93 protein-coding genes and 1 other RNA gene (2 of these 94 running past the window's edge) are annotated in these 115343 nt (G+C 63.1%); 37 read left to right on the top strand and 57 right to left on the bottom strand.

All coding sequences use genetic code 11. The features are described from left to right. Together ppc and BM338_RS02360 are read left to right on the top strand one after the other, a co-directional pair. Positions 1–1921, top strand: partial view of a phosphoenolpyruvate carboxylase gene (ppc, locus tag BM338_RS02365; protein ID WP_090449160.1) — the 3' portion only. 785 nt of this gene lie to the left of the window's left edge; only the last 1921 of its 2706 coding nucleotides appear in the window; its start codon lies beyond the left edge, outside the window; it ends in the stop codon at positions 1919–1921. A 75-nt stretch (positions 1922–1996) separates the two neighbouring features. Next, positions 1997–2620, top strand: coding sequence for a TIGR00645 family protein (locus BM338_RS02360; RefSeq protein WP_090450072.1), 624 nt, complete (start codon positions 1997–1999; stop codon positions 2618–2620). A 409-nt stretch (positions 2621–3029) separates the two neighbouring features. On the opposite strand, the gene abc-f is transcribed toward BM338_RS02360, so the two are convergent. After that, positions 3030–4904 (bottom strand): ribosomal protection-like ABC-F family protein, encoded by a 1875-nt coding sequence (gene abc-f / locus BM338_RS02355; RefSeq protein ID WP_090449159.1) that lies wholly within the window; start codon positions 4902–4904, stop codon positions 3030–3032. 114 nt (positions 4905–5018) lie between these two features. Beyond that, the gene (gene metK, locus BM338_RS02350; protein WP_090449158.1) at positions 5019–6218 is read right to left on the bottom strand and encodes a methionine adenosyltransferase; all 1200 of its coding nucleotides are present in this window, start codon (positions 6216–6218) and stop codon (positions 5019–5021) included. A 364-nt stretch (positions 6219–6582) separates the two neighbouring features. On the opposite strand from metK, the gene BM338_RS02345 reads away from it, so the two are divergent. Beyond that, the gene (locus tag BM338_RS02345; RefSeq protein WP_255367168.1) at positions 6583–7287 is read left to right on the top strand and encodes an SGNH/GDSL hydrolase family protein; all 705 of its coding nucleotides are present in this window, start codon (positions 6583–6585) and stop codon (positions 7285–7287) included. Between the two features lie 5 nt (positions 7288–7292). Here the strand turns inward: BM338_RS02345 and BM338_RS02340 are convergent, their stop codons facing one another. Then, positions 7293–8210: an alpha/beta hydrolase gene (locus tag BM338_RS02340; protein WP_090449156.1), complete on the bottom strand. Its 918-nt coding sequence runs from the start codon at positions 8208–8210 to the stop codon at positions 7293–7295. Positions 8211–8308: 98 nt separating this feature from the next. Further along, the gene (dusB, locus tag BM338_RS02335) at positions 8309–9298 is read right to left on the bottom strand and encodes a tRNA dihydrouridine synthase DusB (protein ID WP_090449155.1); all 990 of its coding nucleotides are present in this window, start codon (positions 9296–9298) and stop codon (positions 8309–8311) included. 85 nt (positions 9299–9383) lie between these two features. Here dusB and BM338_RS02330 point away from each other — a divergent pair, with 85 nt between their 5' ends. Continuing rightward, the gene (locus tag BM338_RS02330; RefSeq protein WP_177229203.1) at positions 9384–11171 is read left to right on the top strand and encodes a tetratricopeptide repeat-containing diguanylate cyclase; all 1788 of its coding nucleotides are present in this window, start codon (positions 9384–9386) and stop codon (positions 11169–11171) included. Positions 11172–11594: 423 nt separating this feature from the next. On the opposite strand, the gene BM338_RS02325 is transcribed toward BM338_RS02330, so the two are convergent. Together BM338_RS02325 and BM338_RS02320 are read right to left on the bottom strand one after the other, a co-directional pair. Next, positions 11595–13844, bottom strand: coding sequence for a TonB-dependent receptor family protein (locus BM338_RS02325; RefSeq protein WP_090449153.1), 2250 nt, complete (start codon positions 13842–13844; stop codon positions 11595–11597). A gap of 129 nt (positions 13845–13973) precedes the next feature. Beyond that, entirely contained in the window at positions 13974–15245 is a 1272-nt protein-coding gene (locus tag BM338_RS02320; protein WP_090449152.1) for a nucleoside permease, read from the bottom strand. Positions 15246–15739: 494 nt separating this feature from the next. Between BM338_RS02320 and rhtC the strand changes: the two genes are divergently transcribed. Then, positions 15740–16366 (top strand): threonine export protein RhtC, encoded by a 627-nt coding sequence (rhtC, locus tag BM338_RS02315; RefSeq protein WP_090449151.1) that lies wholly within the window; start codon positions 15740–15742, stop codon positions 16364–16366. 29 nt (positions 16367–16395) lie between these two features. Here rhtC and BM338_RS02310 read toward each other — a convergent pair whose 3' ends face one another. The 6 genes from BM338_RS02310 to BM338_RS02285 all read right to left on the bottom strand — a co-directional run bounded on the left by BM338_RS02310 (position 16396) and on the right by BM338_RS02285 (position 23818). Continuing rightward, positions 16396–17766 (bottom strand): FAD-binding oxidoreductase, encoded by a 1371-nt coding sequence (locus BM338_RS02310; protein WP_090449150.1) that lies wholly within the window; start codon positions 17764–17766, stop codon positions 16396–16398. 58 nt (positions 17767–17824) lie between these two features. After that, a complete protein-coding gene (locus BM338_RS02305; RefSeq protein ID WP_090449149.1) occupies positions 17825–19510 on the bottom strand; it encodes a type IV secretory system conjugative DNA transfer family protein in 1686 nt (561 codons plus the stop codon). Between the two features lie 149 nt (positions 19511–19659). Beyond that, positions 19660–21186 carry an XVIPCD domain-containing protein gene (locus BM338_RS02300; RefSeq protein ID WP_090449148.1) on the bottom strand — a complete coding sequence of 509 codons (1527 nt, stop codon included), beginning with the start codon at positions 21184–21186 and terminating at the stop codon, positions 19660–19662. Further along, complete coding sequence (locus BM338_RS02295) at positions 21183–21788, bottom strand: hypothetical protein (protein WP_090449147.1); 606 nt, start codon at positions 21786–21788, stop codon at positions 21183–21185. Before BM338_RS02295 ends, BM338_RS02300 begins: the two co-directional genes overlap by 4 nt. 162 nt (positions 21789–21950) lie before the next feature. Continuing rightward, on the bottom strand, positions 21951–23228 hold the full coding sequence (locus BM338_RS02290; protein ID WP_090449146.1) for an XVIPCD domain-containing protein: 1278 nt from the start codon (positions 23226–23228) through the stop codon (positions 21951–21953). Between the two features lie 80 nt (positions 23229–23308). Further along, a complete protein-coding gene (locus BM338_RS02285; RefSeq protein ID WP_090449145.1) occupies positions 23309–23818 on the bottom strand; it encodes a hypothetical protein in 510 nt (169 codons plus the stop codon). On the opposite strand from BM338_RS02285, the gene BM338_RS21560 reads away from it, so the two are divergent. Continuing rightward, entirely contained in the window at positions 23763–24026 is a 264-nt protein-coding gene (locus tag BM338_RS21560; RefSeq protein ID WP_177229181.1) for a hypothetical protein, read from the top strand. The two genes, BM338_RS02285 and BM338_RS21560, sit on opposite strands and share 56 nt — an antisense overlap. Positions 24027–24065: 39 nt before the next feature. Here the strand turns inward: BM338_RS21560 and BM338_RS21555 are convergent, their stop codons facing one another. The 18 genes from BM338_RS21555 to BM338_RS02185 form a co-directional block, all read right to left on the bottom strand. Further along, the gene (locus BM338_RS21555; protein ID WP_218156288.1) at positions 24066–25178 is read right to left on the bottom strand and encodes an XVIPCD domain-containing protein; all 1113 of its coding nucleotides are present in this window, start codon (positions 25176–25178) and stop codon (positions 24066–24068) included. A gap of 39 nt (positions 25179–25217) precedes the next feature. Next, on the bottom strand, positions 25218–25712 hold the full coding sequence (locus tag BM338_RS02270; RefSeq protein ID WP_090449143.1) for a hypothetical protein: 495 nt from the start codon (positions 25710–25712) through the stop codon (positions 25218–25220). Between the two features lie 615 nt (positions 25713–26327). Beyond that, positions 26328–28019: an XVIPCD domain-containing protein gene (locus BM338_RS02260; protein WP_090449141.1), complete on the bottom strand. Its 1692-nt coding sequence runs from the start codon at positions 28017–28019 to the stop codon at positions 26328–26330. Then, a complete protein-coding gene (locus BM338_RS02255; RefSeq protein ID WP_090449140.1) occupies positions 28016–28552 on the bottom strand; it encodes a hypothetical protein in 537 nt (178 codons plus the stop codon). The genes BM338_RS02260 and BM338_RS02255 overlap by 4 nt, the downstream gene beginning before the upstream one ends. 618 nt (positions 28553–29170) lie before the next feature. Then, positions 29171–29671, bottom strand: a complete 501-nt coding sequence (locus BM338_RS02250) for a DUF4189 domain-containing protein (protein WP_090449139.1) — start codon at positions 29669–29671, stop codon at positions 29171–29173. A 9-nt stretch (positions 29672–29680) separates the two neighbouring features. After that, a complete protein-coding gene (locus tag BM338_RS02245; protein ID WP_090449138.1) occupies positions 29681–30772 on the bottom strand; it encodes a TrbL/VirB6 family protein in 1092 nt (363 codons plus the stop codon). A 91-nt stretch (positions 30773–30863) separates the two neighbouring features. Beyond that, positions 30864–31643 (bottom strand): hypothetical protein, encoded by a 780-nt coding sequence (locus tag BM338_RS02240; protein ID WP_090449137.1) that lies wholly within the window; start codon positions 31641–31643, stop codon positions 30864–30866. 45 nt (positions 31644–31688) lie between these two features. After that, positions 31689–34145 (bottom strand): VirB4 family type IV secretion/conjugal transfer ATPase, encoded by a 2457-nt coding sequence (locus BM338_RS02235; RefSeq protein ID WP_090449136.1) that lies wholly within the window; start codon positions 34143–34145, stop codon positions 31689–31691. Positions 34146–34341: 196 nt separating this feature from the next. Further along, positions 34342–34650: a VirB3 family type IV secretion system protein gene (locus BM338_RS02230; protein WP_090449135.1), complete on the bottom strand. Its 309-nt coding sequence runs from the start codon at positions 34648–34650 to the stop codon at positions 34342–34344. Beyond that, a complete protein-coding gene (locus BM338_RS02225; protein WP_090449134.1) occupies positions 34643–35068 on the bottom strand; it encodes a TrbC/VirB2 family protein in 426 nt (141 codons plus the stop codon). Before BM338_RS02225 ends, BM338_RS02230 begins: the two co-directional genes overlap by 8 nt. 198 nt (positions 35069–35266) lie before the next feature. Next, entirely contained in the window at positions 35267–36118 is an 852-nt protein-coding gene (locus tag BM338_RS21875; protein ID WP_177229201.1) for a lytic transglycosylase domain-containing protein, read from the bottom strand. Between the two features lie 8 nt (positions 36119–36126). Further along, positions 36127–37167, bottom strand: a complete 1041-nt coding sequence (gene virB11 / locus BM338_RS02215) for a P-type DNA transfer ATPase VirB11 (protein ID WP_090449133.1) — start codon at positions 37165–37167, stop codon at positions 36127–36129. An 18-nt stretch (positions 37168–37185) separates the two neighbouring features. Beyond that, complete coding sequence (locus tag BM338_RS02210; RefSeq protein WP_090449132.1) at positions 37186–38448, bottom strand: TrbI/VirB10 family protein; 1263 nt, start codon at positions 38446–38448, stop codon at positions 37186–37188. Beyond that, positions 38445–39212 carry a TrbG/VirB9 family P-type conjugative transfer protein gene (locus tag BM338_RS02205; RefSeq protein ID WP_090449131.1) on the bottom strand — a complete coding sequence of 256 codons (768 nt, stop codon included), beginning with the start codon at positions 39210–39212 and terminating at the stop codon, positions 38445–38447. Before BM338_RS02205 ends, BM338_RS02210 begins: the two co-directional genes overlap by 4 nt. Continuing rightward, the gene (locus tag BM338_RS02200) at positions 39212–40168 is read right to left on the bottom strand and encodes a VirB8 family type IV secretion system protein (RefSeq protein ID WP_090449130.1); all 957 of its coding nucleotides are present in this window, start codon (positions 40166–40168) and stop codon (positions 39212–39214) included. Before BM338_RS02200 ends, BM338_RS02205 begins: the two co-directional genes overlap by 1 nt. A 46-nt stretch (positions 40169–40214) precedes the next feature. Then, on the bottom strand, positions 40215–40667 hold the full coding sequence (locus BM338_RS02195) for a toxin co-regulated pilus biosynthesis Q family protein (protein WP_255367166.1): 453 nt from the start codon (positions 40665–40667) through the stop codon (positions 40215–40217). A gap of 611 nt (positions 40668–41278) precedes the next feature. Then, positions 41279–41635 carry a YraN family protein gene (locus BM338_RS02190; RefSeq protein ID WP_090449129.1) on the bottom strand — a complete coding sequence of 119 codons (357 nt, stop codon included), beginning with the start codon at positions 41633–41635 and terminating at the stop codon, positions 41279–41281. Further along, entirely contained in the window at positions 41635–43449 is a 1815-nt protein-coding gene (locus BM338_RS02185) for a penicillin-binding protein activator (protein ID WP_090449128.1), read from the bottom strand. Before BM338_RS02185 ends, BM338_RS02190 begins: the two co-directional genes overlap by 1 nt. Before the next feature lie 88 nt (positions 43450–43537). On the opposite strand from BM338_RS02185, the gene rsmI reads away from it, so the two are divergent. The 17 genes from rsmI to lpxC all read left to right on the top strand — a co-directional run bounded on the left by rsmI (position 43538) and on the right by lpxC (position 61996). Beyond that, positions 43538–44362, top strand: a complete 825-nt coding sequence (gene rsmI / locus BM338_RS02180) for a 16S rRNA (cytidine(1402)-2'-O)-methyltransferase (protein ID WP_090449127.1) — start codon at positions 43538–43540, stop codon at positions 44360–44362. Between the two features lie 30 nt (positions 44363–44392). Further along, an RNA gene (rnpB, locus tag BM338_RS02175) (RNase P RNA component class A) lies at positions 44393–44759 on the top strand. 322 nt (positions 44760–45081) lie between these two features. Next, positions 45082–45528 carry a division/cell wall cluster transcriptional repressor MraZ gene (gene mraZ, locus BM338_RS02170; RefSeq protein ID WP_090449126.1) on the top strand — a complete coding sequence of 149 codons (447 nt, stop codon included), beginning with the start codon at positions 45082–45084 and terminating at the stop codon, positions 45526–45528. Positions 45529–45592: 64 nt separating this feature from the next. Further along, positions 45593–46519, top strand: a complete 927-nt coding sequence (gene rsmH, locus BM338_RS02165) for a 16S rRNA (cytosine(1402)-N(4))-methyltransferase RsmH (protein ID WP_090449125.1) — start codon at positions 45593–45595, stop codon at positions 46517–46519. Positions 46520–46545: 26 nt separating this feature from the next. Then, entirely contained in the window at positions 46546–46788 is a 243-nt protein-coding gene (gene ftsL, locus BM338_RS02160; RefSeq protein WP_177229248.1) for a cell division protein FtsL, read from the top strand. Next, a complete protein-coding gene (locus tag BM338_RS02155; RefSeq protein WP_090449123.1) occupies positions 46785–48602 on the top strand; it encodes a peptidoglycan D,D-transpeptidase FtsI family protein in 1818 nt (605 codons plus the stop codon). The genes ftsL and BM338_RS02155 overlap by 4 nt, the downstream gene beginning before the upstream one ends. Beyond that, positions 48599–50071, top strand: a complete 1473-nt coding sequence (locus BM338_RS02150) for a UDP-N-acetylmuramoyl-L-alanyl-D-glutamate--2,6-diaminopimelate ligase (RefSeq protein ID WP_090449122.1) — start codon at positions 48599–48601, stop codon at positions 50069–50071. The genes BM338_RS02155 and BM338_RS02150 overlap by 4 nt, the downstream gene beginning before the upstream one ends. Further along, positions 50068–51435: a UDP-N-acetylmuramoyl-tripeptide--D-alanyl-D-alanine ligase gene (murF, locus tag BM338_RS02145; protein WP_090449121.1), complete on the top strand. Its 1368-nt coding sequence runs from the start codon at positions 50068–50070 to the stop codon at positions 51433–51435. The genes BM338_RS02150 and murF overlap by 4 nt, the downstream gene beginning before the upstream one ends. Next, positions 51425–52630, top strand: a complete 1206-nt coding sequence (gene mraY / locus BM338_RS02140) for a phospho-N-acetylmuramoyl-pentapeptide-transferase (protein WP_090449120.1) — start codon at positions 51425–51427, stop codon at positions 52628–52630. Before murF ends, mraY begins: the two co-directional genes overlap by 11 nt. Next, positions 52630–53877 (top strand): putative lipid II flippase FtsW, encoded by a 1248-nt coding sequence (gene ftsW, locus BM338_RS02135; protein WP_177229200.1) that lies wholly within the window; start codon positions 52630–52632, stop codon positions 53875–53877. The genes mraY and ftsW overlap by 1 nt, the downstream gene beginning before the upstream one ends. Next, positions 53874–54947 carry an undecaprenyldiphospho-muramoylpentapeptide beta-N-acetylglucosaminyltransferase gene (gene murG, locus BM338_RS02130; protein WP_090449118.1) on the top strand — a complete coding sequence of 358 codons (1074 nt, stop codon included), beginning with the start codon at positions 53874–53876 and terminating at the stop codon, positions 54945–54947. Before ftsW ends, murG begins: the two co-directional genes overlap by 4 nt. Continuing rightward, the gene (gene murC / locus BM338_RS02125; RefSeq protein ID WP_090449117.1) at positions 54944–56383 is read left to right on the top strand and encodes a UDP-N-acetylmuramate--L-alanine ligase; all 1440 of its coding nucleotides are present in this window, start codon (positions 54944–54946) and stop codon (positions 56381–56383) included. Before murG ends, murC begins: the two co-directional genes overlap by 4 nt. Further along, entirely contained in the window at positions 56380–57330 is a 951-nt protein-coding gene (locus BM338_RS02120; protein WP_090449116.1) for a D-alanine--D-alanine ligase, read from the top strand. Before murC ends, BM338_RS02120 begins: the two co-directional genes overlap by 4 nt. Beyond that, positions 57327–58070 carry a cell division protein FtsQ/DivIB gene (locus BM338_RS02115; protein WP_090449115.1) on the top strand — a complete coding sequence of 248 codons (744 nt, stop codon included), beginning with the start codon at positions 57327–57329 and terminating at the stop codon, positions 58068–58070. Before BM338_RS02120 ends, BM338_RS02115 begins: the two co-directional genes overlap by 4 nt. Next, on the top strand, positions 58067–59299 hold the full coding sequence (gene ftsA, locus BM338_RS02110; RefSeq protein ID WP_090449114.1) for a cell division protein FtsA: 1233 nt from the start codon (positions 58067–58069) through the stop codon (positions 59297–59299). Before BM338_RS02115 ends, ftsA begins: the two co-directional genes overlap by 4 nt. 152 nt (positions 59300–59451) lie before the next feature. Continuing rightward, positions 59452–60639, top strand: coding sequence for a cell division protein FtsZ (gene ftsZ, locus BM338_RS02105; RefSeq protein WP_090449113.1), 1188 nt, complete (start codon positions 59452–59454; stop codon positions 60637–60639). Between the two features lie 442 nt (positions 60640–61081). After that, complete coding sequence (gene lpxC / locus BM338_RS02100) at positions 61082–61996, top strand: UDP-3-O-acyl-N-acetylglucosamine deacetylase (protein ID WP_090449112.1); 915 nt, start codon at positions 61082–61084, stop codon at positions 61994–61996. Positions 61997–62225: 229 nt separating this feature from the next. Here the strand turns inward: lpxC and BM338_RS02095 are convergent, their stop codons facing one another. Continuing rightward, positions 62226–62714 carry a DciA family protein gene (locus BM338_RS02095; RefSeq protein WP_090449111.1) on the bottom strand — a complete coding sequence of 163 codons (489 nt, stop codon included), beginning with the start codon at positions 62712–62714 and terminating at the stop codon, positions 62226–62228. Positions 62715–62743: 29 nt separating this feature from the next. Between BM338_RS02095 and BM338_RS02090 the strand changes: the two genes are divergently transcribed. Next, positions 62744–63673: a M23 family metallopeptidase gene (locus tag BM338_RS02090; protein ID WP_090449110.1), complete on the top strand. Its 930-nt coding sequence runs from the start codon at positions 62744–62746 to the stop codon at positions 63671–63673. Between the two features lie 245 nt (positions 63674–63918). Then, complete coding sequence (secA, locus tag BM338_RS02085) at positions 63919–66651, top strand: preprotein translocase subunit SecA (RefSeq protein ID WP_090449109.1); 2733 nt, start codon at positions 63919–63921, stop codon at positions 66649–66651. A 74-nt stretch (positions 66652–66725) separates the two neighbouring features. On the opposite strand, the gene BM338_RS02080 is transcribed toward secA, so the two are convergent. From BM338_RS02080 to lptD, 6 genes are all read right to left on the bottom strand, one after another. Then, the gene (locus BM338_RS02080) at positions 66726–67577 is read right to left on the bottom strand and encodes a symmetrical bis(5'-nucleosyl)-tetraphosphatase (RefSeq protein WP_090449108.1); all 852 of its coding nucleotides are present in this window, start codon (positions 67575–67577) and stop codon (positions 66726–66728) included. Beyond that, positions 67577–67960: a Co2+/Mg2+ efflux protein ApaG gene (apaG, locus tag BM338_RS02075; protein WP_090450070.1), complete on the bottom strand. Its 384-nt coding sequence runs from the start codon at positions 67958–67960 to the stop codon at positions 67577–67579. The genes BM338_RS02080 and apaG overlap by 1 nt, the downstream gene beginning before the upstream one ends. Before the next feature lie 66 nt (positions 67961–68026). Next, a complete protein-coding gene (rsmA, locus tag BM338_RS02070) occupies positions 68027–68815 on the bottom strand; it encodes a 16S rRNA (adenine(1518)-N(6)/adenine(1519)-N(6))-dimethyltransferase RsmA (RefSeq protein ID WP_090449107.1) in 789 nt (262 codons plus the stop codon). A gap of 27 nt (positions 68816–68842) precedes the next feature. Beyond that, positions 68843–69850 (bottom strand): 4-hydroxythreonine-4-phosphate dehydrogenase PdxA, encoded by a 1008-nt coding sequence (gene pdxA / locus BM338_RS02065; protein WP_090449106.1) that lies wholly within the window; start codon positions 69848–69850, stop codon positions 68843–68845. 8 nt (positions 69851–69858) lie between these two features. Then, positions 69859–71202 (bottom strand): peptidylprolyl isomerase, encoded by a 1344-nt coding sequence (locus tag BM338_RS02060; protein ID WP_090449105.1) that lies wholly within the window; start codon positions 71200–71202, stop codon positions 69859–69861. 38 nt (positions 71203–71240) lie between these two features. Beyond that, entirely contained in the window at positions 71241–73727 is a 2487-nt protein-coding gene (gene lptD / locus BM338_RS02055) for an LPS-assembly protein LptD (protein ID WP_090449104.1), read from the bottom strand. A 98-nt stretch (positions 73728–73825) separates the two neighbouring features. Here lptD and msrB point away from each other — a divergent pair, with 98 nt between their 5' ends. Next, a complete protein-coding gene (msrB, locus tag BM338_RS02050; RefSeq protein ID WP_090449103.1) occupies positions 73826–74230 on the top strand; it encodes a peptide-methionine (R)-S-oxide reductase MsrB in 405 nt (134 codons plus the stop codon). Between the two features lie 5 nt (positions 74231–74235). On the opposite strand, the gene BM338_RS02045 is transcribed toward msrB, so the two are convergent. Genes BM338_RS02045 through BM338_RS02035 form a run of 3 tightly spaced genes read right to left on the bottom strand, consistent with a single transcriptional unit; the run spans position 74236 to position 76344 of the window. Next, positions 74236–75153 (bottom strand): histone deacetylase family protein, encoded by a 918-nt coding sequence (locus BM338_RS02045; RefSeq protein WP_218156306.1) that lies wholly within the window; start codon positions 75151–75153, stop codon positions 74236–74238. Positions 75154–75163: 10 nt separating this feature from the next. Next, positions 75164–75730, bottom strand: a complete 567-nt coding sequence (locus BM338_RS02040; RefSeq protein ID WP_090449101.1) for a cob(I)yrinic acid a,c-diamide adenosyltransferase — start codon at positions 75728–75730, stop codon at positions 75164–75166. Between the two features lie 8 nt (positions 75731–75738). Next, positions 75739–76344, bottom strand: a complete 606-nt coding sequence (locus BM338_RS02035) for a hypothetical protein (RefSeq protein ID WP_090449100.1) — start codon at positions 76342–76344, stop codon at positions 75739–75741. A 103-nt stretch (positions 76345–76447) separates the two neighbouring features. Here BM338_RS02035 and ubiH point away from each other — a divergent pair, with 103 nt between their 5' ends. Genes ubiH through BM338_RS02020 form a run of 3 tightly spaced genes read left to right on the top strand, consistent with a single transcriptional unit; the run spans position 76448 to position 79723 of the window. Continuing rightward, a complete protein-coding gene (ubiH, locus tag BM338_RS02030) occupies positions 76448–77683 on the top strand; it encodes a 2-octaprenyl-6-methoxyphenyl hydroxylase (protein ID WP_090449099.1) in 1236 nt (411 codons plus the stop codon). Continuing rightward, on the top strand, positions 77680–78885 hold the full coding sequence (locus BM338_RS02025) for an FAD-dependent oxidoreductase (protein ID WP_090449098.1): 1206 nt from the start codon (positions 77680–77682) through the stop codon (positions 78883–78885). The genes ubiH and BM338_RS02025 overlap by 4 nt, the downstream gene beginning before the upstream one ends. Before the next feature lie 49 nt (positions 78886–78934). Continuing rightward, positions 78935–79723: a dienelactone hydrolase family protein gene (locus BM338_RS02020; protein ID WP_090449097.1), complete on the top strand. Its 789-nt coding sequence runs from the start codon at positions 78935–78937 to the stop codon at positions 79721–79723. A 44-nt stretch (positions 79724–79767) separates the two neighbouring features. Here the strand turns inward: BM338_RS02020 and BM338_RS02015 are convergent, their stop codons facing one another. Both BM338_RS02015 and BM338_RS02010 read right to left on the bottom strand, forming a co-directional pair. After that, positions 79768–80361 (bottom strand): hypothetical protein, encoded by a 594-nt coding sequence (locus BM338_RS02015; protein ID WP_090449096.1) that lies wholly within the window; start codon positions 80359–80361, stop codon positions 79768–79770. Positions 80362–80401: 40 nt separating this feature from the next. Beyond that, positions 80402–81403 (bottom strand): polyprenyl synthetase family protein, encoded by a 1002-nt coding sequence (locus tag BM338_RS02010; protein WP_090449095.1) that lies wholly within the window; start codon positions 81401–81403, stop codon positions 80402–80404. A 188-nt stretch (positions 81404–81591) separates the two neighbouring features. Between BM338_RS02010 and BM338_RS02005 the strand changes: the two genes are divergently transcribed. The 4 genes from BM338_RS02005 to BM338_RS21550 all read left to right on the top strand — a co-directional run bounded on the left by BM338_RS02005 (position 81592) and on the right by BM338_RS21550 (position 84747). Beyond that, positions 81592–82806, top strand: a complete 1215-nt coding sequence (locus BM338_RS02005; protein WP_090450069.1) for an MFS transporter — start codon at positions 81592–81594, stop codon at positions 82804–82806. An 81-nt stretch (positions 82807–82887) separates the two neighbouring features. Further along, positions 82888–83877: a DedA family protein/thiosulfate sulfurtransferase GlpE gene (locus BM338_RS02000; RefSeq protein ID WP_090449094.1), complete on the top strand. Its 990-nt coding sequence runs from the start codon at positions 82888–82890 to the stop codon at positions 83875–83877. A 105-nt stretch (positions 83878–83982) separates the two neighbouring features. Further along, complete coding sequence (gene ssb, locus BM338_RS01995) at positions 83983–84528, top strand: single-stranded DNA-binding protein (RefSeq protein ID WP_090449093.1); 546 nt, start codon at positions 83983–83985, stop codon at positions 84526–84528. A gap of 81 nt (positions 84529–84609) precedes the next feature. Next, positions 84610–84747, top strand: coding sequence for a hypothetical protein (locus BM338_RS21550; protein WP_177229199.1), 138 nt, complete (start codon positions 84610–84612; stop codon positions 84745–84747). 129 nt (positions 84748–84876) lie between these two features. Here the strand turns inward: BM338_RS21550 and BM338_RS01990 are convergent, their stop codons facing one another. The 5 genes from BM338_RS01990 to BM338_RS01970 form a co-directional block, all read right to left on the bottom strand. Continuing rightward, positions 84877–85413, bottom strand: a complete 537-nt coding sequence (locus BM338_RS01990; RefSeq protein ID WP_090449092.1) for a gluconokinase — start codon at positions 85411–85413, stop codon at positions 84877–84879. A gap of 171 nt (positions 85414–85584) precedes the next feature. Beyond that, a complete protein-coding gene (locus BM338_RS01985; RefSeq protein ID WP_090449091.1) occupies positions 85585–86802 on the bottom strand; it encodes an AGE family epimerase/isomerase in 1218 nt (405 codons plus the stop codon). Continuing rightward, entirely contained in the window at positions 86799–87776 is a 978-nt protein-coding gene (locus BM338_RS01980; protein ID WP_090449090.1) for a carbohydrate kinase family protein, read from the bottom strand. The genes BM338_RS01985 and BM338_RS01980 overlap by 4 nt, the downstream gene beginning before the upstream one ends. A gap of 16 nt (positions 87777–87792) precedes the next feature. Continuing rightward, on the bottom strand, positions 87793–89037 hold the full coding sequence (gene fucP, locus BM338_RS01975; RefSeq protein ID WP_255367211.1) for an L-fucose:H+ symporter permease: 1245 nt from the start codon (positions 89035–89037) through the stop codon (positions 87793–87795). Between the two features lie 110 nt (positions 89038–89147). Further along, the gene (locus tag BM338_RS01970; protein WP_090449088.1) at positions 89148–90194 is read right to left on the bottom strand and encodes a LacI family DNA-binding transcriptional regulator; all 1047 of its coding nucleotides are present in this window, start codon (positions 90192–90194) and stop codon (positions 89148–89150) included. Positions 90195–90346: 152 nt separating this feature from the next. Between BM338_RS01970 and BM338_RS01965 the strand changes: the two genes are divergently transcribed. The 4 genes from BM338_RS01965 (at position 90347) to BM338_RS01950 (ending at position 97009) form a co-directional block, all read left to right on the top strand. Next, a complete protein-coding gene (locus BM338_RS01965) occupies positions 90347–92680 on the top strand; it encodes a GH92 family glycosyl hydrolase (protein ID WP_090449087.1) in 2334 nt (777 codons plus the stop codon). Between the two features lie 482 nt (positions 92681–93162). Beyond that, positions 93163–94959 carry a sensor histidine kinase gene (locus tag BM338_RS01960; RefSeq protein ID WP_090449086.1) on the top strand — a complete coding sequence of 599 codons (1797 nt, stop codon included), beginning with the start codon at positions 93163–93165 and terminating at the stop codon, positions 94957–94959. Continuing rightward, on the top strand, positions 94956–95402 hold the full coding sequence (locus tag BM338_RS01955) for a response regulator (protein ID WP_090449085.1): 447 nt from the start codon (positions 94956–94958) through the stop codon (positions 95400–95402). The genes BM338_RS01960 and BM338_RS01955 overlap by 4 nt, the downstream gene beginning before the upstream one ends. 35 nt (positions 95403–95437) lie before the next feature. Then, positions 95438–97009: a sensor histidine kinase gene (locus BM338_RS01950; protein WP_090449084.1), complete on the top strand. Its 1572-nt coding sequence runs from the start codon at positions 95438–95440 to the stop codon at positions 97007–97009. A 491-nt stretch (positions 97010–97500) separates the two neighbouring features. Here BM338_RS01950 and BM338_RS01945 read toward each other — a convergent pair whose 3' ends face one another. From BM338_RS01945 to BM338_RS01900, 10 genes are all read right to left on the bottom strand, one after another. After that, a complete protein-coding gene (locus BM338_RS01945) occupies positions 97501–98904 on the bottom strand; it encodes a sigma-54-dependent transcriptional regulator (RefSeq protein ID WP_090449083.1) in 1404 nt (467 codons plus the stop codon). Positions 98905–98998: 94 nt separating this feature from the next. Further along, positions 98999–100072 carry an alpha/beta hydrolase gene (locus tag BM338_RS01940; protein WP_090449082.1) on the bottom strand — a complete coding sequence of 358 codons (1074 nt, stop codon included), beginning with the start codon at positions 100070–100072 and terminating at the stop codon, positions 98999–99001. 443 nt (positions 100073–100515) lie between these two features. Continuing rightward, positions 100516–102210: a trehalase family glycosidase gene (locus BM338_RS01935; RefSeq protein ID WP_090449081.1), complete on the bottom strand. Its 1695-nt coding sequence runs from the start codon at positions 102208–102210 to the stop codon at positions 100516–100518. A gap of 2 nt (positions 102211–102212) precedes the next feature. Beyond that, entirely contained in the window at positions 102213–104459 is a 2247-nt protein-coding gene (locus BM338_RS01930; RefSeq protein ID WP_090450068.1) for a glycosyl hydrolase family 95 catalytic domain-containing protein, read from the bottom strand. A 69-nt stretch (positions 104460–104528) separates the two neighbouring features. After that, positions 104529–105794 carry an MFS transporter gene (locus BM338_RS01925; RefSeq protein WP_255367165.1) on the bottom strand — a complete coding sequence of 422 codons (1266 nt, stop codon included), beginning with the start codon at positions 105792–105794 and terminating at the stop codon, positions 104529–104531. 256 nt (positions 105795–106050) lie between these two features. Beyond that, entirely contained in the window at positions 106051–108591 is a 2541-nt protein-coding gene (locus tag BM338_RS01920; RefSeq protein WP_090449080.1) for a TonB-dependent receptor, read from the bottom strand. A 32-nt stretch (positions 108592–108623) separates the two neighbouring features. Next, positions 108624–111725: a beta-phosphoglucomutase gene (gene pgmB, locus BM338_RS01915; RefSeq protein WP_090449079.1), complete on the bottom strand. Its 3102-nt coding sequence runs from the start codon at positions 111723–111725 to the stop codon at positions 108624–108626. A 311-nt stretch (positions 111726–112036) separates the two neighbouring features. Next, positions 112037–114469 (bottom strand): ATP-binding cassette domain-containing protein, encoded by a 2433-nt coding sequence (locus tag BM338_RS01910; protein ID WP_218156287.1) that lies wholly within the window; start codon positions 114467–114469, stop codon positions 112037–112039. A 35-nt stretch (positions 114470–114504) separates the two neighbouring features. Next, entirely contained in the window at positions 114505–114915 is a 411-nt protein-coding gene (locus BM338_RS01905) for a VOC family protein (RefSeq protein ID WP_090449078.1), read from the bottom strand. A gap of 35 nt (positions 114916–114950) precedes the next feature. Beyond that, on the bottom strand, positions 114951–115343 hold the 3' portion of the coding sequence (locus BM338_RS01900) for a helix-turn-helix transcriptional regulator (protein WP_090450065.1). It continues 57 nt past the right edge of the window; 393 of the gene's 450 nt are visible here — the last part of the coding sequence; its start codon lies off the right edge, out of view — the gene reads right to left on this strand; its stop codon occupies positions 114951–114953.

The raw sequence follows: 115343 nt of genomic DNA, 5'->3' as shown, positions 1-115343 counted from the left end.
CATGGATGGCAACCCGAACGTGGGCGCCGACACCATCGCCGCCAGTCTGGGTACTCAGCGTGCGCACGTACTGGAACATTACGCCGCGGACATCGCCGGCCTGGCGCGTTTGCTCAGCCAGACCGAAGGGCGGGTCGCAGTGGACTCGCGTCTGGCGCAGCGCCTTGCCGACTACCGCGAGCGCTTTCCTGAAGCCGCGGCGCAAGTGCGGCCGCGCCACGCCGACATGCCCTACCGCAGCTTCCTCACCATGGTCGGCGCACGCCTGCAGGCCACCCATGATGACGACCATCCGGAAGGCTATACCTCCACCCAGGAATTGATCGGCGACCTGCAGTTGATCGCCGACAGCCTGTTCGACCATCGCGGCCTGCATGCGGGTGCTTACGCCGTGCAGCGCCTGATCTGGCGCGTGCGCACGTTCGGCTTTCATCTGGCGCGGCTGGATGTGCGGCAGGATTCGCGCGTGCACGACGACGCGCTGGCGGCGCTGACGGGTGATGCGGATTTTGTGTCGCTGAGTCCGGCGGTGCGCATCGAGCGTCTGCATGCCTATGCGAGTGGCGAGCGCGCTTTCGGGGAAAGTGGCGACGAGGGCGCCCAAGCGTTGAAAGCGGTTTTCGCTACGCTGCATGACGCGCGACAGCGCTACGGTGCCGAAGCCCTGGGGCTATACATCATCAGCATGGCGCGTTCGGCAGCGGATGTGCTGGCAGTGCTGGCGCTGGCGCGGCATGGCGGGCTGACCTCGGACGGTGGTGTGCCGCTCGATATCGCGCCCTTGTTCGAAACCGTCGACGACCTCGCGAACGCGCCGGCAACCTTGCGCGCCTTGTTCGGCGACCCCGTCTACCGCGCACATCTCGAATCGCGCGGTGGCCGCCAGTGGGTGATGCTCGGTTACTCCGACAGCGGCAAGGATGGTGGCACCCTGGCGTCGCGCTGGGGATTGCAGCGCGCGCAAGTCGAATTGCTGGAAGTGGCGGGCGAGGCGAGCGTGCGCCTGTCCTTCTTCCATGGCCGCGGTGGTTCCGCCAGCCGCGGTGGCGCGCGCATCGCCCCGGCGCTGATGTCGTCGCCGCGCGGTTCGGTCGCTGGTGTGCTGCGCGTGACCGAACAGGGCGAGGTGATACATCGCAAGTACGGCATCCGCGCGCTGGCATTGCGCAATCTGGAACAGACCGTGGGCGCGGTGCTGCGCGCCAGCCTGCGTCCGCGCGAAGTGGAGCAGCGCGAGGCGATCTGGCGCGAACGCATGGCCGCATTGTCGTCCATCAGCCGTCAGACCTATCGCGCTTTTGTGGAGCGCGACGGATTCATCGACTACTTCCGTTCCGCCACGCCGATCGATGTGATCGAACGCATGACGCTCGGTTCACGCCCATCGCGCCGCCGCAGCATGCGCGGCGTGGAAGATCTGCGCGCGATTCCCTGGGTGTTCGCCTGGACCCAATGCCGCTCCATCATCACTGGCTGGTATGGCCTGGGCACAGCGCTGGAGCACGGCGCCGCTGAATTCGGCGAAGCCGCGCTGGCCGAGATGGCGCGCGACTGGCCGTTCTTCGCCAACATGCTGGACGACGTGGAGATGGTGCTGGCCAAGAGCGACCTCGATATCGCTGAGGCCTTTTCGCGTCTCGCCGGACCGCTGCACGAGCCGTTCTTCGGCCTGATCCGCGACGAGTTCGAGCGCACCAGTCGCTGGCTGCTGCGTCTGAAGGGCAGCGACGAATTGCTGCGCGATACGCCGAAGCTGGCGGTATCGATCCGCCTGCGTAATCCCTACATCGACCCGATGAGCCTGTTGCAGGTAGATCTGCTGCAGCGCTGGCGCGCTTCCGGCAGCGAGGACGACGCGTTGCTGCGGGCGCTGGTGGCTTGTGTGAACGGCGTGTCGCAAGGCTTGCAGAACACGGGCTGAGCCAGGGCCGGATACGTATTGCGTAATTTCTTGCGGAGCCGCTAGGCTGGCTGATCTCCAACCGCACAGATGCTTATGCAACCCTCGAATAACCCGCGTCTCGGCCCACTGCCGTTCCTCATCTTCAGCTCGCGCTGGCTGCAGTTGCCGCTCTACCTCGGCCTGATCGTGGCCCAGTGCGTCTATGTCTTCTTGTTCGGCAAGGAGCTGTGGCACTTGATCCACGAGGCGCCGAAGCTGGGTGAGCAGGAAATCATGCTGATCGTGCTCAGCCTGATTGACGTGGTGATGATCTCCAACCTGCTGGTGATGGTGATCGTGGGTGGCTACGAGACGTTCGTGTCGCGCCTGGGTCTGGAGAATCACCCCGACCAGCCGGAGTGGCTGTCACATGTGAATGCGTCGGTGCTGAAGGTGAAGCTGGCGATGGCAATCATCGGCATCTCTTCCATCCATCTGCTGAAGACTTTTATCGCTGCTGGCTCCCTGCGAGGGCTGCCGTTTTGTTCGGCGGACGTGTTGGCCGCCATCGCGGAGAACGCAGGTGGTGGTGCTGCACTCAAGTGCGCCACGCTGACGCCGGAAGGCGTGATGTGGCAGACCATCATCCATGTGGTGTTTATCGGTTCGGCGATTGGTATCGCGTGGACGGATCGTTTGATGCAGTCGCACGCGGCGAAAGTTCGCGACTCGCATTGATTGCGCCCTTTGCTCACTCTTCGGGAAAGGGCTGGGGGTGGGATGCTGCCCTTGTGATATCCCCACCTACTCGTCATTCCGACGAAGGCCGGAATCCAGTGCCTTATCGCTCGGTTGTCGCGTTTGCGTGCCCTGGCTCGCCTGCCGCGGGCTTCCGAACCGCTGCCGCGGCTCGGGTCACTTTCTCTTTGCTGGCCCAAAGAAAAAGTAACCAAAGAGAAATGGCCTGAGAGCAGGCGGCGTGCTTCGTGGCTGCACCTTTTCCAGTGTCAGGCGTCGGGATAGTTTTCTTCCGGCCCCTTCGTCTATCTCGGCGACGCGCAACATCTCCCTCTCCCCTTCGGGGAGAGGGTTGGGGTGAGGGGCGGGTGCTCGCGATAACGCTTCTACTGGCCGCTCGAGCGCACGACTAACCATCCAACTCCGACCACCGCGCATACGCGTGGTCGAGTTCCGCCTGCACCTTTGCCAGTGCTTCATTGGCTTGCAGGATGGTTGCGCTGTCTTGTTGATAGAACGAGGGGGCGTTCATGGCTTCGGCTCGCGCTGCGACATCCGCTTCGAGTTGTTCGATGCGTGCGGGGAGTTGTTCGAGTTCGCGCGCATCCTTGAAACTCAGCTTGCGCTTGGGTGCTACCGGGGTGGCTGGAGTCGGCTCGTTGCGCACCAGGCCCGGCTTGGCCACGGCAGCAGCGAGTTCAGCCGCCGCCGCGGGGCGCTGCCGCAGCCAGTCGCTATAGCCGCCCACGTATTCGCCGATCTGGCCGTTGCCTTCCAGCACCAGTGTGCTGCTGACGACGTTATCGAGGAATTCGCGGTCATGCGAGACCAGTAGCAGGGTGCCCTGGTATTCGGTCAGCAATTCTTCCAGCAGTTCCAGGGTCTCGACGTCGAGATCGTTGGTCGGTTCGTCCATCACCAGCAGATTCGACGGCTGCGCAAACAGCTTGGCCAGCAGTAGGCGGTTGCGTTCGCCACCGGAAAGGCGGGTGATCGGTGCGCGTGCGCGTTCCGGTGAGAACAGGAAGTCCTGCAGGTAGCCGATGATGTGTTTGCGCTGGCCGTTGAGTTCGATGTACTCGCGGCCTTCGGCCACGTTGTCCAGCGCGTTGAGCGTGTCGTTGAGCTGCACGCGGTGCTGGTCGAAGTAGGCGATCTGGATGCCGGTGCCGATGCTCGCTTCGCCGCGCTGCGGCTTGAGGTCGCCGAGCATGATCTTCAGCAGCGTGCTCTTGCCGGCGCCGTTCGGACCGATAATGCCGACGCGGTCGCCGCGCATGATGGTGGTGGTGAGGTCGTCGATCAGCACACGGCCACCGTAGGCTTGGTGCACATGCTCCAGGTCGATCACCTTCTTGCCGGAAGACTGCGCATTGGCGAGGGTCATCCTGACCGAACCCACCAGATTGCGGCGCTCGGCGCGCTCGTTGCGCAGGGCCTTCAGTGCGCGCACGCGGCCTTCGTTGCGAGTACGCCGGGCCTTGATGCCCTGGCGGATCCACACTTCTTCCTGCGCCAGTTTCTTGTCGAATAGCGCGTTGGCCTGCGCTTCGGCGTGCAGGCGCTCTTCGCGGCGGCGCAGATAGTTGTCGTAGTCGCCGGGCCAGCTGGTGAGCTGGCCGCGATCGATCTCGACAATGCGTGTCGCCAGCGAGCGCAGAAAGCTACGGTCATGGGTGATGAACACGATGCTGCCGGCGAACTGCTTGAGGAAGTTCTCCAGCCAGGCGATGGCCTCGATATCGAGGTGGTTGGTCGGCTCGTCCAGCAGCAGCACGTCCGGCTTGCGCACCAGCGCCTGCGCCAGCAGCACGCGACGCTTCATACCGCCCGAAAGCGCGGCGAAATCGGTGTCGGCCGGCAGTTCCAGCTTGGTCAGCACTTCGGTGACGCGGCGGTCGAGATCCCAGCCATGCTGGGCTTCGATCTGCGTCTGCACTTCGCCCAATGCGTCGAAGTCATGCTCGGCCAGCAGGTGGTGGTAGCGCGCCAGCAAATGGCCGAGATCGCCGAGGCCTTCGGAGACCACGTCGAACACGCTGCCGGACGTATCCTGCGGCACCTCCTGCGCCATGCGGGCGACGACCACGCCACTCTGCACACGCACTTCGCCGTCGTCGGCTTTCAACTCGCCGGCGATCAGTTTCATGAGGGTGGATTTGCCTTCGCCGTTGCGACCGACGATGCACACGCGCTCGTTCGATTCGATCGACAGATCGACATGTTCGAGCAGGAGGGGGCCGCCGATACTGAAGTCGACGCGCTGAAGCTGGATCAGGGACATGGCTACATTCTAGTGGATGCGCGGACTTTCCCCGCGTGGGTTACAAACAAAAACCCCGCGGCAAGCCGCGGGGTTTTATAGGCTGGCAAGCGAAAGCTCGCTCGCGCTTCGCCCTTACTTCAGCTTGGCATCCGCGCGCAGCGCCTCGGCCTTGTCCGTCTTCTCCCAGGAGAAAGCGGTGTAGGTCTTGCCGTCCGGACCCTTCACTTCGTACGGGGTGCGGCCGAAGTGACCGTAGCTGGCGGTCTGCTGGTACATCGGGTGCACCAGGTCGAGCATCTTGATGATGCCGTACGGGCGCAGGTCGAAGTGCTTGCGGATCAGCTTCTCGATCTTCTCGTCGCTGATCTTGCCGGTGCCGAAGGTGGTGACCGAAATCGAGGTCGGCTCGGCCACGCCGATGGCGTAGGAGACCTGCACTTCGCAACGGTCGGCGATGCCGGCGGCGACAATGTTCTTCGCCACATAGCGCGCCGCATAGGCGGCCGAACGGTCGACCTTGGACGGATCCTTGCCCGAGAACGCGCCGCCGCCATGACGGGCCCAGCCGCCGTAGGTGTCGACGATGATCTTGCGGCCGGTCAGGCCGCAATCGCCCACCGGGCCGCCGATCACGAACTTGCCGGTCGGGTTGATGTGGAACTTGGTGCCCTTGTGCAGCAGCTTGGACGGCAGCACCGGCTTGAGGATGTGCTCGCGCACAGCCTCGACCAGGTCCTTCTGCTTCACGCTCGGATCGTGCTGGGTCGACAGCACCACCGCGTCGATGGCGACGGCTTCGCCGTTCTCATAGCGCAGGGTGACCTGGCTCTTGGCGTCCGGGCGTAGCCACGGCAGCGGCGAGTTCTTCTTCTTGCGGACCTTGGCCTGCTGCTCGACCAGGCGGTGCGAGTAGTAGATCGCCGCCGGCATGAAGTCCTTGGTCTCGTTGGTGGCATAGCCGAACATCAGGCCCTGGTCGCCAGCGCCCTGTTCTTCCGGCTTCTTGCGGTCCACGCCTTGGTTAATGTCCGGCGACTGCTTGCCGATCAGGTTCAGCACGCCGCAGGTCTCGCCGTCGAAACCGACGTCGGAGGAGTCATAGCCGATGTCGACGATGACTTTGCGGGTCAGCGCTTCCAGGTCGATCCAAGCGCTGGTGGTGATCTCGCCGGCGACGATGGCCACGCCGGTCTTCACCATGGTCTCGCAGGCCACGCGAGCACGCGGATCCTGCGCGAGGATCGCGTCGAGGACGGCATCGGAGATCTGGTCGGCGACCTTGTCCGGATGGCCTTCGGAGACCGATTCGGAAGTGAAGAGGAAGTTGCTCATCGCGGGTTATATCCTTCCTTACGGATAGAGAGATGAAAGAGGTCCGCCATGATACATGCCGTGCCCCGGTTTTGCAGCTACAGCATGTGGGCCGGAGATGACGATTTCATGCCGATTCAGCCGTTTGGACGGCCATGAGGCCGGCGCCAGGCCCAAAACGGGCCGGCTTAAAGCGCCGGAGAATAGCTCAGACGGATCGCAATGCCGCTGCGATCAGGGCTGGATCCATCGGCCAGATCCACGCCGGCCAGGGTGTCCCGGGGCGAAAGCCGTCCGGGCGGAGCCGATGGCGACAGCAAGGCACGGCGATAGGGGAAGGCATAATCGATCGGCGACCCCGTAGAAAGCCGAAGAGGTGACGACAGTGCGATGGTTCAACAGCGCGGATAAGCGCTGGATGCTGATGTTGGCGTGGCTGCTGCTGGCGGTGACAACCGCCACGGAAGCGAGAGAGGTTGGCCCCTCACAATGGCATGACGCGATGGATGCCTTCGCTGCACAGGATCAGGCGCACCCGCCGCCGCAAAAAGCGGTGCTCTTTATCGGTAGCTCGTCGTTCAACTACTGGCACACGCTGGCGCAGGACTTTCCGGGCATCCCGGTCATCAATCGCGGTTTCGGTGGTTCGGTCATCGCTGACAGCACTTATTACGCCGACCGCATCGTGTGGCCTTATCACCCGCGCCTGATCCTGATGTACGCCGGCGACAACGACATCGCCGAAGGCGCGACACCGGAGCGTGTGCTGGCCGCGTTCCAGGCCTTCGTGGCAAAGGCGCGCAAACGTTTGCCCGACGTGCCGGTGGTTTATGTGTCGATCAAGCCCAGCGTGGCGCGTTGGGCGCTATGGCCGCTGATGCACGAGGCAAATGAAAAGATCCGCGCGTGGGCGGCGACGCAGCACGGGCTGCGCTATGTCGATATCGGCCCCGCCATGCTCGATGCGCAGGGCAAGCCACGGCCCGAGCTGTTCATCGCCGACGGCTTGCATATGACCCCGGCGGGCTACGCGTTGTGGATTGCCGCGCTCAAGCCGGTGCTGGCCGAGTACGGCTTCCACACGCGCTGACTGTGTCAGCGCGCTGCCGTCGCGCTGCTCGCCGCCGGATGTGAGCGGATAAAGCGCATCACGTCGGCCAGGGTCGGCGCATCGCCGCGTAGCGGGTGGGATAGCGCAAAGACCAAGGAGTTGTGGCCCAGGCCCGGATACAGATCCAGCGTCACGTTCTCATGCTGTGCCTGCAGGGCATGGGTCAGCGAGATAGCGTTGGAGGGATCGACCTCGTGATCGGCGCTGCCCTGCAACAGCAGCATGGGTGGTTCCTTGCCGCGCACGAAGCGCACCGGTTGTGCGCGAGCCTGCTCTGCGGCATCGCGACCGAAGATAGCGAGCATGTCTTTTTCCCTGGCGGGAATCGGCATGAAGTCGTAGCAGCCCGCCAACCCTATAAAGCCGGCGAGATCGGCGGGATGCATGCCATACGGCGCCAGCCATGACGGATCTGTGGCCAGCAAGGCGCCGATCTGGCCGCCGGCCGAGTGACCCATCACGAATACTTCATCAGCGTCGCCGCCCAGCTCTCTGGCGTGATCGTGCGCCCATGCCAGCGCACGGGCCGCGTCCTGCATGAAGCCATCCATGGTGACCTGCGGATATTTGCGGTAGTCCGGAATGACGGCGATGGCGCCTTCATTCGCCAGGGCGGTGCCGACGAAGCGATACCAGGCGCGCTCGCCGCGCACCCAGCTGCCGCCGTAGAAAAACACCACGATCGGTGCATGCACGATGCCGACAGGTCGATAGACGTCCAGACGCAGTTGGTGTGCCGCGTCGAACACAATGTCACGCGAGGCATCGATGCCCACGCGGCGATCAGTGGCATTCAATCCGGCGAACAGGCTGGCTTCGCAACCGCCAAGCAAGAGCGCACAAGCCAGCACGGCGAGACGCAGCAGGATGAGCGAGTGGTGAGTACGGGAACGGATAAGCATCGGGCCAAGGGAAAGGCAAAGCCCCGATGATGCATGGATCGGTGTCGCAAGGGTTTGCGCGGAATTGGTGTGTAGGAGCCCACCCTGTGGGCGACCACTCAGGCAGCAACCTGCAAGCCTTCCGCCACCTGCACATCGAAATACTCACGCGTCAGCCGTAGCTGCTCCTCCGCCGTCTCCGCCCGGTTCACCACGTGACGGAAGGCGGCATTCTCCGGGCGATCCTTGGCATACCAGCCGAGGTGCTTGCGGGCGATGCGCACACCCTGCAACTCGCCATAGAACGCGTACAGCTGCTCGAGATGGTCGACCAAGATCGCGCTGACTTCGGCCGGCGTCGGCTCCGCCAGCATCTGGCCGGTGGCGAGGTAGTGCGCCACTTCGCGGAAGATCCACGGCCGCCCTTGCGCGCCACGGCCGATCATCACCGCGTCGGCACCGGTCACGTCCAGCACGTGCTTTGCTTGCTGCGGTGTCATGACATCGCCGTTGGCGAGTACGGGGATACGCACCGCGCGTTTCACCGCGGCAATCGTTTCGTACTCCGCCTCGCCTTCGTATTTATCAGCGCGGGTGCGGCCATGCACAGCGAGTGCGGCAATACCGGCGTCTTCGGCGATGCGCGCGATGATGAGCGCGTTCTTGTTCTGGCGATCCCAGCCGGTGCGGATTTTCAGCGTTACCGGCACGTCCACCGCATCCACCACTGCCTTCACGATGCGCGCCACCAGCGGCTCATCCTGCAGCAGAGCGGAGCCGGACCACACGTTGCACACCTTCTTGGCTGGGCAACCCATGTTGATGTCGATGATCTGGGCGCCATTGTCGGCGTTGTAGCGTGCCGCCTCGGCCAGCATGCCGGGGTCGTAGCCGGCGATCTGCACACTGACCGGCTCCGGCTCGCCGGCATGGTCCATGCGGCGCAGCGATTTGCGGGTCTGCCACAGGCGCGGATCGGACGCCGTCATCTCCGACACAGCCAGACCCGCGCCCAGCCGTTTGCACAGCAGGCGGAAAGGCTTGTCGGTGACGCCGGCCATGGGGGCGAGCACCACGGGCGGGTCGATGCGGTAGGGGCCGATCTGCATTCGCCTAGTGTACCGGTGACGGCACTTGTGCGCTGCGTCACATGTTTCGATGATGGTGGCGATTGGCACTTGTTGGGGGAATGAGTTGCCGGGTCGCGGGGGTTTCATCGTGGTGGTGTGGTTGCTCGCGGCGTTGGCGCATGCCGACGGCGTACAGGAGCGCTATGCCCAGCGTTACCGCGCGGTGAGCGATCCGCACGGCCTGATCGAGGACGTGCGCAAGCAACTCGATACACACAGCGAAACACCGCCCCCGGCGCAGGAGCGCGAGCTGCTCTGGCTGATGGGCAACGCCGCGATCAACGGCAACGACGATGCCGCACTGGCCGAGGCGACCCTGCGCCTGGACAGCCTGGCCGCCGCGCGTGACGACACCGTCGCTTCGGCCGCGGCCGGTTTCCTGCGCTCGCGCCACGATATCGAGAATGGCGATGGCGACGGCCTCAGCGAAGCGCTGAGAGCGGCGGCGAAGATGCAGGATCTGCATGATCCCGTAGTCGCAGCCTGGGCCAAATTTGCGTTGTGTGATTCGTATACCCTGGTGGAAGACGCGCGAAACGGCCTGCCGCTATGCCAGCAAGTGCAGGCGAATTACCGCGAGCTCGGCGATACCTGGGGTCTTGCCGAAGCGGAAAACGACGAGGGCGCCAACCTTGCCACCCTGAATCGCGCGGCGGAGGCGGCCAAAGCCTACGAGCGTTCACGCGCGCATTTCCGCAGCGTGGGTGCCGACCAGCTGGTGGTGATGGTCGGCGACAACCTGGCGCGGATGTATCTCGACCTGGGGCGCGCTCATGAAGCGCTGGCCTTGTCACAGGCGTCACTGGCGCAGGAGCAGGCGGCCGGGCGCGTCAGCGACGCTTTGCTTTCGCGCGCGAACATTGCGCGTGCCTATGAGGCGATGGGGCGGCGCGGTGATGCGCTGGAGCAAATGAAAACCACCATCGCCGACGCCCAGGCCGCCGGCAAGGACGGCCTGCTGCCTGATTTGCTGCAGACCCGTAGCGGCATGGCTGAGAAGGCCGGCAACAGCGCGCTGGCGCTGGCAGACGCGCGCGAAGTGATCCGCCTGTTGGCCGACCGCCGTTCGCCGGCTCTTCGCTCCACCGAGTCCGCGCTGGAAGCGCGCTATGTGACACGCGAGAAAGAGCTGCGCATCCGCGACCTGGAGCATCAGAACCGCCTGAAAGACCTGGCGTTGAAAGCGGCACAGGCCGAAGCGGAGCGGCAGGACGAGGCACGCCGTCGGCAAGCGCTGAGCGGCCTGATCGCCAAGTTGATTGCCGGTGGCGTGATCCTGATCGCGGTGTTGCTCTATTTGCTATTGCGTGCGCAGCGCCGGCATGCGGTCGAATTGCGCGATCAAGCACTGCGCGATCCGTTGACCGGCATCGGCAATCGCCGCGCTTTTCTGCAACGCGCCTCGGCACTAGTGCAGGACCGGGGCGATCCGCGTCAGGCATCGCATGTGCTGATGCTGATCGACTTCGATCATTTCAAGCGCATCAACGATAGCGCGGGCCATCCGCAGGGTGACCGCGTGTTAGCCGTCGTGGTGGATTACATGCGCGAGACGGTCGGCAAGTTTGGCCATCTGGCGCGTATTGGCGGTGAGGAGTTTGCGGTGTTGTGTCCGCGGTTTGGGGCGGAGGCGGGGTTGCGTCTGGCTGAGGTGTTGCGCGCTGGTGTGGCTGCGTTGCCGTTGCCGCCGGATGTGCCGGTGGAGCATGTGACGGTCAGTATTGGCCTGGCGTTGTTGGATGGGGTGCGGTGTGGTGATTTGGATGGGTGGATGAGGGCGGCGGATGCGGCGCTTTATGCGGCGAAGTCGTATGGGCGGGATCGGGTGGTGGCGAGTGCACTCGTGTCTTGATCCTTCTCCCTCTCCCAGCAGAGATGGCCTTGGTCCTTGCGATACCGTCTCTACTTCGTCATTCCGGCGAAGGCAGGGATCCAGAGTGGTGCGCTTCGGTTGTCGCGTCTGCATGCTCTGGCTCGCCTGCCGCGGGCTTCCGAACCGCTGCCGCGGCTCGGGTCACTTTCTCTTTGCTGGCCCAAAGAGAAAGTAACCAAAGAGAAATGGCCTGAAGAGCAGGCGGTGTGCTTCGTAGCTGCGCTTTTTCCAGTGTCAGGCGTCGGGATGGCTCTCTTCTCGGCCTGATGGTCTAGTCATCATCACCGCATCGAGCTTTTGCCCCCTCCCCTGCTTGCGACGCGAAGCTAGTCCCGTGGGACAGGGGAGGGTTGGGGAGGGGTAAGGCTCTTGAGACAGCCTTACCTACTTCAATGGCATCGCTTAAAAATCCACAGAAGCCTGCACGAAATACGTGCGCGGCTGCCCTACGTACAACCCGTTGTTGTTGTCTGTGGAGCGGGTGAAGTAGCGGCGGTCGAAGAGGTTTTTTACGCCGACAGCAAGTTTGAGGTAGGAGAGCGAGGGGCCGAAGCGGTATTCGGTGCGGGCGTTCCAGGTGGTCCAGCCGGGGATATCGCCGTAGTCGCCAGCGGGCGTGCCGATGGTGATGTAGTCGGCGGGTTTGGTGGGGTCGAAGCTGGGCGTGCCGGGGGAGTGTTGGCGCGATTGTGAGAACGCGTCCAGGTTGAAGGCCCACTGTGCGTGTTCGTAGCGCAGGCCGAGGTTGGCGGTGCGGCGGGAGTAGAAGGGCAGGTCGCGGCCGGCGAAGGAGCCGTAGTTGTAGGTGGCTTTGGTGAAGGTGGCAGTGCCCCACAAGCTGAGGCCGCGCAGGCGTTCGTCGAGGGTGGAGAAGTCGAGGTGTGCGGCGGTTTCCAGGCCCTTGTGGGTGGTGGCGCCGAGGTTGGTCCAGCCGTCGTGGGAGTTGGCGACGTTGGCGATCTTGCCGACCAGTTGCAGCTCATGATCGAAGTTGATGCGGAACGCAGTGGCTTCCGCACCCCACACGCCATTGTCGTAGCGCGTGCCGATTTCGTAGGTGCGCGCCTTTTCCGGTGCGAGGCCATCGGCGAACTGGTTCTGTGCGTTCTTCTGGCCGATCTGGAAGTACTGCAGGCTGCCGAAGGAGGTTTCGGCGTCGGCATAGAGCTTCCACTGCTCGGACAGGTGATAGACCACATTGAGCGACGGCAGCGGCTTGGAATATTTTTCGCGCCGGTAGGTGGGACCTTTCACGATGACGGTGGCATCCGGCAGCGCCTGCCACCAGGTGTTGATGCGCTCGTAACGCAGGCCGGGCGTGATGGTCCAGTGGCCGGCGTTGATGGTGTCGTCGATATAGAAAGCGTGCGCTTCGGTGCCGCCAATGTTGTTGCCGGTGCGCACATAGAGTCCGCCGTAAGGGGAGGTATCGAACGGTCCGCTCTCAAAGGGTGTGTAGTAGAGCGGCGAGGTGTACTGGTTGTTGCGCAGGGTGCGCTCGTGCATCGCTTCGTTGAGGTAGCGGTAGCCCACGCTGATTTCGTGCTTCCAGTCACCCAGGTCGAACAATTGCGAATAGCGCGGCTCGATGGCGAAGGTGTGGTAGTTGCGCGGGTAGGCGTTGAGCTGGTGCGAGTACTGCCCGGTCTTGCTGTTCAGCGCGATGGTTTCGATATGGCTGCCGCGGAAACTGTCGGTGTAGTAGGCCTGCACCTCGAAACTGCGGCGGTCGTCGACATGGCTGTACTTGAGTACGGCGTCCTTGCGCAGGCCGCGGAAGTCGTCGAACGGACGGCGCGACTGGAACGGATCGGCGTTGTAGTCGGCCTGGCTCAGCCCGCCGGGCATGTCCGCCTGCCCGCGGTAGTAATGCAGGCTGCCGCTCAGCGTGTCGGTGGGACTGAAGGCGTAGCGCGCCTTGAGCATCACGTCGTCGATGTTGGTCTGGTTGTGGCGCTCGCGGTAGCCCGGGCCTTTCACGCCGGAATAGAGCAGGGCGATGCCCAGCCCCTGCGCGGTGGTGCCGCCCACGAAGGCGTTGCTCTGGGTCAGGATGCCGCCATGTGCGCCACCCTGCAGCATCACGCCGGCCGTGCCGCCGAAGGTTTCCGGAATCTCGCGCGTCACGAAGTTGATGATGCCGCCCACGTTCTGCGGCCCGAAGCGCACCGAACCGCCGCCACGCACTACGTCAATCGCGTCCAGGTTGCCGACCGCCATCGGCATCATCGACACCTGCGGCTGGCCATAGGGCGCCACCGCCATCGGTACGCCGTCCAGCAGGATGGTGGAGCGTGGCGACAGCCGCGCGGTAAGGCCGCGCACGCCGACGTTGAGCGAGATATCGCTGCCGCCGGTGCCGTTGCTTTCCTGCACTTGCACGCCGGGGATGCGGCGCAGCATGTCGCGCACCTGCGTGGGCGCCGCCTCGATGATCTGCTCGCGACGGATCACGGTGCGGGCGCCGGGGTGGTTCTGCACATCGCGGCTGGTGGCATCGCCCAGCCAGTCGCCGGTGACGTGGACGCCTTCGAGATTGGTGGCGGCCGGCTTGTCGCCACGCTGGGTGTTGTCGACGGGAGCGGTCTGGGCGTAGAGCGGGGCGGCGCTGGCCAGCAGGGCCAGAGCGATGGTGCGGGAAAGAGACGGCATGAGCGGCTTCGGGGAAGGGCAAAGCATGCAGTTTAAATGAGAATAATTATCATCTCAAATTCTTGCGATGCCCTAAAAGAAAAGGGCCGCAGCGGATGCGGCCCTTTCCTGAAAAACCCGGGCGGTCGCTCAGTGGGCGGCGTTGCGTGCCGACGCGCCCTGCACGGCCGCCGGGTCGTGCTTGTGCTTGAACAGGAACACGAACAGCACCGCCACCACCAGCGAGTACAGCGAGAAGGTGGTCCAGATGCCGTGCCAGTCCTTACTGTTGTCAGGGCGGGTGAAGAAAGCCTCGATCACCAGGCCGCTGATCGAGCTGCCCAGCACGGCGCCGACGCCGTTGGTCATCAGCATGAACAGGCCTTGCGCGCTGGCGCGGATCGACGGATCAGCCTGGCCCTCCACGAACAGCGAGCCGGAGATATTGAAGAAGTCGAAGGCCATGCCGTACACGATGCACGACAGCACGATCATCCACAGCCCCGCGCCCGGGTCGCCGTAGGCGAACAGGCCGAAGCGCAGCGTCCACGCCAGCATGCTGATCAGCATCACCGTCTTGATGCCAAAGCGCTTCAGGAAGAACGGAATTGCCAGGATGAACAGCGTTTCCGAAATCTGCGAGATCGACATGATGATGGCCGGATAGCGCACCGCTATCAGGTCCTTGAACTCTTCGTGCTTGGCGAAATCGTGCAGGAAGGTATCGCCGTAGGCATTGGTCAGCTGCAGCGCCGCGCCCAGCAACATCGCGAAGATGAAGAAGACAGCCATCTGCGGATTGCGAAACAGCGCGAACGAGGTCAGGCCCAGCGTATCCAGTAGCGACTGGTGTTCCTTGCGCTCGAACTTCGGCGGGCACTTGGGCAGGGAGAAGGCATAGAGACCCAGCACCAGCGCCGCGCCGGAAGCCACGAAGAACTGGCCCTCGGTGGTTTCCAGATGCAGCAGGCTCACCGTCCACAGCGCCGCGATGAAACCCACCGTGCCCCACACGCGGATCGGCGGGAAGTCCTTGATGATGTCCTTGCCGTCGCCCTTGAGCGCGTTGTACGCCACCGCAATAGAGAGCGAGATGGTGGGCATGTAGAACATCATGTTGATCAACATCACCCAGAACATCAGCCCGGGCGAATTGATCATCGGCACGATGAACAGCACGATGGCGCCGCCGATATGCAGCAGGCCATAGAGCTTTTCCGCGTTGATCCATTTGTCGGCGACCACACCCATGATCGAGGGCATGAACAGCGAGGCGATGCCCATGGTGGAAAAGATCGCGCCGAACTGCGCGCCCGACCATTGCTTGTTCTGGAACCAGTAGGCGCCGATGGTCAGCAGCCACGCACCCCACACAAAGAACTGCAGGAAGTACATGATGATCAGGCGGAGTTTGATGCTCATCAGGGTGTCTTGATCCAATGAATGCGGTAGCTTTTACGCGATGGCCACACCGGGCACACGGACGCCGGGCAGCCAACCTTGCTGGTCCCGCCCGTTCCGGCGACTCGGTATTCCCCCTAAGAGCCTGTCCTCATAGTCTGCATAGCCCGCGTTGCTTGTCGGTGGGCGCCAGCCGGTGGTGCGTGGTGCAGCGCATGGCTGGCTGCCAGGCCAAACCGCGCGGCACCGGCTGGCGCCCACCGACAAGCAACCCTTCGGGCCGGGTCTGTTTGCCCGCAATCCTGCGTCATCACTCGGTTGTGTACGGACGTACACGCCCTCGTTCTTCCTGGTCTTGCGTGCAAACAGCTCCCGGCGAGGGCCATGCAGACTATGAGGACAGGCTCTAAAGTGGCCGTGGAAAGCCAAAACGTTGGCAGCGTAGAGGAATCGGCTCCGTCGCGACAAGTTGCGGGGCCGCAAATATCTAGTGATTCACTGTGTCGGAGCGTCCCATGAGCCTGTTCCTGACTATCGCCTTCGTCCACCTGATCGCCCTGATCAGCCCGGGGCCGGATTTTTTCTTTGTCTCGCAGACTGCGGTGAGTCGCAGCCGCCGACAGGCGCTGTTCGGCGTCGCCGGCATCGCGCTCGGCGCGATGGTGTGGTCGGCGCTGGCGCTGCTTGGCCTGCAACTGTTGCTGCACCGCCTGGCCTGGCTGGGCCGCCTGATGGCCGTGGCCGGCGGGCTCTACCTGGCCTGGATGGGTGTGAAGATGCTGCGCGGCGCCTGGCGCGCGCCGGCCGGCGGCCCATCGATGACACCCCAGGTCGAGCGCAGCGACTTCGCCACGCTCCGTGCCGGCCTGCTGACCAACCTCGCCAATCCCAAGGCCGTGGTGTACTTCGGCAGCGTGTTCTCCGCCCTGATCGGCGACGGCGCCAGCGCCGCCACCCGCTGGGGTCTGTGGACGCTGGTCGCCGCCGAAACCTTCCTATGGTTCACCGTGGTCGCGGCGTTCTTCGCCCTGCCGGCCATGCGGCGCGGCTACCTGCGGCTGTCGCGGTGGATCGATGGCGTGGCGGGAGCAGTATTCGTCCTGTTCGGCCTGCACCTGATCATCAACCGCCAAACCCGCTGATTACCTGTAGGAGCGCACCCTGTGCGCTTCTACGGCAGCAGCTTTCCCGGATTCAAAATCCCGTCCGGGTCGAACGCAGCCTTGACGTTGTGCATCAGTCCCAGCGTTGCCGGCTCCAACGCGAGCGGCATGAATTCGCGCTTGATCAGGCCGATGCCGTGTTCACCGGACAGGGTGCCTTCCAGGCGGATCACCAACGCGAACACTTCAGCGAGGCAGGCATGCGCACGTTCGCGCTCGGCGTCATCGCGCGGCAACAGGTTCACGTGCAGATTGCCGTTGCCTGCATGGCCGAAGCTGACGATCAGTACGTCGTGCTTGGCCGCAAGCTGCTTGATGCCGTCCACCAGTTCCGGCAAGTGGCTCACCGGCACCACCACATCTTCATTGATCTTGTTCGGCGAGATGGTGCGCTGTGCGGGTGATAGTGCCTTGCGCGCAGACCACAGTGCCTGAGTTTCCTCCGCGGTCTGGGCGACTTTGAGTTCTTCCAGCCCATCGCCGCGCGCCGCGCACGATACGCCCTCCACCGCGCTGGGCAGCGTTTCCGGTTCGCCGTCGACTTCGATCATCAACATCGCGCCGGCCAGCGGCACGCCGTCGCCACCGTAGTCGTGGGCCAGCTTCAGTGCGACGTCATCAATAAACTCCAGTGCGCATGGCGTGACGGGTTGGGCCATGATGCGTGCCACCGCGCGCGCAGCGGCGCCAACGTCGCGATAAGTAGCGCGCAATGTGCGCAGCCCGCTCGGCTTCGGCGTGAGTTTCAGCGTGGCTTCGGTGATCAGCGCCAAGGTGCCTTCGGAACCGATCAGCAGACGGGTAAGGTCGTAACCCGTGGAGCCCTTGCTGGTGTAGGTGCCGCAGCGAAAGCCTGCGCCCGTGCCAGCCACCGCGCGCAAACCCAGAGTGTTCTCACGCGGACTGCCGTACTTCACCGTGCGCGGTCCCGCCGAATTACAGGCCAGGTTGCCGCCTATGCTGCACCAGGGCGACGAGGTCGGGTCGGGTGGCCAGAAGAAACCATGCGGCTTCAGCGCGTTCTGCAGGTCGCCATTGAGTACGCCCGGCTCGACCACCGCCAGGCGGTTATCCGGATCGATGCGCAGAATGCGGTTCATCCGCTCAAAGCTCACCACCACGCCACCTGCCACCGGTACCGTGGCGCCGGTGGTATTAGTGCCGCGTCCGCGGGCCACTACCGGAACGCGATGTTCGCGGCATGCGCGCACCAGCGTTTCGACTTGCTCATGTGTGGTGGGAAACACCACCGCATCGGGCAGTGCGTTGCGGCGCGAGTTGTCGTAGGCGTAAGCGAGGCGCTCACCTTCCTCCACCGACAGGGCGTCGGCGGCAAAAGTGGCGCGCAGGGTATCGAGCAGGGCGGAAGGCAGCGTCATGAGCCAAGTCTAGCTCTGAAGCTGCCCCGGGGCCGTGGCGCCCATAAGGGCGCCAGGTTCAGATGGCCAGAACGGGAATGTCCACCTTCGGCAGCAGGCGGGCGGTGAAGTACTTGTCCTGGTAGTAGCGGATCTTTTCGCACATCACTGGATGGGGGATGCCTTCATAGAGGAAGACCTCCTTGTCCGTACCCATCGCCTTCAGTTCCTGCGGCAGCATCAGGGCGCGGCGTTCCTCGGTCTGGCTGCGCGACACGTCGCCACGACCCTTGCCGCGCGTGACGTTCTCCTTGCGCACGGTGGTGTAGCCGAGCATGTCGGAGTAGTCGTTGGCATCCTGCTGTTCGCGCGGCGCGTAGATGATCTGCAACGCATGGTTGGTGATCAGCGTGCGCGAGACATCCTTGCCGTAGGTGGCGTCCAGCTGCGCCATGCTCTGGATGATGGGCAGCAGGCGCACGTTGTAGCCCGCCATATACGACACCGCCGTAGCGATGATTTCCACCTTGCCGATCGAGGTGAATTCGTCCATCAATAGCAGGCACTGGTGCTTCAGCGCAGGGTTGTTCTGCGGCAGCTCCTTGGTGTTCTGGTTGATCAACTGGCTGAAGAACAGGTTCACGATCAGCCGGCTCTCAGCCAGCTTGTTGGGCTGGATGCCGATGTAAATCGTCATGCGCTTCTTGCGCACATCGGTCAGCAGGAAATCGTCCTCGCTGGTGGCTGCGTCCAGCACCGGGTTGATCCATGCGTTCAACGGCTCCTTGAAGGTGCCTAGGATGGAGGCGAAGGTCTCGTTGGCCTGCGAAAGCAGATTGGCGAAAGCAGATTGCGCATGACCGCTGAGGAACGGCTGCTGCGACATCATTTGATAAAGCTGGCGAAGATCCGTACCGTCGCCGGAAGAGAGGCGATAGACCATGCCCAGCGTCGGCTTGTCCCGCAGCATCAGCGGAAAACCTTTCTTCTCGTCGTGCTCCCATTTCTCAAACATATACAGGGTGAAAGCCATGAATGCATTGCGTGCCTGGCTCACCCAGAACTTCTGATCGTCCGAGCCATCGGGATACAGCATCGCCGCGATGCTCATCAGATCCGATACACGGAAGGCCGGGTCACTCGACACATAACTCAACGGATTCCAGCGATGCGAGCGCCGGTCTTCCGCGAACGGATTGAACAGATAGATTTCCTGCCCCTGGCTGGCGCGCCAGCCGCTTGTCAGTTCGTAGTTCTCCTGCTTGATGTCCAGAACGACCATCGACTCCTGGTACTCGAGCAGGTTGGGAATCACCACGCCCACGCCTTTGCCTGAGCGCGTGGGCGCAGCGAGGATCACAAACTGCTGGCCGCTCAACCGCACCAGATCGCCCTTGTACTTGCCGACCAGAACGCCGTTGTCTGACGGCTTGAACATGCCGTGCTTGCTCAAGTCGCCGGCGTTGGCGAAGCGAGCGTCGCCGTGCATGGATTGCTTCTTGCGCTTCACCAGGAAGTACAGGGCGATCAGCCATAGGAGAAGCGGAATGCCAAAGCCGATAAAGCCGGCGGCCTGAATGCGCAATAGGTAAGGCTGATACTGAGGCAGATTGAGAGAGCGAAGGTAGTTCCAATACAGGCCGAAACCGAGGTCGTGTTGCCCCAGTCCCAGGAAGAGCAGGGTTAGAAATCCGGAAAAATACTCGCCTACCGCCACGGCGGCCACTGCGAGGCCTACCGCACAAATCCATCGGCTCTTGCTCATTAGATCTACCCTGTCGAGATTTCTTGGCGGGACAGGCCGTCGTAGCCTATCCATTTCCTGCCGCGAAGCGAGCGGGCCACGGTGGCTCCGCCCGCTTCGTCGTTTCCTTCTTCGTACGCTTACTTTGACATGCCAAGATTACCCGCGTGCTATGCGGTTCGCCCCGGCATGGCCTGGGATTGCGACTGCTCCTGAGCGATCTGGGCAGCATGCCGTTCCCTGGCTTCATGAGCGGCTTGTACCCAGGCCAAGCTGCTTTGCTCCACCGAAGTGTTGACCGCCTGTTGCGTCGACACTTCGGCGATGCGCCTGAAAGGCGATTGTGGATCACCTTGTATGGCATAAGCGCTGGACCGATCATCACTTAGCGAAATCAGATCGATCTGTTCCATGCCATGCCTCCGGGCCGCGACTACCAACGTCGCCGCCAGATTGTCACTCAACTGGTCAGGGGCGCGGCGATGTTGCGCGTCCAGGTGATGCACGGCTCCGAGCACCTGGCGATACATGGAGTGATCAGGATGCGTAGTGCTGTCCAGGCGGGCGGGTGGCGTCTTCGGGTCAGGTGCGTGCTCGAACCATGAGCCGGGATGCCGTAAGACATCCAGCGCGTGGGAGGCCCGGTCTCTCAGGGACTCGGCGGCATGCTCGATGGCATGTGCTCCCTCAGAGATCTTCTCGCCTACTGCTTTACCTGCCTCCTCCAGCGTCTGTTCGACGCGATGGACCGTTTCCTTCACTTTCTCGGCGACCTGGTGAATATGCTCGTTGGCTACTTCGCGGACGATCTCGTACGTCTTGGCGATCCGCTCGCCAGCGGTGCGGCCAAAGTCTTCCGCGGTGTGGACGATCGCCTTGGGCAGCTCCCAGGAAACCGAGAGCCCGGTGCGAGCCAGCATGATGTCGTCACGGTAGCGGTCGATCATGCCGTGGTGGGCGCGATAGCGGGCGGCGTCCTCAGCATTCATGATCGAGGCGCCGTGCTCCTGGTTGTCCGGCGCGAAATTGGTGATGCGATGCGCGTCGAAGCTGATGCCCTTGATCGGATTGCGCAGGCTTAGCGGGCCACCGTCGTCGCGGTATCCCGCCTTGGTTAGTTGATCGATGTCTTCCTGGGTGGCATAGACGCGCACCTCGCCGAAATGGCGGCTGGCCGCACTGACGAAATCGGTGGCACGCACGTGATCGATCACCTGCGAACCGCCCTCAGGAATGTCGTACAACAGCCCCGCTGCACCATAGGCATTGAAGGTCTCACCGTGCAGGCCGAGCCGGTAAGCCGTGATCTCAGCGAGGGTGCCGCCCAGTGAGTGGCCGGTGACGGTGACATCCAGCGGATGCCCATATTGCGGCTCACGGTCTTTCGCCATGGCCGTGACTTGCTTGGCGAAGTCCATGGCGTCGTCGGCCTGCGAGTTGTAGCCAGTGAAGACCATGCCGCCATCCGCGATCACGCCATCGCGCAGCGGCTCGCGACCGAACTCGGTGCCGCGGCTGGCGATGACGATCTCGCCGGTGTCGATGCGTTGATAGGCGGTGCCCTGATAACCAGACGGACGGTCCACATGGGCGATGGCTTTGTACTGCACGCTATCGATGTAGAAATTTTGCTCCAGCGCGCGGTCGTTATAAGCATCCTTGGCGAGTTCGGCGTAGTCCATCGAGCGCAGGGTCATGGGAAGACCTCCCTGGCTTCGAGCGTCACCGAGAAGAAGTCATCGCGGTGCGCCTTGATGTGATCCGACAGCGGAACGCCCGCGAAGACCGAATCCTTCACGCTGTTGTGCGAGTAGTTGCCCTTGTAGAAATAGAGCGTCTTGCGTTCCTGCGCCACGAGCTCGTCAAGGCTGAGGTCGGGTGAGAAGGTGGCCTCCTTGCCCTGCAGGCGGCCGATAGCGGACACCAGCGACCACTTGCAGATGCCAAGACCGTAGTAGTCCTCGTTCTGCAGCAGATCGGCATAGACGACGCCCTTGTAGACGTTGTCGGAGACACGCTCGAAATGAATCGGCGGGTCGGTCATCGGGTGCTTCTTGGCGCCGCTGATCGGGTCCTGCATGGGCAGGCAGCGGTCATCGAGCACTTCGTACTGCATGAAACCGGTCACGGTTTCGAACGGGCCGGGCGCACCTTCGATGGTCATAGTGACCTCGTAGCGCATCTGCGGATGCGGGTTCTGCTTGATGTCAGGAGTATTCATGGGCGAACCATAAGTGGAGGTGGCGAGAGTCAGAGCGAGGGCGAGCGCCGCGGAGGGCGTAGATCGCTTGCTTGGCATAAGGTTTTCCTTCTGGACACACATCGTCTTCGCGGAACGGTTGCGCTAATAGCGGCAATTCGTTGCGCAGGAGCGATGGCCGATGGATGACGGGCATGCCGAAGGAGCCGGTTTGACCAGCTCCTTCGGTGCGTGACTTGGCCAATGAAAGGGCCATGCGCGCTACATGCCGTGCGTCTGCGCTTGTGCTTGCGTCTGCTGTGACTGCTGAGGCTGGGTGGTCTGCTGTTGCTTCGCGGCCTGTTCCCACATCTGGCTGCTTTGTGCGATGGGAGTATCAAGTGCCTGCGTAGTGGGTACGCCCGCCACCTGCTTGAACGGAGAGTTCAAGGCGCCCTGCGCCGCATAGATATGTGATGCGTCCTGCCCCGGGACCACATGGTCGATCCGCGAAAGGCCGTGTTCGCGCGCTGCCACGACCAAGGCTGCGGCAAGTTGTTCGCTGCGTGTGTCGGGAGCGCGGCCGTGCTGTGTGTCCAGTTTGTGCACGCCATCCAATGCTTGCTTGTACAGCTCATGGTCGGGATGGCGGGAGTCGTTGAGTTGGGGTTTGGATGCCTGCGCCAACTCATGGATCTTGGCCATGGTCTGCTTGCCAGCCACGCCATCCGGAGTCAGGCCATGGGCGCGCTGGAAGTCTTCGACCGCATGTTTGGTATTGGGGCCGAAATGGCCATCGGCTTTCAGGGGCGGTTGCTTGCCGCCATAGCCGAGCGTGTGCAGTTGATCCTGCAATTCGCGTATGGCGGGTCCTTGGTCCTTTTCGCGCAACGATGCGCCAGTAGCGTGGTGTTCGCTCTTGGAAGGGACTGGAGCGGAAGGCGCGTGCGGCAGGCCTACCTGACCCTTGGTCAGTCGCTCCATCACTTCAGGCGTTAGCTTCTTTTCCCATTCGGCAAAGCGCGTCTCGCGATCCGCCAGGCCGTTGAGCTTGCCGTTGACGGCGCGGGTTGCGGCACGAACATCTTCGTGCGCCTTTTCCGGTACGCGATTTTCCCAGTACCACACCGCAATCTTGGCGGCATTCTCGGGTTGGGCGGCCAGCTCCGGATGCTTGACCAGATCCAGTTGCAGCGCCTCGCCCGCAGCGCGGTAATTGTCCTTGCCGGTGAGCTGGATGTAGCCGCGGCCGTGATACTTGTAGCCGTCACCCGGCTCGTCATTGCCGTTGCGACCGCCGTACATCAGTTCGGCCAGATGCTCCGGCTTGCCTTGCAGAGCTTCCTTACGCGCTGATTCCAGCGCGGCTTCGCCCTGACGCCACGCCGACTCCACCGGAATCTGGTTGACGCTCTTGGTGTAGCGGAAACTTTCGTCCAGACGGTTCAGTCCGTTGGATTCATGGGTGACTTGCGCCATGAAATTCGCCAGCTCTCGGGGTGACGTGATCCCGGCCGCGACGGCGTCGTTCAATACCTGTGCTTCTCGATCCATAGCCATGGTTACAACTCCTGGTTGGCTTCTTTAAGAGCGACTTCATTCCATGTCTTTGCTCATGCCGCCTGTCCTGGCGGCATGCTTCAGGGCAATACGACCTCGGGCAGCTTGGCCGGGTCGAAGTCCTTGAAAGTGATGCTGCCGAAATCCTTCGGCGTGAGTTCGAGCGTCTTGTGCGCTTCGGTGTCCTGGTCGGTGACGCGGCGCGTGGCCTTGTCCAGTAACCAGTCCTTGCGATCCGCCGAGTACTTGAAGGTGAATTCGTCGCTCCAGTGCTCGCGACTACCGCCGCCATTGCGGACGGTGAACTGGCCGGGCTCCACGCGGACAAAACCGTACGGGTCTCCCGATACGCCGCCGCAGGTCGCACACGGCACTACCTTCTGGTTGCTGGCGGCTTCATGAAGCTGGTCATCCTCGCCGCGGATCAGCACCAGCACGGTGCGCGGCGCGCCTTCGCCGAGCTTCTGCGAACTGTCGGCGGGCGGGTCGAGCACCAGCAGAACATCAGGCTTGCCGTCGTTGTTGAGGTCGCCCGTGAGCGAGTCCATGATGCGGGCGCCATTCGTGGCGAATGCCTTCAAATCGTCCATCTTGGATCCTTGCGATGCAGAAGCCGAAGCGGCGGGGGCGGGGGAGGCAGCCGCCTTTGGCGCTGCCGTGGTTGCCGTAGATGGCGCGGAGGAGGTGGGAGGCTGGCCCGAGGCGGAATTGCTGTCGTTGCAGGCGGCAAGCGCCAGCGTGGCGATGGCCGTGGCCAAAAGTGATGCTCGATGCCTCATGGTGAAACTCCTGAAATAAAAGGAACTACAGCAATCAAAATGCCGCCATGTCCGCGCCTCACACGGTGTGAGCTTGGGACTGCTGCTGTGCTTGCTGATGAGGTTGGCTTGTCTGCTGCACCGATGACTGCTGGAGTTTTTCCCATTGCTGGCTGCTAAACGCCATCGGTGTCTCCAGTCCTGTCGTCGTGGGCACGCTGGCAACACGCTTGAATGGTGAATCGAGCAGCCCCTGCGCGGCGAAGACATGTTCTCCGTTTGTACCGAGGACAACCAGATCGATCCTGCTGAGGCCTTCTTGTTTAGCGGAAACCGTCAGTGCGGCGGCTAGTTGCTCGCTGCGCATATCGGGAGTTCGGCCATGCTGGGCATCAAGCTTGTGTACGCCGTCCAGCGCCTGTCGGTACATGGCGTGATCGGGATGGGCGGAGTCATTGAGCAGTGGCGCAGGCCCCATCTGGGCGTGCCGTTGGCGCAAGGTCTCGCTCAGCTTCTCCAGGGTTTGCGGTCCGGCGAGACCGTCGATCTTCAGACCATTCGTTCGCTGGAAGGCTTCTACGGCATGTCGTGTATCCGGGCCGAAGTGCGCATCGTCCTTGAGAGGCTTGCCATCGCGTCCCTCGTAGCCGAGTTCAGCCAGTTCGCGTTGCAACGCGCGCACCGTTTCACCCTGGCTGCCATGGCGCACCACACTATCTGGATGGCTGGGTATTGCCGTACCTTGCCGGGCCGGCGGATGGATCGGAGCATCATGGGTGCGCTGGGCCCAGAATGTCTCCGGATTGACCGGATGTCCCTGGCTGTCCTTCATCTGGTAGTGCACATGCTGCGCATACTGCGTCGCGCCGTGCGGGCCGCGGCCGCCCATGGCGCCGATGACGTCGCCGGTTTCGATACGCTGGCCGACGGTCACGGATTGGCTTTGCGTGTGCAGAATTTCGTGACTATTGCCCTCGGCATCGCGGATCTTGATCGTGCCGTACTGCCCGCCCACAAAGGTCACCACACCGGCCACCGGAGAATGCACGGTCGGGTGTTCCAGGTTTGCACCTTGCTGGCCGCCCTCGTAATTGAAATCCGAGCCGCCATGCGGGCCATTGGCGCGGTGCTCACCGTAATGGCCGGTGATGTGGGCCGAATGATTGCCCTGCCGAGGCAGGATGGTGTTCATCACGTCTTGATACGGCATCGTGAGTGCTCCTATCTCCGTTTAGAGCGAGTCGTCCCGCGTTTGATACAACTTCCAGCAGCCGTCGTTCTGGAACAAGAATGTCAGCTGATAGTCCGTATCTGGCTTGACCAGTTTGACTTCGATATGGGTAGGGTCCGTGACGGTTTTGCTTAATTGCAGCCCGTCCTGCGCTTGTTGCTGCGGAGAAAGCATCAGCGGGAATTTCAGATCTGCCAGGGGCAGCATCTTGGTCACGGGCTTCGGTTCCGGTTCGGCGTTGGGGTCCACCGTTTCGCTTTTCAGAGGCAATGCGACGTGGGTCTTTTGTACTTCAACGTCGCCCATGAAAGCGGTCAGAAACTGGTCGAAATCCTGCGCCAGGCACGATTGTGCCGCACCTGGTGTCTTGGTATCGGCGGCAGAGCCGGTTGTGGCCAGGGGCGTGCGATCCCTCGACGCTTGCTCCCCCGCATTGCAGGCGGTGAGCGCGAACGCCAGAACCGAGGTGACTAAAAGAGATGTTCTGTTCTTCACGACAAAGCTCCTACAACGGCGAGATGCCGCGGGTATTCGTGAATGCTGCGATTCATATCCGTTTGGGGCCAACTTCATGGTGCTTTCAGGCGTGGTTGGATTTACTGCTGGTAAGAGGCATGCCTTTGCCTATATCTCAATGCTGTACCGGAACTTGGCTTCCGTCGCCAGGGCCTGTCCAGGCGCCCGGCGTCATGGCAAGTGGGCACACACTCTCATAGAGGCTGAGCGCCAGCCAGTCGCGGTCTGTCCATGAACGCCCGTAGTAGTTCGGGGGGTCGCATAGCCAGGTGTAAGTCCAAGCCGCTCCGCCGGTAAAGGGGGGTAACGGCTTCCAACACATCTGAGCTACGGTGAGCTCATAGCCCTGAGTGCAGAATACGAAAGGGTCGTTGCCACGAAAAGGCGCGACAGATTGGGCGCCGACCGGTAGCGCGATGCCCAGTGCAAACAAGACCATCCATGCCTTCTTCATTGTTCAGTCCTTAAAGGTGAAGGTTCCATCGTTCGTGCGGTGCGTAAACGGCCAAACGCATTTCGACGCGGATGAGCGATCGCGACGAGTCGGAGATAACCGAGAGCCATGATCCATGGCGGTGTTCATGGGGATCTCGCTTACATCGAAGGGCCAATATGGTGCGGTGCTGGCTGCTGCGCTATCTGTTGTGATTGCGCGCGCGCTTGCTCGGAGGTTCGTTGCTGTGCGGCCTGCTCCCACTGTGTGCTGCTCTGCGCCAGCGGTGTGTTTAGCGCGTTCATGGTCTCCACATGAGCCAGCTTCTGATCGATCCCTTCGATGCCTCCTTGCAATCTGCCCTGTACGGCAAAGGCGCGAGTCGCGTTGTCGTTTAGCACCACGTGATCAATGCGCGTGAGGCCTTGCGTCGTGGCAGCCACGGCGAGGGCGCCGGCAAAGTTGGTGTCGCGGGAGGTGGGCGCGATGCCGTGCCTGGCGTTGAGTTGCTGAACACCCTGGAGGCCCTGTTGGAACATGGCGTGTCCCGGATGGCTCGGGTGATCCAGCGAAACAGGTGCGACTGGTGCCGCAGGCTTATGGTCGAACCACGAGCCGGGATGGCTCAGTGTATGAGCGGCGTTTGACATGCCGTCGCTTATCGCCTGCTTTGCCAGGTGCGCCTGCTGCCCCAGCACCTGCGCTCCGTGGGTCACTGCCTGGCCAGCTTGATGTACACCTTCTCCGATCTGACTAGCGGCTTGCTTAGCGCCTTGCTCGATGCGGTGGCCCACTTGCTCTGCGGTATGTGCTGCCGCCTGCGCGCCGCGTATTGCGGCGTCGCGCGTGGCGTCATAAGCCTGATCCGCAGCATGGGCGGCCTGCTGAGCGGTATGCTTGACCTGCTGACCCGCATGTTCGGCGGTGTGCACCGCGACCTTTGCACCCAGGCTCGCTGCTTCGTGGACCTGCTTGTAGGTTTCGGCCAGTTTCTCGGCGGCTGCGTGACCAGCGGCCTGTCCTGCTTCGTAGGCGGCCTTCGGCACCTCCCACTTGGCTGACACTATGGTACGTGCCGTCAGGACATCGTCCCGGTAGCGATCCACCATCGCGTGATGGGCGCGATAACGCGCTGCGTTTTCGGGATCTAGTGCCGAGTGACCCTGTGCATCCGGTACAAAATTGGCGATGCCATGGGCGCCGAAATCGACAGCCTTGATGGGATTGCGCGGGCTCAGCATGCTGCCTTCGTCGCGGTATCCAGCATGCGACAAGGTATCGATATCCTGTGCGGTAGCCACCACACGAGTTTCGCCGTAGTGCTTGCTCGCAGCGCTGACCACATCGGTCGCGCGTACATAATTGACTACCTGTGAGCCTCCTTCGGGCACGCCATGCATGAGGCCGGCTGCGCCATAGGCGTTGAAGGTTTCGCCATGCAGGTGGAATTTATAGGCGGTGAGTTCGGCTAAGGTGCCGCCGAGGGAGTGGCCAGTGACGGTGATGTTGAGGGGTTTGCCATCTTCATCCGCCTTCTTCTGGGCCAGCTCAATGGCATGCTTGGTGAATGCCTCGGCGTCACCCGCTTGCGCATTGAGTCCGGAGAGCACCATGCCAGCGTCAGTGCCAATATCGGTTGCCGCTTTCTCGGTGCCCCGATGGGCGATCACCACCTCGCCGGTGTCCACACGGCGATATACGGTGCCCTGATAGCCAGTGAGAGGATTGCTGCGGGCATCGAGAACTTGGTAATCGACGCCATCAATGGAGACGGGATTCTTGCCTACGTTCTTCGAGCGATCCACGTAGGAGTCTTGCGACAGGATGGCATGTTCGTTCGCGCCAATAGTCATTCGAAGCTCTCCTTGGCAGCGATAGTGATCAGGAATCGCTTGTCCGGATGCTGCTCAACGTATTCGGCGGCGGGAGTGCCCGGAATGCGCGGCAAGGCAGCACCTTCCTTGCTGGCATCGCCGCTGTAGTTGCTTTTGAGGAAGTACTGCACTGACGGTCGCTGGGCGATGATCTGGTCCACGCCGATATAGGGGGTAAAGATCATCTTGCCGGCTTTGAGTTCAGCGGCGACGTTCACCAGCCCCCAATGACACACGCCCAGGCCGTAGTAATCCTCATCCTGCAGCAGATCCAAATAAATCGTGCCTTTGTACTCGTGCTCGCTGACGCGATGAAACGTTACGTGAACATCTTCTTCGGGTACCAGTCGTGCCCCGCTAACAGGTTGCAACGGAACGCAGTCGTCATTCTTGACTCGATATTGCACTGACCCATTCACCGACTCGAACGCCCCCGGTGCATCCTGGATCATTATGGTGATTTCATAGCGCATCTTGGGGTGTGGGTTGTGCTTGATGTCAGGCGTATTCATGGGTGATCCACAAGCAGAAAGTGTGACTAGCAGCAAAAGAAGAGCGGCGAGGGTTTCAGGTCGTCTCACGGTATGAACCTACCTGGCCAGTACTGGTTGAGTACAGTTGGAGTGGTAGATGTGGCAGTTCTGGTCCTTGCCACTGAATGCTTGAAACGCTGTTTTTTTTGTCATCCATGGTGTCTTCCGCATCTACGCTGAGACCATGGTCGCCAACGAAATTCGCCTCGCAGGCGTTTCCATAGGAGACATTGAGTACGCACTGAGCGCCCCTTTGTCCCGACAATCCTTGATTGCGGCTTTTTCAGCGCCGGCTTTCGTCGCCATGTCTCTTGCTGCGCCAAGAGTTCCACGGGTCCCATCCGTCGCAATAGTTGCCCAGCGTGACTCCCATTTACCTAGGGCCGTAGAAGGAGTGCTCTGAGACTGCTGCTGTTGGTTGTAGTTAGGATCCGGCAGGCACGTGAATACGCCATTGCCGCTCCAGGGATACGTGCCGGATGGGCAGCCTTGCGCATATGCCGGTGCATAGTGGAGCGCCAGAACACTCAGCGAAAACAATGTCAGCGTGAGTCGCTGCATACTCGAATCCCTAATGAAGTGATCCGCACTTAAGAGCTACCGGACAAGCACTGCTTGGCTGCAACTAGAGAAGTAAACGTGGCAATTGGTGTCTTCTGCACTGCAGGCTTTCATGCTCAATTTAATGGCTTCTTGCTCTGTTGCTGCGCGATCAACATTGAATCGTTTGTCGCCGACAACCATTGCTCCACAGCCGTTGGCATACGAAACCGCAAACTTGCAAGTCGCACCGCCCTTTGTTTTGCAATCGGCTATCGCGGCGTCCTTTGCCTGTTGTTCTTTCAGCATGCCGGTAGATGAACCGACAACGCCGTTCGATTCATCAGTGGCGATTGCGCCCCAGCGTGACTCCCATTTACCTAGGAGTGTGGAGGGCGTGCTTTGCGGCTGCTGTTGTTGGTTGTAGCTAGGATCGGGCAAACAGGTGAATACGCCATTGCCGCTCCAGGGGTACGTGCCGGCAGGACAACCTTGCGCAAATGCAGGCGTCTGAAACGCTAACAGACCAAATAGAGTGGTCAAAATGAGGAGCTTCATACCTACGCCCTATGTCCGATACTTCATTTCGTCTTTGTTGACAGCGGCTTGAGCGTAGCTGCGCGGCGGATTGCTAGCGTGGTTGTTGAACACACCTGCATTTCCGCTACTGCCGCTACCCGCATGACCATGATCACTCGATGGCGGCGGACTCCAGTTGTAGGAACCTGCCGGCTGTCCCTGAGGCCCCGGTCGGCCAACACCACCGCCGCCTACCTGTGCAAACGGAACGAATTGTCCCAAGGTGCCGTTGAACAGCATCCCCGCCATCGGCGGTGTGGAAATGATCAACACCGTCATCAACAAGCCAACGCCACCCTGCTGCAGAGCCTGACTATTGAAACCCTCAGCTGACAGATTGGTGATGTGGGTGATGGCCTGTGAAACCCATAGCGCTTCGGCGGTGTTGATGCTCGCCTTGAGTGCGATGGCTACCACGGCGTTGAGCACTGCCATGGAAAATAAGGTGCTCACTGTGAACATGACCCATCGTTTGAACAGGTCCTTGGTCTGGTCGAAGATCAGGCAGAGGATGAACAGTGGGGCCAGGCCGATCACCAAGGCAATCGCCACCTGATAGAGCAGCAACATCGCGCCAGCCGTCATGGCCGGGCCCGCAGTACCCAGGGTAGCGATCATCATGGTGCGTGCTTTTTCGCTGGCGGTGTTCTCGTCGCCATACGGCACCTGCACGGTGTCGATGGCGGCCATCGCCATCTGGGTATAGGCAAGGTTCTTGTCGATAGTGTCGGTCATCGAGGAGGACGAGCCGTTGACCATGTAGTTAATGGCGTTGCTCATGTCCTGGGTGACAAAGGTGCGCACATCGTTGTTGACCAGCGAGACCGTGGTAGCGAAGGTGACCACCAGAGCGATCTTTATCATGTTGCTGACGACTGTCATGGCCGACTCGCGCATCTGGCCAGTGACTAGGCGGTATCCCTGCAAGAAGACCCACAGCGTTACCAGGATCAGCGCGAAGAAGCTGATCCACTGGACGGTGTTCTGCACCATCTGCTTGCTCAGGTTGTCGATTTCCACCCCCATCCAGTTGTAGATGAGGCGGAAATACAAGTAATCGGTGAGATTGGTGGGAGTCATGGCGTCCGTGCTCCGGGATCGGAGTGTGCTGTTGTCCGACGTCGGGCAACGGTGTCGAGGCGATCAGTGGTCATCGACGGTCCGAGTGGGATCAATGCTGCGTGAAGGCGCCGGCGAAGGCGCCGGCCTGGATGAGCTGGCCGCCCAGGGCGCCCAGGCCGCCTGAGTTGCTGCCCTTGAGGGCGACGTTGGCGAGGAGCGACTGCTGGTCCTTGAGTGCGGAGATGGTGGCGTCGACGGCGCGCAGGTGCTGTTCGACGTTGGCCATTTCCGTGGACAGGCTGGCCTGGGTCTGGGTGGTCTGATTCTGCAGGGCCTGGCGGTCACCGACGGCATTGGTAATGGCGCCGATGGTTTTGTCCGCCGTGCTGGCAAGCTGATTCAACCCGGCGAAGTAGTCGTTCATGTGGTTGAGCATCTTGGCGACGGTGTTGTACTTGTCGACTTGCAGCAGGACGATCTTGGTGCAGATGGAGCGCTGCTGGGTCACGATCTCGCCATCGATCATCGACGTGTCGATACCTAAAGCGCCGGCCACCATGCCTGGTACCGAGCTGGAGCCCGGGCAGGCCTGCTGCACCTGGGAGCTCGGATCATTGATCAGTTGAAGCTGGTTGTTGGTCGGAATGATGTTGAGGTTGAGGCTCTTCAGCGAGGTCAGCAGGGCCTCGTACTGCGTGATCATTTGTCCGTACTGTTGAACCATTTGAGCCAGTTGCTCGGCCTGCCCTTTCTCGTTGCTAGCGATCGACGACTCGTCAATGACGTGCCATTGCGCATGGACCTGGCCCGTTAGAACGCTGGTGACCAAAAGAACTGCCAGCGCTGCGCCGGCTTTGCGCATGATGCGTTGCAGAAGCTGGTTGATCATGGTGAATTCCTTTCTTCGAAATAAGTAAGTAGTCACGAGGTGGGCTCAGCTTGCCGTGCGTCGCTGCGGTTGGGGTTCCAATTTCGACTTGCCGCTGCCCTTGCGCTGCTCGTAGAACGTGGTGAGCCACTGTTCGGGTTTCAGGTCGCCGATGCCGACATTTTCTGCGGCCGCGCGTTCGTCGAGGATGCGATGCATGATCTCGATGTTGTCAGTGGATGCCGAGATCACTGAGAGCGCGTCGTCCATGCCTCGCAGGTTCAATTGACAGACTGCGGAAGCATGGCCCTGCTTGACCAGGAAGCAGCGCGAGCGCTCGTCCAGGCTCACTACCACACGATATTCGGCATCGGTGAGTTTCAGGCCATCCACATAGTCTTCGCGACTGGCATTGGGGTTGGGCAGAAGAATCATGGTGGCTGTCTGCTCGATCAGTGCCGCGGCGATATCGCTGGCCAGCGCATCCTCCGGACTCTGGGTAGCGAAGATGCCGAGACCGTTCTGCTTACGGATGGTCTTCTGCTTGTTCTTGGCGAATTCCTTGAGGCCGCCCGCACCGTCCAGGATTTTCCAGAACTCGTCCATCACATAGATGAGTGGGCGGCCGTCGATCAGATCCTCGAGGCGATGTAGCAGGTAATTAATGACCGGCACGCGCACTTCGGGGTTATCGATGATATCGGTGTAGTCGAAGCCGATGATCGGCGCCTTTTTCAGATCGATCGTATCCACCGGGTTATCGAACACCCAACCCAGCGAGTGACCGGCCGTCCACTTGCGCAGACGGATGAACAGCCCATCGTCGCCCATGTTGGGTAGGCTCTTCTGGAAGTTGGTCATACTGCGCAAGTGCTGCGGCGTGTCCAGCATGTTCTCCACCGCACGGTGGATGTCCTCTTCTTCACGCGAGCTGTAGACGCTCTTGCCCGCCAGCACCTTGATCAGGTCGGCCAGAAACTGCACGTTGGCTTCGTTGCGTTCGCAGTGGAACGGATTGAAGCCGGTGGGCTGGCCGTTCTCCAATGCCAGGTAGTTGCCGCCGCAGGCACGCACGAAGATCTCTGCGCCGCGGTCCTTGTCGAAGAAGAAGATGGTCGGCGTGGGCGACAGCTTTTGCACCTGACTCAACAGGAAGTTGATGAGAGCGGTTTTACCGGTACCCGATTTACCAATCACCATGGTGTTGGCGATGGCTTTTTCACCCAGCGAGTTTTCACCGGGGTGAGTGGCGTGGAAGTTGAAGTAGTAGGGCTGGCCGTTCGTGGTCTGCAGCGTAGTGACGCAATTACCCCAAGGGTTGTTTTCTTTTTTTCCGAGGGCGAAGTTGTGCAGCGGCGAGAGACCGAGGAAGTTGAGCGAGCTGACGTTGGCCAGTCGCGTGCGGTACTTCCAGTTGCCGGGGAACTGCGCGTAGAACGCGGAGGTCACTGCCAGATCTTCCTTCACCGTCACGAAGCCGGCGTTGGATAATTCTGCGCGGGTGGCAGCAAGCTGCTGGGCGAGCTGTTCCTGGCTCGGCGCATAAACCGCTAAGGAGAAGTGGTACTCGCCTAGTACGAAGTTTCCCGAGGCCAGCTGATCCATGGCGTGGTCCATCTCGATGATCTGGCTCACTGCCTTATCACCGGAGGAGATCATCATGCCCTTGGTGCGCTCCAGCGCTTTCAGCGCATCCTGCCTTCCCATGGGGCTGAAGGAGTGGGTCATGACGTACTCGAAGTCCAGGTACTTCATACCGTTCAAGATACCCGGGTAGGTTCCGTCCGGGTATTCCTTGAGGTTCAAGATGGCGCCGAAATGGTTGACGCCGTTCGGTGCGGTCAGCACGAAGTCGCCACTCTTCGCCGAAAAGCGCTGGCGGCTGACCGGAAGATAGGCCGGCACCGGAGCGGACAGCACCGGTACGGGTTCGTCGATGCGGTTGAGCAAGTAGCCGAAAAGCTCCAGCGTTTCGGAGAACACCAAGCCATTGGCGGCTTCGTACATGCCGAGGCGGTGCGGAGCGTAATCCTTGAGTACCGCCTCCACGTTGCCGGCCAGTTCGTTGACCGTGGCCACGGCATGGGCCTGTTCGGCCTCAAGCTGACTGACATTCGCGCTCTTGTCGACCATACGCTTGCCGGTGACGACAGGTCGGTAGATCAGCGTGAGGTAGAGTTCATTCTGCATCAACTTCTGTGTCGACAGCGCGTTGTAGTACGTGTCAGACATCTGCTGGTTGAAGGCTTGGCCGAACTTGCTGCTGTCGGTCAGTCGCCGGCGACGGCGCACGTCATGCACCCAGAAGGCGACGTTGGTGAAATCCGGCGCACGCAGGGTTTGCAGCATGCGGTTGAAGCTGTTGTGGCGGTGCTCCAGCTCCCACTCCTCGCGTCCGACGAACGGCAGGCCCTCCAGACGCCACGTCATCAGGTAGTCGCCGCCGGTGGTCTTGAGCACGGTCGGTGATACATGGGCGGATAGCGGGATGAAAGCGCTAATTGGGGCGTCCGGGGTATACATGGAGGGTTACCAGTTCGTGGATCCGATGGAGGTTCGTTTGATCCGCCAGGTCGATAAAGCCCGGAGACGCCGCTATGCATTGCGGCATCTCCGGGAGGTCTGGCTCTAGATCGGCTTACGCTCAGGGAGCATGCACGGACCTTGGCCAGGTACTCGTGCAGCGCGCTGCTTGCCGCACGAGCATGTATTGCATCACTTACTTTTTCTTAGCACGCGGGTCGCGGGACTCGTTGGGGGTGAACGCCCACATTCCGTCGTGCAGCGGCAGGTTCCTCACGCGTGTGCGAAATTGCAGGCGTAGGCCAAGCAGGCGAAAGATCATTTCGTCGCGCTTGGCCATATGTCGCATCACCATGATGACCGGCGGTATCAGCAGCAGGAACAGAAGATGGAAGTACATCGCCAGCAACAGGCATCCGCCCGCACCCATGAAGAAGGGCACATAAGGCACGCCCATGAACATGGGGGGGCGAGTGCAGCCGCGAAAGAGCGCGTTCTTATGCATAGTGCTGGATGAACTGCACGGTGGAGTGCAGGTGGTCCATCAGCATCGCTTGATTAAGCGACGTACCACCGCACTGGGTGCCGGTGTTGGAGCCACCGATGACCATTTTGGCGATCTGGGCGGCAGCGCCGATGAGCACGCCGCCAATAAGTGCCGGAGCGACGTCCGAGATTCGCTTGTGCGCAAAGGCGATCTGGTAACCCGAGAAGATGATGGCGATGGTCACTACGACGATCGATGCCACGTTTAGCAGGTTGTTGATGGTGCCAAGAACGCCGCAAATGTTTGACTGGGCATCATCGGCTGAGGCGATTCCGGGAAGGATGATCGCTGCCGTAACGGCCATGAGAACTGCACGGTTGAGCATCTGCTTGCGCTGAGCGGTCGTGCTGACGAAGGGCTTGATCTTGATTGTCATGGTGAGACTTCCTTTTTCGGTCGATTAGGGTGGATGTGTCGGGTTTGGTGACCGGTTGCGAATGGCTCCCGTAACACCGACCTTGCTTGCTATTGCGGCTGTTTCAGTAGTCGCCGAAGTGCTTCCGGCGTGTCGATCGAAGAAACGATGTGGTCCGTGCGATAACGCCTCCTCATATTTCATTGGCGCATACCCGTGTCAGAAAACGAATGCGTCGTCACGTCCCTGAAGCCGCAGGTCGGCCTGGTCTATGGCGGGCTGGGATGGTTGGTTGTTTTGCTTGGCAGTGGTGGCGCCGTCATTCGGCCCACGCACCTGCGGCACGAAAACTTCGTTGGCAGGTGCCGCCGCAGCTATAGGCAGGTCGTTCGGCGACACCGGAGTCCCCATGGGCGACGGTGCGGATGCGGGCATTGCAACCGGGGCCGCGGATGGGACAGATGCGACGGGTTGGCGATTCTGCAGCACGTTGCTGGCCAGCGCGGCGCCGAGGTTGTCGATGGCCGAACTACGCATGCTGACGAGATATTGTTCCGCCGACACGGGCTTGGGTGGCCTGGTCTGCGCCAATTGAATCGGAATGGCGCGCGCTGCGGTTGCACTGGACGGCGATGCGCGGTTGATGGAGTCGTAAACCTTCTGTACGTAGCCGTCGTCATAACCCTTCGAGAAGTTGCCCGAGTAGTAGCAGCTGAACGACTTGCCCCAGTCGCCGCCAGCCTGGGCGTAGCACTGCGCGAGAATGCGCGCGCCAGCAACGAGGTTTGGACAGGCATCGAATGCCTGCTCATAGGTTCCCAGGCCGTACTTTGCCAGGTTGTATCGATTGATCTGCGCGATGCCAAGCGAGAAGTTGTATCCCTGGCTCTCCAGCATCTGCGCAGTGGCCACGGCCTCGTCTTTGTTCTGTGGCTGCCGTTCGAGGTGAGCGCCGACGACGCCGATGGCAAACGGGTTGCTACCGGATTCTACGTTGACGATGTGCTGCATCACCTCGGCCGGTACGGCAAGGTTGGGGCAGGTCGCCATGTCGATTGCGAAAGGCATCATGGTTTCCCTTAACCGTTGATGCCGCTCAGGAGGCGGCCCGGATTGAAGTCGATGCCGGTGATATAGCGGCGTCCGGCGTGCGCTTTGATATGCACCAAAATGTCGATGGTCATCATCAGCAAGCGCTTGATGGTGGAGAACTCAAGGCCTGAGCCTTCTGCTGATGCCTTGACCATCAGAGCAAGCTGGTCCCAAGTCTGGTCGGTGCTGCCGGCGTGGCAACTGGTGATGGAGCCCGGGTGGCCCGATGCGCAGTTGCGGATGAAGTAGAACGACTCATCGCCGCGAAGCTCCGCCAGGATGATGCGGTCAGGCTTCATGCGAAGACAGGCTTCCATGCAGCTCTTGGCGGTGACGTTGCTGGCGCTTTGCCCGCCTTTGGAGTAGAGCAGGTGCACCACGTTTGGCTGGTCGATGAATAGCTCGCGGGCATCTTCGATGGTGACCAGCCGCTCATTGGCAGGAATATGGTGGACCAGCGACTTCATGAAAGTCGTCTTGCCGCTACCGGTGGCGCCGGACACGACAATGTTCTTCTTGTTGAGCACGGCTTGGCGGAAGAAGTCCGCATAGCGGCGCTCCGACCGCAGTTGCAACAATTGGCGGTCCTGTTCACTGATGCCGGCGACGTCTTCGAGAATCTCGTTGAAGAAGCCGTCGTCCTGATATTGGGCCAGCGTCTTGGTCTGCTTGGATGGCAAACGGATCGTGATCGAGATGCTTCCCGCTTCAACCGCCGGCGGTATGACGAACTGCGCGCGCTGCCCAGTGGGGAAGGTGAGGGATACCACCGGGTCGACGTCAGTGATGCGCTGGCCGGTGTTGCTTTCGTTCACCACGGCCGTACAGAACTGTCTTGCACGGTCAAAAGTGAGCGTCGGCAACTCCACCCGCTGCCAACGCCCACCTGCTTCCAGATACAGCTCGCCCGGACGGTTGACGCAGATCTCCGTGACCTCCGGCGAGGCCATGAACTCCCGGATGCCCAGCACGGAATACTGGTAATCCAGAAATTCGTTGGGGATATCGGCAATGGTGTCGTCAACCATGGGCTCGGATCACTAAGGTCAGTTACGGGCGAGCACGCCGGTGAAGTCCACGTCTTTGGCGACGTAGATGGTCACGACGGTGCCCTGGTTGATCGTGACTGTGGCCGGACGGTTGGCGGCACGCCGCACAGCCTGGTCGGCAAGGTTTTGTATGGTTTGCGCCGTGTTGCTCTCGAACGGCTGCTGCACCACGGTGCCGTTGGCGCCGACGGTGCTGGCCTTGGGACCATGCTCGGCGGCTTCATACTTAAAGGCGTCACTGAGCAAGCTGATCAACAAGGCGGAACTGATGCGACTGCCCCAGTGCGCGTTGTAATAGCCCGGATGCCCGGCGCCGCCGAGATTGTCGATGCCGGGGCTCGCCATGGTCACGTCGATGCCGGAAGGAGTGACGATGCGATCCCAGATCACGGCTACGCGGGGGCCATTCGGCTCCTGGCTGTATTGGCCGAGGACTTTAGAGCCCTTGGGCAGCAACAGGTGCTTACCGTTGAACGAATACACCGGTTCGGTAACGATGCAGGAGGTGAAGCCCGGGATGTCAGTGATGATGCGGGTTTCCAGCACGCAGCGGACATAGGTGCCCCGCAGCATGAGGTTGTCCGGGTGTGTGAGCGGCTGTGCGTTCGAGACGTCCGGCAACTTATTCGCACTGGTGTAGTTGGCATTGGCCGGCATGCGGAACTGGTTGGTACCATCATTCATGCCGAGCATGCCGACGGTAGCGGGTGGGGCCCCATTGTTGCTTCCCTGGCCGCCGCCATTGCCGGAGCCGCTGTCACCGGCATTGCTGGCCGAACCGCCGGCGGCAGCAGCGATGCGACGCTCCACCAAACTCGGACCCTTGGGTTCATTTTGAGCAGTGGACTGAGTATTGGATTTGGGCAGCGGTGGGGCCAGTGGGATGGGTTGGGCCTGCTGCGCCGTCGGTCGGACGGGCATCGGCAAGGGCGGCGGAGCTGCCGGGGCTTCCGGCACGCTGACGGTTTCCTCCTTCTGCGCTTTGTTGGGCTGCGCGTTGTTGCGCGAGCTGGTGGCGAAGAAGGCCCATAGCACACCGAAGACGAGCAATGCCGCTAGCGTGCCCAGCATGAGCATGGCGTTGCGGTTTGTGCGGCGTGCATCGTTGCCTTTCAGTTGGGGCGCACCCGCGTCGAGATCCGGTGCGGCTTGTTGCTGGTACTGCGCGGCATATGGGTTGCTCGCGCCACCTTGTTCTTGCGGAGGTACGCCCTGTCCGGGCGCGCCGTTACCGGGTTGCTGTGCTTCGTACTGGTTCATTTGGCGACGTTCCTGCGCAGGCCCACGACGTTGTCGCCGTGACGAATGACCAAGTAGGGATAGGTCCCATGGACGATGATGGTGTTGCCTTCCACGGTTGTGTTGATCACGGAGTCCTCGCCGTGTTCTTTCTCGCGCATGTAGACGGCGGGGAAATCCCCAGTGGGGAACTTCGTCATGTCACTCAACTTGATGTAGGTGAACTGGCCATCGTCATACACATTGACAGGAACTAGCCACGGTGGTGTACGGCTCCGCATCGCATAGTCGTAGCTGAAGTTGTAGTTGCGCCCCTTGACTAGCGCGGTGCTGAGCTCCGGCGCATCCGCGACCTTGGTGGCCTCGTTGGCGAAGGCCGTGTCTGCGGGGTAATTGAAGGCGATCTTGTATTGCACACCCTTGATTCGCGCCTGGTCGAGGGTCCGCCAGTCGGTGGCCACTACCTTGAGCTCGAAGATGTAGGAATGCGTCGCCGTGCGGATCATCAGGTTTGTATCGACGTCGACGTTCTTGGGTTTGACGTAGAACACGTTGTCGCGACGGGACAGTTCCCAGCCGCTGCTGAAGCCGGTGCTGAAGTCGAGGATTTTTTCGTTGGGGCTGAGTTCGATCTGCGTCGTGATGCCCAAGCCGGTGCGTACCTGGTATACGCGGTCGGGCTGGTACTCGTATTGCTGCACAGCCTGGGCGCTGGCGCCGCGCGGAGCGGCAGCTGCCGCAATGCACAGGGCAACGGATAGGGCGAGTTGGCTAGTCCGGTTCATTAGCGGCGCGCTCCTTGCGCATCATTTCGCGGCGCGGCAACAGGCGTGCGTGCCTGCGCCGGCGTCTGCGCGGGCACGCCGTTCTCGGATATCGGCGGTCGCGGGGCTAGATTTGACTGCAGCACTTCGCCAGTGCCCGTTTCCGGCGGTGGCGCTGCTGCAACGGGTTCGGTGGGTTGTGTGGAGGCTTCGTCGCCGGTCGCCTGAGGCGCGGCTGGGGTTTCTTCCGGAGGTGCTGTGTCGTAGTCGCTGTCCACGCGATAACTGGTGACTTGGAAGCCAAGCGGATTCTCAATGCGGTACTTCTCGTCCATCTTGAGGTTCGGCTTATAAGTGAACTCCATCGTGGCGATCTTGCTGTCGAGCGGGCGACTGCTGCCGTTTACCTTGTCGTACAAGCTGCGCTGGAAGCGCACGGTCGCGCCCTTCGGGGCGATATTGGGACCACCACCAATGAGCACGGTGCTGAGGATCTTCACGCGGATCGCGGTATTTCGGCCGTAGATCTTGTAAGGGTTGTTTGGATTGTTGGTCGCATATAGGCCCGTATAAGCGGCAGCCACGCTGGGTGACGCCATCGTCAGCACCGTCGTCCAGTCGCGCAGGTTCATCATCGCCACGTCATAGGACTCGCGTGCGAGGATGAAATGGGCGATGTTGCTGCGATTGATCGCTTCGCTGGTGGTGATGCGATTGTCGAGGAAGTCCTGATTGAGGCGTGCGACGGTGCTGGTGCCGGTATAGGCATCAGCCATCACGATATACGGGACCTTTTCCTTCAGTGGCAGCATGTAGAAATAGCCACCGGCGAGGATGAGCGACATCACAAGTGCGGTGAACGCAACCCACCAGGCGCGACGTTCGCTGCGCTTGGCGAGGTCCGCCACGGTCACCTCGAAGTTGACCGACTTGGCTACTGCCTCGTCGATTTTTTGGCTGGAAGTTCTCTTGAACATCAGTGCGAGCCCGGTTCGGTAATCACAACGTTGGTTCCTGGTGTCGTCATTTGGCGGTAGCCGGAGCTTCGGCTGGTGGCGTGGTCGTAACGGGCTCGGGCAGCGGCGTTGCTTCTGCGCGCGCGGCGCTGGCCGATCGGACTCGGATCTGGCTGTTGTCGGCGGTGACGAAGACGTCCTGCGTCACATAGATCGAGTTCAACTTCGTCACGGCGTCTTGGATGTCCGTGGTCTTGAGCTGGGACACCGGCTTGTAGAGCGTGAAGTCGGCCTCAAGCTGATACGAGAGCTGCAGGCCAGAGTCCTTTGCCCAGCGCGTGAGCATGGTCTTGAGCGTGCCGTCCATCGGCGCTGCGTAGAAGGTGTATGTCTTGGCCAAAGGGATTTCCGTTGGCGCGTCCTGGAAGCGGTTCACTGGCTTCCAGCGGCCACCGAAATCCTTGGCTGGCGGTGTTCCGCAACCTGCAAGCGCGAGAGTTGCCAGTAGCGAAGTGCCCATCAGGGCTCGTTTGAAGAAATCCGTTTTCACGTCATACCCGCAAGTTGTATGGAGACTGCAGAAGTCGCGTAGGGTGTTCGGGCACGCGTTTCGCACGATCCAGATGCTCTGGACACGCAAAAGGCGCCTACCGGACCCGGTGGCGTTGAATCAGTGCAATAGAGGAGGAGTCGCGGCGGAATGCGGCGACGGCCGTGGATGCGAATCCCGGATCACGCTGGCGAAATGCCTGCATGCATCCTGATGTCGCGTCACGGCTAATGCGGGCGGCGTAAGCGCCCGCGAGGCGAAATGTGTCGATTCCATTCAGACTCCCTGTCTAGTCTGGCTTCTTGCTACCGATATCAACCATCGATCGGTTCGTTGTGCGCTCGGGATTCGAGCGCATGCACAATCGTTGCTCAGTAGAGCGCACTTGCTCGTCGAGGAGCCAGACCTCGATGGGCAAATTGTGACGTGGCGCGCTTAATTTTGCCAGATTTAGGACGTCTGGATGATTGTGTTTTTTGTTTCAAACGATGTAGCGAAACCGCAATAAACAAGGGCTTTTCGTCATGAAGGAATTCCCCTACACGGCATTGCGGCATTGCCTTACATGACCCGCACGAAAATCAAAACGCATCGAATGCACTGCGCCACCAGGTCATGCGTGCGTCGTTTGTGGGGCCGTCGTAACTCACGACGTCGAAGCGACAAGGGTGTTGCGCTTGTTGTGGGTGAGCGGCCAGCCATAGTTCCGCGGCGCGGATGAGCTTGGCCTGCTTGCCAGCGGTTACGGAGTTGGCCGCGTCGCCATGACTTGCGTGAAGGCGATGGCGCACTTCGACGAACACGATGGTGTCGCCGTGGCGCATGATCAGATCGAGTTCGCCGTGGCGAGTGGTGTAGTTGCGCGCGATCAGGGTGAGGCCGGCGCGCTGTAACTCATCGCAGGCGCGTTGCTCGAATACCGCGCCTGCGGAACGCATCAACCCTGATTCGATTGATCACTGGAGGCCGGGGGCGATTGCACCGGTGCGCTATCCATCTGCAGGCTGCCGTTGAGCGGATGGGCCAGGCCATCTTCGAACTTCGCCCACACCAGCACGCGACGCACGCGGCCGAACTGGTCGGCAGTCAATTGCCCGCTGGCGCCGGGAAGGTAGCTGCCGGCGTGATCGCGCAACCAGTCGATATAGGGTGCGAGGTTCCATGCGTCCATGCCGAAGGCGAACAGCCGCGCCGCCGTACCGCGTGCGGCGGGCAGCTGCGCAGCGATGTCGGCGTGATTGGGCAGGCCGGGCTGGGCGTCGAACAGCCAGGGGGCGTCGCAGAATTCCACGCCGTCCAGGTCGCGATTGGCGCCCGCGTCATCGACGCCGCCATAGACATGCGAGGTGGCAAACACCGGCAGGTTGATGCGAGCCAGCTTCAATTGTGGCAGCAGCAGGCGGGCCTGTTGCGGACGCATGCTGATGAAGACGCCAGCATCGCTGTCTGCATTGGCCGCATTGAGGCCATTGATGAGCGAGGCGTAGTTGACGCCGCTGCCGCTCAGGGTGGCCGTGCCGGCGACCTTGCCGCCGCGCGCTTCCAGTTCGGCCTTGAACGCGTTGGCTGCACGCTGGCCGAAATCTTCGCCGGCCACGATCACATAAGCGGTATGCAGTCCACGTTCGATCATGTGGTCGGCGGCTTGTGCGCCTTCGGTTTCCGGCAGCAGGCCGAATTCGGCAACGCCGTTGGCGGGGAGGCTCTTGTCGTCGGGGTGGTTCAGCGCAAGCAGTTGCACTGGTAACTGTTGCAACCCGAACAAGGCGGAGACTTCGCCGCGTGTCATCGGACCGATCACCAGTTTGGCGCCATCGCTGACCGCTTGCTGATAGGCCTTGACTGCGCCAGCCGCGGTGCCGCCGCTGTCGTAGACGCGCACGGGCGGGCGCGGTGCGCGGTTACGCGCCGCATCGGCGTAGGCGGCGAAAAAGCCTTCGCGAATAGCGGTGCCGGCGGCGGCGTAATTGCCGGTGGCAGGAACGAGCAGGGCGATGCGCTCGGGCATCTTGAAGCCCTCGCGCACGTTGGCGTCCTGGCCGGGCATCACCGTGCCGACTTGTTGCTCAAGCGTGGGCTGTGGGCGCGCTACCGCTACACCGAGCTGGCTCAGTGCTTCATTGACCCAGGGCAGCATGGCATCGCCCTGCTGCATGGCGGCGGCACGCTGTTTCAGCGGATCGGCGCCGAGTTTGGTGAGCTGAGCCAGGATCTGCTTGCGGTTCTGCGCCTGATCGAGCCCGCTTAGTTGGCCGTCCATTTCCACGCGGCTGCGCGCCGCGCCCCAGACGTCACCGCTGGCATCCATCGCTTTGGCGCGCAGTTCGAGCAGGCGCAGCCGCAGTTTCGGCGGCACGGCCACGTCGGGCTGCGTGGTGAGTTGAAGGGCGCGGTGTGCGTCGTGCTGGTTCAGTGCCCATTCGGCCTGCAGCAGGTCAAGGCGCACCGGTTCGTCGTCGGTGAGGCGCTGGCGCTTGATCTGGGTCAGCAGCGGAGCAGCCTGGTCCAGGCGGCCCTCCTGCCGGTAAGCCTCGGCGGCTAGCAACCGGTACTGGTCGCCACGGCCGGGCGTGGTTTGCGCCAACACGAGGTAAGCCTGTGCGGCCTGTTCGAACTTGCCCTGGCGCGCCAGCGTGGCTGCATCCTGTTCGGCGGAGATTTCGGCCGGAGTGCGTGCTATTTGGGGTGGTACGCAGCCGCTGAGAGCCAGCGAGATCAGCAGGCCGATACCTGCGGCGCGAATCAGGCGCATGGGACGTCCCTTGGATCTGTGGACACGATGAATAGATAAGCGATCATAGCCGATCGTATCGCTGGCCCGCCGTCGAGGAACGCCGCAGATGTCACATGTTCAGCCCGGCTGCTTGTGGGTAGTCGCCACACCTATCGGTCATCGCGATGACTTTTCCGTGCGCGCCGTCGAGACTTTGCGTTCCGTCGCCGTGATTGCTTGCGAGGACACCCGGCATAGCCGGCCGCTGCTTATGCACTACAACATCGCCACGCCATTGATGGCGTTGCACGAGCACAACGAGCGTGAAGTGGTGGATGCGGTCGTTGAGCGTTTGCTGCGGGGTGAGTCGGTGGCGCTGATTTCCGATGCTGGTACGCCGTTGATCAGCGATCCGGGTTTCCGGCTGGTGCGGGCAGCGCGCGCTGCTGGCATCCGTTGTGTACCGGTACCTGGTGCGTGCGCGGCAATTGCGGCGCTGTCGGTGTCCGGGCTGCCTAGCGATCGCTTCGTGTTCGAGGGCTTCCTGCCGCCCAAGGCGGCCGCGCGCCGCGCGCGGTTGGAGGAGTTGGTTGGTGATTCGCGCACCCTCATCTTTTATGAGTCGTCCCATCGTGTTGCCGAAAGCCTGGCTGATATGCGCGACGTTTTTGGCGCAACGCGCGAGGGTGTGCTCGCACGCGAGCTGACCAAGTTGTTCGAAACTGTGCTGGGTGAGCCGCTCGAAACGTTGGCTGCGCGTGTAGCCAGTGACCCGGATCAACAACGCGGTGAGTGCGTGGTTCTCATCCATGGCCGGGGTGAAGAGGTTGATTCGCGCGTGGTCGAGGGGCAGCGCATTTTTGCGATCCTGCGCGACGAACTGCCTCCAGCCAAGGCGGCGAAGCTCGCGGCGGCGATCAGCGGCGCGCCGCGCAAGGCCTTATATGAGTGAGTGCGGCTGGCTTCGTCTATAATTCTCGGCGGAGTCGGCCGGGCAGTCGCGTCGCGCGTAAGCGCATCGAGGAAAGTCCGGGCTCCATAGGGCAGAGTGCCAGGTAACTCCTGGGCGGCGTGAGCCGACGGCCAGTGCAACAGAAAGCAAACCGCCGAACGGCATCTCCGGATGTGCGTGGTAAGGGTGAAATGGTGCGGTAAGAGCGCACCGCGCGCGGGGCTAACGCCGCGTGGCACGGTAAACCCCACTCGGAGCAAGACCAAATAGGGGAACGATAACGCGGCCCGCGTTGTTCCCGGGTAGGTTGCTGGAGCCTGGCGGTGACGCCAGGCCGAGAGGAATGACTGTCGCGCTGCAAGGCGTACAGAACCCGGCTTATAGGCCGACTCCACCTCTTTTCGTCCACCACACCCTCGACATGAGCCTTCATGTCGAGGGTGTGGCGTGGGATTTATCGAAGGGAATCGGCGCATGAACGGAGATTCATGCGCCGCCGCCTTGGGCGGCGTTTGTAGAGGCTTTATGGAGCACGGCTGCGCACAAAAAATCTCCTGTATTCAAGCACCTTTGGTTAGTTCCTCAGAAAAGGCTGGAAATAGTGCCACACCATTGCCTTTCTCATTGATTCACAAGCAAAAATCCCTTGACAGTCTCAAGGGGCGAGACTATCGTGGATTCCTGTGTGAAATCGTGGGAATTAGTGGAGTCTTACGGCCGTGTTCCAGGGCGAAACCGCCATCACCGTTGACGATAAGGGCCGCCTGGCCATTCCGACCGCGTATCGGGAGCAGGTGGCCGGCGAGTGCGCCAATCGTCTGGTGGTCACCTACAACCCTTTTGAGCCGGGCTGCCTGTGGCTGTTCCCGTATGCGGAGTGGGAGCAGGTGCGCGATCAGGTCAACGCACTACCCAAGGTCAAGGCCGCTCATCGCGACATGCAGATGAAGCTGGTGGGTGCCGCGGCCATCGTTGAGCCGGATACGGCGGCGCGCATCCTGTTGCCGGCCAGTCAGCGCGCGGCGGCTGGCATCGAGAAGAAAGCGGTTCTGCTGGGCATGGGCAACAAGTTCGAGCTTTGGAGCGAGCAGGCCCACCTCGCCAAGATCCGCCAGACCATCGGCGAAGACGACATCACCAACGAAATGGCAGACCTGCGCCTGTAACCGGCCACGGTAGCGGCGTAGAGAAAAGCAAGAAAACGGGACGGGACGGGAGCGGGAGTGCGGCATGGCCGAGCAAGTTTTGCGGCACATCCCGGTGATGCTGGGTGAAGCAGTGGAGGGTCTCGCCGTGCGTGCAGGCGGGCGTTATCTGGATGGCACCTTCGGACGCGGCGGGCACGCCCGCGAAGTGCTGTCGCGCCTTGGTCCGGATGGCCGCCTGCTGCTGATGGATCGCGACCCCACCGCCATTGCCGCTGCGCAGAAGGCATTCGCCGACGATCCGCGCGTGTCGATCCGCCACGCCAATTTCTCCAGCCTCGCCGAGTGGGAAGAAACCGAGGCTGGCCTTGACGGCATCCTGCTCGACCTTGGCGTCTCCTCGCCACAGCTCGACGAAGCCGCCCGCGGTTTCAGCTTTATGGCTGATGCGCCGCTGGATATGCGCATGGACACCACGCAGGGCGAAAGCGTCGCGGATTTCCTTGCCCACGCCGGCGAGCGCGAGATCGCCGATGTGCTCTGGATTTATGGCGAAGAGCGCTTCAGTCGCAAGATCGCCCGCGCCATCGTGGAGCGCCGTGCCGAACAGCCGATCACCCGCACCGGCGAGCTGGCCGCGCTGATCGAGCGTGTCGTGGGGCGCCGCGAGCCGGGCAAGCATCCGGCCACGCGCAGCTTTCAGGCCCTACGCATCCGTGTGAACGGCGAGCTGGATTCGCTACAGCGGGGGCTTGAGTCAGCCCTGGATCGCCTGAACGTAGGCGGCCGTCTTTCAATCATCAGCTTTCATTCGCTGGAAGACCGCGCGGTGAAGCTGTTCATCCGCGATCACTCCGGCCGTGTGCAGGGGAGCCGTCGCGGCCCGCCGGTAATGGCCGCGCCCGCGCGGCTGGCGCCGGTCGGCAAGGCGCAGTTTCCGTCCGAGGCCGAGTTGGCCGCCAACCCCCGCGCCCGCTCCGCGGTGCTGCGCGTGGCGGAGAAGCTTTTGTGAGGGCGATCGGTGTCGCCTTCCTGCTGATGCTGCTCGCAGCCGTGCTGGTCAGTGCGGTGGGCGTGGTGTGGACGCGCCATGAGAGCCGCGTGCTGTTTGTGGATCTGACCCGCCTGCAGAACCAGCGCGACGAGCTGAATATCGAATACGGCAAGCTGGAACTGGAGCAGGCCACCTGGGCCGAGCCGCGTCGTGTGGACAGCGAGGCGCGGCAGAAGCTCGGCATGGTCAATCCCAAGCCGCAAGACATCCAGCTGGTGCGCCGATGAACATGCGCCCGCGCTTTCCGACCCAGCCCAGCTCGCGCCGTCGCGGCCTTGGCCCCAGTGCGCGCCGCCGCATGGTGGTGGTGGTGGGTGTGTTGTCGCTGGCCTCGCTGGGTCTGGTAGCGCGCGCGTTCGACCTGCAGGTAGTGCGCAAACAGTTCTATCAGAACCAGGGCGATGCGCGCTTCCTGCGCGAAGTGCCGATTGCGGTGTCACGCGGCACCATCTTCGATCGCAACGGCGAGCCGTTGGCGGTGTCTACGCCAGTGATGTCGATCTGGGCGAATCCGGCGGAAGTGCTGGAGAACGAAGACCGCATCCCGCAGCTGGCCAAGGCCATCGGCGCGGACGCCAGCGAGATCAAGCAGTACTTGATGCAGCGCTCCGAGCGCGAGTTTGTCTATCTGCGCCGTCAGATGAGTCCGGACGCAGCACAGGCCGTGCTCAGCCTGGGTATTCCCGGCATTAACGGCCAGCGCGAATTCCGCCGCTTCTACCCATCGGGCGAGGTCACCTCGCACATCCTCGGCTTCACCAACATCGACGACCACGGTCAGGAAGGTCTGGAGCTGGCGTTCGACGACTGGCTGGCTGGCAAGCCGGGTGCGAAGCGGGTGATCCGCGATCGCATGGGGCACGTGGTAGAGGATGTGGAGCAGGTGCGCGCGCCGCAGCCGGGCAAAAACCTCACGCTGAGCATCGACCGCCGCATCCAGTTCCTCGCCTACAACGAGCTGAAGAACACCATCGAGCAGTCGCAGGCCGATTCGGGCTCGATGGTGATCCTCGATGTGCCCACCGGCGAAGTGTTGGCGATGGTGAATCTGCCCACCTACAACCCGAACGCCGTGCGCGGCAGCAAGCCGGATCAGCGCCGCAATCGCGCGATGACCGACGTAGTGGAACCAGGTTCCACCATAAAGCCCATCGTGATGGCTGCTGCTCTGTCCAGCGGCAAGTACACCCCGACTGGCCCCATGGTCGATACCGGCAACGGCCACTTCTATTACATGACCCACGACATCCGCGATACGCATGCCTATGGCTTGCTGTCGCCGACCGGGGTGATCCAGAAGTCCAGCAACATCGGCGCCGCCAAGATCGCGATGACGCTCGATACCGGCCTGATGTACGACACCTATCGCGCTTTCGGCTTCGGTAACAGCACCAATAGCGGTTTTCCTGGTGAAGCTTCGGGCTACCTCAAAGTGGGGCGTGACTGGCGCGCGCTGGAAAAGGCCATCATGGCCTACGGCTACGGCCTCAACGTCACACCGCTGCAGCTGGCCAATGCTTACGCCACCATCGGCGACGGCGGCCTTATGCATTCGCCCTCGTTCGTAAAGAGCGCGGAGAGCGAGACTAAGCAGATCATCGCCCCCGAAATTGCCGGCAAGCTGGTGCAGATGCTGGAGTCCACCACCCAGCCGGGCGGCACCGCGGCGCCGTATGCCTGGATCGCGAACTACGCGGTGGCGGGCAAGACCGGCACGGCGCACAAAGCGACGGCCGGCGGCTATTCCAAAAACAACTACAGCGCTGCCTTCGCCGGCCTGGTGCCGGCCAGCAACCCCCGTCTCGCTGCGGTGGTGGTGGTGGATAACCCCAGGAAAGGCAGCTACTACGGCGGCCTGGTTTCCGCGCCGGTCTTCGCCAAGGTGATGGATGGCGCGCTGCGCCTGCTCGACGTGCCGCCCGACAATATCGGCCGTTGGTATGTCGGTGGCCCCTTGCAAGGCAACAATGGTCTGGTCGGCTCCAAGCCACCTGACGCGCCAGTAGTGGATGACGCCCCCGTCGAGGAGGCCACGCCATGAGCCAGCGCCTCGACCAACTATTGAAAGGTATCGCCGACGCCCCGAGCGCTGGCGATATTGTCGTTTCGGGCCTGTCGCTGGATTCGCGCCACGTGCGCGACGGCGATGCTTTCTTCGCCCTGCGCGGTACGCGCGGGCACGGTATCGAGTTCGCCGCGAGCGCGGTGCAGCGTGGTGCGCGTGTGGTGCTGGCTGAAGCGCCACACGCGACAGCGCCGGCGCTGGACGTCCCGGTGCTATGGATCGAAGACCTGCATGCACAGGTTGGCGAGATCGCCTCGCGTTTCTTTGATCGTCCGTCGGAAGCGATGCGCGTCATTGGCGTCACCGGCACCAATGGCAAGACCTCTACGGTGCAATTGCTGGCGCAGGCGCTGGAACATCTTGGTCATCGCGCGGCGACCATCGGTACCTTGGGCGCCGGCCTGCACGGTCAGCTGGAAGAAGGTGAGCGCACCACGCCGGATGCGATCAGCGTGCAGGGTCTGTTCGCTTTGTTCCGCGAACAGGGCGCCAGTCATGTAGCGATGGAGGTTTCCTCGCACGCCCTCGAGCAGGGGCGCGTGGCTGCGGTGGCGTTCGAAGTGGCGGCGTTCACCAATCTCACCCGCGACCATCTCGATTACCACGGCAGCATGGAAGCCTACGGCGACGCCAAGGCCAAGTTGTTCGCTTGGCCTGGGCTGAAGGTTGCGGCGATCAATATCGATGATGCTTTTGGCCGCGAGCTTGCAGCGCGCCTGCCCGCCGATGTGAATACGCTGCGCATCAGCGCGACCGGCGATCGCGACGCCGATATCACCGCCGCGGCCATCGCCACCTCAGCCGAAGGCCTGTCCTTCGTGCTGCGCACGCCGTGGGGTTCGTATCCGCTGCAGAGCCGGCTGCTTGGCCGCTTCAATGTGGAGAACCTGCTGACCGTGGTTGCCTGTCTTGGTGCGCTGGGTGAATCCTTTGAGCGCATCGTGGCGGCGGTGGAAGCCTTGCAGCCGGTCAGCGGGCGCATGAACCGGCTCGGTGGCCTGCATGGACTGCCGCTGGTGGTGGTCGATTACGCACATACACCGGATGCGCTGGAGCAATCGCTGTCGGCGCTGCGCGCGCATTGCGCCGGCCGGCTGATCTGCGTGTTTGGCTGCGGCGGCGAGCGCGATGCCGGCAAGCGTCCGCTGATGGGTGGCATCGCCGAGCGTCTGGCCGATATCGCCATCATCACTGATGACAACCCGCGCGGCGAAGATGGCGACGCCATCGTGGCGCAGATCGTTGCTGGTCTGATGCATCCACAGAATGCCCTCATCCAGCGCGATCGCGCCGAAGCGATCCGGCAGGCTCTGACGCTGGCGAAGACCGGCGACGTGGTGCTGATCGCTGGCAAGGGCCACGAAACTTACCAGGAGGGCGCCGCTGGCAAGCGGCCCTTCGATGATCTTGCAGTCGCTCGTGCAGCGCTGGAGGTGCATGCATGATGCGATTGAGCGCCATTGCGCTATGGACCCGCGGACGCCTGGTCGGCGCTGATGCCGACATCACGGGCGTCAGCATTGACACGCGCAAGCTCGGTCCGGGCGATCTGTTCGTGGCAGTCAAGGGTGAGCGCGTGGATGGCCATGACTTCCTGGCCCAGGCGGCGGCGAGCGGTGCAGTGGCTGCGCTGGTCGAGCGCAAAGTGGATGCGCCGATTGCCCAGGTTGTGGTCAACGATACGCAACTGGCGCTGGGCGACCTGGCCAGCGCGGTGCGCGCGCAGAGCAATGTACGCGTGGTCGGCATTACCGGTTCCAACGGCAAGACCACGGTGAAGACGCTGACTGCGTCCATCCTCTCGCGCCATGGCCGTACCCACGTCAACGCGGGCAACTACAACAACGAGCTGGGCCTGCCGCTGACCTTGCTGGCGATGCCGCAGGACACGGACTACGCCGTGCTTGAGATGGGCGCCGGCAAGCCAGGCGACATTGCGTATCTGGCTGCCATTGCGCGGCCCGATATCGGTCTCGTCAACACCATTGCGCCGGCGCATCTTGAGCGCATGGGCAGCGTGGAAGGCGTGGCCGAAACCAAGGGCGCGCTATATCAGGCATTGCCGGCGGACGGTGTAGCGATCATCAACGGCGACGATGCGTTCGCCAGTTTCTTTGCCGGTCTGGCGGCGGGCCGACGTCAGTTGCGCTTTGCGCTGGACCATAAGGCCGATATCGGCGCCGACATTGTCGAGCAGCGCGTGGACGGTTCGCGCTTTGTGCTGAGCACGCCGGCTGGCGATGCCGAAGTGGCGTTGCCGCTGGCGGGTCGTCACAACATCGCCAACGCTATGGCTGCCGCAGCGATCGCACTCGCGCTCGATGTGCCGCTGGACACCATCGTCGACGGCCTGGAGCAGGTGCCCGGCGTCGCCGGCCGCCTGAAGCAGGAGGCGATGCCGGGTGGCTGGACGCTGATCGATGACAGCTACAACGCCAATCCCGGCTCACTCGGCGCGGCGATCGACACGCTGGCGCTGGCTGCCGGCGAGCGCTGGTTGGTGCTAGGCGACATGGCCGAGCTGGGACCCACAGCGCGCGCCTTGCACGCCAGCATGGGTGAGCGCGCAAAACAGCACGGTATCGATCGCCTGTTCGCCGTCGGTCCGCTCAGTGCGGCGACGGTCGAGGCCTTCGGTGCCCAAGGCGAACACCACGCCGACAAGGCGTCGCTGATCGCGTCGCTGAAGCAACAGCTGCATAGCGGCGTTACCTGTCTGGTGAAGGGCTCGCGCTCAGCCGGGATGGAGCAGGTGGTCGCGGCACTACATGACAACAAACCGGTGGAGGGCGCATCCGATGCTGCTTGAACTCGCAGACTGGATGGCTCGGCACTTCACCGCCCTGCATCTGTTTCAGTACATCACCTTTCGCACCATCATGGCCGCGCTTACGGCGCTGTCCATGTCGCTACTATTTGGCCCCACGCTGATCCGCAAGTTGGCGGACCTGAAGGCGGGGCAGGTCGTGCGCAAGGATGGCCCGCAGACGCATCTATCCAAGGCCGGCACGCCGACCATGGGCGGCGTGATGATTCTGCTCGCGGTGGCTATCGCCACCTTGCTCTGGGCAGACCTGCATAACCGCTATGTGTGGGTGGTGCTGGCGGTGCTGATCAGCTTCGGCGTGATCGGCTTCTACGACGACTACAAGAAGCTGGTGCTGAAGGACAGCCGCGGGTTGGCCTCGCGCTGGAAGTACTTCTGGCAGTCAGTGTTCGGTCTTATCGCAGCGCTGTTCCTGTACTTCACTGCGCCCACCACGCCGCCGCCTTGTGTGAAGCCGATACCGGCGGTGGTGCAGCATGTGGAAACCACGGCGACTGCGCTGAGTACCCGCCTGACCACGGAGCCTGCAGCGGCGCCGGTCGCTTGCGCCAAGGAAGTGGCTGAGACCGCGCTGTTCGTGCCGCTGTTCAAGCAAGTGGCCCTGCCGCTCGGTTTGTTCTTCGTGGTGCTGACCTATTTCATGATCGTGGGCTTCTCCAACGCGGTGAACCTCACCGATGGCCTGGATGGGCTGGCGATCATGCCGACGGTGCTGGTGTCCGGCGCGCTGGGTGTATTTGCCTACCTGGCCGGTAACCGCGTGTTCTCCGAGTACCTAAGCATCCCTTCGATCCCTGGAGCCGGTGAGCTGGCGATCGTCTGCGGCGCGTTGTCCGGTGCGGGGCTGGGTTTCCTCTGGTTCAACACCTACCCGGCGCAAGTGTTCATGGGTGACGTCGGCGCGCTGGCGATCGGCGCGGCGCTGGCGGCCATTGCGGTAATCGTCCGCCAGGAAATCGTGCTGCTGATCATGGGCGGCGTGTTTGTGATGGAAACGGTGTCGGTGATGCTGCAGGTGGCGAGCTTCAAGCTCACCGGCAAGCGCATTTTCCGCATGGCACCGATCCATCATCACTTCGAGCTCAAGGGCTGGCCCGAGCCCAGGGTGATCGTGCGCTTCTGGATCATCAGCGTCGTGCTGGTGTTGATCGGCCTTGCCACGTTGAAGGTGCGCTGATGCTTTTCGACGCCACTCAGGCAAAACGTCGACAGGGACCACGGGGCAGCTTCGATCTGCCGCTGCTGGTCGCGCTCGTCGGTCTGGCCTGCGTGGGTCTGGTGATGATCACCTCCAGCTCCATCGCCGTGGCGGATAGCCAGCACCTGGGCGCGTTCTACTTCCTCAAGAAGCATTTGCTGTTCCTCGGCCTGGGTCTGGTGCTGGCCGGCGTAGCCATGCGCACCGAGCTGAAGGTGCTGGAAAAGAACGCCTTCCTGCTGATGATGTTGGCTTTCATTCTGCTGCTGGCGGTGTTCCTGCCGGTCTTCGGCATGCGCCTCAATGGCGCGCGGCGCTGGCTCAACCTGATGGTCACCAGCTTCCAGCCCGTGGAGGCGGTGAAGCTTATCCTGGTGATATACATCGCCAGCTATCTGGTGCGTCACCGCGAAAGCGTAGAGACGCGCTTCCTCGGTCTGCTCAAGCCGATCATGGTGGCCGGCATCATCGTGCTGCTGTTGTTGGCGCAGCCCGACTTCGGCTCGGCGACGCTGGTGATCGGCGTGACGATCGCGATGGTCTGGCTGGGCGGCGCGCGGCCGATCTTCCTGTTCGGCATGGGCTTGCCTCTGATGCCGTTGCTGGCGATCGCGGCGACCAGTGAAAGCTATCGCGTGAAGCGCCTCACCTCATTCATGGACCCGTGGAAGGATCCGTTCAACGACGGCTTCCAGCTGACCCAATCGCTGATGGCGATCGGCCGTGGTGAGTGGACCGGCGTGGGTCTTGGCTCCAGTGTGCTGAAACTGTCATACCTGCCGGAAGCGCATACCGACTTTATCTTCGCGGTGATTTCCGAAGAACTCGGTCTGGCCGGCATCCTGTTCGTGATGAGCCTGTTCGCGCTGACGGTCGGGCGCGGCCTGTATATAGGGCTGAAAGGTGTGGAGCTGGGCCAGCGTTTCGCCGGCTATGTGGCTTTCGGTATCTCGCTGATGGTCGGCCTGCAGACCATGGTGTCGATCGGCGTGAATCTCGGCGCGCTGCCGACCAAGGGTTTGACCCTGCCGCTGATCAGCTATGGTGGTTCGTCGATGGTGTTGACCTGTGCGATGGCGGGTGTGTTGTTGCGCGCCACCTACGAGATCAACCGTGCCATGGACGCACGCCAGATGGCGACCCGCATGCCGGCGGCCTCGGTACCGGATGCGAATGCCGCTGTCGCCACGGCCGCCGCGCGCGAGCGCGAGGCGGTGAGCGCATGAGCACGAACGCACCCGTGCTGATCATGGCCGGCGGCACCGGCGGCCACATCTTTCCCGGCCTGGCCGTGGCGGAGACGCTGCGCGCTCAGGGCGTGCCGGTGGTGTGGCTGGGTGCTGTGGGTGGCATGGAAACCAAGGTGGTGCCGGCTCACGGTATTCCGATGAAAACGGTGCCGGTGGGTGGCTTGCGCGGCAAGGGTGTAGCGACGCGCCTGCTTGCGCCGTTGATGTTGGCGCGTGCATTGCTTACTTCCATCGGCGTGCTGCTGTCGGTGAAACCGCGCAGCGTGCTGTCGATGGGTGGCTACGTGGCGGGTCCCGGCGGTGTGGCCGCGCGGCTGCTGCGTTGTCCCTTGCTGGTGCATGAGCAGAACCGCGTTGCCGGATTCACCAACCGCAAGCTGGCGGCTCATGCGCAGCGCGTGATGCAGGGTTTCGACGACACACTGCCGAATGCCGAATGGGTCGGCAATCCGGTGCGTGTCGCGATCGCCGCTTTGTCGGAACCGGCCGTGCGCATGGCCGGACGTGCTGGGCGCGCGCGTCTGTTGGTGCTCGGCGGCAGCCTCGGCGCGCGCGCGCTGAATCTGTCGTTGCCGCAGGCGCTTGCACAGATGCCCTCCGCGCAGCGTCCGGAGGTGCTGCACCAGTGCGGCAACCGCGGCCTTGATGAGGCGCGTGAGGCGTACGCGAAGGCCGGTGTGGAAGCGCAGATTGTGCCTTTCATCGAAGACATGGCTGGCGCGTATGCATGGGCCGATCTGGCCGTGTGCCGTGCCGGCGCCTTGACCTTGGCCGAACTCACCGCGGCCGGCGTCGGCTCGGTACTCGTGCCTTTCCCTTATGCGGTGGATGACCACCAGACCCGCAACGCCGAAGCCCTCGTGGCTGCGGGTGCGGCTGAAGTAATGCAGGAGCGTGATCTGGACGTACAGCAACTTGCGCAGCGCCTGGACGCGCTGCTGGAAAACCGCCCGCGGATGCTCGCCATGGCCGAGGCTGCGCGCACCCTGGCCAAGCCGGATGCGGCAGCGGTGATCGCCCGTGCCTGCATTGAGGTGAGCGCATGACGCCGCGTCGCCTGCTCGCACACGAAGATCTGATGGCCACGTTCCAGCGCGTGCATTTCATCGGCATTGGCGGTGTCGGCATGAGCGGTATCGCCGAGGTGCTGCACAACCTGGGTTATGCCGTCTCCGGCTCCGACAAGTCGAACTCGGCAACCGCGCAGCGACTGGCCCAGCTCGGGATCACAGTGCATGTTGGCCATGCCGCTGAAAACGTCGGCGATACGGACGTGGTGGTCACCTCGAGTGCGATTCGTCAGGACAACCCGGAGCTGACGGCCGCACGCGCCGCGCGCATCCCGGTGGTGCCACGCGCCGAGATGCTCGGTGAGTTGATGCGCTTCCGCCGCGGTATCGCCATCGCCGGCACGCATGGCAAGACCACCACCACCAGCCTCACGGCGAGCGTGCTGGCGGAAGCCGATTACGACCCGACCTTTGTCATTGGCGGTCAGCTCAATGCGGCGGGCGCCAATGCGCGTCTCGGCACCGGTCAGTATCTGGTGGCGGAAGCCGACGAATCGGACGGTTCGTTCCTGATGCTGTCGCCGGTGGTGGCTGCGGTCACCAATATCGACGCTGATCATCTGGAGAACTACCAGGGTGACTTCGCGCTAGTAAAGAAGGCGTTCGCCGACTTCCTGCATCGCCTGCCGTTCTACGGCTTGGCCGTGTTGTGCGTGGACGATCCCGAAGTGGCGGAGCTGGCCAAGGCTACGCCGCGTCGTGTGATGACCTATGGCATCGATACGAAGGATGCTGACGTACGCGCGGCCAACCTGTCGCAGCACGGTTTCGAGATGCATTTCGATCTGATATTGCCGGGGCGTTCGGACGCGCTGCACGTCAAGCTGAATCTGCCGGGTCACCACAACGTGCTCAACGCGCTGGCCGCCGCCGCGATTGGCTGGCAGTTGGGGGTGGAGGCGGAAGCCATCGCCCGCGCGCTGGAGAAATTCCAGGGAGTGGGGCGTCGCTTCCACCGCCGTGGCGAGATTGCGCTGGATAAAGGCACGGCGTTGCTGGTCGATGACTACGGCCACCATCCGCGTGAGTTGGCGGCGGTCTTTGCCGCGGCGCGCGGCGGCTGGCCGGAGCGGCGGCTGGTCGTGGGCTTCCAGCCGCATCGTTACAGCCGCACCCGCGATCTGCTCGACGACTTCGCGAATGTACTGGCTGAAGCCGATGTGCTGGTGCTGACGGATGTCTATCCGGCTGGCGAAGTGCCGATTGCCGGTGCCGACGGCCGTGCACTGGCGCGCGCAGTGCGCGCGCGCGGCAAGGTCGATCCGGTGCTGATCGAGCATCCGCGCGAATTCAAAGACACCCTGCCGGCGCTGTTGCGCGATGGCGATCTGTTGCTGCTGCTCGGCGCCGGCGATATCGGCACGGCAGCGGTGGAGCTGGCGAATGCCGGCAACCTGAGGACGCACAAGTGAGCAAGACCATCACCGATCCCGCACAGTTTGGCCGCGTCGCCGTCGTGATGGGTGGCAGCTCGGCCGAACGCGAGGTGTCGCTGAACTCCGGTCGCGGCGTACTGGCCGCGTTGCAGGCGCGTGGCGTGGATGCGCATGCCATCGATGGCATCCCGGCTCTGCTCGACGCGGTGCGTGCCGGTCACTTCGCCCGGGTGTTCAACATCCTGCACGGCGGTGGCGGTGAGAACGGTGAGCTGCAAGGTGCGCTGCAGTCGCTGCGCGTTCCGTTTACCGGTTCGGGCGTGCTTGGTTCCGCGCTATCGCTGGATAAGATCCGCGCCAAGCAGGTGTGGCTGTCGTTGGGCCTGCCGACTCCGCGCTTCAAGGCGCTGCCGCGCGGTGCCGATGTGCATGCCGCCGCCCGCGAGATCGGCTTTCCGCTGATCGTGAAGCCGGCTTGGGAAGGTTCGAGCGTTGGTGTGACGCGCGTATTCGATGAGAAGGATCTGGATGCGGCGGTCGAGCTGGCGCAGCGCTACCCCGGCGATATGTTGATGGAAACGCTTATCGAGGGTGATGCGAGTGAGGGCGGCGAGTTCACCGTCGGTGTTCTCGGTCGTGAAGTGTTGCCGAGCATCAAGATCGTGCCCAAGGGTGAGTACTACGACTACAACGCCAAATACATCGCCGAAGACACGCAGTACATCTGCCCGGGCTTGAGCGGCGCCGCCGAGCAGGAGATGCGCGAGCTCGCTCTGGTTGCGTTCGATGCGCTGGCTTGCAGCGGCTGGGGACGCGTGGACGTGATGCGCGATCGCCATGGCAAGAACTGGCTATTGGAAGTGAATACCGCGCCGGGCATGACCTCGCATTCGCTGGTGCCCAAGGCCGCCAAGGCGGTGGGCATCGACTACGAGACATTGTGCTGGCGTGTACTGGAATCGAGCTTCCAGGAGGGTGCGTGAGGGGAGCTATCCGCCTCGTTGCCTGGTGTCTGGCCATCGCGCTGGTGGTGCTGCCGATCGTCGGCGTGCTGCGCGGGTGGTTCGCGGCCAATCGTTGGCCGGTGACTCAGTTGACGGTGCAGGCCGAGTTCAAGCACGTGAGCGCGGATGAGGTCCGCGCCGCTGTGTTGCCGCGTCTCGGCAAAGGCTTCTTCGCGCTCGATCTGGATGGTGTGCAAAAGGCGGTCGCCGCGCTGCCGTGGGTAGAGTCGGTGGAAGCCCGCAAGCGCTGGCCAGACATGTTGCTGTTGCGCATCTACGAGCGCCAGCCGTTTGCGCGCTGGAACGACAAGCAGCTGATCAGCCGACAGGGTCTGGTGTTCGATGCTCCTCAGGCGGACCAGGACGAGAGTCTGCCCAACCTGCACGGCCCGGATGCGCGTCTGGCTGAAGTGGTGAGCTTCTATGCCGAAACGCAGAAGGCGTTCGGTGGCACGCATTTGAATATCACCGGCGTGTCGTTGTCCGAGCGCGGCAGTTGGAGTCTGACTACTTCTACCGGCGCGCAGATTGTGCTCGGCGACCGCGACCAGGCTGGCCGCCGGTTGCGCCGCTTTCTTGATGTTTATCCCCAATTGATGGCGGGCCGCACGGATGGCTTCGCCTATGCCGATCTTCGCTACACCAACGGATTTGCCGTGCGATGGCCGCAGTCGCAAGCACCGGCCGCCGTCACTACCAGAGGCACGCCACGCACATGAAAACCCGTAACGACAAGCAGCTGGTCGTTGGCCTGGATATCGGCACCTCGAAGGTGGTGGCGATCGTGGGCGAGTACGAGCCGGGCGAGCCGATCGAGGTGATCGGCATTGGCACCCACGTGTCGCGCGGACTCAAGCGCGGCTCGGTGGTGGACATCGAATCGACCGTGCACTCCATCCAGCGTGCAGTAGAAGAAGCCGAGCTGATGGCCGGCTGCGATATCCGTTCGGTCTACGCCTCGATCTCAGGTAGCCACCTCGAAACCAAGAACTCGCACGGTACCGCCGCAATCCGCGACCGCGAGGTGACGCCGGGTGATCTGGAACAGGTGCTGGAGGCTGCCAGCGCGGTGGCGATCCCGGCTGACCGCAAGGTTCTTTATAAGGAGTCGCAGGAATACCGCATCGACGGTCAGGATGGCATCCGCTCGCCGGTCGGCATGAGCGGTGTGCGCCTGGAGGCCAGCGTGCATCTGGTGACGGGTGCGGCCGCGGCAGTGCAGAACATCAGCAAGTGCATCCAGCGCTGCGGTCTGACCGTGGACGAACTGGTGCCGTCTTCGGTGGCGAGCGCGAAGTCGGTGTTGACCGATGACGAGCGCGAGCTGGGCGTATGTCTGGTCGATATCGGTGCTGGCACGACCGACATTGCGATCTATACGCAGGGTTCGATTCGCTACACCAAGTCGCTGCCGGTCGGTGGCGATCAGGTCACCAACGACATTGCCTATGGCGTGCACACGCCGACCGCGCACGCGGAAGAGATCAAGATCAAGTACGCCTGCGCGCTGGCGCAGCTCGCTCACGCCGAAGAAACCATCCAGGTGCCGAGCGTGGGCGATCGCCCACCGCGCCGGTTGGCTCGCCAGTCGCTCGCGCAGAGCGTGCAGGCGCGCTACGAGGAAATCTTCGAGATGGTGCAGGACGAGCTGCGCCGCTCCGGCTACGAAAGTCTGGTGGCGGCCGGTGTCGTGCTCACCGGTGGCGCTTCGCGCATGGAAGGTGCGCTGGAGCTGGCTGAGGAGATCTTCCACAAGATGGTGCGCATCGGCGTGCCGCAACACGTCAGCGGTCTCGGCGAAGTGGTCGCCAATCCCTTGCATTCGACTGGTGTGGGTCTGCTGCTACACGGCGCGCGTTCGGGCGGCATGCGCTCGGGTGGTACGAGCGGCGGCAGTGTCGGTGGGCTGGTGGACAAGCTGCGCGGCTGGCTGACCAAGAATTTCTAACCGGACAAGGGCATAGCTCTTTCCGGATGAAGGTTTTCAGGTGGCGCAGGAGGCGCCGCCACGGGTGAATGGATGTTCGCCCACCACCACCGGCCGACAGGAGATGGACCGCGTGGTTACAACGACAACGAAAGCTCTACGGAGGACGGGAAATGTTTGAACTGATCGAAAAACTCGCACCAAATGCAGTGATCAAGGTCATTGGCGTCGGCGGCGGTGGTGGCAATGCCGTGGCCCACATGCTCAATGCAAACATCGAAGGCGTCGAATTCGTCGTCGCCAACACCGATGCGCAGGCCATGAAAAGTTGTGGTTCGCGCACCCACCTGCAGCTCGGCGGCAACGTCACCAAGGGTCTCGGTGCCGGCGCCAATCCGGAAGTGGGCCGCCAGGCCGCGCTGGAAGATCGTGAGCGCATTGAGGAAATGCTCGAAGGCGCCGACATGGTGTTCATCACCGCTGGCATGGGTGGTGGTACTGGTACCGGCGCCGCGCCGGTGGTGGCGCAGCTCGCCAAGGAGAAGGGCATCCTGACCGTGGCCGTGGTGACCAAGCCGTTCCCGTTCGAAGGCCGCCGCCGCATGCAGGTCGCCATGAAGGGCATCGAGGACCTGTCCCAGCACGTCGACTCGCTGATCACCGTGCCGAACGAGAAGTTGCTGTCGGTGCTTGGTCGTGAAGTCACGCTGCTCAATGCGTTCAAGGCTGCCAACGACGTGCTGCAGGGCGCCGTGCAGGGTATCGCCGACCTGATCACCGCTCCTGGCCTGATCAACGTCGACTTCGCCGACGTGCGCACGGTGATGTCCGAGATGGGCATGGCGATGATGGGTTCTGGCACCGCGCGTGGTGATGATCGCGCCCAGGCTGCCGCCGAGGCCGCCATCAACAACCCGCTGCTGGAAGACGTCAACCTCAATGGCGCCTGCGGCATCCTGGTGAACGTCACCGCCGGTCCGAACCTGACCATGCGTGAGTTCGACGAGATCGGCCGCGTGATCCACGACTTCGCCAGCGAAGACGCCACGGTAGTGATCGGCACCTCGCTCGACCCGGAAATGCAGGACGACGTGCGTGTCACCGTGGTGGCTACCGGCCTCAACCGTGCGACCACCCGTCAGGTGCAGCGCCCGGTGGTGACCCAGCAGGTGGAAATGCGCCAGCGTCCGCGTCCGGTCGTGCTGCGTACCGGTACCGGCAATGAAGTGGTGGATTACGCCCAGCCGGACGTGATCGCCACCACTACTAGCCGCAACGATACGGCCGCGCCGGCCAAGGGCTCGGATCCCAGTTTCGACTATCTGGACATCCCGGCCTTCCTGCGTCGCCAGGCCGATTGACAAAAAAATGTTCAAAAAGGAGTGAACAAACGTCAGATTGACTTGTCAGTCACACAACCCGTTGGGCGCGTACTGCAAAGTTTGCGTTCATTCCGCCCTGGTTTGACGTGGGGAAAGGGCTGACGCCAGTCTGGATTGCTCCTGGAAGAACATGACAAGACTGTGCGTCTGGGATGACGCATGACCCACCAGAACCTCGTTTTCTGGCAGGTCCGATGCCTCGCCGCCGGCTTCCCGTCCCGGTGCGAGGCATTGTGTTGTGCCTAAGGCATTGACGGAATTGAGGTATTTACCTGTTCGCGGCGCGAGTGGCTCCCATTCAAGGATGAAAGGAGAATGAAAGCGTGAACAGACTGTACGGGCCGGTTTGCTTTTTCAGTGGTTAAGACTGTGTTAGCATCCGTCCCCTGTTGGCTGCTGCCCTTTGCAGGTACCAAATAAAATGATCAAGCAGCGTACGCTTAAGAACATCATTCGTGCCACCGGCGTTGGTCTGCATACCGGCGACAAGGTGTACATGACGCTTCGACCGGCGGCGCCGAACACGGGCATCGTGTTTCGTCGCACCGATTTGAATCCTCCAGTGGAAATCGCCGCTCGCCCCGACAATGTCGGCGACACTCGTTTGTCGACCACGTTGGTCAATGGCGATGTGCGTGTGTCCACGGTGGAACATCTGCTTTCCGCGATGGCGGGCTTGGGCATCGACAATGCTTACGTCGACCTGTCCGCGCCGGAAGTACCGATCATGGACGGCAGCGCGGGTCCTTTCGTGTTCCTGCTGCAGTCCGCTGGCATCGAAGAGCAGACTGTCGCCAAGCGCTTCATTCGCATCAAGAAGCCGATCAAGGTGCAGGAAGGCGACAAGTGGGCCAGCTTCGAGCCGTTTGAAGGCTTCAAGGTGGGCTTCTCGATCGAGTTCAACCATCCGATCATCAGCAAGCGCACCTCGCGTGCCGAGATCGATTTCTCGACCACGTCCTTCGTGAAGGAAGTGAGTCGCGCGCGCACCTTCGGCTTCATGCGCGATATCGAGATGCTGCGCGAACACAACCTCGCGCTAGGCGGCTCGATGGACAACGCCGTGGTGCTCGATGACTACCGCGTGCTCAACGAAGACGGCCTCCGTTACGAGGATGAATTCGTCAAGCACAAGATCCTCGACGCGATCGGCGATCTGTACCTGCTGGGTCACAGCCTGATCGGCGCCTACTACGCGCACAAATCGGGTCACGAACTCAACAACAAGCTGCTTCGCACCCTGATGGCCGATGCTTCGGCCTGGGAAGAGGTTAGCTACCAGGACGATCCGGCCACTTCGCCGATCTCCTATGCCCATCCGGCTCAGGCCATCTGAGCCCTCAGATTTCAGTCCAAATCTGAACAAACTGAACGGCCGCGTCGAAGGACGCGGCCGTTTGTTTTGTGATACAACTCGCCTCTTCGTGTTGCCGTGCTTCACGTACTGGAGATGTCACCGTCTTTCGTACCCCTGAGGGCATGCTATAAACCCGGCACCGCCAGAATGCGTCGGTGTGGTAAGGGCGCGCGGCGGCAGCACGATCTGCAAATACAGGGGGAGCGGTTCAAGATCGGCCGCCCCGGTTGTTCCGGGAATCAGATGTTTCGGCGATGGACGCCAGCTCGAGGAACAGACGCCGCATTTCGGGGTCTGAAATCGAGATTGCTGCGGCCTTCAAATGGTCTGCGGCAGCGGGCGAAAGCGGTTTCGACCGATCCGGTGCGGTATCGACCGGCGGAGGGGGGGCCACTTTCACGGTTACATATCCGGCGCGCACGCCAATGGCGTGTGCGGCAGCGAGGATTTGCGCCTGCATCAGGCGAAGTCTCGAAGCCAGCGCCGGCGAAGGAGCCAGGAAAACGAGACGGCCGTCGTGCAGGTTGGCAAAACGCACCTGTTCGCGGAGTGGTGACGGCAACGTCTGGCGCAGTGCGCGATCAAGCGCTTCCAGCTCACGGGCCTTACGGGCAAGTGAGGCGAAGGAGCCACATTCGGTGAGGGATTTCGGTCCTGATCCGGTGCGGCGGGGAGCGTGTGGTACGTCGCGCTGCATGGGTGCCGACATCTTCGACGTGGAAAAACATGCAAATCATACTAGTCTCACGCACCAAACGGGTGCCGAAAACCTTCAATCTCGCAGATCGGCGCCTGCGCTATCGCTTGATGGGTATGGCCGCCGCCGCCGTTCTGGGGTGTGCCGGCCTGGGGGCTGCGGCGGCCCTAGCGGTAGCCAGTCCGCGTGACCAGGCGTTGTCCGAGATCCGACGTTTGCGCCAGCAGGTGTCGCAGCAGAATGGTCAACTCGGCGATGTGCGCAAGGATGCTCAGCGTGAGATCGATGCTCTGGCGATGAAGCTAGGCCAGCTGCAAGCGCAATCGACCCGTCTCAACGCTCTGGGCGAACGCCTGACCCAGGTCGGCAAGCTCGATGACGGTGAGTTCAACTTCGATGAGCAGCCCGCAGTAGGCGGTGTGGAGGACACGGGTGACAGCGCCTACGCGCTCCCCCAGGCACTGGATACCAGCATCGGCCAGCTGGCCAGCCGTTTCGATAGCCAGCAGGCGCAACTCTCAGCGCTGCAGAGTCTGCTGCTCGATGCCAAGATCGAGTCCAATCTCAAGCCCACCGGGATGCCGGTGCAGGGCTACATCTCCTCTTATTTCGGCGGCCGTCCCGACCCGTTCAGTGGTCATGCTGCGCGCCATACCGGCCTCGATATTTCCGCGCCCACTGGCACCCCAGTGCAGGCAGTGGCCGAGGGCATGGTCACGTTTGCCGGCGTCCGCAGCGGCTACGGTGACGTGATCGAGATCGATCACGGCAACGGGTATATGACCCGTTATGCCCATAACAGCGAGTTGATCGTGCGTCCTGGTCAGCGTGTGCACGTGGGCGACGTGATCGCCAAGGCTGGCTCCACCGGTCGTTCGACTGGTTCGCACGTGCATTTCGAGGTCTGGTACAAGGGCAACGTCGTCAATCCGCTGGCGTACGTGCGCAACCACCGCTGAAACCCTGGGCCCTTTCCGGCCCGGCCTCTTGAAACTCTTTCCCGGCGCCGCCAGTCAGATGAGCCGGGAACGATGACGGGGTGCCTCCGCAAGAGGCTGCGGGATATCTAGCCTGATTCCGATTGGGACGGGCGCGAGCCCGGCCTTGGTTTGGGATCGCCGACCGACCCTAGTATCATCAATCCTTTCGTCCCGCCCGTTTTTACGTAGGCGGGCCGCCAACGACTCCAGGATTCGGAAGATCGATGCTCAATCGCGCCCTGACCAGCCTTTTCGGTAGCCGCAACGACCGCGTGCTGCGCCAGCTTTCCAAGTCCGTTGCACGTATCAATGTGCTCGAGCCCGAGTTCGAGAAGCTGAGCGACGAAGCTCTTCGCGCCAAGACCGATGAGTTCAAGCAGCGCATCGCCGCCGGCGAATCGCTGGACAAGTTGTTGCCGGAAGCCTTCGCCACCGTGCGTGAAGGCGCCAAGCGCGTGCTCGATATGCGCCACTACGACGTGCAGATGATCGGCGGCATGGTGCTGCATTCCGGCCGTATTGCCGAAATGCGCACCGGCGAAGGCAAGACTCTGGTGGGTACGCTGCCGGTGTACCTCAATGCGCTGGAAGGCAAGGGCGTGCACGTCGTTACCGTGAACGACTACCTAGCCCGCCGCGATTCGGCGCAGATGGGCAAGCTGTATAACTTCCTCGGTCTTTCGGTGGGTGTGGTGTGGCCGGGCATGGACCATGCCGACAAAGGCGCGGCTTACGCTGCCGACATCACCTACGGCACCAATAACGAATTCGGTTTCGACTATCTGCGCGACAACATGGCGTCGAGCAAGGATCAGCGCTACCAGCGCGGCCTGAATTACGCCATCGTCGACGAAGTCGACTCCATCCTGATCGACGAGGCTCGCACCCCGCTGATTATTTCCGGTCCGGCCGAGGATTCCCCGCAGCTGTACATTGCGGTGAACAAGATCGTGCCGAAGATGATCCGGCAGGAGAAGGAAGACGGCACCGGTGATTACTGGGTCGACGAGAAGCAGAAGCAGGTGCATCTGTCTGAAGAGGGCATGTCGCACGCTGACGAGCTTCTGCGCCAGGCCGGGGTGATCGACGCCGACAGCGGCCTGTATGACTCCAAGAACCTCGCAGTCGTGCATCACCTCAACGCCGCGCTGCGCGCCAACGCGATCTATCACCGCGACGTTGATTACATCGTGCGCGATGGCGAGGTGGTGATCGTTGACGAGTTCACCGGCCGTACCCTGCCGGGCCGCCGCTGGTCGGATGGCCTGCATCAAGCGGTGGAAGCGAAGGAAGGCGTGCCGATCCAGCGCGAGAACCAGACGCTGGCGACGATCACCTTCCAGAACCTGTTCCGCATGTACAAGAAGCTGGCCGGCATGACCGGTACAGCGGACACGGAAGCCTACGAATTCCAGCAGATCTACGGCCTGGAAGTGGTGGTGATCCCCACTCACAAGCCGATGATCCGCCAGGACAACCCGGACATGGTTTTCCTTGGTCAGCAGGCCAAGTACGAAGCTGTGATCGAGGACATCCAGGATTGCCACAAGCGCAAACAGCCGGTGCTGGTGGGCACTACCTCCATCGAGGTGTCGGAGCTGCTGTCCAGCCTGCTCAACAAGGCCAAGATCCCCCATGAGGTGTTGAACGCGAAGCAGCATGAGCGCGAGGCACACATCGTGGCTCAGGCTGGTGCGCCGGGTTCGGTGACGATCGCCACCAACATGGCCGGCCGCGGCACGGACATCGTGCTCGGCGGCAGCCTGGAAGCCGCGCTTGCCACGCTGCCGGAAGATGCCAGCGACGCCGACAAGGCGCGCGCGAAGACCGAATGGAAGAAGCGGCACGAGCAGGTGCTGGAAGCTGGTGGCCTGCATATCGTCGGCACCGAGCGCCACGAATCCCGCCGTATCGATAACCAGCTGCGTGGCCGTTCCGGCCGCCAGGGCGATCCGGGTTCGTCGCGCTTCTACCTGTCGCTGGAAGACAACTTGCTGCGTATCTTCGCCGGCGACTGGGTCGGCCGCTGGATGCGCATGTTCGGCATGAAGGAAAACGAGGCGCTGGAAGACCGCATGGTCAGCCGCCAGATCGAGAAGGCGCAGCGCAAGGTCGAACAGCACAACTTCGACATCCGTAAGCACCTGCTCGAGTTCGATGACGTCGCCAACGATCAGCGCAAGGTGATCTACAGGCAGCGCGATGAATTGCTGGAAGTGGATGATGTCTCCGACACCATCACCGATATTCGCGACGACGTGGTTAGTGATGTGGTGCAGCGCCATGTGCCGGCCGACAGCATCGACGAGCAGTGGGACATCGCCGGACTCGATCGCGAGCTGGAGAGCGAGTTTGGTTTGTCGCTCGACCTGAAGCATTGGGTGGAGCAGCAGCACGAGATTGATGCGGGCATGATCCGCGATCACGTGCGCGAGGCTGTCGAGCACCTGTTCAAGTCGAAGGAAGAGCAGATCGGGGCCGATACCATGCGCCAGCTCGAGAAGCACATCATGCTCAGCGTGGTGGATAACGCCTGGAAAGAGCACCTGGCCAGCATGGATTACTTGCGCCAGGGCATCTACCTGCGCGGCTATGCGCAGAAGCAGCCCAAGCAGGAGTTCAAGCGCGAGTCGTACGAGCTGTTCTCCAGCATGCTAGAGCGCATCAAGACTGAAGTCGTGCAGATGTTGGCGCGCATCCGTATTCGTAGCGAGGATGAAGTCGCTGCGATGGAAGCGGAGCAGCAGCGTATGGCCGAGCGTCTGTCGCGCCAGATGCAAGCCACGGGCGGTGGTGCGCCGGTCGGTGCGCTCAATGCGGATCCGGAGGCCATCGCAGCAGGCAGCCTCGCCGTCGCGCCTGCGGCGACGCAGGATGGCCCCAAGGTCGGCCGCAACGATCCATGTCCCTGCGGCTCAGGCAAGAAGTACAAGCATTGCCACGGTCAGCTGAGCTGATTGTTGCCGGCAGTGCGATAAAAAAGGGCGGCCTGAGGGCCGCCCTTTTTGTTTTCCGTTCTTCCGCGGGAAAGTCAGTCGCCGCCACCCGGTATGCGCTGCCGATAAGGCTCGGCATCCACCGCGATGTACTGCGGCTCTTCGCTATCCAGGCGAAGCGCGGTGAGTTGACCACCCCATACACAGCCGGTATCGATGGCGTAGATGCCCAGGCCGCTGAAGCGGCCCAGTGCCGACCAATGTCCGCAGACAATACGTGTCTCTCGCCGGCGCATGCCGGGCACTTCAAACCATGGATACATGCCAGGTTTCTGGGTGCCAGGTATGCCCTTGCTTTCGAAATCGATGCGTCCGTGGATGTCGCAATAGCGCATGCGCGTCAGCGTATTGATCGAGGCGCGCAGGCGCTCAATACCTTGCAGTCGGCTCGACCACGCCGCCGGCCGGTTGCCGAACAGATTCTTGAGAATGCGCGCATGACGCGGACCAGATAGCTCACGTTCCACTTCCACCGCAGAACGCTGAGCCTGGCGCAGCGTCCACGACGGTGCCATGCCAGCGTGTACCATGGTCCAGCCAAGCTGCTCGTCATGATGCAGCAGTTTCTGCGAACGCAGCCATTCGAACAGCACCGGCGCGTCGTCGGCGAACAGCACTTCGCGCAACTCCGGATTGACCTTGGACTGCGCTTCAGGGCGACGCTGCGCAATGGCCAGCAGACTCAGATCGTGGTTGCCCAGCGTCACCACCACCTGCTCGCGCAGGCTGTGGATCAGGCGCAGGGTTTCCAGCGACTGGCCGCCGCGGTTGACCAGGTCACCGCAAAACCACAGACGATCCGTGGACGGATCGAAGCGCAGCTTGTCGAGCAGGCGTTGCAGCTCGGGGTGGCATCCCTGCACATCGCCGATGGCGTACGTAGCCATCAGTGCAAGGTACGCGGAATAGACAGGGTGAACGGCGGGATCGTGGCCTCGAAGCGGGTACCGTCGTCGGCCAGCATGTCGTAGCTGCCCTGCATGGTGCCCACCGCCGTTTCCAGCACCGCGCCGGAGGTGTATTCGTAGTCGTCGCCGGGGCGCATCCACGGCTGCTCGCCGACCACGCCATCGCCACGCACTTCTTCCACCTTGCCGTTGGCGTCGGTGATTACCCAGTGCCGTGACATCAGGCGCGCCGGCACATCGCCGTCATTGCGCAGCGTGATGGTGTAGGCGAAGACGTAGCGATTGTCACCGGGCTTGGACTGGTCGGGGACGAAGCGTGTTTCGACCTGCACATCGATCGTGTAGGAGGCTTTCTCAGTCATGGCGGGATTGTAAAGCCTGCCGTTGCGCAATGGGGCAAGCCTGCCCGCCGGCGGCTGAACCTCGACTCAGCTGTTGGGTAGCACCTTGGCCAGCCGTACAAAATCTTCAGGAGCAAGCGTCTCCGCCCGCGCCTTGGGATCGACGTCGGCAGTCTTGATGGCATCGCTATCCATCAGTTGGCGCAGTGCATTGCCGAGGGTCTTGCGACGCTGCGCAAAGGCGGCCTTCACCACCGCGTGAACACGCGCGGGATCGGCATCGTGCCGCTGCTCCGGCAGTAACGGGATCAAGCGCACCACAGCCGAATCCACCTTCGGCGGCGGACGGAACGCGCCCGGCGGCACCGTGAACAGCGGCTCCACACGACAGGCCAACTGCAACATGACAGACAGACGTCCATACACCTTGCTGCCTGGCTCGGCGGCCATGCGGTCCACCACTTCTTTCTGCAGCATGAAATGCATGTCCTGGATGGCCGCGGCGTGTTCCACGCAATGAAACAGGATTGGGCTGGAGATGTAGTAAGGCAGGTTGCCGGCGATGCGCAGACGCTCCACGCCATGTCGATGGGCGAGGGCTGTGAAGTCCACTTTCAATACATCCGAATGGATGATGCTCAGCTCACCCACGCTGGCGGCGCGCGCGATGAGGTCGGGAATCAGGTCGGTGTCCAGCTCGATGGCCGTGAGCTTGCCCGCCGCGGCGAGCAGGGGAAGGGTGAGCGCTCCTTCGCCTGGACCGATTTCCACCACAAAGTCATCCGGCTTGGGCGACACGGCACTCACGATGCGCTCGATATAGCGCTTCTCGTGCAGGAAATGCTGGCCGAAGCTTTTTTTGGGGCGGGCGTTCATGGAATTCCTGAAAAGAAGGCCGCGGGCTTAAGCCCGCGACACAGATGCATTGCGGCGGGCCACCAGCTCTAGCGCCATGCGTGCGGCTGCGATGAGGCTGGACGGATCGGCGCGGCCGCTGCCGGCCAGATCCAGTGCCGTCCCATGGTCCACAGAGGTGCGGATAAAAGGCAGGCCAAGAGTCAAGTTGACGGTGCGATCGAAGGCTTCGCTCTTGAGCACTGGCAACGCCTGATCGTGATACATCGCGACTACGGCGTCGTAGCGTTCGCGCTGGGCGGGGACGAATGCCGTGTCAGCCGGCAGCGGGCCGATCAACTGAAAACCGCCAGCGCGAAGTATTTCCAGCGCAGGAATCATCACGTCGATTTCCTCGCGCCCGAGGTGGCCATCTTCGCCGGCATGCGGGTTGAGCCCGAGCACCGCGATACGCGGCTCCGCGTAACCGAACTTGTCGCGCAGCTCGGCATGCACGATGCGCAGCGTGCGCATCAGTGCTTCGGCGGTGATCGCCGCAGGAACCGCCGAAAGCGGCAAGTGCGTAGTGGCTAGAGCGACGCGCAGTTCCGGACTGGCCAGCATCATCACTACATCGCTACGGCTGCGCTCAGCAAAGAATTCCGTGTGCCCGCTGAAGCGGATGCCGCTGTCGTTGATCGAGGACTTCTGCAGCGGTGCCGTGACTACTGCTTGATAGCGCCCGCTCATGCAGCCGTCCGCGGCTTCCGCCAACGTCGTCAGCACATGGCGCGCGTTGTCTGGATCCGGGCGACCGGGTTGTTCCAGCGCGGCCAGCGGCACCTGCTGTACGCGCAATGTGCCAGGACGGCGTTCAGTGATTGCGCCGCCATCATCATCGATCAGTTCTACAGTGGTTCCGCAGCGCTCTGCTGCGCGCTCCAGCAATGCACGATCGGTGATCGCAACGAAATTGGCCGCCAGCGAAGTGGCGGCCAATCGGATCAGCAGTTCGGGGCCGATACCCGCTGGCTCGCCAGCGGTGACGGCGAGCCGAGGTAGCGCGCCTGCGTTCAAGGCATCCCTCAGGAGGACTTGCCCTGCGGGTTGGGGTCGCGCAGATCCGGCACCAGGATGTTGACGTAGGCGCCGGAGCGCATCTCGCGCAGGTAGTCTTCGTAAGCCTGTTCCGCCTTGCGGTTGCCAATGATCTGGCGTGCCTGGTCCTTGGCTGTCTGGTCGGTAAGGTCGCTCTGGCGCTCACCCAGGCGCTGCAGGATGTGCCAGCCGGCTTCGCTCTGGAACGGCTGCGACACCTGGTCGTCCTTCAGCTGGGTGATCTGCTGGCCGATGATCGAACCCCAGGCCTGCTGTGGGAACCAGCCCATATCGCCGCCGAGGTTGGCGGTGGTGTTGTCCTTGGAGTTGTCCTTCGCCAGTTTGGCGAAGTCCTCGTGCTTGTTGACGATGCGGCTGTACAGCTCCTGCGCCTTCTGCTGGGCCTGCTCCGGCGTCATCAGCTCGCTCGGCTTGATCAGGATCTGGCGGGCGTGGAACTCCGGCACCATCTGGCGGCTCGGCGCGCGCTGCTCGATCAGCTTGAGAATATGGAAGCCGGTCGGACCACGCAGGGCAGGGCTGATATCGCCCGGCTTCATGCCGGAGACGGCGTCGGCGAAGGCCGGGGGCACTTCGTCCATGCGGCGCCAGCCGAGGTCGCCGCCTTCCAGTGCGTCCTGCGCATCGGAGAAGCGGATCGCCGCGGCGTGGAAATCCATGCCGCCCTTGGCGGCTGCGATGGCCTCTTCGGCCTTGCGCTGCGCTGCCTGGATATCGGTAGCACCCGCGCCGGACGGCAGGCTGATCTGGATATGCGCCAGATGGATCTCGCCGGCCTTATAGGTCGGGCTGGCCAGCAGATTGTTGATCTCGCTGTCGGTCACGTTCACCGAGTCGCGCACCACACTCTCATGCAAGCGCTGGGCAATCAGCTGCTCGGCCAGCTGCTGGCGGAACGCGGCGAAGCTGGAACCTTCCTGCTCCACGGCGGCGCGCAGCTGCTCTGGCGACATCTTGTTCTGCTGCGCCACGGCGGCCACGGCCTGGTCGATATCGGCATCGGAGACGCGGATGCCCTGATCGTTGGCGCGCTGCACCTGCAGCTTCATCAGTACCAGGCGGTCCAGCACCTGACGCTGCAGCACGTCCATCGGCGGCAACTGGCCGGGCTGGCTGGCGTACTGCTGCTGCACTGAGCGTACGGCTTCATTGAGCTCGCTCTGCAGGATCACGCCATCGTCCACCACCGCCACGATGCGGTCGAGCGGCTGCTTGCCTGAAGCGGCGGCCTGCGGCAGCAACTGGGCATGGGCGGGAAGGGCGGTCGCGGTCGCGACCGCGAGCAAGAACAACGCGAGAGGCTGCTTCATTCGGAGAGGGCCTTCAATCGCCTCTGGCGACCGGAAAGTTATTGATAGCCAAGGATACCACGGCGCAGGAAGCCTTCCGTTTGGCCGTTGAACGCGCCCAGGCCCTTGAATTGCAGCTCGAACATGATGGCGTTGTTGGTATCGGCACGGTTGGTGGTGAAGTTGTAGTTGCGTACGTAATGGCGGCCGACCAGGCGTACAGCCACGCAGCAACTGTCGTATTCAATGCCGGCCAGCGCCTCTACGGTGGTCTTCTGCAGCACCGAATAGGTCCAGCGCCCCAAAATGCGCCACCGGTCGGAAATGGGGTAGACCACGGAAGCGTCGTATTGTTCCAACAGTCCGCGACGGTAGCGGTAGGAGAAGTTGAGGATGCCGTCCGTACCAATGCGGCGCTGCAACTCCACCGCGGCCAGGTCTGTGCTGCGGCCGGTGAAATAGGGTTTGCCGGTGATGTCGTAGCCACCCAGCATGCGGCTGTGGGGATTCCACTGGTACTGCGAATTCACACGCCACTGGTCGTTGAGCTGCACGCTCAGTTGGGCGACGTAGTCCGAGCCGGACCAGTCGGTCGGTGCGGCGGTTGTGTTGTTGCTGCCGGGCAACTGCACCCGCTGCTGGCTGAAGTAGCGGATCTGGCCAACGCTGGCCGAAACCCGTTCCACACCGTTGTCGTCGAGCAGGCGGGTGGTGACGGCGGCCGTCAGGTTATTCGCGTTCATCTGGCGGTCCGCACCGGAGTACTGGTTCGGCGAGAACAGCTGCCAGTAATCGAACGACATCAGGTTGGTGTCGAACAGCGGCAGGTTGCTCTGGTTGCGGTACGGCACGTACAGGTAGTACACACGCGGTTCCAGGGTCTGCGTGTAGCTGTTGCCGAAAAGCGAGGTATTGCGGTCGAAGATCAGTCCGCTGTCCAGGCTCACGATCGGCAGCGAGCGGCTGGGCGAGCTCTGTGTGAACGGAGTAGGTGCGCCCGGGCTATTCGGATTGGCCGGATTGAGGAAGCCGTAATAGCCGTAGCGCTCGTAGCCGCTGCTGAGCTCATAGCCCGTGTAGCGATAAGCCACCTTGGGCCGCACGAACCACGACGCGCCTCGGAAATCCGCCATCAGATAGGGATATAGGTCGAGGCGGTTGCCTTCCACCACTTCGCTTTTGCGGAACGCCACTGCTTCGGTATTTGCACCGAATTCCAGCCACTTCTGCAGCGGGATATTCAGATTGAGCGTGGCGCGCGGCCAGCGTCTGTACTGCACAGACGTGTCGGGCAGGTTCGGATCGACGTTCTGATAGATGTCGGCGCCGAACGAGGCATTCCACCATTTGCCGCCGCCATTCACATAGGCGCTGGACGCCAGTGTGCCGATCGCTGCGGTATACAGGTCATTGCCGAAATCGCGCAGATAGTTGCGGTCTGACGCGCGGTTAATGCTGGTGTTGAACGACCATGGCCCATACAGGTGCGAGTTGTCGATGAACTTCACCAGGTAGCGATTGGTGCCCTTGGTGTTCTCCACACTGTCCGGATCGCTCTTGCCCTGGTCGTTGGGCAGATATTCGATGTTCAACTGGCCGCTGGAGCCCGGGATCAGGTTCAGATAGCGGAACTCGCCCGCCAGCATCGCGCCGCGTTCGGTATAGATGCGCGGATCGAGGGTGGCGTCGTAGTTCGGCGCCAGATTCAGGTAGTACGGCGCACTGACCCAGAAGCCCGAACGGCTGGAGGTGCCGAAGGACGGATAGAGGAAGCCGCTCTTGCGCCGGTTGTCCACCGGGAAGGTGAAGTAAGGCAGATACAGAAACGGGACGTTGGCGAAGCGCATCGTTGCGCCGTGCGCCGTACCCACGCCGCTCTCCTTGTCGATGCGAAGATCCTTCGAGCGCACTTCCCACAAATGATGGCCGACGTCGCAGGTGGAGTAGGTGACCTGCTTGTAGTGCGTGCGCTGGGCATCCAGCATCTGGCCTTGCCTGGCCACGCCGTTGCCGCGCGATTCCAGCATCTGATAACGCACATCGTCAGCGATGCCGGTGCTGGCATCGGTGTTGCCGCGCATGTGATCGGCGGACATCAGCTGGCCCGCTTCCTGGTAGCGCACGTTGCCGCGCGCATCGTAATCGGTGGTGTCGCTGTTGTAGTCGGCGGTGTCCGACTGCATGCGCTGGTCGGCGCGCTCCAGCTTCACGCGGCCCTGCAGGTGATACACCGTCTGGTCCGAGCTATCCACCTGCTCGGCGTAGACCTCGGTATTCGCGGTGTCGCGCAGCGTGCTGTCCTTGCTCATGGTCGGGTCGTAGAACTCGAGCATGGCGTTGGGGCGGCACATCGTGAAATTGTCTGGCCGCGGCGCGCAGCGGAACGAACCCAGCGGGCAGGTTGGCGTGGCATTGGCCGCGGGCTTGGTGTCCTCTTCGGGCGAGGTCGACTGGGCTTCGGCCTGGCCGCCGATCAGGGCGAGGGCTGCAGCTACCGCCAGGAGGCGGCGCGGGGGCAGGTGGCGCAAGGTCGGCTTGGGCGTCACGATGGCAGTCTTGTTGGTCCAGAAGGGTCGTTAAGCTAGCAGAAAGACCCCATATCCGGGCAGGTAAAGACTTCTCTCCCTAAGCGTGAGGATTCAGCATGAACGACCCCAAGCTGGGCAAGACCGACGCCGAGTGGCGCGCCGAACTCACTCCGGAGCAGTACGCCGTGTGCCGTTGCTCGGCCACCGAGCCGCCTTTCAGCGGCAAGTGGTACCGGCACAAGGACGCCGGAACGTACGTTTGTGCGGCCTGCCACGCCAAGTTGTTCGCCTCTGAAGCCAAGTACGACTCCGGCTCCGGGTGGCCAAGCTACTTCCAGCCGCTGGTCCGCGACGCGGTCAGCGTGCATTCGGACGACAGCCATGGCATGAGCCGCACGGAAGTGCGGTGCACGGAATGCGGCTCCCACCTCGGGCACGTGTTTCCGGATGGCCCCAAGCCGACCGGCCTGCGCTACTGCATCAATTCGGTGGCGCTGGATTTCGTGCCGGCCGGGAAGTAATCAGGTCAAAGCATCAGCTCGCCGACATGCGCGCTGGCGCTGGCGGCCAGGGCCTGCAGGTCGTAGCCGCCCTCCAGGCTGGAAACCAGCCGTCCGCCGGCATGGGTATGGGCCAGGTCGACCAGGCGGCTGGTGACCCAGGCGTAGTCCTCGGTGCCCAGCCGCAGGTCGGCCAGCGGATCGTTGCGATGGGCATCGAAACCAGCAGACACCAGCACCAGCTGCGGCTTGAACGCATGCAGGCGAGGCAGCAGGGCGCCTTCCCACAGCTCGCGGAACTCGTACGAGCCATCGCCGGGCGACATCGGGGCATTGACCACGTTGCCCACGCCCCGCTCGTCCTCGCGCCCGGTTTCGGGATACAGCGGCGATTGATGGCTCGAAATGAACAGCACGCGCGGCTCGCGTTCGAAGATGTCCTGCGTGCCGTTGCCGTGGTGCACATCGAAATCGGCGATGGCCACGCGCTTGAGCCCATGTTCGGCCAGTGCATGCGCCGCCGCGACCGCGATGTTATTGAACAGGCAGAACCCCATCGCCTGGTCCGGCGTGGCGTGATGCCCCGGCGGGCGAACCGCGCAGAAAGCATGCCCGCCGCGCGGCCCCATCACCGCATCCACCGCAGCCACTGCCGCACCGGCGGCGCGCAGGGCAGCCTCGGCCGAAGCGGGAGACATCAGAGTGTCCTCATCCAGCCTCACCGTGCCGCTAGTGGGCACGGTGCCGAGGATGCGGTCGACATAAGCGGCGTCGTGTACGCGCAGCAATTGTTCGCGGGTAACGCGCGGTGCCTCGACGCGATCTATCGCCGCAAAACGGTCCTGATCCAGCGCCTGCAACACCGCGCGCAGACGCGCCGGCGACTCGGCATGACCCGGGCCCGGATCATGTTCGAGACAACTGGGATGGGTATACAGCCGCAGCATGCGGCGCTCAGGCTTGCGGCTTGCGGCGGCGTTCGTGCTGCCACAGGACCTCGCCATGGCCGCTGGCACGGGCCAGCACGCGCGAGATCACAAACAGCAGATCAGACAGGCGATTGAGATAGCGTTGCGCCTGCGGCCGCACTTCTTCCACACGGCCCAGCGCAATCACCTCGCGCTCGGCGCGGCGGCACACCGTGCGTGCCAGGTGGCAGCAGGAGGCGGCCATGCCACCACCCGGCAGGATGAAATCCTTCAGCGGCGGCAGCGGATCGTTGAAGCCGTCCAACACCTGCTCGAGCCGATCGATATCGGCGTCCTCGACCATCGCCATGCCGGGAATGCACAGCTCGCCGCCCAGGTCGAACAGATCGTGCTGCACCTGGGTCAGCACTTCGCGCACGGCTTCGCCCACACCATCGGCGGCGAGCACCATACCGATGGTGCTGTTGAGCTCGTCGACGGTGCCGTAGGCGGAAACGCGCAGCGAATCCTTGGCGACGCGCGAGCCGTCGCCGAGGCCGGTGCTGCCGTCGTCGCCGGTGCGCGTATAGATCTTCGAAAGACGATTACCCACGCGTTATCTCAGCGCGACAACTTGGACGAGTCGGCGTCGTTCAACGTGCGCCCCAGCTGCACAACCAGTGCATGCACCACCAAACCCAGCGCGACATACAGCGCCATCGTCTGCAGGAAGAACAGGTACCAGTCACCCAGGTTCGAGAGCCACGCGGCGACGCTGCGCGGCTGCGGCACGCTGCTGCTCAGCCAGTAGAAGCTGCCGTTGGAAATCACGTAGCACGCGGCAAAGCTGGCCAGCACCGCCACGGCGGCGAGACCCAGGCCGCGCAGGTTCAGACCGGCCTTCTGGCGAGCCATCCAGCTGCCGCCCATCCACAGGCTGAAATACGACGGCACCAGGAACCAGTAGGCCGCCGACACGCAGTAGTGATCCCAGAAATTGATGCCCTGGTTGCTGATCACCAGATAGTCGACCAGCACCGCCTCGGCCATCAGCAGCGGGAACGCCCAGCGCACCGAGCCGCGCAGCCAGAAGCCCGCGAGGAAGAAGATGCCCCAGGAGGCGTCCCACACGTCGTGATGGAACAGCGAGAGATGCACGCGGGTGGCGGCCATCACCAGGGCGAGGGCCAGGAAAATGCCCAGGCGCTGGGTTTGCGTCGTAGCCATGACTTGCTCCAAATATGTTGCGCAAAGTGCAGATTGCAAGTCTATCCCAACTGGGCGCGACCCTGATGAGGGCGGGCGCCCACAGCGCGTATCATGCGGCCCCATGACTACCCCACCCACCTCCGCTGGAGTACCCGCCCGGCAGCCGGTTCTCATCGTTGGCGGCGGCCTGGTCGGCGCCAGCCTCGCCATCGCGCTCGACGCTGCAGGCATTGAGGCCGTGATGGTCGAAGCGGCTGCACCGCGCGTCGATGCCCAGCCGAGTTACGACGAACGCAACCTGGCCCTGGCCCGCGCCACGGTGAACGGTCTCGATGCCATCGGCATCTGGCGCCATGCCGCCGCACTGGCCACGCCGATCCGGCACATCCATGTCAGCCGCGCCGGCGATTTCGGCAGCGCCCGTATGGATGCCGCCCGCGAAGGTGTCGATGCGCTCGGCTGGACCCTGCCAGCTCGCGAGTTGGGCGCGGCGCTACTGCGCCGCCTCGACGAGTGCCGGCATTTGAAGCGTCTGGCCCCAGCCAAGCTGGAAGCGCTGGAGCCGCTCGCCGATGGCTGGCGCGCACAGATCCGCACCGCCGAAGGCACGCAGGCCGTCGATGCCTCACTGCTGGTCGGTGCAGACGGCACGGCTTCGTATGTGCGCGAACAACTGGGCATCGAAGCCGAGACCCACGATTACCATCGGACCTTGTTCGTCTGCACCGTGACCCCCGAACGCGATCATGCCCACCGTGCCTACGAGCGATTCGCCGACAACGGCCCCGTCGCCATGCTTCCGCTGGCGGAGCGTCGCTGTGGTCTGGTCGTGACGGTACCGACGGAAGAGGGCGACGCCGTCGCTGCGATGGACGACGAACAATTCATCGCCTGGGCACAGCAGCGCTTCGGTTGGCGTCTCGGCCGTCTTGGTCGTCCAGGCAAGCGCCATCCCTATGCGATCAAGCGCGTCGCCGCGCAGCGCCTGATCGGCCCGCGTGCCGTGCTGGTCGGCAATGCCGCACAGACCGTGCACCCGATCGGCGCCCAGGGTTTCAACCTCGGCCTGCGCGATGCACTGACCCTGGCCGAGCTGGTGGCCAGTGCGGAAGACCCCGGCGCAGCCGACTTGCTCGAACGCTACGCCGCGCGTCGCGCGCCGGATCGCGAAGGCACCATGACGATGAGCCACGGCCTCGTCCAATTGGCTTGCCTGCCGCAGCCGTTATTGGGGCCGCTGCGCTCGCTCGCCCTGCTTGCCTGCGATCGCGTGCCGCCGCTGCAACGCCTGCTGGCGAAGCGCGGCATGGGCTTCCGCGGCGACCCGCCGCGCGCCGTATTGGAGCGTTTGCCATGAGCACGCCGTCCACGGTTCGCAACCGGCGCGGCCCTGCGCTCGATGTCGCCGTCGTCGGCGGTGGCATGGTTGGCGCCGCCGCCGCGCTCGCGCTGGCCAAGGCCGGTTTCGCCACCACACTGCTGGAAGCGCGAGAGCCGTCACCCTGGTCCGTCACTGACGAAGTCGATCTGCGCGTCGTCGGTCTGGCCCCATCTTCCATCGCCTTGCTCGATGATCTTGGCGTCTGGACGTCCATCCGCGATTCCCGCGCCGGCCCTTATGCCCATATGCATGTGTGGGATGCCGAGAACGGCGCAGCCATCCATTTCGATGCGGCCGACGAAGGACGCGAGCTGCTCGGCTACATCGTCGAGAACAATCTGGTGCAGTGGCGCTTGTGGCAGGCACTCGAGGCCGCCGGTGTGCGCCGGCTTTGCCCGGCCGATGTGCGCGGTTTCGAAGCGCAGGAAGATCGCATCCAGCTCGAACTGGCCGATGGCGATCTGCTTGCCGCGAAGCTGCTGGTGGCCGCGGACGGCGCCGGCTCCCCGCTGCGCAAGCTGGCCGGCATCGAGACGCGCGGCCGCGATTACGAGCAGCGCGCCGTGGTGGCGCATGTCACTACCGAGCGCGCCCACGAAGGCACCGCCTGGCAACGCTTCATCGCCACCGGTCCGCTGGCGTTGTTGCCGCTCGCTGATGGCCGCAGTTCCATCGTGTGGTCGCTGCCGGACGAGGAGGCGAGACGCGTGCTCGCGCTCGACGATCAAGCCTTCCTCGCTGAGCTGGGTGTCGCCAGCGATTTCCGTCTCGGCCGCATCACTGCCACCACGCCACGCGCGGCTTTTCCGTTGCGCTTGAAATTGGCCGAAAGCTATCAAGCCGAACGCTTTGTGCTGCTCGGCGATGCCGCGCATGCGGTGCATCCGCTGGCCGGGCAGGGCGTGAATCTCGGCTTGCGCGACGTTACCGAGCTGCGCGACACCTTGGTCGCCGCGCGCGATGCCGGGCGCGATATCGCCGCCGAACATGTCTTGCGCCGCTACGCGCGTCGTCGCCGCAGTGCGGACACGCTCGATGCGATGAGCTTCGACACGCTGGCACGCATTTACAGCTGGCAGTCCGCGCCGCTGGTCGCCGCGCGCGGCCTCGGCGTGCGCCTGCTCAATCGCCTGTCACCCATCAAGCGCCGTCTGGCGGAGCACGCCGCCGGACTCTGAGCCGGGCACACCAGAACCATTTCAGTCACAACAACGTAAGGGGTGGATCATGCGTATCGCACAACTTGCTTGCCTGCTGTTGCTCTCCGGCGCCGCCTTCACCGCGCAGGCGAAGATGGTGCATAAACCGGTGGAATGGACCCTGGACGGCACGCGCTTCCATAGCGTGCTGGTCTACGACGACGCGGTGACCGCGAAGCGTCCCGGTCTGGTGATGGTGCCCAACTGGTACGGCGTCAGCGACACCGCGCTGACCAAGGCTGAAGGCATCGCCGGCAAGGACTACGTCATCCTGGTCACCGACATGTACGGCGAAAAAATCCGCCCGGCCAGCGACGATCAGGCCATGGCCGCGGTCAAGCCGCTCTACGCCGACCGTGCCCTCATGCGCAAACGCATCAGCCTCGCGCTGGATCAACTCAAGGCGCAGACCAAGACTGCACCGATCGACGTCAGCAAGCTCGCGGCCATCGGCTTCTGCTTCGGGGGCTCTGCTGTATTGGATCTCGCCCGCAGCGGCGCCGACGTCGCGGCCGTAGTGTCCTTCCACGGTGCTCTGCAAACCGATAATCCCGAACTGGCCAAGCAGATCAAAGCGCGCGTGCTGGTGATGAACGGCGCCGACGACAAAGGCACCATGCCCGATGCTGACAAGTTCATGGACGAGATGCGCGGCAGCAAGGCCGACTGGGAATTCGTCGTGCTAGGCAACGCGGTGCATTGCTTCACCGAAACCGACCAGCATAAGGAAGGCTGCGCTTATGACGAGCGTGCAGCCAAGCGTAGCTATCGGTTGATGAATGACTGGTTGCACGGAGCCTTCAGCGGTACCCCGTGACGAGTGTGGCCCCAGTCGTCCTGTGGACGGCCGGGGCCACCGCTTCAGGCGATCTGCGCCAGGCGAGCCTTCTGGCAAAGCGGATAGCTCGCCATGAAGTCGGCAACCAATCCACGCATCTGCTCGAACGACGGGCCATACAGATACAGCGCTGTCTCGGTCGGCCCCTGCCACCAGCTCTGGATGACGCCGGCTTCGCCCAGGAGCTCGACGAAGGTGCTGTACACCGCGTTTGAATCGCAGTTCGCATAGACCTCGTCGGGCAGGTCAGTGCCGTTGAGATAGATCGCCAGGCCCTCGTTGCGACCAATCGGTATCTCGCGCTTGCCTTCATCGAGCATCAGCTTCGAGCCTTTGGGAGCGCCCAGATTGTTCAGGGTGCTTGCAAGTAGTGCGAGTTTGTCTTCACCGATGTCCGTCAGGTTGATCTCAACATCGCAATGGTCGATCTCGCCATGCTCAGTCAGCATGGTGCCCCCGCCGTCGACTTCGCCTAGTTTGTGTTCGCGTAGGAACGCATCCAGCGGATCCTCGTATATCTCGCCGCGGTGGATCGGTTGCACGCGGGCATTCAGCTGCGCGGTGACGTGACCACTCCGCGTGGGTGCCTTGGCGAAGGAGAGCAATTTGCCGAGCATCGTACGTCCTTGTCGTCGACGGCAGGTGGGCTGCCTGGAGCTAGAATTTGCGTTCCACCGAGTAATCGGCCAGCGCCGCGAGGGCGTCTCGGTGGGCGGACGGCGGCAGTACCTTCAACGCAGTGCGCGCAGCATCAGCATGCATCACGGCTCGCTCGTGCGTACGCTCCAGCGCACCCGAATCACGGATCGCCGCAATGATCCGATCCAGCGAATCCAGCCCGCCATGCTCAATCGCATGCCGCAGCGACTGCGCCTGCTCGGCGCTAGCGTTTTGCAGCGCGTAGATCAGCGGCAGGGTCGGTTTGCCTTCGGCGAGGTCATCACCGATGTTCTTGCCCAGAGTATCGGCATCGCTCACATAGTCGAGCAGGTCGTCGGCAATCTGGAAGGCGTAGCCCAGTTCCATGCCGTAGCGGCGCAGCGCGGTGACCTGATCCTGCGGCAACCCACCGAGGATGCCGCCCAGCTCGGTGGCGGCGGCGAACAGCACTGCCGTCTTGCGTTCGATTACGGCGAGATAAGCGGCTTCGTTGACATCGGCATTGCCGATATTCAGCAGCTGCAACACTTCGCCCTCGGCGATGGTGTTGGTGGTGTCGGCGAGGATGCGCATGATGCGCATGTCATCCAGTTCCACCATTAGCTGAAACGAGCGGGAGTAGAGGAAGTCGCCCACCAGCACGCTGGCAGCGTTGCCCCATAGCGCATTGGCGGTCTTGCGGCCGCGGCGCAGATCTGACTCGTCCACTACGTCGTCGTGCAGCAAGGTGGAGGTGTGGATGAACTCGATCACCGCCGCCAGTTTGATGTGTTGCTCGCCCTGATAACCCGCCGCGCCCGCAGCCAGCACATGCAGCATCGGGCGCAGGCGTTTGCCGCCGCTGGCGATGATGTGGTCGGCGATCTGGTTGATCAGCACCACGTCGGAGGAGAGGCGCTGGCGGATCAGGCCGTCCACCCGCTGCATGTCGGCAGCAGCCAGTGCGCGCACGGCGTTGAAGTCGGTGGGGCGGATGGCGGCGGCAGGCATCGTGGTCATGGGGGTGTCGCGGCTTCGTAGCGACCGATTATAGGGGCAGCGCGATGTCGTTTTCCCGCACCGGCGCTTTCGGCGCCGGCCGCGACGCGTGGCCGCAGGGCCGGAGCATGGGCGATCCGTATAATCGAAAGCGTGCCGCGCACCGCAGCGGCGCGTCTGGCCGCTTCCTTCCCACAAGTGATTCCCCGGTGAGCAAACTCTCCCGCCTCGAACTGCGCAGCGCGCTGACCCTGGCCTGTGTGATCAGCCTGCGCCTGTTTGGGCTGTTCCTGATCATGCCGGTGTTTTCGCTGTATGCGCAGCAGATGCCGGACGCGACCCCGCTGATGATCGGGCTGGCGCTGGGCGTCTACGGCCTGGGCCAGGTGCTGCTGCAGATCCCGCTGGGGCTACTGTCCGACCGCATCGGCCGCAAGCCGGCGATCACCCTCGGCTTGCTGGTATTCGCGTTCGGCGGGCTGGTTGCCGCGCTGTCGCACTCGCTGGCCGGCATCGTCATCGGCCGCGCGCTACAGGGCATGGGCGCAGTAGCCGGTGCCGGCACCGCGCTGGCGGCGGACCTCACCGCGGAGGAAAACCGCGGCAAGGTGATGGGCATCATCGGCATCTCTATTGGCGTGGCCTTTTTGCTGGCCCTGATCCTGGGGCCGCCGCTGGAGGCGTGGCACGGTCTGTCCGGACTGTTCGGCGCTACCTCGATCCTGGCCCTGGCTTCGCTGTTGTTGCTGTGGCTGATCGTACCCACGCCAGCCAGGCGCAAGGCTCCGGCCGCGGCCTCGTTCGGCCACGTGTTGGCGATGCTGCGCGACGGCCGCATGCTGGTGTTGAACGGCTCGGTGTTTTTCCTGCATGCCTTGCTTACCGCCAGCTTCGTCGGGCTGCCGCTGCTGTTGGCGGACAAACTGCACCTGCCGGTGAACCGCCACTGGGAGTTGTATCTGCCGGTGATGACCATCGCGGCTTTCGTGATGGGCGCCTGCATGCATCGCATGCGCGAGGTGGCGCAAAGCCTGCGCATCGTGGCGATCTGCGTGGTCGCCATCGGCCTGTCGCTGCTCGGCTTTGCATTCTCCGGCGAACACATCGCCGTGTTGGGCGCGATGGCGGCCGTGTTCTTTTCCGCCTTCAATCTGCTCGAAGCCGCTTTGCCCAGCTTGGTCTCCCGGCTGGCGCCGGCCGCCCTGCGCGGCGCGGCGATGGGCGCCTATTCCACCAGCCAGTTCATGGGTGCCTTCATCGGAGGCGCCATCGGCGGTATCGCGCTGGGCAAGCTGGGCACGGGCGGCGTTTTTGTGTGCGCGGCGGCGCTGACCCTGGTGTGGCTGCCACTGGTTCTGGCGGGCGCCCGGCGCATGGCGGTGACGCACGTCACGGCCCATGTGACGGCCGAAGCAACTTCATAAAAAGCGTTTGCAAACCCCCGGGTCCGACCCAATCATGAGCCTCCTAGACGGTGCGGCGCCGGATGCCGGGGTTACGTTCCGATGGCTCATGAAATCATTGCTCTGCTGGCCCAATACGGGCTGATCCTGGTCTTCCTTAATGTGCTGGTGGAGCAGGCCGGCGCGCCGGTGCCGGCCGTGCCCACGTTGGTGGTGGCCGGCGCGCTCGCCGCGAACGGCCAGTTGCCGCTGGTCGGCGTGCTTGGGGTGGCCCTGCTGGCCTGCCTGATCAGCGACCTGGCTTGGTATTGGGCGGGCCGCCGCTTCGGCTCCGGCGTCATGCGCACCATCTGCCGCGTCTCGCTGTCGCCCGATTCCTGCGTCAAGCAATCCGAGCTGCATTTCCAGCGCTGGCGCGGGCAAGTGCTGCTGGTGGCGAAGTTCGTGCCCGGGCTGTCCACCGTGGCGCCTCCGCTGGTGGGCGCGCTGGGCCTGCGTCCGGCGGCCTTCCTGTGGCTGGATGGCCTCGGCTCGCTGCTGTGGTTGGGCGTGGCTGTGGGTCTTGGCTACGTGCTGGCGCCGGAAATCGACAAGGTGCTCGCCGCCCTCGGCAACGCCGGCACCATTGCGCTTGAACTGGTCGGCAGCCTGCTGGCGCTCTACATCCTGGCCAAATGGTGGCAGCGCCGCCGCTTGCTGGTATCGCTGCGCATGGCGCGGATTACCGTGGACGAGCTGGCCCAGGCGATCGAGAAAGAGCCGCTCCCAGTGCTGGTGGATGTGCGCTCGCAGGCGGCACGCATGGTGGATACACGCATCATCCCCGGCGCACTGCTGTCCGATCTCGGCAGCATCGACCTCACCTTGCAGGGTGTGCCGCTCGAGGCCGAGCTGATCATCTACTGCAACTGCCCCAACGAAGCCTCGGCCGCGATGGCCGCCAAGCGCCTGATGGAGCAGGGCTACCGCCGCGTGCGGCCATTGCTTGGTGGGCTGGATGCGTGGGAAGCCGCGGGCTACACCATTCACCGCCTGGCCCCGGTAGACACCGACACTCTGGGCGGCAACCTGCCCACGCAAAACGCGGCCTGAGAGCCCCCTGCGTTTGGGAGGGTCGGCCGGTATGATAGCCAGCCACCAACAACCCCAGCCGTAATTACCCCTCACGTACGGCCGGCAACCACGGGAAACACATTCATGGCACGCGGCATCAACAAAGTCATTATCGTCGGCAACCTCGGCGCAGACCCGGAAACCCGCTACACCGGCAGCGGCACCGCGATCACCAACCTGCGCATCGCCACCTCCGAGCAGTGGACCGACAAGCAGACCGGCGAAAAGCAGGACCGCACCGAGTGGCATCGCGTGGTGCTGTTCGGCAAGCTCGGCGAAATCGCCGGCGAATATCTGAAGAAGGGCCGTCAGGTCTACATCGAAGGCTCGCTGCGCACCAGCAAGTACACCGACAAGGATGGCGTCGAGCGCTACACCACCGACATCATCGGCAATGAAATGCAGATGCTCGGCGGTGGCGAAGGCGGCGGTTCGGGTGGCGGTGGTGGCAGTGGCTATCAGCGCGCGCAGGGCGGCGGTCAGCGCCAGGGCAGCAGTGGCGGCCAGCAGCGCAGCGGTGGCGATTACGGCAACCAGCGCGGCGGCAACGACTACGGCAACAACCAGCGTCAGTCCACTCCGCCGCCGGTTGAGAGCAGCAGCTTCGACGATGACGATATTCCGTTCTGAGCCGAAGCCTCACGCAGAATATGACGATGGCAGGGAGTCCGCTCCCTGCCATTTTTATTTGCCTTACGCCGCTACGCCTTCATGGCGGTGATGATTGCGATCATTGCGTCGCGCTTTACGCCGATGGAGGCCAGCATCACAGCGATCAACCGCATCGCGCGGCAGTTCGTCGGTGGCATCGCGCGACACGTCGCGCTGATTGTAGCAGCGCGTTCTTGAGGTACCGCGAGGCGTAGACGCAGCTAGGAAGGGCGTAACAAGCGGAGCCAAGAAAGCCTATGAAATTCGGTCTGCGCCAGCCAAATCCGGAGGCGCTCCCACTCGTGGCTTGCGGCCATCGAGTGTTCTTTAGTCGCCGACAGCTGCGATCTGCGATGAAGCCTGCCACCAGGCCACCGTCCGATCGATGATGACGGGCAGTGGGTCGGTGCCGTTTACGGTCAGCACATGAGGTTCGCCGGTCGGAGGCTCCAGGTCGCGGAATTGGCTGTCGACCAGGGCGACCGGCATGAAATGATTCGGGCGCTGGCCAACGCGTTCCGCTGCCGCTGCCAATGGCAGCTCAAGAAACACGAAGCCAAGATTCGGTACGGCGGCGCGCAATGCGTCGCGATAACGGCGCTTGAGCGCAGAACAGGTAAGCACGGCGATCTGATTGCTAGCGACTGCCTGCGCCAGCCCCTGACCCAATTGTTCAAGCCAGCCTTGGCGGTCGGCGTCGGTCAGGGCGATACCGGCTTTCATCTTGTGGATGTTCTGTTCGGGGTGGAACGCATCGCCTTCTATCAGATGAGCGCCGATGCGTTCGCACAAAGCCATTGCGACACTGGTTTTGCCGCAACCGGATACTCCCATCACCACGATGGCGCGCATGTTACTCGACATAACCGCACTTCCCTGAATCGGATGGCGCCGCGCAGGGCACATCATGGTCATGTGCCCTGGTCCATGCTGGAGCCTGTTTGAAATCTTCCAAGCAGCAGGGTGAGAAAGGCCAGATGGACGAATAGCCGGCTGCGGTTGAGCTTGCGCCTGGCGTTCTCCCGACAGGTTTTTTTAGGGCACTCCGCCCGCGCGAATCAACTCCATCACCTCATAGCACGCGCCCATGGTGTGATAGTCGGTTTTGCCCGCCGGACTTTTTTCATCGTCGTACTTGCGGTTGTCGCGGGTGAGGATGCGGTACCACGCCCCATAGCGGTGGTCGATGAAGTGCTGCCACGCATAACCCCATAGCTTCTCGTACCACTCGTCGTAGACGGCCAGGCCGGTGCGCGCATGCAGTAGTGCGGCAGCAGCCAGCGACTCCGCCTGCACCCAGAAGTACTTGTCGTCATCGCAGACATTGCCGTCGGGCGCGAAGCCGTAGCAGATGCCGCCGTGTTCGCTGTCCCATGCATGCGCAAGCGCGGCGTCGAAGAGGTGCTTGGCGGTGGGTACCAGCCAGTTCTCTTCGCGCCCGCGCTCCAGGAGCAGCGGCTCCATGATCAGCAGCAGCTTGGCCCACTCGGTCTGGTGGCCGGGCTGGAAGCCCCACGGGCGGAACAGGTGTTTGGGATCGTCGCGGTGGTAATCCCAGTCGATATTCCACTGTGCGTCGTAGTGCTCCCACACCAGCCCGTCACCCTTCGTGGCTTGGCGGCGCGTGATGTGATCGGCCAGCATCAGTGCGCGGTCGAGATAGCGCGGATCGTCGCTGGCCTGGTAGGCGGCCAGCATCGCTTCGCACATGTGCATGTTGGCGTTCTGGCCGCGGTAGCTGCTGAAGTTCCAGTGTTCGTCGGCTTCATCGCGGTAGAGGCCGGCGGCGGCATCCCAGTAGCGGTGCTCCAGCAGGCTCCAGGTTTCGTCCATCCATGTGGCGGCTTCGGTGATGCCGGCCTTGAGTGCGGTGGAGTAAGCGAGCAAGACGAAGGCGACACCGTAGGCATGGTTGGTGCGATCTTCCGGCTTGCCGTCGCGGATGGTCCAGGCGTAGCCGCCGGTTTCAGCGTTGCGATGCACGTCGCGCAGATAGCGCAGGCCGTGACGCACGGCTTCGAGATATTCAGGTTTCTCGAACTCGCGCCACGCCATCGCGTAGTTGAAAACGAAGCGCGTGCTGCTCACCAGATGGCGATGGCTGCGGTCGTAGATCGTGCCGTCGTCCTTGTAGTAGTGGAAAAAGCCGCCGGTGGGATCGATCGCGTGCGGATGGTAGAAGGCCATGGTCTGCGCGATGTGTTCGCGCAGAAACGCTTCGCTGCGGAAGTCGGGGCGGGCAGGGACGTTCATGCGTGTTGGTCCATGAAGGCAAGTACCTCGGCTTCGTCCGGCATGGCCGTGAACGAACCCAGGCGGGTCACAGTGAGGGCGCCACAGGCAGCGGCGAAGCGCAGCATCGCGTGCAGGCGCGGCAGTTCGGTAACGAGGTGGTCGAGCTGATCGGCGCCGGGTTCGATGGTGGCGAGGCCATGCAGTAGGCCGCCGACGAAAGCGTCGCCGGCGGCGGTGCTGTCCACCGTGGGCACGGCGTAGACCGGCATTTCGCCTTCCGCATCGGGATGGAACCAGCGCAGCGGTTTACCGGCGTCAGTGACGACGAGCAGGCGCGCACGGCCGCTCCACAAGCGTTCCAACGTGGCTTCTTCGCCATCAACGGCGAGCCACGCGAATTCTTCCGCGCTGAGCTTCACCACGTCGGCGAGATGCAGTGCGGGCCACAATAGCGGACGCGGGTCGACATCGCTTGGCCACAGTGCGGGGCGCAGGTTGAGATCGAAGCTGACCAACGCGCCGCCCGCGTGCGCGCGGCGCATGCCTTCGCGGGTCGCTTCGGCCAACGGCATCTCAGTCATGCTGTTGGAGCAGACGTGGAATACCGCGGCATCGCGGAAGCTTTCTTCGCGAAAGTGGGCAGGGCGGAACAGCAGGTCGGCCGAAGGCGGGCGATAGAAGCTGAAGCTGCGTTCGCCATGGCTATCGAGTGCGACGAAGGCCAGCGCCGTGTTGGCTTCATCGGTGCGCGCGACCGCGGAGGTGTCTACGCCCGCGCGCTGCAAGCTGTCCAGCAGAAAGTCACCGAACATGTCCTGCCCGAGCATGCCGGCGAAGGCTGCCGGCCCGCCGAGGCGGGCCACCGCGACCGCGACATTGGCCGGCGCACCGCCGGCGAAGGGAACGAAACTACGCGGGAAGCCCTGAGTGTCGCGGCCTTCGCTGTGAAAGTCGATCAGTGCTTCTCCGAAGCACAGGATGTTGCGTGACATTTAGGGTCCCTAGGTCTCAGTAAGAAGCGGCAACAGGGGTGTCGCTTTTGATCCGCGAACCGCGCAGACCGTAGAACACGATGTAGGCGTAGCAGAGCAGTGGCAGGAAGAACGCGTGCTGCACGCCGATGCGATCGGCGAACAGACCCTGCACATACGGCACGATCGCGCCGCCGACGATCGCCATGATCAGCAGGCTGGACGCCTTGCCGGTGAGCGGCCCCATGCGCTCGATGCCGAGCGAGAAGATGGTCGGGAACATGATCGAGTTGAACAGGCCGATCGACACTACGCTGTACACGGCAAGCTGGCCCTTGGTCAGCATGGTGGTGAGTACCAGCAGCATGTTGATAACCGCGAAGATCGCCAGCAGCTTGCGCGGCTGCAGCTTGGCCAGGAGTGCCGAGCCGATGAAGCGGCCGACCATGGCGCCACCCCAGTAATACGCCACGTAATTCGCCGCAGCTTGTTCGGTCATGTTGCCGATGTCCGGCGAGGACAGGTAGTTGACCAGGAAGCTGCCGATGGAAACCTCGCCACCGACGTAAAAGAAAATGCCCAGTACGCCGAACAGCACGTGTGGATGGCGCAGCGCGTCGAGCAGGGTGTGATGGCCGGTGTCGGCCTGCTCGGTGTTTTCCCTGAGCGTCGGCAGGCGGAACAGCCAGACGAAAACCGCGAGCAGGAACAGCACAATGGCCAGGCCGATATAAGGCCCTTGTACGACCTGTGCCTCGTGCGCGCGATAGGCGATTTGTTCGGCGGCGGGCAGCTGCGCGACCTGGTCGCCGGTCTTGATCACGGCGGACAGAATCAGCAGGCCGCCGAGCTTCGGCGCGAGGAAGGTGCCGAACGAATTCAGCGCCTGCGCCAGCGTGAGGCGGCTGGAGCTGGTCTTCTCGGGACCGAGCAGCGCGACATAGGGATTGGCCGCCACCTGCAGCACGGTGATGCCAGTGGCCAGCACGAACAGCGCGCCAAGGAACGCCGGGTAGGAGTGCATGCCCGCCGCCGGCCAGAAGCCCACCGCACCGACGCCGGCGATCGCCAGACCGGTGACGATGCCCTTCTTGTAACCGAGATGCGCCACCACACGTCCCGCCGGTAGCGACATCAGGAAATACGCGCCGAAGAAAGTGAACTGCACCAGCATCGCCTGCGCGTAGTTGAGCTCGAAGATCGCCTTCAGGTGCGGAATCAGAATGTCGTTGAGGCAGGTGAGAAAGCCCCACATGAAAAAGATCGTGGTGAGTACGCCCATCGCTACCGGGTAGTCGGTATAGCGCTCGTTGCCCACTCCCGCGACATTGGATGGGGAAGAAGGGGGCGGTGAGGCAAAAGCCATGGCGTAGTCCTCGTTCGGGGTCAGGATTAGCGCGGTGCGGCGCTGCTTTCGCGCACCACCAGGGTCACTGGAGCGACCGTGGTGGTGGCATCGGCTTGCGGTTTGCGCAGTCGGGCCAGCAATAGTTGCGCGGCCTGGCGGCCGCGGGCGCGTGGATCGGTGGCAAGCGTGGTCAGCGGCGGTGTGCTGAAAGCGGCTTCGGCCACGTCGTCGAAACCGGTAATGGCGAAGTCGCGGCCGGGATGCATGCCGCGCTGGTTGAGGCCAAGCATCAGGCCCAGCGCAACGGCGTCGTTGTAGCAGACCGCCGCAGTGGGTGCGGGCGTTGCGGTGAACAGCTCGCCGCAGGCGCGCACGGCATCCATGCGGGTAGGTGCGGTTTCCACGCGCCAGTGCGCCGCGATCGGCAGGTGGGCTGCGTTCATCGCATCCACGTAGCCGGCGTAGCGCTGGCGGCACGAGCTGGAATCGCGGTGACCGCCGTAGAAGGCGATGCGCTGGTGGCCCTGCGCAATCAGGTGTTGGGTGGCGAGGCGCGCGCCATGCTGGTTGTCCAGCATCAGGCGATCCCAGTGCGCGTATTCGGGCAGGCTGCCGCCAAGTTCGCGGTTGAACAGCAGCACCGGCGTCTGCGCGCCGACCGCGGCGAGCACCTGCTTAGCATCGCTGCCTTCGGCGGGCGACAGGATGATGCCGCCCGGGCCGTGTTCGATCAGCGAGCTGAGCACGGCCTGCTCGCGCTCCACCGATTCGCCGGTGTTGCCGAGCAGGGTGACGAAGCCGGCTTCGCCCAGGGTCTCGTCCACGCCGGACGCGAATTCGGCGAAGAACGGGTTGGCCAGCTCGTTCAGCACCAGGGCGATGCTGGACGACGTGCGGCGGCGCAGATTGGCGGCGGCACGGTTATAGACGTAACCTTGGCGGCGCAGCTCATCTTCCACCCGGGCACGGGTGTGTTTGTTCACCAGAGGGCTGCCGCGCAACACCAGGGACACGGTGGCGCGCGAAACGCCGCAACCGGCGGCGATGTCATTCAGGGTGATCTTGCGGCGGATCGAGGCAGTGCTGTCCATGGCCGGCTTTAGGTTGGTTAGAACGATCCAAAAGTAGTCGATCCGCCGCCGATAGTGATCTCGCACCGCAACATGCGGCCGGCTGGCCCCCAATGGTAGCTTCCATTCTTTGGAACGATCCAAACCCGTTTGGGGACATAGGGGAGAAAACGATGGCGAAGTTCCTTTCCCGGGCCTGCCTGCCAGCTTTGCTGGCCGCCGCAGTGTCGATGACCGGCCATGCTGCTACGCCCGCCGGACATGCGGCCGAGGTCGATCCGCGCATTGGTACCGGTGGCGATGGGCATACCTTTCCAGGCGCGACGGTGCCGTTTGGCATGATCCAGCTGTCCCCTGACACCGCCATGCCGGACTTCAAGCACGCCTATAAATGGGCGGCCGGTTACCAATACAACGACAGCAGCCTGCTGGGCTTCTCGCACACGCATTTCTCCGGCTCCGGCCATTCGGACCTGGGCGACGTGCTGGTGATGCCGATCGCCGGCGAGGTGCGGCTCGAGCAGGGCGACGTGGCCAAACCGGGCAGCGGCTATCGCTCGCGCTTCAGCCACGACAGCGAAAAAGTAGAAGCCGGCTACTACGCCGTCACCCTGAGCGACTATGGCGTACGCGCCGAGCTCACCGCCGGCCGCCGCGTCGGCTGGCATCGCTACACCTTCCCGGTAGGCAAGCCGGCGCATCTGCTGCTCGACTTGCGCCCGAGCATCTACGACTACCAGGGCAAAGTGCTGTGGTCGAACTTGCGCGTGCAGGAAGACGGCACCGTCACCGGCTGCCGCCAGACGCGCGGCTGGGCGCCGGGGCGCGAGCTGTGCTTCGCCATGCGTTTCTCGCAGCCGTTGCAGTCGCGGCATCTGTTCAACCGCGAAACTGACGTGCCGTATAAGGGCTTCAAAGGCCCCGGCTATCAGCCCGAGGACAAGGATGCGGAGCAGGGCCGCGCCTTGGTCGGCGTGTTCGACTTCGGCGCGCTGAAGCAGCCGCTGGGCGTGAAGGTGTCGATCTCATCGGTGAGCGAAGCCAACGCCATCGCCAATCTCGACAGCGAAGGCAAGGGCTGGGATTTCGACGCACGCCGCGCCGAGGCGCGCAGCGCCTGGGACAAGGTGCTGGCGGTGATCGACATCGACGCGCCGAAGGATCAGCGCACCAGCTTCTACACCTCGCTGTACCACGCGATGCTGTCACCCACGCTCAGCATGGACGTCAATGGCGACTATCGCGGGCCGGATAACGCCGTGCATCGCGCCGAAGGTTTCGAGTTCCATTCCACCTGGTCGCTGTGGGATGTGTATCGCGCGCAGCAGCCCTTGATGGTGCTGTTGCAGCCGCACCGCAGCGTGGACTTTGTGCGTTCGCTGATCGCCGCGCGCGAAGCGAGTCCGTTTGGCATCCTGCCGGTATGGGCCTATCAGGGCCTGGAGACGTGGTGCATGATCGGCTACCACGCCGTGCCAGTGATCGCCGACGCCTACGTCAAAGGCATCCGCGGCTTCGACGCCGATGCCGCGATGAAGGCGATGGTCGCCAGCGCCACCTACGCACCGTACGGCGGCCTGGGCGAATACATGAAGCTCGGCTACGTGCCGATCGACAAAGAACCTGAAGGCGCCTCCAAGACCCTCGAATATGCCTACGATGACTGGTCCATCGCACGCATGGCGAAGGCGATGGGGCGCGACGACATCGCCGCCACCTTCGACAAGCGCGCCGGCAACTGGCGCAACGCCTACGACCCGAAGACCGGTTTCATGCGCGCGCGCAAAACCGACGGCGCCTTCCGCGAACCGTTCAACCCCGACACCGCGGGCTACGGCAGCGACTACACCGAAGGCAACGCCTGGCAATACTCCTGGTACGTACCGCAGGACGTCGCCGGGCTGATCACGGCGATGGGGGGCGACGATGTCTTCGTAAAGAAACTCGACAGCGTGTTCGAGGCCAAGGTCGATCCCTCCCACTTCGCCAACGTCGAAGACATCACCGGCCTGATCGGCTGGTACGCCCACGGCAACGAACCCAGCCATCACCTGGCCTACCTCTACGACTACGCCGGCGCGCCGTGGCAAACGCAGAAGCGCCTGAAGCAAATCATGGACAGCCAATACGTCCCGCGCCCCGATGGCCTCGCCGGCAATGACGACCTCGGCCAGATGTCCGCCTGGTACATCTTCACCGCGCTCGGCTTCTACCCGGTGGCACCCGCCAGCGATGAATACGCCATCGGCCGCCCCTTCCTCTCACGCGCCGCACTGCATCTCGCAGACGGCAAAACCTTCACCATCACCGCCGCCCCCCTCGATGACGCCCACCCCTATATCGGCACCGTCACCCTCAACGGCAAACCGCTCGACCGCGTGTACCTTCACCACGGCGAGATACTCGCCGGTGGCGAACTCCACTTCACCATGCAGGCGGAGCCCAACCGTAGCTGGGGACAGAGCGCCGCCGCACGTCCTTCAGCGATGAGTGCATACAAGCCCTGATTGCAAGCGTGGAGGCGTAGTCGCAAGAGCGTTACCCCACCCCGACCCTCCCCTGCAAGCAGGGGAGGGAGCAAAGCTCTGCACAGTGGTGAGTGCTGGACGATCGGGCCAAGGAGAACCCATCTCGACGCCTGACACTGGAAAGGGCGTAGCTACGAAGCCCGCCGCTAGATCTTCAGGCCATTTCTCTTTGGTTACTTTCTCTTTGGGCCAGCAAAGAGAAAGTGACCCGGACCGCGGCAGCGGTTCGAAAGCCCGCGGCAGGCGAGCCCGGGCACGCAGACGCCAACCCGAGCGACAACGCCACTGGACCCCGGCCTACGCCGGGGTGACGAGAATGAGAGGCCATCGCAAACACCCACCCCTTTCCCCAAAAGAGAGAGGAAATACAAAAGGCTAACTGGCAGTCCCAAGACGATTCTGCAACCATCCCCCGCATGCCGCACCCCTCATGGAAGCACATGCCGGTCCCGCGCCCCCGCATGAGGGACCAGGTCGCCCTGCGCTGGCGTCTGGGAGGCCTGCTCGCCGCGGTACTGGTGATCGTGGCATTGCCCTACATCGTGACGCGCAGCGGCTCGCGCGATGCGCTCGAGGCGAACGCGCGCGTCACCCATTCCTCCGAAGTAAAGTCGCTCACCTATCGCATCGCCTACGTCACGCGCGATGGCGAGGCAGCCATGTATCGCCTGCTCGACGGCGACAAGAACCCCCAGGTGAAGCTGCGCGCCGACCGCGCCGGCAAAGAGATTCCCGAACTGCTCGCGCAGCTTCGCGACATGACCCGCGACAGTGAGGATCAGCAGTCGCGCATCGGTGCGCTGGGCAGCACCGTGAGCGGGCGCCTCGCACTGATGGACCAGTCGATGCTGCGCTTCCAGCGTGGCGACCTGCACGGCGCCAACGATGCACTGCACGACTCCGGCACCTTGTTCAACATGGACGACCTGATCGACGGCATCGTGCGCAGCGAGGACGCCACCTTGCTGGCGCGCCGTCAGGAGGCGCAGCAGGCCACCTTCAACAGCGGTCTCGCGCTGGCGATTACCGCGGCGGCGCAAATCCTGTTGCTGGCTATCGTGGTGATCGTGTCAGAGCGGCAGATCAGCCGCCGCCTGCGCGCGGAAGAACGCGAAGGGCAGGCAGTGCAGCGCTCGCAGCTGATCGTGCAGGCGGTGCGCGAACCGATCGCGCTGCTGGATGCCAGGCTCAGCACCCTGCTGGTCAACGCGGCCTTCGGTGAACTCTACGGATTGCCGTCGAACCATCCGCAATCGCTGTCGTTGACCGAGATCGGCGAAGGCGCCTGGCGCGACAGCGCGTTGCTGCAGCGACTCAACGACGTGCTCCTGCTCGATCGCGAGCTGTGGGACTACGAACTGATCCAGCGCACCGTCGATGGTGTCGACCGCCATGTGGTGATCAATGCGCGGCGCCTGCAGCAGGGCGAGGGCGGTGAGCCGGTGCTGCTGCTGACAGTGAGCGACGTCACCGCGCGCGCACTGGTCGAGCAGCAGGTGAAGGAACTCAACCGCCAGCTGGAAGGCAAGGTGGCGCAGGTTTCCGACGTGAACCGCGAGCTGGAGGCCTTCAGCTATTCGGTGTCGCACGACTTGCGCGCACCGCTGCGGCATATCGCCGGCTTCACCAGCAAGCTCAGCCAGCATCTAGGCGAGCAGGCGGACGAGAAGAGCCACCATTACATCGAGGTGATCAGCGACGCGGCGCGCCGTATGGCGCTGCTGATCGAGGATCTGCTGGTGTTCTCGCGCCTAGGCCGCGGCGCGCTGCGCCTGCAGCCGGTGGACATGCAATCGCTGGCCGAAGAGGCCCGCGTGCTGGCCGAGTCGGATGCGCCCGGGCGGCGTATCCACTGGGCCATCGCGCCGCTGCCCATCGTGATCGGCGACGAGAACATGTTGCGCACGGTGTGGCAGAACTTGCTGGGCAATGCGGTGAAGTACACCGGCAAGTGCGATGTGGCGCGCATCAGCGTGGACATGCACCGCAGCGGCAACGGCGACTACGAGTTTGTGGTTAACGACAACGGCGCCGGTTTCGACATGCAGTACGCCGGCAAACTGTTCGGCGTCTTCCAACGCCTGCACCGCGCTTCGGAGTTTCCCGGCAACGGCATCGGTCTGGCCAATGTGCGGCGCATCGTCTCGCGGCATGGCGGCAAAGTGTGGGCGGAAGCGCAGCCGGAGAAAGGGGCGCGTTTCCACTTCACCCTGCCCGCCTCCGATCTGGCGGACGCTTTCGCGCAGGAGCGGCAATGAACCAGCGCCACATACGTCCCATCCTCCTGGTGGAAGACAGTCAGGCTGACGCCGAGATGTCGATGGAGGCCCTGCGCGAAGCCAACCTGGTCAACGAAGTGGTCCATGTCGAAGACGGCGTGGACTGCCTCGACTATCTCTATTGTCGCGGCACCTGGGCCGATCGCGAGCCACTGGATCCGGCGGTGGTGCTGCTCGACATCAAGATGCCGCGCATGGATGGACTCGAAGTGCTCACGCATATGCGCGCCGACGAGCGCTTCCGGCGCGTGCCGGTGGTGATCCTGTCGTCGTCGCGCGAAGAGCGCGACCTGGCGCATAGTTGGGATCTGGGCGTGAATGCGTACGTGATCAAACCGGTCGACGTAGACCAGTTCTTCGAGGCGGTGCGCACGCTGGGCCGCTTCTGGGCTGTGTTGAACCAGGGGCCCGACGCCGATTGAGCGGCCGATTGAGTGGGTAGGGGATAGGTTTTCGTATGCCGGACAAGTTGAATCAGAGCCAGCCCAAGATACGGGTACTGCAGATCGAAGACAGCCTGCCCGATGCCGAGCTGGTGTTGTCCGAGCTGGAGGCCGATGCGATCGACTTCGAAGTGCGCCTGGTCGACGATGAGGTGAGTTATCTGCAGGCGCTGGAGCAGTTCAGGCCGCACATCGTCTTGTCCGATCTCAGCATGCCGGTGTTCTCCGGTGAGCGCGCGCTGGAACTGCTGCGCGATCGCGACCGCGATCTTCCCTTCATCTATGTCTCGGCCACGCTCGGTGAGGAAGCGGCCATCGCCGCGCTGCGCAACGGCGCCACCGACTACATCCTCAAACAAAACCCCGCGCGTCTCGCCAGCGCGGTGCGGCGCGCCCTGCGCGAAGCCGAGGCGCAGCGTGCGCAGCGGCATGCCGAGGCGGAGCTGGTCCGCGCGCAACGTTTCGAAAGCCTGGCGATGCTGGCCGGCGGACTCAGCCACGACTTGCGCAACCTGTTACAGCCGCTGCTGCTCGCGGGTGAAAGCCTGCAGGACTACCAGGACGATCCGCGCCTCGCGCGCCTGGGCAAGCTGGTGCGCGATTGCGGCAAGCGCGGCCTGGATATGGTGCAGTCCATGCTGTCCTTTGCGCGCGGCGCGCGGCGTGCCGAACAGGTGCGGCTCGGCGGTCTGCTCGACGCGCTCAAACTGCTATTGCAAGGCAGTGTGCCGAGGACGGTCAGTCTGGACGTAGTGGTGGACGATCCGGAGCTAAGCTTCTCCGGCAACCACACCGAGCTGCAGCAGTGCCTGCTCAACCTCTGCCTCAACGCGATCCAGGCCATGCCCGCCGGTGGCCGGTTGACGGTCGAAACCGCGCAGGCCTGGCTGCCCGCCGATTTCTTCCGCGAAGACGAAAACCGCGAAGAGTGCCGCTACCTGCGCCTGAGTGTGATCGACACCGGCGAAGGCATGGACAGCGAAGTGCTCGCCAGATTGTACGAACCGTTCTTCACCACCAAAGAAAGCGGCACCGGCCTGGGCTTGGTCTCCTGTCAGCGCATCATCGCCAGCCACGGCGGTGTGATGCGCGTCGAGAGCTCGCCCGGATCGGGCACGTGCTTCCATCTCTACATCCCGCTGACTGAGCTTGATGAAGGTACGGACAGCGCAGACGACAGCGGCCTGCAAGGCGAAGCCGAGCGTGTGCTGGTGGTGGTGGAGGAAGCGGCGCAGCTGTCGCTGCTGGTCGACACTCTCGATGCCTGGGGCTATCAGGCGCATGCCAGCCAGAGCGGTACCGCGGCGCTGCAATGGATCGAGGCGCATGGTGTGCCGGATCTGGTGGTGATGGATGCGGACATGAATCTGTTCACCGGTGTGCGCACGCTGGCGGCGTTGATCGATCACGGCTACCGGCGCGCGGTGTTGTTGTTGGCGCGGCCGGATGCGCCGCCGGATCTGGATGAGATGCCGGTGGTGGAGCATTTGTATTTGGTGGATAAGCCGGTGGCTACGGTGAGGTTGTTGAGGGTGGTCAGGGAGGCGTTGGAGGCTAGTGAGGGGGATGGGGTGCGCATCAACTAGCGTGTCTCTCTCGATGTTTTCCTTTTCCCTTCGGGAGAAGGTGGGTCTTAGGGCCGGATGAGGGTTCGGTGCTTGAGTCATCCCCCTATTTCGTCATTCCGGCGTAGGCTGGAATCCAGTGGCGTTATCGCTCGGTTTTAGCATCTGCGTGCCCGGGCTCGCCTGCCGCGGGCTTTCGAACCGCTGCCGCGGTCCGAGTCACTTTCTCTTTGCTGGCCCAAAGAGAAAGTAACCAAAGAGAAATGGCCTGAAGAGCAGGCGGTGTGCTTGGTAGCTGTGCCTTTTCCAGTGTCAGGCGTCGGGATGGTTTTCTTCGAGGTCTGATCATCTATCCCTCATCGAAGCGCAACAGCTCCCTCTCCCCTCTGGGGAGAGGGTTGGGGTGAGGGGTGGGTGCTCGAGATAACGCTTCTATTGCCGATGCCCGGCTTCAAGCGCATAAAAAAACGCACGCTTTCACGTGCGTTTTTTTGTTGCTGGATTCGTTTGCTTCAGTCGATACCCAGCTTCTTCAACTTGTACCGCAGCGCTCGAAACGTAATACCAAGCTTCTTCGCAGCGGCCGTCTTGTTGTATCTCGACTCTTCCAGCGCCTTGATGATCGCGGTGCGCTCGATGTTGCTGATGTAGTCGTCGAGGCCGCCGTCAGCGGTGGGGGCGGGTGCATGCGCGGGCGGTGGTGCGGTGTGTGTTGGTGCTGCAGCATGGGTCGCCGGTTGTTCGGCACGCGGTGTGCGCTGGGGCAGCATCAGGTCGATGGTGTCGATCTGGTCGCCGTCGCACATGGCCATGGCGCGTTCGAGGACGTTTTCGAGTTCGCGGACGTTGCCGGGGAAGTCGTAGGACTCGAGTGCCTGCTGGGCGTTGGGTAGCAGGCGGCCGGGGGCGCCGCCGCTTTTGACGGCGAGTTGGCGCAGGATGAAGTTGGAGAGCAGCGGGACGTCGCCGCGGCGTTCGCGCAGGGGCGGGACGCGCAGTTCGATGACGTTGATGCGGTAGAACAGGTCCTGGCGGAACTGGCCTTGTTCGACGAGCGCCGCGAGGTTTTTGTGGGTGGCGGAGAGGATGCGCACGTCCACCGGGATTTCTTCGCGCGCGCCGATGGGGCGTACAGCCTTTTCCTGGATGGCGCGCAGCAGTTTTACCTGCATGTGCAGCGGCAGTTCGGCGACTTCGTCGAGGAACAGGGTGCCGCCGTTGGCCGCCTGGAACAGGCCTTCCTTGTCGCTGACCGCGCCGGTGAAGCTGCCTTTGCGGTGGCCGAAGAATTCGCTTTCCATCAACTCCGACGGAATCGCGCCGCAGTTCACCGGCACGAACGGGCCGCTGGCGCGCGGACCTTGTTCGTGAATGAGGCGGGCGACGAGTTCCTTGCCGACGCCGGATTCGCCGGCGATGTATACCGGTGCCTGGTTGCGCGCGAGCTTGGTGATGGTGGAGCGCACTTGCTGCATGGCGGGCGAGTCGCCGATCAGGCGATCGCCGGAGCCGCCGGTCTTGGCGGTGGCGGCGTCGCTGCGCTTTTCTTCGGCCAGCTTCAGTGCGGTACGCACCAGCTGACGCAGCATCTGGATGTCGACCGGCTTGGAGACGAAATCGAAAGCGCCGGCCTTGAGCGCACTCACGGCGGCGTCGACGTTGCCGTAAGCGGTGATCATCGCCACCGGCATATCGGGATATTTGGTGGCGATCAGTTCGATCACTTCGTGCCCGTTGCCGTCGGGCAGGCGCATGTCGGTGAAGCAGAGGTCGTAGCTGCGATCTTCCAGCGCACGCCGCGCGTCGGTCACGGTGCCTACCGCATCCACCTGCAGGTCCATGCGACCGAGGGTGATGGTGAGCAGTTCGCGAATATCGCGTTCGTCGTCGATGACCAGAACGGTCTGTTGGCTCATGTCTTCAAGCTGGGCAGGGATTTGGGCTAGGAGGATACCCGCCGCTTCCCCCAGGGGCAAAGGCTGATTCCCTGCGGAATCAGCCTCATTCGCCTTAGTGCCCCAAATGGCGATCGAAGAACTTCACCATCACGGCGTAGGCGTCCCTGGATTCCGGCAGTTCCGGGTCGGAGAAGAAGGAGTGCCACATGCCATCCCACAGGTGCAGGTCGGTCTCCACGCCGGCCTGGTTGAGCAGCGTCTGGCTGCGGATCACGCTGCTCATGGCGAAATCGCGCGTGCCGCTGATCAACAACGTCGGCGGGAATTTCGCCAGCAGCGCGGGCGACACGCCGGGCATCACCAATGGGTCGGTGGGGCTCGCACCTTTGAAGTAGGGCAGGGATTCCAGCTTCAGCGGTGCGGTGGGCACAGGAGCGCCGTTGAGCAGCGGACCTACGTACGCAGAGTCGCCATCCATATTGACCACGGCGCCGCAGAACATGCCGATGGCGCCGGGCACGGGTAGTTTGCGGCTGATCAGGCGCGCCACTACTTCGCCAGTGAGTACGCCACCGGCGGAGCAGCCGTAGATGCCGATATTGGCCGGTTTGTACTGCTTGAGCAGTTCGCGATAGACCGCTTCCACGTCTTCACTGGCGGCGGGAAATACGTGTTCCGGGCCTTGCCGGTAATCCACGCTGATCACCTTGATGCGGCCCAGGCTGGCGACCGGAATCGCTTCGACGAGAGCACCACTGTGCGCGCCCCACAGAAAGCCGCCGCCATGCAGATTGATCAGCACGCGTGTGCGGTTGCTGGCGGCGATGCCTTGTTCTGGCTCCACTACATCCGTGCCGACACCCGCGATGCGCTCGGTGTGGATGCGCACGGGGTAGAGCTTGCGCATGCGTTCGGCGCGGTCGCTGTTGATCTTGTCGTAGAAGGCGCGGTTTTGTTCGATGGGGGCGGTGATGGGTGGGGCTTTGCTGCCCGTGGCCAGCATTTTGGGGAAGAAGGTGCGGGCTTCTTGGGAGGCGAAGGCGGAGTAGGGAATGTTTGCTGGTGTGACGGTGGTCACATTTGCGGTGGGGTTTGGGGTCGGGATGGACTCCTGGGCGGAGGCTGCGGGGGCCAATGCGGTGGCTATTAGCAGGGTTGCTGAGGCGACGATAGGAAGGTGGCACATGGTGGTTCCTCGTGAATGCTGAGGGCTTGCGATAGGCCCTCCTACTTCGTCATTCCGGCGAAGGCCGGAATCCAGAGTGGTGCGCTTAGATTGTCGTGTTGTCGCGACCGGGCTCGCCTGCCGCGGGCTTTCGAACCGCTGCCGCGGTCCGAGTCACTTTCTCTTTGCTGGCCCAAAGAGAAAGTAACCAAAGAGAAATGGCCTGAAAGCAGGCGGTGTGCTTTGTAGCTGCGCCTTTTCCAGTGTCAGGCGTCGGAATGGTTTTCCTCACGCTTCACTGAGGACTCGTCGCGGGCTCGCTGACGCATCGCTATTTGCTTGTGCTCCCTCCCCTGCTTGCGACGCGAAGCTAGTCCCGTGGGACAGGGGAGGGTGGGGAGGGGTAAGCCCTTGCGACAAGGCCACGTCATTTCTGCTCTTGCTCTCTCCCTCTCAGGGCAGCGTCATTTCGCGTGTTCTGTCACCTCGGCTTTCTCCGCAGGCTTCGCTTTCTGCAGAATTTCCTGCAACTTCAAATACACGCCATTGCTCCACCCAAAGCCCACCACGTTCTCGGTGTAGCCCGAGGTCACGCGCACGTCGGCGTTGCCTTTGGCCATGTTGTATTTCTCGCGGATGGTGCCGTCGGTGGCGTAGCTGCGGTCGAGGGTGGCGTTGAATTTGGCGGCGAGGCGGCGGGCGTCGTCGTGGAAGCCGTAGGCGTCGAGGCCCGAGATGGTGAGCCAGTTGGTGGGGGCCCAGCCGAAGGGGTCGTTCCACTGGGCGCCGCTGGGCTGGTTGTCCATGGCGAGTCCGCCCATGCGTTCGAAGACGGCGAGTTTGTCGCGCACGGCGGCGGCTTGTTCTTTGGAGGCAGCGCCGGCCCATAGCGGGTAGTAGGTGGTTAGATACGGCGCGGCGGAGGGCTTGCCGGCGATGAAGTCGTAGTCGCGATACATGCCCAGCTCGGGACGCCACAGGTATTTGTCCATCGCTTGCTTGCGCGCTTCGGCGGCTTTGGCCCAGCGTTCGGCGTCGTCGACTTTGCCGAGTTGCAGGGCGAAGTCGTGCAGATCGCGTTCGTAGCGGTAGAGCAGGCTGTTCAAGTCGACGGCGGCGTAGTGGTGGGTGGAGCCGCCGAAGGGGCCGAAGTGGAAGTTGGTGTCGAAGCCGGATTCGCGCATGGCGCGGTCGCCGTGGAAGTAGTCGACGCTCAGGCGGCGGCCGTCCATCCACGCGCCGGCGCAGACTTTGGAGGCGCGCACGTCGCAGCTTTCTTTCTTCAGGCGTGCCGCTTCGGCGTCGTCGGGATGTTCGCTGCCTTTGACCAGATAACCGGGATCGTCGGACGGGTGCGCGAGCAGCCACTTGATCACGCCGAGGTAGAAAGAGCTGTCCTGCGCTTCCAGCACGGGGCCGTTGCCCAAGTCGTAGTAGCGCGCGAGACCGGTGTCGCCGGCGCGGTGTTCCGGGCGGATCCAGATGTCGTGGTTGCGCACCGCGAGCGGGTAGGCCTTGGCTAGCCAATCGCGCTTTTCGTCGTCGCTGCGGAAGCTTTTGGGATCGGACAGCACGACCGCCATCATCGCGGAGAGGAATGGCGGCTGTGAGCGGCTGAGGTAATAGGTGCGGTTGGCGTTGAGCACGCCGCCGTAGTGCTCGACCTCGAACAGCGCGTTGTCGGTCATGTTGCGCGCCAGCTCGGTGCGATGGTCGGCATTGAGGCCGAGCACGATGAAGTAACTGTCCCAGCCATACATCTCGTTGAAGAAGCCGCCGGGTACTACATACGGATGCGGCAGATAGAGCAGGCCCTGTGCGGGCAGTTGCGTGGCATCGATATCGCCCAGCTGCCGGATCGGGTGCGGCAGCGGGCGCATGTCGACTTTGCAGCGTTTGGCGACTTCCACCATCGCTGCGGGGGCAGGTAGCTGGGCCGGTAGATACAACACCGGTTTCGCCTTGATCTTGGGATCGCCCAGTGCGGCGCAGTCATCCATCGAGCGCGTGAGCGTGGTCCAGGTCCGGTCGATGTAGCTACGCGTCTTCGCCGGGTCCGGTGCGTCCTTCGCCACCGCTGTAGCGGCGAGGGAGCAGGTGAGTAGCAGTGCGGCGAACCGCAGGCCGGTGTTCGGGGATGAAGCGCGTCGCTGGTTCATGGCTATAACTCCTTGCGGACTAGCTTGGCTTTGCCGTCGGCAGCATGGTCGATGCGGATGTCATAACGCTTACCGCGGAAATGGATGTTCTTGAGCGTGAGCGATTTCCACTCCGGCGGTAGCGTGGGTGCATAGGCCTCGGTAAGACCCTTGTCGTCGACGCGCAGGCCGCTGAGGCCGTACACGAAGCTCTGCACGAAACCGGCCGAGGTGGCGAGGATGTAGCCGGCGTTGTTGGCGACGGTCTCGGTGCGGACATTGAACGGCGGTTTGAGGAAGCCGATCAGGTTGCGATGGATCCATTCGCCGGCGCTCTTGCCATCGCCCAGCTGGGCGGCACCGACAGCGAGCATCACCATCATCATTTCGTTCGGGTCGTCGCCATGCACCTTCAGTTCGTGCAACTGGAAGTCGAAGTTGTTGCGGCGTACCTGCGGCGACATCGGCAGGTCCAGATTGGGGTACATCAGCCACACCAGCGAGGAGCCCATCCAGGTGATCTTGTCGTGTGGCACCGAGGCATCGAAGTCGAGGTGGCGCTGTTCCTTCTCGTCGAACGGGATGTACATCTTGGCGACGATATCGGCCCACTGCGGTTCTGGCGTGGCGCCGACTTTCTTGGCCGCCTCTATGGCAATGGTCAGCGCCTTGCGCGCGGCAGCATTGGTGAAGGAGTCGTTCGGCACGTCGTCGTAGGCCTCGTCGGGCGAGGTGACGTGATGGATCTCGTAGCGGTCGTGCGCCTTGTCGTAGGTGACGCGACTGCTCCAGAACTCGGCGATCTCGCGGATGACCGGCCAGCCGTACTGCTTCAGCCACGCGTCGTCGCCGGTGGCGAGGTAGTACTGCCACTGCGCAATGGCGATATCGGCGTTGACGTGAATTTCGCGGAACACGCCGTAGGCGAAGTGCGGCGTGTAATCCACGCCGGTCTCAGGATCGGCCTCCCACGGATACATGGTGCCCTTCACGCCGTACTGCTTCGCGCGTTCGCGTGCGGGCTGCATGGTGCGGGCGCGGAACATCACGATCGGCTTGGCGCGCTCGGGATGCAGCAGGAGCAGGGCAGGGAATACCCACGAGTCGCTGTCCCAGAACGCATGGCCGGCGTAGCCTGGCGTCAGCGCACAGGCGCCCATCGGCCAGGCGGTACCGCTGGTGGAGTTGGAGAGCAGGTAATACAGGTCGGAGTGAACCGCCTGCTGCACCTTGGCATCGCCTTCAATGACGATGTCCGACTTCCACAGTGCATGCCATGCCGTCTGATGTGCGGCGAGCAGCTTGTCGAAGCCGGTCTGGCGCGCAGTTCTGGCCATCGCCACGGCGTCCTTGGCGTCGCCGCCCCAGTTCTGGCGGGTCAGTGCGACGTACTTGGTGAAGTCGTAGGTGTGGCCCTTCTGCACCTTCGCGGTGATGTTGAGCGAAAGACGGTCCGGGCCTTTTTCCAGCTTGGCGCTTTCGATGACCAGATCCTTGGGCAGGCTGATCGCTGCGGCCTCGGCCATGCTCAGGCCCTGTTCGGCGCGGCCGTCCAGCCATAGCGTGAGGTCCTTGGCGTCGCCGTCGCTGGAGAGCACATGCGTCATGCCGCGATACCACACGGCGGCGCGGTCCGGCGTGGGCACGGGTTTGTTGTCCAGGCTCTGTCCGCTGGCGATCACGGCAGCGATCATCTCGTCGCCGGTCATCTTGGCGATGGGGAAGCGCGGCTGATACTCCGACCACAGGCGGATCGGAAAGGTGATCTGCACGCTGCCATCAAACTGGGGCGTGATTGAGAGTCGCGTGGCGGCCAGGTGCTGCGCATCCTGGCTGACGAAGGTGCTGACTTTCACGTCGGTGGACTTATTGGCGTATGCGAAGCGGTAGCGCGTGCTGAGCGTGCCGTCGTGCATGTCCAGGGTCTGTGCGTAGTCGGTGAAGATTTCCTTGGCGAGGCGCGTGGAGTTGAGCCAGCCGCCGCCCTGGTTGTAGTCGATCTCGCTCCAGCCGGGGATGGCGGCGGGGCGCGCGATGTCGTCCTTGGCGTAATCCATGAATGCGACCATGTAGCCCATGTTGGGCTCGGTGCCGCGCGGCGAGGTCATGGTGGAGAAATAGCCGTTGGCGAGATAGCTGGGGAAGTAGCTGTCGAAATTCGCCGCAGTCCCGGTGAGCACGAAGCTCGGATCGGTCTGGCTGGATGCCGGTGCGGCAAAAGCGGCCGTGAGTAAGAGCAGGCCGGCAAGGCCCAGGCTACGACGTTTCATCACATCTCCCATCAGTAGTTCCTTGTTTGCCCGAACTGGTTTGTAGGTAGCGCTATGACGGCGCGCGGTTTACTCCGCGGCCAGGTCGACGGTGGCTGGCGCCACCGCGTTGGCGCGGTCGGCTTCGCGCTTGAAGAAGAACAGCGCGATCAGCACCAGGGTCATCGGCACCAGCGAAAAATAGAAGGCGTGAATGCCGCCGAAGCTGGAAAACACCACGGCGGTGATGCGCGATCCCAGCGTGCCGCCCAGCGCGGAGAAGATCACAATTAGTCCGGTCATCGCCGCATGCATCGGCTTGGGCAACGAGCTGAGTGCGACGGAGTTGATCACCGGATAGATCGGCGCCATCAGCAAGCCGATCAGCGGCAACAGATAGGCGGCCAGTGGCGCATTGAGCCAGCCCACGTCGGGGCGGGCCACGGTGTGCTGCGCCAACGGCAGCGCGATGACCACCAGCAGACCCATGCCGATCACGCAGATATTCAGCAGCGTGTGCCAGTGCATGCGGCGCAGCACCTGGCCGGCAGCGATGCGGCCGATGGCGGTGGTGCCGGCCAGGATGCTGGCGACCTGGATGCTCATCGCATTCGGCAGCTTGAGGATCTCGTTGTTGAAGGTCGGCAGCCAGGTGCCGAAGCTCTGTTCGATCAGCACATAGAGGAAGGCCGAGATCAGGAACACGTAGACCAGCGGGCGCATCAGCAGCCGCATCATCGCGGCCACCGAGCCGCCCAGCGAGTCGGTGCGCGCGCTGTGCGCGGCGGACTCGTCGAGCCGGGTGGTGGAGAGCAGCACGAAGACCAGCACGCATAGTACGGCGAGGACCCAGTACACGCGGAACCATATCGGATTGGCCGGCTCGGCATGATCGATGAAGGCGCTGAACAGCCAGCCGCTGATCAGCACGCCGAACATGAAGAGGCCCTCGATGGTGTTGGTCAGCCGGCTGTGCTCGGTCTTGTTTGTTGTGAGCAGGCCGATCGAGGAATACACCGAGACCTTGGTCAGGGCGAAGGCAATGCCGACGCAGGTAAACAGCAGCTCAGTGGTATGGAAATTGGGGTAGAGCGGCATCAGTGCACAGGCGCAGCCGACGATGGCGAGTGCGATCATCATCGCGCGCCGATAGCCGATCAGCGGCAGGAACGAGGCGACCAGGAACGAGGTGATCGCGATCGGCAGATCCTTGAAGAACTCCAGCAGGCTCGCCTGCGGCTTGTCGATGCCGAAGGTGTGGATCGACTGCAGGATCACCGTGCCCACGCTGTTGAGCAGGATCGCGAACACGATGTAGATGAGGGACAGCGCGGCGATCATGCGGAAACGGGTCATGGGTGTCTCTGCGGTCGGTCGAGCATGGTGGTCAAAAACATGGCCCGGATCGTGAGGGGAGTACCGCGATCCGGGCCATCCGCCGCGAACGGCGAACCTGAAATCAATCCATCGGAGCCATCTATAGCTCCTCCCCCTGCTCGCAGGGGGAGGTTGGGAGGGGGTAAGCCCTTGGGATAGCGCTGCACACTTGAGGGCTTCACCCCACCCCAGTCCTCCCCTGCTGCACGCAGGGGAGGGAGCGTCGAGCGATTGCTTAGAACTTGTACTTCACCTGGAAATTGACTTCACGTCCCTCCAGCGGGCGGGCCAGGATCACGCCACTCGAACCGGCCGCGGAACCGAAGATGCGCGAGTTGCTCTCGGTCAGGCCCAGTTCGTTGGTGATATTGGTGCCCTGCAGGCGCAGTTCCCAGTTCTGTTCCACATTCGCCACGATGCCGAAATCCCAGGTGTTATACGAGCCCAGCTGCTGCAAGGCCGACTGGTCCTGGGTATGCGGACCGACGTGGGTGTAGGTGACAAAGGCCGTGATGTCGCCCCATGGGAACAGGAAGCGGTAGCTCGGCATCAGCATGTAGCGGAACTTCGGCTGGCGCTGCAGCTGCTTGCCGTTGATGAAGGCACAGCCGTTGCCGACCACCTGGTTGACGTAAGGGATGCAGGCTGAGTAATGCGAGTAGTGGCCGTCGAGATAGTTGGCGACCACCTGCACTTTCAGGTTGTCGATCGGCATCACCGCGCCGCTCAGGTTGATGCCCTTGGAGTCCGAGCCGTACAGCAGCTGGCTTCCATTGGGGGCGCCGGCGGCATTGGTGGGCTGGTACGGCAGGCCGCTGAACTGGCGGTGGTAGATGGTGATGTCGGCGTAGACCAGCTGCGACTGGTATTTGAAGCCCGCCTCGAAGTTCTGCACCTTCTGCAGCGGCGGCGTGTTGCCGGTGGTATTGCCGCGCAGCGCGTTGTCGAAGTCGCCGAAATGCACGCCCTTGTTGACGCGGCCGTACACGCTCATGTTGTCAGCGAGCTCGTAGTTCGCGCCGACGGTCCACGAGGTATGGGTCTTGTCGTACTTGGTGGTGGCGAAGGTGCCGTCGCATACCGGCGTCTTGTTGTCGTACAGCGTGTTCGGATTGCCATCCAGGTCGACGTTGTGGAGGTTGCACACGTTCAACGTCGAATCCTGGTTCTCGACGCGCGCGGAGGCGTCGAACAGCCAGGGGCCGACGCGCCAGGAGTCGGACAGGTAGAACGCCTTGTTGGTCGATTTGCCGTTCTGCGCGATGTTGTACGCGCCGTAGTCAAGGAAGCCCTGGTAGTCAGTAACGGCCTTGCCGTTGCCGACGACCTGGATCGGCCGCGCATTGGGCGTATTGGTCATCAGCATCTGATTACCCAGCGCCCACTTGTCGTTCATGGTGTAGTGCGCGAGATACACGCCTGCGGTCAGCGTATTGCCTTCGAATATTTCCTTGCTGAGGCGGAAGTCGTTGTTCATGTTCTTCAGGTGCTTGTGGATGTACCACCAGCCCTGATGGATCACACTCTGGTTCGGATCAACGACGCCGCCACCATTGACGTAGGTCGCCGTGGCCGACCCGACCGGTATGCCCTGGGCTGGCAGGCCCAGCCCGCCAAGGTCGGTCGAGGTGTTATAGAGCATGTTGTTGAGCGTGTCCGGATTCGAACCAGAGAACAGCGCGTTCGTATCCATGTCGCCCTGGTTGAGCAGGAACTTGTCAGAGATGCTCCAGCCGCCGCTCAGGTCGTAGTCGAAGTTGCCGCCGAAGAAGTTCATCTTCGCGCCGCGGCCGTTGGCCAGGTTGGCGCTAGTGCCGCCGCCGGGATAGCCGGGCAGGTTCACGTGCTGGATGTACTTGCTGTAGTACGTGTCGGTGAGCGGATCGAAGCCGGGATAGGCCGAGAACTGGTCACTGCCGTGCTGAATCAGCGGGATCGGCGTGATGAACTGGTTGCGGTCGTTGAGCACGCGCGCGTACAGCATCAACGAGCCGTTATCCATGGTGTGCGACAGCGTGGCGGTGAACTGGCCGCCCTTGTCCGCGCTGAACTGCGGGCTGCGCACGCCGTCCGACTTGCGCCAGAAACCACCGACGCTACCGAACCAGTTGTCGGCGACCTTGAAGCCGAGGAAGCCGTCGCCGCGCCACAGACCTTCATTGCCGTAAGTAAGGCCGATGCTGCCGGATGGCTTGGCGGTGCCCTGCTTCAACATGAAATTGGCGGTGGCGCCGACCTGACCGTCGCCGAATACCACCGACGGACCGCCCTGCAGAATTTCCACGCGCTCGATGGTGTCGTCGAGTCGGAACATGGACGTCTGCTCGAAGAACGACAGCGTCGGCATGCCGTAGAGCGGCGAGCCCATCAGCTGGGTGGTGAAGTAGGGCGCGTCGCCGCCACCGGGGAAGCCGGCGATCTCGATGTTGGCGCCAGTCTGGCCGCCAGTGGATTCGGGCCACAGGCCGGGCGAGATCTTCAGCAGATCCGCGGTGCTCTTCGGGTTGGCTTCCTTGATCTGCTCCGCGGTGGCGGCGGTGATCGAGTAGCTGGCATCGATCTTCTTTATGCCGCCCACGTTGGCCGCGCCGGTGACTACCACTTGTTCCAGTGTTTTCGGCGGTGCCTTGGGTGCCTTCTGGTCCGGCTGTGCGTTGTTCTGTGCGTTGGCTGGCGGCGGTGTCTGCGCGCTGTCCTGCGCATAGACCGGGCCTAGCGTGAGCGCGGTGACGATCGCCGCGGCCAACAACTGTCGAGTGAAGCCTTGACTACTCATGGTCGTACCTCCCCACCCTTGGAATCGGGCTTTTATGTGGTGATATGGCTGGCCACGTCCCCTGCGACGGCCAACCACGGTTCTTCACTGCTGATGAAATCGTCGATACGGAAAGCGTCCAGGCCGGTCAACACCGTTTCGGCCTGCGCCAGTGCTGCCGGCTGGCCGATACCGACGGCGGCCATGCCGGCGGCGTGGATACTGGCGATGCCCGCGGCGGCGTCTTCCACGCCGAGGCAGGCGGCCGGCGGCACGCCGAGTCCGGCGGCGGCGGCCAGGAAAATCTCCGGGTCGGGCTTGGAGCGCTGGACGTTCGCGGCGTCCACGATGTAGTCGAACAGGCCAGCGATGCCCATGCGTTCCAGCAGCAGCGGCGCGTTGCGGCTGGCGGATGCCAGGCCGATCTTGAGGCCGGCGGCGCGCACCGAGGCGATGGCTTCGTAGGCGCCGGGCAGCAATTGCTCGGGCCCGAAGCGCTCGATCTGTTCGCGGTAGTAGTCGTTCTTGCGATCGCTGAGCGCGAGCTTTTCCTGCTGCGAGTACGCGCGGTCCGCGCCTTCCAGCAGAATTTCCAGCGAGCCGAGGCGGTCCACGCCTTTCAGGCGTTCGCCGAGGTGGCGGTCGAACGGCAGATCGATCTCGGCGGCGAGCTTGCGCCACGCGGCGTCGTGCACTACGGCCGTGTTGGCGATGACGCCATCGAGATCGAAGATCACTGCTTGCAGCGCCGGCAGCGGCGCGCGACGGTTCGGGATCGCATCAGCGCGCGGCAAGTGCAGCGTTTGGCCGGCGCGTAGGTATTGCTTGCGGCCATCGTGATGGAAGTGCAATGCATCGCCGTGCAGCAGGGTGTAACGCACGCCATCGGCGCGCACCTCCACGCGCAATTGCGCATCGCGCCAGCGCAGGCCGAAGCGGTAACTGTTCCATGCGGCCGGCAGTCGCGGTGCGAGCGATGGTTGACCGTCGATCACGCGCAGGCCGCCGAAACCCCAGCTCATGCCCAGCCAGCTACCGGCCATGGCGGCCATATGGATGCCGTGCGCGGCGTTGCCGTGCGAGTCGTCCAGATCCACGCGCAGACTGTCCTGGAAATATCGATATGCCTTGTCAGCCTGGCCCACTTCGGCAGCGATCACGCCGAAGGTGGACGCCGACAGCGTGGAGTCATGCACGGTGACGCTTTCGTAGTAGTCGAAATTGCGCCGCTTGGCTGCACGGTCCACATCGTCGCCGGCCAACATCAGGGCGAGCAGGGTATCGGCCTGCTTGCACACCTGATGGCGATAGATGCTCAGTGGATGCAGGCGCAGCAGCAGCGGGCGCTTGTGTTCGTCGCTGCTTTGCGCGGTGAGGTGGTCGGGCAGGCGCGGCTTATCGAGAAAGCCGTCGTCCTGCGGAAAGATGCCGAGCTGCTGATCGACGGGCAGATACATCGCGTCGGCGGCGCGCCGCCATGCGGCAACCTCGTGCTCACCCAGGCCGATGCGCGCGCACAGCGCGGCGTATTCCATCGGCGCCGCGCCGGCCATCCACACCGCGGTTGCCGCCGCATCGCGCAGATGCCGCTGCGCCATGCGATTGGTGTAGTGGTTGTTGTCGACCAGGGCGGAGTATTCGTCCGGGCCGGTCACTTCATGAATGCAGAAGGCGTCGCCGCGCCGTGCATTGAAGTGGCCGATATCGAGCCAAATGCGCGCGGTTTCGAACAGCATCTCGGCGCCGTGATCGCGCATGAAATCGTGATCGCCGCTGGCGTCCACATACAGGCGGATCGCCCACGCTACTGCCGCGTTGATGTGGTACTGCGCCGAACCGCCGGGGTAGTAAGCCGAGCACTCGTCGCCGCTGATGGTGCGCCAGGCGAACAGTGCGCCGCTGGCGTGATTGAGCTCGCGCGCATGCAGGCGCGAGCGGTCGAGTGTGCGATAGCGGTATAGCAACATGCCGCGCGCCAGGTCCGGCGTCAGAGTCGCCAGCACCGGCAGCATGAAAGCTTCGGCGTCCCAGAAATAGTGGCCTTCGTAGCCTTCGCCGGTAAGGCCTTTGGCGGCAGTGCTGCTATGGCCGTCGCGGCTGCTGGACTGGAAGAGATGGAATAGGTTGAAACGCAGCGCCTGCTCGGTACGCGGGTCGCCGTCGATCGCAAGATCAGCGTCGCGCCATAGCGTGGCCAGTGCTTGCGTCTGGCGTTCGAGCAGGGTGGCATAGCCGAGGCTGGCGGCGCGCTGCAGGCAGGCTTGCGCGCGGGCAAGAAGCGAGGCATCTGCGTCGCGGCTGTTCGGCTGGGTCCATGCGTAGGCGACGTACTTCTCAATCGTCACCGCCGTGCCGGGAGTGAGCACGCCGGTATAGGTCTGCACCACGCCATGCTGGGCGAGGTTGGCGAAATGGAAGTCGAGACTGTCGTCCTGCACGCGATGACTCTGCGCGCAGGCCAGGCGGATACCGCTGTGCGTGGTGTGCTGACGCACCCAGGCCACGGCTTCATCCGCACCGGCGTCGGCCGTATGCAGCCCGCCGTCGAGGCGAGTGCCAATGCGCGGATCGGCACCTTGCTCGGCCGCATCGCGCGCCGTGCTGATCGAGGACTCCAGGGTGATCGGCCCGTGGTAATCCACCGAGCGCACCCGGTAGCGCAGCGCCAACAGCCCCGGTTCCTCCAGGCTTACGATGCGCTCCGCTTCGATCTCCAGCGTTGCACCTGACGGCGAACGCCAGTGCAGTCGGCGGCGATAGCAGCCAGCGCGCAGATCCAGTGCGCGTTCGAATGCCAGCCATTCCCCTTCGCTCAGCCGCACTGGCGTATCGCCTAGCCGTAGCTGGATGCGCGTGGCGTCGGCGACGGGAATGCGTGTGTCGGTATGCGCGGCAAAGCCGGGGAAGCGCTCGTGATACTCGATCGGCGTGCGTTCCCACGCTGCCGACAGGAAGCTCGCCTGACTGGGGCTTTCGCCCTCCTCGAGACCGCCACGTACCCCCAGCGCACCGTTAGCCAGCGCGAACAGACTCTCGTCCTGGGCAAAGCCCGCGGGATCGGTGCCATCACGGGTCAGCACCCAGGGATCGGTCGATGCGCCGTCGTAGGGCACAGGTGCAGCGGCGGCCGACCCCGTCTCGTGGTGATCCAACATGCGCTCCCCAGTGTTTCTTGTGATTGTTCGGTGGCTCGCGGCGTACCGCAGGAGCGTCCGGTGGCTGGTCGGGGCGGAGCTTCGCAGCAAATGATATCGATATCAAGATATCGATATCATTTGCTGCAATGCAGTAATTTCAGGGGGTTAGGGTGCTTCCGGGGTGCCGGGAGGGCGCTGGTCTTCAATTGGCTCAAGGAGCGAGCGCGGCGCCCGGCAACGTTGTGCCGGGCGCCTACCCTTCGCTCCAGAGAGGAAGGGAAAGCGAGCCCCTCATCACTTACAAGTCGACACCGACTAGCGTGTTCGTCTCACGCCGTCCGTGAGGACTTCGGTCGGTTGCCGACGTAGGCGGCGAGATGTTTGCCGGTGAGGGTGGCGCGGGCGGCGACGAGGTCGGCGGGCGTACCTTCGAAGACGATGCGCCCGCCGTCGTGGCCGGCGCCGGGGCCGAGGTCGATGATCCAGTCGGCGTGTGCCATCACCGCCTGATGGTGCTCGATGACGATGACTGACTTGCCGGCGCCGACGAGCCGGTCGAGCAGGCCGAGCAGTTGCTCGACATCGGCGAGATGGAGGCCGGTGGTCGGTTCGTCGAGGATGTAGACACCGCCCTTCTCCCCCATATGCGTGGCGAGCTTGAGCCGCTGCCGTTCGCCGCCGGACAGCGTGGTGAGCGGCTGGCCGAGACTGAGGTAGCCAAGCCCGACATCGACGAGCCGCTCGAGGATCTTGTGCGCGGCCGGCGTCGCCGCTTTGCCTGCGGCGAAGAACGCCTCGGCCTCGGTGACCGGCATCGCGAGCACCTGGCTGATGTCTTTCCCGCCGAATTTGTACTTCAGTACTTCGGCCTGGAATCGCTTGCCCTCGCACTCCTCGCAGAGGGTGGCGACGCCGGCCATCATCGCCAGGTCGGTGTAGATGACGCCGGCGCCATTGCAGGTCGGGCAGGCGCCTTCGGAGTTGGCGCTGAACAGCGCCGGCTTCACGCCGTTGGTTTTCGCGAACGCGGTACGGATCGGGTCGAGCAGGCCGGTGTACGTTGCCGGGTTGCTTCGCCGTGAGCCGCGGATCGCGCCCTGGTCGATCGACACCACGCCCGCGCCAGCAGCCGCTTTCTGTTGAGGCAGCGACCCGTGCACGAGCGAGCTCTTGCCGGAGCCGGCGACGCCGGTGATCACGCAGAGCACGCCGAGCGGGATATCGACGTCGACGTTGCGCAGGTTGTGTGTCGTCGCACTACGGATCGGCAGCTTGCCGGTGGGCTTCCGCACGGTCTTCTTGAGCGCGGCCCGATCATCGAAGTGGCGGCCGGTGACGGTGCCGCTGGCGCGCAGCTCTTCGACAGTGCCCTCAAAACACACGGTGCCGCCCGCCGTGCCAGCGCCGGGGCCGAGGTCGACAATGTGGTCGGCGATCGCGATCGCCTCCGGCTTGTGCTCAACCACGAGCACCGTGTTGCCCTTGTCGCGCAGCCGCAACAGCAGCTCGTTCATCCGCTGGATGTCGTGAGGATGCAGGCCGATGGTCGGTTCGTCGAAGACGTAGGTAACGTCAGTGAGTGATGAGCCGAGATGGCGGATCATCTTGACGCGCTGCGCCTCGCCGCCCGAGAGCGTGCCCGACGGGCGGTCGAGCGAGAGGTAGCCCAGTCCGATCTCCACGAACGAGTCGAGGGTATGCGCCAGCTTGGCAAGCAGCGGCGCTACGGACGGCTCGCCGAGCCCGCGGACCCATTCGGCGAGGTCGCTGATCTGCATGGTGCACGCATCGGCGATGCTGATCTTCTTGATTCTGGAGGAGCGGGCGCCCTCGCTGAGCCGGGTACCGTTGCACTCAGGGCAGATGGTGAAAGTCACTGCGCGTTCCACAAACGCGCGTACATGGGATTGCAATGAATCAACGTCTTTCGACAGCATCGACTTCTGAATCTTCGGGATCAGACCCTCATACGTCAGGTTGATGCCGTCGACCTTGATCTTGGTCGGCTCCTTGTAGAGCAGGTCGTGCAGCTCTTTCTTGGAGAACTTGCGAATCGGTTTGTCCGGATCGAAGAAACCGCAGCCGTTGAAGATGCGGCCAAACCAGCCATCCATGCTGTAGCCGGGAATAGTGAGCGCGCCTTCGTTGAGCGACTTGCTGTCGTCGTACAGCTGCGACAGGTCGATATCGTTCACGTTGCCCATGCCCTCGCAGCGCGGACACATGCCGCCGGTGCGGGTGAAGGTTTCTCTCACCGTCTTGGTCTTGGCTCCGCGCTCGACAGTGATCGCACCGGCCGCCTTCACCGATGGGACGTTGAAGGCGAACGCGCTGGGCGGGCCGATATGCGGTTTGCCAAGGCGACTGAAGAGAATGCGCAGCATCGCGTTGGCATCGGTGGCGGTGCCGACCGTGGAGCGCGGGTCGGCACCCATCCGCTGCTGGTCGACGATGATCGCGGTGGTCAGACCATCGAGTACGTCGACCTCGGGTCGCGCCAGCGTCGGCATGAAGCCCTGCACGAAGGCGCTGTAGGTCTCGTTGATCAGCCGCTGCGATTCCGCCGCGATCGTGCTGAACACCAGCGAACTCTTGCCCGAGCCGGAGACGCCGGTGAACACGGTCAACCGGCGCTTCGGCAACTCGACGCTGATGTCCTTGAGGTTGTTCACGCGCGCACCTTGCACGCGGATCAGATCGTGGCGGTCGGCAGTGTGCGGCGCAGGCGACTGCGCGTCCTGCTTCATGACCTTTGTCTTCATGACCTTGCTCATCGTGTCTCCGACCGTCGAATGGTTCAGCGCAGCTGTTGGATGCGGATCATGTTGCCCGCGGGATCGCGCACGGCGCAGTCGCGAACCCCATACGGCTGGTCGGTAGGTTCTTGCACGATGTCGGCGTCGCGGGCCTGCAGCCGCTCGAAGGTGCTTTCGAGTTCCTTGGTGGCCAGCAAGAGAATGCCGAAAGTGCCCTTGGCCATCATCTCGGCGATGGTGCGTCGCTCGTCATCGGTGACACCAGGGCTGGCGTCCGGCGGATACAGGACGATGGAGGTGCCGGGCTGACCCGTCGGCCCGACCGTGATCCAGCGCTTGCCGCCATAGCCGACGTCGTTGCGGACCTCGAAGCCGAGGGTGTCGCGATAGAAGGCCAGGGCGGCGTCAGGGTCGTTCTGCGGAAGGAAGCTTGAGTGAATGGTGAGGTTCATGGCGTCTCTCTCAGTGGTGGTCAAATCCATGGCGCTCAGTCTATTTCCGGCTCCGTGGCCGGCGCTTCTCGATTCCTGATCGGTTTAGTGACCTGCTTCGCCACACACGAAGGCATCCCCGCCGTCGCGAGCCCCGCCTCGCGCCGATACACACTGGGTGGCACACCGACTAGCTCAGTAAAGCGTGTACTGAAAGTACCCAGCGACGAACAGCCCACCGTGAAACAGACCTCGGTAACGTTGAGGTCGCCACGCCGCAACAGCGCCATCGCCCGCTCGATACGCCGCGTCATCAAATAGGAATACGGCGACTCGCCGTAAGCGCTCCGGAACTCGCGGCTGAGATGCCCAGCCGACATATGCACACCACGGGCAAGCGCCTCAACATCCAGCGGCTGCGCATACTCCCGATCAATCCGGTCGCGGAC

It is taken from the genome of Dyella sp. OK004 (assembly GCF_900114495.1).
GTDB lineage: Bacteria > Pseudomonadota > Gammaproteobacteria > Xanthomonadales > Rhodanobacteraceae > Dyella_D.
The sequence above is the reverse complement of the archived record's forward strand: the minus strand, read 5'-3'. Positions and strand labels throughout refer to the sequence as shown.

Excerpts from the sequence above, each read along its gene's own strand:
- BM338_RS02240 (WP_090449137.1), bottom strand. The coding sequence starts at position 31,643 with ATGATCAACCAGCTTCTGCAACGCATCATGCGCAAAGCCGGCGCAGCG.
- BM338_RS21550 (WP_177229199.1), top strand. The coding sequence starts at position 84,610 with ATGGCGGTGATGATTGCGATCATTGCGTCGCGCTTTACGCCGATGGAG.
- murF (WP_090449121.1), top strand. The coding sequence starts at position 50,068 with ATGATGCGATTGAGCGCCATTGCGCTATGGACCCGCGGACGCCTGGTC.
- BM338_RS02225 (WP_090449134.1), bottom strand. The coding sequence starts at position 35,068 with ATGACAATCAAGATCAAGCCCTTCGTCAGCACGACCGCTCAGCGCAAG.
- BM338_RS01910 (WP_218156287.1), bottom strand. The coding sequence starts at position 114,469 with ATGAAGACAAAGGTCATGAAGCAGGACGCGCAGTCGCCTGCGCCGCAC.
- metK (WP_090449158.1), bottom strand. The coding sequence starts at position 6,218 with ATGAGCAACTTCCTCTTCACTTCCGAATCGGTCTCCGAAGGCCATCCG.
- BM338_RS02320 (WP_090449152.1), bottom strand. The coding sequence starts at position 15,245 with ATGAGCATCAAACTCCGCCTGATCATCATGTACTTCCTGCAGTTCTTT.
- BM338_RS02360 (WP_090450072.1), top strand. The coding sequence starts at position 1,997 with ATGCAACCCTCGAATAACCCGCGTCTCGGCCCACTGCCGTTCCTCATC.
- BM338_RS02015 (WP_090449096.1), bottom strand. The coding sequence starts at position 80,361 with ATGCTCGGCAAATTGCTCTCCTTCGCCAAGGCACCCACGCGGAGTGGT.
- rsmA (WP_090449107.1), bottom strand. The coding sequence starts at position 68,815 with ATGAACGCCCGCCCCAAAAAAAGCTTCGGCCAGCATTTCCTGCACGAG.
- BM338_RS01965 (WP_090449087.1), top strand. The coding sequence starts at position 90,347 with ATGGCGAAGTTCCTTTCCCGGGCCTGCCTGCCAGCTTTGCTGGCCGCC.
- ftsL (WP_177229248.1), top strand. The coding sequence starts at position 46,546 with ATGCTGCTCGCAGCCGTGCTGGTCAGTGCGGTGGGCGTGGTGTGGACG.
- BM338_RS01940 (WP_090449082.1), bottom strand. The coding sequence starts at position 100,072 with ATGTGCCACCTTCCTATCGTCGCCTCAGCAACCCTGCTAATAGCCACC.
- BM338_RS02080 (WP_090449108.1), bottom strand. The coding sequence starts at position 67,577 with ATGGCTACGTACGCCATCGGCGATGTGCAGGGATGCCACCCCGAGCTG.
- BM338_RS02205 (WP_090449131.1), bottom strand. The coding sequence starts at position 39,212 with ATGAACCGGACTAGCCAACTCGCCCTATCCGTTGCCCTGTGCATTGCG.
- BM338_RS02090 (WP_090449110.1), top strand. The coding sequence starts at position 62,744 with ATGCAAATCATACTAGTCTCACGCACCAAACGGGTGCCGAAAACCTTC.
- BM338_RS02035 (WP_090449100.1), bottom strand. The coding sequence starts at position 76,344 with ATGGCTACGACGCAAACCCAGCGCCTGGGCATTTTCCTGGCCCTCGCC.
- BM338_RS01905 (WP_090449078.1), bottom strand. The coding sequence starts at position 114,915 with ATGAACCTCACCATTCACTCAAGCTTCCTTCCGCAGAACGACCCTGAC.
- rsmI (WP_090449127.1), top strand. The coding sequence starts at position 43,538 with ATGTCACATGTTCAGCCCGGCTGCTTGTGGGTAGTCGCCACACCTATC.
- BM338_RS02295 (WP_090449147.1), bottom strand. The coding sequence starts at position 21,788 with ATGCCAAGCAAGCGATCTACGCCCTCCGCGGCGCTCGCCCTCGCTCTG.
- BM338_RS02255 (WP_090449140.1), bottom strand. The coding sequence starts at position 28,552 with ATGAATACGCCTGACATCAAGCACAACCCACACCCCAAGATGCGCTAT.
- BM338_RS02290 (WP_090449146.1), bottom strand. The coding sequence starts at position 23,228 with ATGGCTATGGATCGAGAAGCACAGGTATTGAACGACGCCGTCGCGGCC.
- BM338_RS02060 (WP_090449105.1), bottom strand. The coding sequence starts at position 71,202 with ATGAAGCAGCCTCTCGCGTTGTTCTTGCTCGCGGTCGCGACCGCGACC.
- BM338_RS02260 (WP_090449141.1), bottom strand. The coding sequence starts at position 28,019 with ATGACTATTGGCGCGAACGAACATGCCATCCTGTCGCAAGACTCCTAC.
- lpxC (WP_090449112.1), top strand. The coding sequence starts at position 61,082 with ATGATCAAGCAGCGTACGCTTAAGAACATCATTCGTGCCACCGGCGTT.
- virB11 (WP_090449133.1), bottom strand. The coding sequence starts at position 37,167 with ATGGTTGACGACACCATTGCCGATATCCCCAACGAATTTCTGGATTAC.
- BM338_RS02310 (WP_090449150.1), bottom strand. The coding sequence starts at position 17,766 with ATGACGCTGCCTTCCGCCCTGCTCGATACCCTGCGCGCCACTTTTGCC.
- BM338_RS01950 (WP_090449084.1), top strand. The coding sequence starts at position 95,438 with ATGCCGGACAAGTTGAATCAGAGCCAGCCCAAGATACGGGTACTGCAG.
- msrB (WP_090449103.1), top strand. The coding sequence starts at position 73,826 with ATGAACGACCCCAAGCTGGGCAAGACCGACGCCGAGTGGCGCGCCGAA.
- BM338_RS01920 (WP_090449080.1), bottom strand. The coding sequence starts at position 108,591 with ATGAGTAGTCAAGGCTTCACTCGACAGTTGTTGGCCGCGGCGATCGTC.
- BM338_RS01955 (WP_090449085.1), top strand. The coding sequence starts at position 94,956 with ATGAACCAGCGCCACATACGTCCCATCCTCCTGGTGGAAGACAGTCAG.
- BM338_RS02150 (WP_090449122.1), top strand. The coding sequence starts at position 48,599 with ATGAGCCAGCGCCTCGACCAACTATTGAAAGGTATCGCCGACGCCCCG.
- ubiH (WP_090449099.1), top strand. The coding sequence starts at position 76,448 with ATGACTACCCCACCCACCTCCGCTGGAGTACCCGCCCGGCAGCCGGTT.
- BM338_RS21555 (WP_218156288.1), bottom strand. The coding sequence starts at position 25,178 with ATGAACACCATCCTGCCTCGGCAGGGCAATCATTCGGCCCACATCACC.
- BM338_RS01960 (WP_090449086.1), top strand. The coding sequence starts at position 93,163 with ATGAGGGACCAGGTCGCCCTGCGCTGGCGTCTGGGAGGCCTGCTCGCC.
- BM338_RS01930 (WP_090450068.1), bottom strand. The coding sequence starts at position 104,459 with ATGAAACGTCGTAGCCTGGGCCTTGCCGGCCTGCTCTTACTCACGGCC.
- BM338_RS01945 (WP_090449083.1), bottom strand. The coding sequence starts at position 98,904 with ATGAGCCAACAGACCGTTCTGGTCATCGACGACGAACGCGATATTCGC.
- BM338_RS02095 (WP_090449111.1), bottom strand. The coding sequence starts at position 62,714 with ATGCAGCGCGACGTACCACACGCTCCCCGCCGCACCGGATCAGGACCG.
- BM338_RS01935 (WP_090449081.1), bottom strand. The coding sequence starts at position 102,210 with ATGAACCAGCGACGCGCTTCATCCCCGAACACCGGCCTGCGGTTCGCC.
- rhtC (WP_090449151.1), top strand. The coding sequence starts at position 15,740 with ATGAGCCTGTTCCTGACTATCGCCTTCGTCCACCTGATCGCCCTGATC.
- abc-f (WP_090449159.1), bottom strand. The coding sequence starts at position 4,904 with ATGTCCCTGATCCAGCTTCAGCGCGTCGACTTCAGTATCGGCGGCCCC.
- dusB (WP_090449155.1), bottom strand. The coding sequence starts at position 9,298 with ATGCAGATCGGCCCCTACCGCATCGACCCGCCCGTGGTGCTCGCCCCC.
- BM338_RS02245 (WP_090449138.1), bottom strand. The coding sequence starts at position 30,772 with ATGACTCCCACCAATCTCACCGATTACTTGTATTTCCGCCTCATCTAC.
- murC (WP_090449117.1), top strand. The coding sequence starts at position 54,944 with ATGACGCCGCGTCGCCTGCTCGCACACGAAGATCTGATGGCCACGTTC.
- ssb (WP_090449093.1), top strand. The coding sequence starts at position 83,983 with ATGGCACGCGGCATCAACAAAGTCATTATCGTCGGCAACCTCGGCGCA.
- BM338_RS02325 (WP_090449153.1), bottom strand. The coding sequence starts at position 13,844 with ATGCCGTCTCTTTCCCGCACCATCGCTCTGGCCCTGCTGGCCAGCGCC.
- BM338_RS01990 (WP_090449092.1), bottom strand. The coding sequence starts at position 85,413 with ATGTCGAGTAACATGCGCGCCATCGTGGTGATGGGAGTATCCGGTTGC.
- rsmH (WP_090449125.1), top strand. The coding sequence starts at position 45,593 with ATGGCCGAGCAAGTTTTGCGGCACATCCCGGTGATGCTGGGTGAAGCA.
- BM338_RS02020 (WP_090449097.1), top strand. The coding sequence starts at position 78,935 with ATGCGTATCGCACAACTTGCTTGCCTGCTGTTGCTCTCCGGCGCCGCC.
- mraY (WP_090449120.1), top strand. The coding sequence starts at position 51,425 with ATGCTGCTTGAACTCGCAGACTGGATGGCTCGGCACTTCACCGCCCTG.
- BM338_RS02190 (WP_090449129.1), bottom strand. The coding sequence starts at position 41,635 with ATGCGTTCCGCAGGCGCGGTATTCGAGCAACGCGCCTGCGATGAGTTA.
- BM338_RS02250 (WP_090449139.1), bottom strand. The coding sequence starts at position 29,671 with ATGAAGCTCCTCATTTTGACCACTCTATTTGGTCTGTTAGCGTTTCAG.
- BM338_RS01980 (WP_090449090.1), bottom strand. The coding sequence starts at position 87,776 with ATGTCACGCAACATCCTGTGCTTCGGAGAAGCACTGATCGACTTTCAC.
- BM338_RS02025 (WP_090449098.1), top strand. The coding sequence starts at position 77,680 with ATGAGCACGCCGTCCACGGTTCGCAACCGGCGCGGCCCTGCGCTCGAT.
- BM338_RS02340 (WP_090449156.1), bottom strand. The coding sequence starts at position 8,210 with ATGCTTATCCGTTCCCGTACTCACCACTCGCTCATCCTGCTGCGTCTC.
- BM338_RS02010 (WP_090449095.1), bottom strand. The coding sequence starts at position 81,403 with ATGACCACGATGCCTGCCGCCGCCATCCGCCCCACCGACTTCAACGCC.
- BM338_RS02235 (WP_090449136.1), bottom strand. The coding sequence starts at position 34,145 with ATGTATACCCCGGACGCCCCAATTAGCGCTTTCATCCCGCTATCCGCC.
- ftsW (WP_177229200.1), top strand. The coding sequence starts at position 52,630 with ATGCTTTTCGACGCCACTCAGGCAAAACGTCGACAGGGACCACGGGGC.
- BM338_RS02305 (WP_090449149.1), bottom strand. The coding sequence starts at position 19,510 with ATGAGCAAGAGCCGATGGATTTGTGCGGTAGGCCTCGCAGTGGCCGCC.
- BM338_RS02300 (WP_090449148.1), bottom strand. The coding sequence starts at position 21,186 with ATGACCCTGCGCTCGATGGACTACGCCGAACTCGCCAAGGATGCTTAT.
- BM338_RS01970 (WP_090449088.1), bottom strand. The coding sequence starts at position 90,194 with ATGGACAGCACTGCCTCGATCCGCCGCAAGATCACCCTGAATGACATC.
- apaG (WP_090450070.1), bottom strand. The coding sequence starts at position 67,960 with ATGACTGAGAAAGCCTCCTACACGATCGATGTGCAGGTCGAAACACGC.
- ftsZ (WP_090449113.1), top strand. The coding sequence starts at position 59,452 with ATGTTTGAACTGATCGAAAAACTCGCACCAAATGCAGTGATCAAGGTC.
- BM338_RS01925 (WP_255367165.1), bottom strand. The coding sequence starts at position 105,794 with ATGACCCGTTTCCGCATGATCGCCGCGCTGTCCCTCATCTACATCGTG.
- BM338_RS02155 (WP_090449123.1), top strand. The coding sequence starts at position 46,785 with ATGAACATGCGCCCGCGCTTTCCGACCCAGCCCAGCTCGCGCCGTCGC.
- BM338_RS02230 (WP_090449135.1), bottom strand. The coding sequence starts at position 34,650 with ATGCATAAGAACGCGCTCTTTCGCGGCTGCACTCGCCCCCCCATGTTC.
- BM338_RS02285 (WP_090449145.1), bottom strand. The coding sequence starts at position 23,818 with ATGGACGATTTGAAGGCATTCGCCACGAATGGCGCCCGCATCATGGAC.
- pgmB (WP_090449079.1), bottom strand. The coding sequence starts at position 111,725 with ATGTTGGATCACCACGAGACGGGGTCGGCCGCCGCTGCACCTGTGCCC.
- ftsA (WP_090449114.1), top strand. The coding sequence starts at position 58,067 with ATGAAAACCCGTAACGACAAGCAGCTGGTCGTTGGCCTGGATATCGGC.
- BM338_RS02210 (WP_090449132.1), bottom strand. The coding sequence starts at position 38,448 with ATGAACCAGTACGAAGCACAGCAACCCGGTAACGGCGCGCCCGGACAG.
- BM338_RS01985 (WP_090449091.1), bottom strand. The coding sequence starts at position 86,802 with ATGAACGTCCCTGCCCGCCCCGACTTCCGCAGCGAAGCGTTTCTGCGC.
- BM338_RS02185 (WP_090449128.1), bottom strand. The coding sequence starts at position 43,449 with ATGCGCCTGATTCGCGCCGCAGGTATCGGCCTGCTGATCTCGCTGGCT.
- fucP (WP_255367211.1), bottom strand. The coding sequence starts at position 89,037 with ATGGGCGTACTCACCACGATCTTTTTCATGTGGGGCTTTCTCACCTGC.
- BM338_RS21875 (WP_177229201.1), bottom strand. The coding sequence starts at position 36,118 with ATGATGCCTTTCGCAATCGACATGGCGACCTGCCCCAACCTTGCCGTA.
- BM338_RS02000 (WP_090449094.1), top strand. The coding sequence starts at position 82,888 with ATGGCTCATGAAATCATTGCTCTGCTGGCCCAATACGGGCTGATCCTG.
- secA (WP_090449109.1), top strand. The coding sequence starts at position 63,919 with ATGCTCAATCGCGCCCTGACCAGCCTTTTCGGTAGCCGCAACGACCGC.
- murG (WP_090449118.1), top strand. The coding sequence starts at position 53,874 with ATGAGCACGAACGCACCCGTGCTGATCATGGCCGGCGGCACCGGCGGC.
- BM338_RS02195 (WP_255367166.1), bottom strand. The coding sequence starts at position 40,667 with ATGGGCACTTCGCTACTGGCAACTCTCGCGCTTGCAGGTTGCGGAACA.
- BM338_RS02200 (WP_090449130.1), bottom strand. The coding sequence starts at position 40,168 with ATGTTCAAGAGAACTTCCAGCCAAAAAATCGACGAGGCAGTAGCCAAG.